The organism is Vibrio thalassae (assembly GCF_900089835.1).
In the GTDB taxonomy this organism is placed as follows: Bacteria; Pseudomonadota; Gammaproteobacteria; order Enterobacterales; family Vibrionaceae; genus Vibrio; species Vibrio thalassae.
The window spans coordinates 1-115,343 of the sequence record NZ_OANU01000004.1; the positions used below are offsets into that span (position 1 = coordinate 1).

106 protein-coding genes and 3 pseudogenes (1 of these 109 running past the window's edge) are annotated in these 115,343 nt (G+C 44.7%); 75 read left to right on the plus strand and 34 right to left on the minus strand.

Features of this window, described 5'->3' with window-relative positions:
• Positions 1-192: transposase (locus VTH8203_RS03025; protein ID WP_279627160.1), on the plus strand; the 192-nt coding region annotated here is incomplete at its 5' end.
• A 26-nt stretch (positions 193-218) separates the two neighbouring features.
• Here the strand turns inward: VTH8203_RS03025 and VTH8203_RS03030 are convergent.
• From VTH8203_RS03030 to mnmC, 5 genes are all read right to left on the minus strand, one after another.
• Positions 219-596 carry a diacylglycerol kinase gene (locus VTH8203_RS03030; protein WP_096992322.1) on the minus strand — a complete coding sequence of 126 codons (378 nt, stop codon included), beginning with the start codon at positions 594-596 and terminating at the stop codon, positions 219-221.
• A 4-nt stretch (positions 597-600) separates the two neighbouring features.
• Positions 601-1,674: a DUF4056 domain-containing protein gene (locus tag VTH8203_RS03035; protein ID WP_096992464.1), complete on the minus strand. Its 1,074-nt coding sequence runs from the start codon at positions 1,672-1,674 to the stop codon at positions 601-603.
• 122 nt (positions 1,675-1,796) lie between these two features.
• Positions 1,797-3,623 carry a GGDEF domain-containing protein gene (locus tag VTH8203_RS03040; protein ID WP_096992323.1) on the minus strand — a complete coding sequence of 609 codons (1,827 nt, stop codon included), beginning with the start codon at positions 3,621-3,623 and terminating at the stop codon, positions 1,797-1,799.
• A gap of 79 nt (positions 3,624-3,702) precedes the next feature.
• Complete coding sequence (locus tag VTH8203_RS03045) at positions 3,703-4,719, minus strand: ABC transporter substrate-binding protein (protein ID WP_096992324.1); 1,017 nt, start codon at positions 4,717-4,719, stop codon at positions 3,703-3,705.
• Between the two features lie 177 nt (positions 4,720-4,896).
• Entirely contained in the window at positions 4,897-6,906 is a 2,010-nt protein-coding gene (gene mnmC, locus VTH8203_RS03050) for a bifunctional tRNA (5-methylaminomethyl-2-thiouridine)(34)-methyltransferase MnmC2/FAD-dependent 5-carboxymethylaminomethyl-2-thiouridine(34) oxidoreductase MnmC1 (RefSeq protein WP_096992325.1), read from the minus strand.
• 175 nt (positions 6,907-7,081) lie between these two features.
• Between mnmC and fabB the strand changes: the two genes are divergently transcribed.
• From fabB to purF, 11 genes and pseudogenes are all read left to right on the plus strand, one after another.
• The gene (fabB, locus tag VTH8203_RS03055) at positions 7,082-8,293 is read left to right on the plus strand and encodes a beta-ketoacyl-ACP synthase I (RefSeq protein WP_096992326.1); all 1,212 of its coding nucleotides are present in this window, start codon (positions 7,082-7,084) and stop codon (positions 8,291-8,293) included.
• A gap of 232 nt (positions 8,294-8,525) precedes the next feature.
• Positions 8,526-9,671: a 4-phosphoerythronate dehydrogenase gene (locus VTH8203_RS03060; RefSeq protein WP_096992327.1), complete on the plus strand. Its 1,146-nt coding sequence runs from the start codon at positions 8,526-8,528 to the stop codon at positions 9,669-9,671.
• The gene (locus VTH8203_RS03065) at positions 9,655-10,668 is read left to right on the plus strand and encodes an aspartate-semialdehyde dehydrogenase (protein WP_096992328.1); all 1,014 of its coding nucleotides are present in this window, start codon (positions 9,655-9,657) and stop codon (positions 10,666-10,668) included. Before VTH8203_RS03060 ends, VTH8203_RS03065 begins: the two co-directional genes overlap by 17 nt.
• Before the next feature lie 195 nt (positions 10,669-10,863).
• A complete protein-coding gene (locus VTH8203_RS03070) occupies positions 10,864-14,862 on the plus strand; it encodes a FimV/HubP family polar landmark protein (protein WP_096992329.1) in 3,999 nt (1,332 codons plus the stop codon).
• Between the two features lie 149 nt (positions 14,863-15,011).
• Complete coding sequence (gene truA / locus VTH8203_RS03075; RefSeq protein WP_096992330.1) at positions 15,012-15,815, plus strand: tRNA pseudouridine(38-40) synthase TruA; 804 nt, start codon at positions 15,012-15,014, stop codon at positions 15,813-15,815.
• A gap of 178 nt (positions 15,816-15,993) precedes the next feature.
• Positions 15,994-16,920 carry an acetyl-CoA carboxylase, carboxyltransferase subunit beta gene (gene accD / locus VTH8203_RS03080; RefSeq protein WP_096992331.1) on the plus strand — a complete coding sequence of 309 codons (927 nt, stop codon included), beginning with the start codon at positions 15,994-15,996 and terminating at the stop codon, positions 16,918-16,920.
• 41 nt (positions 16,921-16,961) lie between these two features.
• Positions 16,962-18,242: a bifunctional tetrahydrofolate synthase/dihydrofolate synthase gene (gene folC / locus VTH8203_RS03085; RefSeq protein WP_096992332.1), complete on the plus strand. Its 1,281-nt coding sequence runs from the start codon at positions 16,962-16,964 to the stop codon at positions 18,240-18,242.
• Between the two features lie 18 nt (positions 18,243-18,260).
• Positions 18,261-18,480: pseudogene (locus tag VTH8203_RS25445) on the plus strand (cell division protein DedD); the annotation flags it as partial.
• A gap of 77 nt (positions 18,481-18,557) precedes the next feature.
• Positions 18,558-18,824 (plus strand): annotated as a pseudogene (locus VTH8203_RS25450) (SPOR domain-containing protein); the annotation flags it as partial.
• Between the two features lie 61 nt (positions 18,825-18,885).
• Positions 18,886-19,374 carry a CvpA family protein gene (locus VTH8203_RS03095; RefSeq protein WP_096992334.1) on the plus strand — a complete coding sequence of 163 codons (489 nt, stop codon included), beginning with the start codon at positions 18,886-18,888 and terminating at the stop codon, positions 19,372-19,374.
• Positions 19,375-19,410: 36 nt separating this feature from the next.
• On the plus strand, positions 19,411-20,919 hold the full coding sequence (gene purF, locus VTH8203_RS03100; protein ID WP_096992335.1) for an amidophosphoribosyltransferase: 1,509 nt from the start codon (positions 19,411-19,413) through the stop codon (positions 20,917-20,919).
• Positions 20,920-21,022: 103 nt separating this feature from the next.
• Here the strand turns inward: purF and VTH8203_RS03105 are convergent, their stop codons facing one another.
• Positions 21,023-21,898, minus strand: a complete 876-nt coding sequence (locus tag VTH8203_RS03105) for a LysR family transcriptional regulator (protein WP_096992336.1) — start codon at positions 21,896-21,898, stop codon at positions 21,023-21,025.
• 362 nt (positions 21,899-22,260) lie between these two features.
• Here VTH8203_RS03105 and VTH8203_RS03110 point away from each other — a divergent pair, with 362 nt between their 5' ends.
• The 6 genes from VTH8203_RS03110 to recR all read left to right on the plus strand — a co-directional run bounded on the left by VTH8203_RS03110 (position 22,261) and on the right by recR (position 27,957).
• Positions 22,261-23,358, plus strand: a complete 1,098-nt coding sequence (locus tag VTH8203_RS03110) for a response regulator (RefSeq protein WP_096992337.1) — start codon at positions 22,261-22,263, stop codon at positions 23,356-23,358.
• 285 nt (positions 23,359-23,643) lie between these two features.
• Entirely contained in the window at positions 23,644-24,051 is a 408-nt protein-coding gene (locus tag VTH8203_RS03120; protein WP_096992339.1) for a YbaN family protein, read from the plus strand.
• 133 nt (positions 24,052-24,184) lie between these two features.
• Positions 24,185-24,730, plus strand: coding sequence for an adenine phosphoribosyltransferase (gene apt, locus VTH8203_RS03125; protein WP_096992340.1), 546 nt, complete (start codon positions 24,185-24,187; stop codon positions 24,728-24,730).
• A 13-nt stretch (positions 24,731-24,743) separates the two neighbouring features.
• Complete coding sequence (gene dnaX, locus VTH8203_RS03130; RefSeq protein WP_096992341.1) at positions 24,744-26,894, plus strand: DNA polymerase III subunit gamma/tau; 2,151 nt, start codon at positions 24,744-24,746, stop codon at positions 26,892-26,894.
• 111 nt (positions 26,895-27,005) lie between these two features.
• Positions 27,006-27,335 carry a YbaB/EbfC family nucleoid-associated protein gene (locus VTH8203_RS03135; RefSeq protein WP_006071316.1) on the plus strand — a complete coding sequence of 110 codons (330 nt, stop codon included), beginning with the start codon at positions 27,006-27,008 and terminating at the stop codon, positions 27,333-27,335.
• A 22-nt stretch (positions 27,336-27,357) separates the two neighbouring features.
• The gene (gene recR, locus VTH8203_RS03140; RefSeq protein ID WP_096992342.1) at positions 27,358-27,957 is read left to right on the plus strand and encodes a recombination mediator RecR; all 600 of its coding nucleotides are present in this window, start codon (positions 27,358-27,360) and stop codon (positions 27,955-27,957) included.
• A 104-nt stretch (positions 27,958-28,061) separates the two neighbouring features.
• Here the strand turns inward: recR and VTH8203_RS03145 are convergent, their stop codons facing one another.
• Complete coding sequence (locus VTH8203_RS03145; RefSeq protein WP_096992343.1) at positions 28,062-28,310, minus strand: YkgJ family cysteine cluster protein; 249 nt, start codon at positions 28,308-28,310, stop codon at positions 28,062-28,064.
• Between the two features lie 159 nt (positions 28,311-28,469).
• Between VTH8203_RS03145 and VTH8203_RS03150 the strand changes: the two genes are divergently transcribed.
• Complete coding sequence (locus VTH8203_RS03150) at positions 28,470-28,907, plus strand: YcgN family cysteine cluster protein (protein WP_096992344.1); 438 nt, start codon at positions 28,470-28,472, stop codon at positions 28,905-28,907.
• A gap of 149 nt (positions 28,908-29,056) precedes the next feature.
• Here the strand turns inward: VTH8203_RS03150 and VTH8203_RS03155 are convergent, their stop codons facing one another.
• Positions 29,057-30,277 (minus strand): M20 family metallo-hydrolase, encoded by a 1,221-nt coding sequence (locus tag VTH8203_RS03155; RefSeq protein WP_096992345.1) that lies wholly within the window; start codon positions 30,275-30,277, stop codon positions 29,057-29,059.
• On the minus strand, positions 30,277-30,933 hold the full coding sequence (locus VTH8203_RS03160) for a DUF1028 domain-containing protein (protein WP_096992346.1): 657 nt from the start codon (positions 30,931-30,933) through the stop codon (positions 30,277-30,279). Before VTH8203_RS03160 ends, VTH8203_RS03155 begins: the two co-directional genes overlap by 1 nt.
• Positions 30,934-31,509: 576 nt before the next feature.
• On the opposite strand from VTH8203_RS03160, the gene VTH8203_RS03165 reads away from it, so the two are divergent.
• From VTH8203_RS03165 to VTH8203_RS03185, 5 genes are all read left to right on the plus strand, one after another.
• Complete coding sequence (locus VTH8203_RS03165; protein ID WP_244181137.1) at positions 31,510-32,901, plus strand: ABC transporter substrate-binding protein; 1,392 nt, start codon at positions 31,510-31,512, stop codon at positions 32,899-32,901.
• Between the two features lie 69 nt (positions 32,902-32,970).
• The gene (locus tag VTH8203_RS03170; protein ID WP_096992348.1) at positions 32,971-33,918 is read left to right on the plus strand and encodes an ABC transporter permease; all 948 of its coding nucleotides are present in this window, start codon (positions 32,971-32,973) and stop codon (positions 33,916-33,918) included.
• Positions 33,915-35,792 carry a dipeptide/oligopeptide/nickel ABC transporter permease/ATP-binding protein gene (locus tag VTH8203_RS03175; RefSeq protein WP_096992349.1) on the plus strand — a complete coding sequence of 626 codons (1,878 nt, stop codon included), beginning with the start codon at positions 33,915-33,917 and terminating at the stop codon, positions 35,790-35,792. Before VTH8203_RS03170 ends, VTH8203_RS03175 begins: the two co-directional genes overlap by 4 nt.
• Complete coding sequence (locus VTH8203_RS03180; protein ID WP_096992350.1) at positions 35,792-36,736, plus strand: oligopeptide/dipeptide ABC transporter ATP-binding protein; 945 nt, start codon at positions 35,792-35,794, stop codon at positions 36,734-36,736. Before VTH8203_RS03175 ends, VTH8203_RS03180 begins: the two co-directional genes overlap by 1 nt.
• Positions 36,657-37,505, plus strand: a complete 849-nt coding sequence (locus VTH8203_RS03185; RefSeq protein WP_370739193.1) for a FadR/GntR family transcriptional regulator — start codon at positions 36,657-36,659, stop codon at positions 37,503-37,505. The genes VTH8203_RS03180 and VTH8203_RS03185 overlap by 80 nt, the downstream gene beginning before the upstream one ends.
• Positions 37,506-37,584: 79 nt before the next feature.
• On the opposite strand, the gene VTH8203_RS03190 is transcribed toward VTH8203_RS03185, so the two are convergent.
• The 6 genes from VTH8203_RS03190 to gap all read right to left on the minus strand — a co-directional run bounded on the left by VTH8203_RS03190 (position 37,585) and on the right by gap (position 44,019).
• On the minus strand, positions 37,585-39,459 hold the full coding sequence (locus VTH8203_RS03190; RefSeq protein WP_096992352.1) for a BCCT family transporter: 1,875 nt from the start codon (positions 39,457-39,459) through the stop codon (positions 37,585-37,587).
• A gap of 91 nt (positions 39,460-39,550) precedes the next feature.
• Positions 39,551-39,916 carry a hypothetical protein gene (locus VTH8203_RS03195; protein ID WP_096992353.1) on the minus strand — a complete coding sequence of 122 codons (366 nt, stop codon included), beginning with the start codon at positions 39,914-39,916 and terminating at the stop codon, positions 39,551-39,553.
• A gap of 142 nt (positions 39,917-40,058) precedes the next feature.
• Positions 40,059-41,009, minus strand: a complete 951-nt coding sequence (locus VTH8203_RS03200) for a ChaN family lipoprotein (RefSeq protein WP_096992354.1) — start codon at positions 41,007-41,009, stop codon at positions 40,059-40,061.
• Between the two features lie 103 nt (positions 41,010-41,112).
• Positions 41,113-41,925, minus strand: a complete 813-nt coding sequence (gene rlmA / locus VTH8203_RS03205) for a 23S rRNA (guanine(745)-N(1))-methyltransferase (RefSeq protein ID WP_096992355.1) — start codon at positions 41,923-41,925, stop codon at positions 41,113-41,115.
• 70 nt (positions 41,926-41,995) lie between these two features.
• Positions 41,996-42,880 carry a D-hexose-6-phosphate mutarotase gene (locus tag VTH8203_RS03210; RefSeq protein ID WP_096992356.1) on the minus strand — a complete coding sequence of 295 codons (885 nt, stop codon included), beginning with the start codon at positions 42,878-42,880 and terminating at the stop codon, positions 41,996-41,998.
• A gap of 143 nt (positions 42,881-43,023) precedes the next feature.
• The gene (gap, locus tag VTH8203_RS03215) at positions 43,024-44,019 is read right to left on the minus strand and encodes a type I glyceraldehyde-3-phosphate dehydrogenase (protein WP_096992357.1); all 996 of its coding nucleotides are present in this window, start codon (positions 44,017-44,019) and stop codon (positions 43,024-43,026) included.
• 362 nt (positions 44,020-44,381) lie between these two features.
• On the opposite strand from gap, the gene msrB reads away from it, so the two are divergent.
• Positions 44,382-44,783, plus strand: coding sequence for a peptide-methionine (R)-S-oxide reductase MsrB (gene msrB, locus VTH8203_RS03220; RefSeq protein ID WP_370739196.1), 402 nt, complete (start codon positions 44,382-44,384; stop codon positions 44,781-44,783).
• 79 nt (positions 44,784-44,862) lie between these two features.
• On the opposite strand, the gene VTH8203_RS03225 is transcribed toward msrB, so the two are convergent.
• A complete protein-coding gene (locus VTH8203_RS03225) occupies positions 44,863-45,681 on the minus strand; it encodes a DUF2989 domain-containing protein (RefSeq protein ID WP_096992359.1) in 819 nt (272 codons plus the stop codon).
• Positions 45,682-45,822: 141 nt separating this feature from the next.
• Between VTH8203_RS03225 and VTH8203_RS03230 the strand changes: the two genes are divergently transcribed.
• Positions 45,823-46,107, plus strand: coding sequence for a YeaC family protein (locus tag VTH8203_RS03230; RefSeq protein WP_096992360.1), 285 nt, complete (start codon positions 45,823-45,825; stop codon positions 46,105-46,107).
• Between the two features lie 35 nt (positions 46,108-46,142).
• Here the strand turns inward: VTH8203_RS03230 and VTH8203_RS03235 are convergent, their stop codons facing one another.
• Both VTH8203_RS03235 and rne read right to left on the minus strand, forming a co-directional pair.
• Positions 46,143-47,702: a SulP family inorganic anion transporter gene (locus tag VTH8203_RS03235; RefSeq protein WP_096992361.1), complete on the minus strand. Its 1,560-nt coding sequence runs from the start codon at positions 47,700-47,702 to the stop codon at positions 46,143-46,145.
• Positions 47,703-48,026: 324 nt separating this feature from the next.
• Complete coding sequence (rne, locus tag VTH8203_RS03240) at positions 48,027-50,990, minus strand: ribonuclease E (protein WP_096992465.1); 2,964 nt, start codon at positions 50,988-50,990, stop codon at positions 48,027-48,029.
• Between the two features lie 618 nt (positions 50,991-51,608).
• Here rne and rluC point away from each other — a divergent pair.
• Positions 51,609-52,556 carry a 23S rRNA pseudouridine(955/2504/2580) synthase RluC gene (gene rluC, locus VTH8203_RS03245; protein ID WP_096992362.1) on the plus strand — a complete coding sequence of 316 codons (948 nt, stop codon included), beginning with the start codon at positions 51,609-51,611 and terminating at the stop codon, positions 52,554-52,556.
• Positions 52,557-52,628: 72 nt separating this feature from the next.
• Here rluC and VTH8203_RS03250 read toward each other — a convergent pair whose 3' ends face one another.
• Complete coding sequence (locus tag VTH8203_RS03250; protein WP_096992363.1) at positions 52,629-53,213, minus strand: Maf family protein; 585 nt, start codon at positions 53,211-53,213, stop codon at positions 52,629-52,631.
• Positions 53,214-53,348: 135 nt separating this feature from the next.
• On the opposite strand from VTH8203_RS03250, the gene yceD reads away from it, so the two are divergent.
• The 15 genes from yceD to VTH8203_RS03325 all read left to right on the plus strand — a co-directional run bounded on the left by yceD (position 53,349) and on the right by VTH8203_RS03325 (position 66,530).
• Positions 53,349-53,876 (plus strand): 23S rRNA accumulation protein YceD, encoded by a 528-nt coding sequence (gene yceD / locus VTH8203_RS03255; protein ID WP_096992364.1) that lies wholly within the window; start codon positions 53,349-53,351, stop codon positions 53,874-53,876.
• A 43-nt stretch (positions 53,877-53,919) separates the two neighbouring features.
• Positions 53,920-54,090 carry a 50S ribosomal protein L32 gene (gene rpmF / locus VTH8203_RS03260; RefSeq protein WP_031493499.1) on the plus strand — a complete coding sequence of 57 codons (171 nt, stop codon included), beginning with the start codon at positions 53,920-53,922 and terminating at the stop codon, positions 54,088-54,090.
• A 9-nt stretch (positions 54,091-54,099) separates the two neighbouring features.
• Entirely contained in the window at positions 54,100-55,125 is a 1,026-nt protein-coding gene (gene plsX / locus VTH8203_RS03265) for a phosphate acyltransferase PlsX (RefSeq protein WP_096992365.1), read from the plus strand.
• Between the two features lie 5 nt (positions 55,126-55,130).
• Complete coding sequence (locus VTH8203_RS03270) at positions 55,131-56,081, plus strand: beta-ketoacyl-ACP synthase III (protein ID WP_096992366.1); 951 nt, start codon at positions 55,131-55,133, stop codon at positions 56,079-56,081.
• Positions 56,082-56,137: 56 nt separating this feature from the next.
• The gene (fabD, locus tag VTH8203_RS03275) at positions 56,138-57,061 is read left to right on the plus strand and encodes an ACP S-malonyltransferase (protein ID WP_096992367.1); all 924 of its coding nucleotides are present in this window, start codon (positions 56,138-56,140) and stop codon (positions 57,059-57,061) included.
• Between the two features lie 16 nt (positions 57,062-57,077).
• Complete coding sequence (gene fabG, locus VTH8203_RS03280; RefSeq protein ID WP_158296042.1) at positions 57,078-57,812, plus strand: 3-oxoacyl-ACP reductase FabG; 735 nt, start codon at positions 57,078-57,080, stop codon at positions 57,810-57,812.
• Positions 57,813-57,974: 162 nt separating this feature from the next.
• Entirely contained in the window at positions 57,975-58,208 is a 234-nt protein-coding gene (acpP, locus tag VTH8203_RS03285; RefSeq protein ID WP_004406112.1) for an acyl carrier protein, read from the plus strand.
• Between the two features lie 94 nt (positions 58,209-58,302).
• Positions 58,303-59,544, plus strand: a complete 1,242-nt coding sequence (fabF, locus tag VTH8203_RS03290; RefSeq protein ID WP_096992369.1) for a beta-ketoacyl-ACP synthase II — start codon at positions 58,303-58,305, stop codon at positions 59,542-59,544.
• 81 nt (positions 59,545-59,625) lie between these two features.
• A complete protein-coding gene (pabC, locus tag VTH8203_RS03295) occupies positions 59,626-60,429 on the plus strand; it encodes an aminodeoxychorismate lyase (RefSeq protein WP_096992370.1) in 804 nt (267 codons plus the stop codon).
• Entirely contained in the window at positions 60,426-61,442 is a 1,017-nt protein-coding gene (mltG, locus tag VTH8203_RS03300) for an endolytic transglycosylase MltG (protein ID WP_096992371.1), read from the plus strand. Before pabC ends, mltG begins: the two co-directional genes overlap by 4 nt.
• Positions 61,439-62,077, plus strand: a complete 639-nt coding sequence (gene tmk, locus VTH8203_RS03305) for a dTMP kinase (protein ID WP_096992372.1) — start codon at positions 61,439-61,441, stop codon at positions 62,075-62,077. The genes mltG and tmk overlap by 4 nt, the downstream gene beginning before the upstream one ends.
• 3 nt (positions 62,078-62,080) lie before the next feature.
• Positions 62,081-63,037 (plus strand): DNA polymerase III subunit delta', encoded by a 957-nt coding sequence (gene holB, locus VTH8203_RS03310; protein ID WP_096992373.1) that lies wholly within the window; start codon positions 62,081-62,083, stop codon positions 63,035-63,037.
• Positions 63,038-63,127: 90 nt separating this feature from the next.
• Positions 63,128-63,895 (plus strand): TatD family hydrolase, encoded by a 768-nt coding sequence (locus tag VTH8203_RS03315; RefSeq protein WP_096992374.1) that lies wholly within the window; start codon positions 63,128-63,130, stop codon positions 63,893-63,895.
• 454 nt (positions 63,896-64,349) lie between these two features.
• Positions 64,350-65,783, plus strand: coding sequence for a PTS glucose transporter subunit IIBC (gene ptsG, locus VTH8203_RS03320; protein WP_096992375.1), 1,434 nt, complete (start codon positions 64,350-64,352; stop codon positions 65,781-65,783).
• Between the two features lie 207 nt (positions 65,784-65,990).
• Positions 65,991-66,530 (plus strand): hypothetical protein, encoded by a 540-nt coding sequence (locus VTH8203_RS03325; RefSeq protein WP_096992376.1) that lies wholly within the window; start codon positions 65,991-65,993, stop codon positions 66,528-66,530.
• A 65-nt stretch (positions 66,531-66,595) separates the two neighbouring features.
• Here VTH8203_RS03325 and VTH8203_RS24410 read toward each other — a convergent pair whose 3' ends face one another.
• From VTH8203_RS24410 to VTH8203_RS03340, 3 genes and pseudogenes are all read right to left on the minus strand, one after another.
• Complete coding sequence (locus VTH8203_RS24410) at positions 66,596-66,688, minus strand: MetS family NSS transporter small subunit (RefSeq protein WP_096992377.1); 93 nt, start codon at positions 66,686-66,688, stop codon at positions 66,596-66,598.
• A gap of 1 nt (position 66,689) precedes the next feature.
• Positions 66,690-67,934, minus strand: a pseudogene (locus tag VTH8203_RS03335) (sodium-dependent transporter); the annotation flags it as partial.
• Positions 67,859-68,323, minus strand: coding sequence for a hypothetical protein (locus tag VTH8203_RS03340; protein WP_208617713.1), 465 nt, complete (start codon positions 68,321-68,323; stop codon positions 67,859-67,861). The gene VTH8203_RS03340 and the pseudogene VTH8203_RS03335, both read right to left, overlap by 76 nt.
• A 159-nt stretch (positions 68,324-68,482) precedes the next feature.
• Between VTH8203_RS03340 and cydH the strand changes: the two genes are divergently transcribed.
• The 4 genes from cydH (at position 68,483) to VTH8203_RS03360 (ending at position 72,280) form a co-directional block, all read left to right on the plus strand.
• A complete protein-coding gene (gene cydH / locus VTH8203_RS03345; protein WP_096441502.1) occupies positions 68,483-68,575 on the plus strand; it encodes a cytochrome bd-I oxidase subunit CydH in 93 nt (30 codons plus the stop codon).
• Positions 68,576-68,582: 7 nt separating this feature from the next.
• On the plus strand, positions 68,583-69,770 hold the full coding sequence (locus VTH8203_RS03350; RefSeq protein WP_096992378.1) for a patatin-like phospholipase family protein: 1,188 nt from the start codon (positions 68,583-68,585) through the stop codon (positions 69,768-69,770).
• A gap of 234 nt (positions 69,771-70,004) precedes the next feature.
• Positions 70,005-71,222 carry a sugar metabolism global transcriptional regulator Mlc gene (gene mlc / locus VTH8203_RS03355; RefSeq protein WP_096992379.1) on the plus strand — a complete coding sequence of 406 codons (1,218 nt, stop codon included), beginning with the start codon at positions 70,005-70,007 and terminating at the stop codon, positions 71,220-71,222.
• Between the two features lie 119 nt (positions 71,223-71,341).
• The gene (locus tag VTH8203_RS03360; RefSeq protein ID WP_096992380.1) at positions 71,342-72,280 is read left to right on the plus strand and encodes a chemotaxis protein CheV; all 939 of its coding nucleotides are present in this window, start codon (positions 71,342-71,344) and stop codon (positions 72,278-72,280) included.
• A gap of 288 nt (positions 72,281-72,568) precedes the next feature.
• Here the strand turns inward: VTH8203_RS03360 and VTH8203_RS03365 are convergent, their stop codons facing one another.
• Genes VTH8203_RS03365 through imuA form a run of 3 tightly spaced genes read right to left on the minus strand, consistent with a single transcriptional unit; the run spans position 72,569 to position 77,792 of the window.
• Complete coding sequence (locus tag VTH8203_RS03365; protein ID WP_096992381.1) at positions 72,569-75,640, minus strand: error-prone DNA polymerase; 3,072 nt, start codon at positions 75,638-75,640, stop codon at positions 72,569-72,571.
• Positions 75,641-75,660: 20 nt separating this feature from the next.
• Positions 75,661-77,085: a Y-family DNA polymerase gene (locus VTH8203_RS03370; RefSeq protein WP_096992382.1), complete on the minus strand. Its 1,425-nt coding sequence runs from the start codon at positions 77,083-77,085 to the stop codon at positions 75,661-75,663.
• Between the two features lie 11 nt (positions 77,086-77,096).
• On the minus strand, positions 77,097-77,792 hold the full coding sequence (gene imuA / locus VTH8203_RS03375) for a translesion DNA synthesis-associated protein ImuA (protein WP_096992383.1): 696 nt from the start codon (positions 77,790-77,792) through the stop codon (positions 77,097-77,099).
• Between the two features lie 217 nt (positions 77,793-78,009).
• Between imuA and VTH8203_RS03380 the strand changes: the two genes are divergently transcribed.
• Positions 78,010-79,161 carry a patatin-like phospholipase family protein gene (locus tag VTH8203_RS03380; RefSeq protein ID WP_096992384.1) on the plus strand — a complete coding sequence of 384 codons (1,152 nt, stop codon included), beginning with the start codon at positions 78,010-78,012 and terminating at the stop codon, positions 79,159-79,161.
• A 59-nt stretch (positions 79,162-79,220) separates the two neighbouring features.
• Here the strand turns inward: VTH8203_RS03380 and VTH8203_RS03385 are convergent, their stop codons facing one another.
• Positions 79,221-79,973 carry a YciK family oxidoreductase gene (locus tag VTH8203_RS03385; protein ID WP_096992385.1) on the minus strand — a complete coding sequence of 251 codons (753 nt, stop codon included), beginning with the start codon at positions 79,971-79,973 and terminating at the stop codon, positions 79,221-79,223.
• An 87-nt stretch (positions 79,974-80,060) separates the two neighbouring features.
• On the opposite strand from VTH8203_RS03385, the gene sohB reads away from it, so the two are divergent.
• From sohB to pyrF, 7 genes are all read left to right on the plus strand, one after another.
• Positions 80,061-81,122: a protease SohB gene (sohB, locus tag VTH8203_RS03390; RefSeq protein ID WP_096992386.1), complete on the plus strand. Its 1,062-nt coding sequence runs from the start codon at positions 80,061-80,063 to the stop codon at positions 81,120-81,122.
• 177 nt (positions 81,123-81,299) lie between these two features.
• Positions 81,300-81,980 (plus strand): (d)CMP kinase, encoded by a 681-nt coding sequence (cmk, locus tag VTH8203_RS03395; RefSeq protein WP_096992387.1) that lies wholly within the window; start codon positions 81,300-81,302, stop codon positions 81,978-81,980.
• A 135-nt stretch (positions 81,981-82,115) separates the two neighbouring features.
• Positions 82,116-83,786 (plus strand): 30S ribosomal protein S1, encoded by a 1,671-nt coding sequence (gene rpsA / locus VTH8203_RS03400; RefSeq protein ID WP_096992388.1) that lies wholly within the window; start codon positions 82,116-82,118, stop codon positions 83,784-83,786.
• A gap of 181 nt (positions 83,787-83,967) precedes the next feature.
• Positions 83,968-84,252, plus strand: coding sequence for an integration host factor subunit beta (gene ihfB / locus VTH8203_RS03405; protein WP_096992389.1), 285 nt, complete (start codon positions 83,968-83,970; stop codon positions 84,250-84,252).
• A 214-nt stretch (positions 84,253-84,466) separates the two neighbouring features.
• A complete protein-coding gene (locus tag VTH8203_RS03410) occupies positions 84,467-84,748 on the plus strand; it encodes a LapA family protein (protein WP_096992390.1) in 282 nt (93 codons plus the stop codon).
• 31 nt (positions 84,749-84,779) lie between these two features.
• Complete coding sequence (gene lapB, locus VTH8203_RS03415; protein ID WP_096992391.1) at positions 84,780-85,949, plus strand: lipopolysaccharide assembly protein LapB; 1,170 nt, start codon at positions 84,780-84,782, stop codon at positions 85,947-85,949.
• Between the two features lie 79 nt (positions 85,950-86,028).
• Positions 86,029-86,724: an orotidine-5'-phosphate decarboxylase gene (gene pyrF / locus VTH8203_RS03420; protein WP_096992392.1), complete on the plus strand. Its 696-nt coding sequence runs from the start codon at positions 86,029-86,031 to the stop codon at positions 86,722-86,724.
• A gap of 80 nt (positions 86,725-86,804) precedes the next feature.
• Here pyrF and miaE read toward each other — a convergent pair whose 3' ends face one another.
• Positions 86,805-87,575, minus strand: coding sequence for a tRNA isopentenyl-2-thiomethyl-A-37 hydroxylase MiaE (miaE, locus tag VTH8203_RS03425; protein ID WP_096992393.1), 771 nt, complete (start codon positions 87,573-87,575; stop codon positions 86,805-86,807).
• A gap of 63 nt (positions 87,576-87,638) precedes the next feature.
• On the minus strand, positions 87,639-88,397 hold the full coding sequence (locus VTH8203_RS03430) for a DNA repair protein (protein ID WP_096992394.1): 759 nt from the start codon (positions 88,395-88,397) through the stop codon (positions 87,639-87,641).
• Between the two features lie 262 nt (positions 88,398-88,659).
• On the opposite strand from VTH8203_RS03430, the gene cysB reads away from it, so the two are divergent.
• Positions 88,660-89,634 carry an HTH-type transcriptional regulator CysB gene (cysB, locus tag VTH8203_RS03435; RefSeq protein WP_096992395.1) on the plus strand — a complete coding sequence of 325 codons (975 nt, stop codon included), beginning with the start codon at positions 88,660-88,662 and terminating at the stop codon, positions 89,632-89,634.
• A gap of 80 nt (positions 89,635-89,714) precedes the next feature.
• The gene (locus VTH8203_RS03440) at positions 89,715-90,914 is read left to right on the plus strand and encodes a methyltransferase (RefSeq protein WP_096992396.1); all 1,200 of its coding nucleotides are present in this window, start codon (positions 89,715-89,717) and stop codon (positions 90,912-90,914) included.
• A gap of 50 nt (positions 90,915-90,964) precedes the next feature.
• Here the strand turns inward: VTH8203_RS03440 and ald are convergent, their stop codons facing one another.
• Positions 90,965-92,089 carry an alanine dehydrogenase gene (gene ald, locus VTH8203_RS03445; protein WP_096992397.1) on the minus strand — a complete coding sequence of 375 codons (1,125 nt, stop codon included), beginning with the start codon at positions 92,087-92,089 and terminating at the stop codon, positions 90,965-90,967.
• A gap of 156 nt (positions 92,090-92,245) precedes the next feature.
• On the opposite strand from ald, the gene lrp reads away from it, so the two are divergent.
• The 6 genes from lrp (at position 92,246) to VTH8203_RS03475 (ending at position 99,910) form a co-directional block, all read left to right on the plus strand.
• Positions 92,246-92,740 carry a leucine-responsive transcriptional regulator Lrp gene (gene lrp / locus VTH8203_RS03450; protein WP_004734558.1) on the plus strand — a complete coding sequence of 165 codons (495 nt, stop codon included), beginning with the start codon at positions 92,246-92,248 and terminating at the stop codon, positions 92,738-92,740.
• A 161-nt stretch (positions 92,741-92,901) separates the two neighbouring features.
• Complete coding sequence (locus VTH8203_RS03455; RefSeq protein WP_096992398.1) at positions 92,902-96,012, plus strand: DNA translocase FtsK 4TM domain-containing protein; 3,111 nt, start codon at positions 92,902-92,904, stop codon at positions 96,010-96,012.
• Positions 96,013-96,041: 29 nt separating this feature from the next.
• Positions 96,042-96,659, plus strand: coding sequence for an outer membrane lipoprotein periplasmic chaperone LolA (gene lolA, locus VTH8203_RS03460; RefSeq protein ID WP_096992399.1), 618 nt, complete (start codon positions 96,042-96,044; stop codon positions 96,657-96,659).
• 8 nt (positions 96,660-96,667) lie between these two features.
• Positions 96,668-98,017, plus strand: a complete 1,350-nt coding sequence (locus tag VTH8203_RS03465) for a replication-associated recombination protein A (RefSeq protein WP_096992400.1) — start codon at positions 96,668-96,670, stop codon at positions 98,015-98,017.
• Between the two features lie 103 nt (positions 98,018-98,120).
• On the plus strand, positions 98,121-99,428 hold the full coding sequence (serS, locus tag VTH8203_RS03470; RefSeq protein ID WP_096992401.1) for a serine--tRNA ligase: 1,308 nt from the start codon (positions 98,121-98,123) through the stop codon (positions 99,426-99,428).
• Between the two features lie 215 nt (positions 99,429-99,643).
• Positions 99,644-99,910 (plus strand): DksA/TraR family C4-type zinc finger protein, encoded by a 267-nt coding sequence (locus VTH8203_RS03475; RefSeq protein ID WP_096992402.1) that lies wholly within the window; start codon positions 99,644-99,646, stop codon positions 99,908-99,910.
• A gap of 63 nt (positions 99,911-99,973) precedes the next feature.
• Here VTH8203_RS03475 and bioA read toward each other — a convergent pair whose 3' ends face one another.
• Positions 99,974-101,257 carry an adenosylmethionine--8-amino-7-oxononanoate transaminase gene (bioA, locus tag VTH8203_RS03480; RefSeq protein WP_096992403.1) on the minus strand — a complete coding sequence of 428 codons (1,284 nt, stop codon included), beginning with the start codon at positions 101,255-101,257 and terminating at the stop codon, positions 99,974-99,976.
• A gap of 119 nt (positions 101,258-101,376) precedes the next feature.
• Between bioA and bioB the strand changes: the two genes are divergently transcribed.
• Genes bioB through bioD form a run of 4 tightly spaced genes read left to right on the plus strand, consistent with a single transcriptional unit; the run spans position 101,377 to position 105,051 of the window.
• Positions 101,377-102,429, plus strand: a complete 1,053-nt coding sequence (bioB, locus tag VTH8203_RS03485; RefSeq protein ID WP_096992404.1) for a biotin synthase BioB — start codon at positions 101,377-101,379, stop codon at positions 102,427-102,429.
• Positions 102,413-103,567: an 8-amino-7-oxononanoate synthase gene (locus tag VTH8203_RS03490; RefSeq protein WP_096992405.1), complete on the plus strand. Its 1,155-nt coding sequence runs from the start codon at positions 102,413-102,415 to the stop codon at positions 103,565-103,567. The genes bioB and VTH8203_RS03490 overlap by 17 nt, the downstream gene beginning before the upstream one ends.
• Complete coding sequence (bioC, locus tag VTH8203_RS03495; RefSeq protein WP_096992406.1) at positions 103,568-104,371, plus strand: malonyl-ACP O-methyltransferase BioC; 804 nt, start codon at positions 103,568-103,570, stop codon at positions 104,369-104,371.
• Positions 104,368-105,051, plus strand: a complete 684-nt coding sequence (bioD, locus tag VTH8203_RS03500) for a dethiobiotin synthase (RefSeq protein WP_096992407.1) — start codon at positions 104,368-104,370, stop codon at positions 105,049-105,051. Before bioC ends, bioD begins: the two co-directional genes overlap by 4 nt.
• A 52-nt stretch (positions 105,052-105,103) precedes the next feature.
• On the opposite strand, the gene VTH8203_RS24715 is transcribed toward bioD, so the two are convergent.
• Positions 105,104-105,271, minus strand: coding sequence for a hypothetical protein (locus VTH8203_RS24715; RefSeq protein ID WP_006074074.1), 168 nt, complete (start codon positions 105,269-105,271; stop codon positions 105,104-105,106).
• A gap of 388 nt (positions 105,272-105,659) precedes the next feature.
• Here VTH8203_RS24715 and htpX point away from each other — a divergent pair, with 388 nt between their 5' ends.
• From htpX to VTH8203_RS03550, 9 genes are all read left to right on the plus strand, one after another.
• Entirely contained in the window at positions 105,660-106,535 is an 876-nt protein-coding gene (gene htpX, locus VTH8203_RS03510) for a protease HtpX (protein ID WP_096992408.1), read from the plus strand.
• 173 nt (positions 106,536-106,708) lie between these two features.
• On the plus strand, positions 106,709-107,128 hold the full coding sequence (locus VTH8203_RS03515) for a nuclear transport factor 2 family protein (protein ID WP_096992409.1): 420 nt from the start codon (positions 106,709-106,711) through the stop codon (positions 107,126-107,128).
• Positions 107,128-107,868, plus strand: coding sequence for an SDR family NAD(P)-dependent oxidoreductase (locus tag VTH8203_RS03520; RefSeq protein ID WP_096992410.1), 741 nt, complete (start codon positions 107,128-107,130; stop codon positions 107,866-107,868). The genes VTH8203_RS03515 and VTH8203_RS03520 overlap by 1 nt, the downstream gene beginning before the upstream one ends.
• Positions 107,869-107,888: 20 nt before the next feature.
• Entirely contained in the window at positions 107,889-109,178 is a 1,290-nt protein-coding gene (locus VTH8203_RS03525) for an NAD(P)/FAD-dependent oxidoreductase (protein WP_096992411.1), read from the plus strand.
• Complete coding sequence (locus tag VTH8203_RS03530; protein ID WP_096992412.1) at positions 109,178-109,975, plus strand: DUF1365 domain-containing protein; 798 nt, start codon at positions 109,178-109,180, stop codon at positions 109,973-109,975. Before VTH8203_RS03525 ends, VTH8203_RS03530 begins: the two co-directional genes overlap by 1 nt.
• Before the next feature lie 12 nt (positions 109,976-109,987).
• Positions 109,988-111,244 carry an SAM-dependent methyltransferase gene (locus VTH8203_RS03535; RefSeq protein ID WP_096992413.1) on the plus strand — a complete coding sequence of 419 codons (1,257 nt, stop codon included), beginning with the start codon at positions 109,988-109,990 and terminating at the stop codon, positions 111,242-111,244.
• Between the two features lie 35 nt (positions 111,245-111,279).
• A complete protein-coding gene (locus VTH8203_RS03540; protein ID WP_096992414.1) occupies positions 111,280-111,795 on the plus strand; it encodes a DUF2878 domain-containing protein in 516 nt (171 codons plus the stop codon).
• Positions 111,785-112,342, plus strand: a complete 558-nt coding sequence (locus tag VTH8203_RS03545; protein WP_096992415.1) for a chalcone isomerase family protein — start codon at positions 111,785-111,787, stop codon at positions 112,340-112,342. The genes VTH8203_RS03540 and VTH8203_RS03545 overlap by 11 nt, the downstream gene beginning before the upstream one ends.
• Entirely contained in the window at positions 112,339-112,863 is a 525-nt protein-coding gene (locus VTH8203_RS03550) for a DUF3833 domain-containing protein (RefSeq protein ID WP_096992416.1), read from the plus strand. The genes VTH8203_RS03545 and VTH8203_RS03550 overlap by 4 nt, the downstream gene beginning before the upstream one ends.
• Before the next feature lie 96 nt (positions 112,864-112,959).
• Here VTH8203_RS03550 and purB read toward each other — a convergent pair whose 3' ends face one another.
• The 3 genes from purB to mnmA all read right to left on the minus strand — a co-directional run.
• Positions 112,960-114,330, minus strand: a complete 1,371-nt coding sequence (gene purB / locus VTH8203_RS03555) for an adenylosuccinate lyase (protein WP_096992417.1) — start codon at positions 114,328-114,330, stop codon at positions 112,960-112,962.
• A gap of 142 nt (positions 114,331-114,472) precedes the next feature.
• Positions 114,473-115,090: a high frequency lysogenization protein HflD gene (gene hflD, locus VTH8203_RS03560; RefSeq protein WP_096992418.1), complete on the minus strand. Its 618-nt coding sequence runs from the start codon at positions 115,088-115,090 to the stop codon at positions 114,473-114,475.
• A gap of 30 nt (positions 115,091-115,120) precedes the next feature.
• A protein-coding gene (gene mnmA / locus VTH8203_RS03565) for a tRNA 2-thiouridine(34) synthase MnmA (protein WP_096992419.1) crosses the window boundary here: on the minus strand, positions 115,121-115,343 show its end. It continues 887 nt past the right edge of the window; the window shows 223 of its 1,110 coding nt (coding positions 888-1,110); its start codon lies off the right edge, out of view; the stop codon is at positions 115,121-115,123.

Below are 115,343 nucleotides of genomic sequence, written 5' to 3' on the forward strand. Positions count from 1 at the left end.
AAAAGGTTCATTATTGAAACGATTAATGACCAATTAAAGAATATATCTCAAATAGAGCACTCAAGGCATCGCAGCTTACATGGTTTTATGTTGAATTTACTTGGCGGACTAATCGCTTACTGTCTGAAACCAGAAAAGCCATCACTCAACATCACAAACACTGAAAAGACAGGATTGATGGCGATGGCTTAAACCGATCTCAGGTTATTTAAAGTGGATTAACCTATGAAATGTGACCAGAAAATTGCTGCCCAGATCATTGAGGCTAGGCCAATCGCCAGCAGTACTGCAGCAGAGCCTAAATCTTTTGCACGACCTGACAGTTCATGGCGCTCTAACCCGATGCGATCAACAACCGCCTCGACAGCAGAGTTCATCAGTTCGACAATCATTACAAACAGCACACTGCCGACTAAGGCCACTTTTTGGAACAGCGTTACATCGACAGCGATAGCGATGATAATAGATGCAATAAGCGCAACCAGTTCTTGGCGAAATGCAGCTTCGTTTTTCCACGCGGCTATTAATCCGAGCCAAGAATATCGTGTAGCAAGGATGATTCGTTTTATACCGGTGTTTTTTTGTATTTCACTCATAGTGTTAGTTCAGCTTCATAGTTAAGGCATCGTTGCGGTTATTCGCATTTTTGTCGTCTACTGATTTTGAAATATTAGCGATCATTTGAAAATCTTGGTGAGTCCAAATCTCTTTCTCTTTCAGTGCGGCGGGCAGTATATCAAACGAATCGATCTTGTCAGCAGCAACAAGCTGCAATTGGCCGTACTGTTCGAGGTCGCTCAAGGCTTGCAGTGAAAGAGGGGTACCTTTTGTGACACCATTTGGGATTAAATCTAAGCTGTAATGGTAATCACGAGTTTTAACCACCCATTTTTCCGGTAAACGCTTGTTGCTATCCCACCAAATGCCATCGAGTTTCTTAAGCTGTTCTATTGTGGTGTCTTCATCTTGTGCATCCAACATCTTTAGGTACTTCCTAAAGTACTGCGGAAACAGTACAACAAAGGCATCTTGACTAATATCAGGATTGATCTTGATTATTTCCATCGCAATTAATGCACCAAGCATGTTTGAATACAGGTCTTCAGGTGAGAATGCGGATGGGTATTCTTTAAACCCACCGACTGACACTAATCCGTACCATTGGCCAATTTCATGCCATTGGGCAAGGCGGAAGGCAAGCAGTCCTGCGAGTTTGGCTTCTTCGTTATTGGCTGAGTCAAGCTTGTCTAAGTTATTGAATACAATTCGGCGCGTGCGAAGTTCAGGCGTCAGCGCCAATTCCAATGCGTCGCTGTCACGATTTTTGATGCTATGGTAAAGATAGAGAGTGAAATCTGCGGTGTCTCTCACGTGAGCGGTATCGATAAAGCCACCCTTATTAGTGAATATTAACCCGTTTACTTCGTCAGATGTGCCAATAAGACTGCCTATCACACTGGAAGACCCATCATTAAATACATGCGCATCAACGTCTTCGGTATTCAGAACGTTCTTAATGGAGTAGAAAGGAACAGGAACACTTCCTAGCTCAGCTTTCAAGCCTGTTCCGAAGGCGCAACATGGTCTTATCCCTACTGGTACCGTATTTACGTCGGCAACGCTGGGCTGAATGGACGCAAAAGCCAGACTAAGTAGTAATAATATTCTTTTCATAATCATCCAGAAATCAGTATGTGGAACGAAAAAACGGCAAAGTGTGCAGTTTACACAGCCTTGCGTTGTCAAAAAAATGCAAGAATTTATGGTGACGATAATAAATCAATAACTTAAAAAAATTACCATTTTGTGCCATTCGCCATTTCAACGTGGTTTCGTCCTCGTTTTTTCGCCGCATAAAGTGCTTCGTCAGTCTGTTCGAGTAGATGTTGTGGAGCGTTTGGCTGCTCATCGAGACGCTGAAACGCGACGCCTATTGAAACGGTTAAAATGCGATAAGGGTCGTTGCCTGAATGAGTAATATTGAGTTTTTCGACTTCTTGTCGCATTTTTTGCGCCAAAACCATACTTTCTTGTGGTGATGTGTTGAGGAGAAGCGCACAAAATTCTTCGCCGCCTATTCTTGCTACCAAGTGCCCACAAGGAGACAGCACTTGTTTCAATGCTTGTGCCACGTAACGCAGCGCAAAGTCACCCTGAACATGTTCATAGGTATCGTTGTATTGTTTAAAATGGTCGACGTCTATCATCATAATGGTAATGCTAGTAACAAAAAGACGTTCTGTACTGTGTGCAAGTTCGGACATAAACGGGCGACGGTTAGGAAATCCCGTCAGCTCATCGGTCTCTGCCGCAATATGCAATCTGCGATTAGTTTCTATCAGCTCAGCTTGTAAGGCTGTCATTTCGTTTTGGTTTTTCAAACGGATATGGGGCTCGCTTACGGTGGTGGATAACCGACTCAAGATGGTGGTTTGAGTTTGGCTCCACGGCTTTGGGTGATGCAGAATCGAAGCCGTGAGAATACCAAACACCGATTGGCCATCAATCAGAGGAAACAGAACAATAGAAGCGACGTGATGAGTTTTGAGTAACGCATATTCGGCGGTAGCGCTTTCTCTTACCGACTCAATATCGTCGAAGATGATCGGTTCTAGCGACCATAGTCGTCGTTGCAATAAGGTCATCGCATCAATGTTAAATTTGTCCTCTAACGAGCTTTTGGAGCCGTCGGCACGCCACGAATAACGAACTAATGTTGAGTTGTTTTGTATCGAGACGATGCTGATACGGTCGATTTCCAGCACTCGACCAATTGGCTCAAACGCACCGTACATCACATCGGTCACATTCTCTTCATTACAGGTTAGAATGTTCAGGGACATATCTGCCAAAATACGGTGCAGTTTACTCTGTATTTTGTACGCCTGGGTTTGCTTTTCTACACAATGCCTAAGTTGATTTTGATGCTGTAGTAGTTGACGTTCGGTCCTTTTCTGCGCTGCGATAGCATTTCGAGATGAGTTGTTCAGATTTTGCAGTGCTTGAGCGACAAAAGCCAGTTCATCGTTACGGTCGGTAAAGCCTTGTGGTAACGTGATTTTCCGTGACGTTCTCGGGTTGATACTTTTAGACACATTACACAGGTCTAATAGCGGAGTCGTAATAAGCTTGCCAATAACAACCACGACCACAATTAAGATGATGCCCGCTTCAATCACGTTGACGAACAACCCCAAAGCGAGTTTAGAGAGCACCTCTTGTTGAATGATTTGCTCGTCCACCATATATGAGATATTTCCAAGGTAACGACCGTTGTACTTTATATCTAATATGTAGGGAGGTGAGTTGAGTTTGGGGGACAGGTTGGCGTCTAAATAGGTACCGTTGACGCCAGTAAGACGAATGTTACGAATATAATCATCCTCACCAAGACTTAACATGAGTTGATTCAGTTGAGAGAGGTCAAGGTCCCATAACGACTCGGCGATAGGATGGGTGAGAGAGTGCACATGAACACGTGCACGTTTGTTGATGTCTTGCATCTCTTGTTGATAGTCGACGAAGGCTTGTACACCAACATTGAGAATGGTTAACGCTCCCGTGACGATGATCAAAATAGTAGTGACTTTTTTTCGGATGGACATCGCATTAAAGTGCTGCATGAGCAATTTACTCGCGCTTAACAACAAAGGGGTTAATCGGATTAGCAAAAATATCGATATTTTTGAAATCTATGCTGCTTCAGGCACGTTCTTCGAGTATGGTGAAAAGCGCTGATGGGTAGCCAATAACTTGAAATAAATTGAATTTTGTCCGTTGCGGCCAGCGATGTTCCTGTTTGTGATGGTATATTTTTACCAGTTGTAGACCGACGGCAGTAAAGTGTCCCCCTCCCAATGAGGTTATTTGTCCCGATTTCAGTTCCGACAACACTCGCGGTGAAGTGTTGATGGTGCTAATAAAGACATCCTTTCCTACAGTCAGCCCTGCTTCTTTAACCGCTCTTTGTGCGCCAAAAGCCATATGATCATTGGCTGTCCAAATATAGTGAGCCTGAGGGTGGCGTTTGAGGAGTATCTTGGTTTGATCATAAGCGAGGTCTTCTCTCCAATCGCCGTATACTCGTTGGGCTACCATCGTATCTTCATGTTGTATTACAAACGCCATCGCTCCAGCTTCACGATGGTGAGAGGCCGGGGTGTTTTTGTCACCAGAAATAATAACAAAGGCACCTTGTTGGTCTTGTCCTTTCTGATATAAATCTTTTGCGGTGAGGTAACCAATATTAAAGTTATTGGGGATCAGCCCAGGTAGCAGCCGTGAGCTCCAAATAGGGTCTGTTCGCAGTCTTTGCTTTTGTGATGATTCAAGGTCGTTGAGCACGAAGGTGACGAAGCAATCAGACTCCGACAAGCTATCAAGTAGCGCGAGTCCACGGTATTTTTGATTCACTAAAATGACGTAATCTGGCTTAGGCGAGGTTTGCACTCGCGCGGCAAGCAGTTGCTGAGTCAAAATAGGGTCACGATTGCCGTGAATGATTTCTAACGTAATTTCGAGCGATTGTGCTGCGGCCACTGCATACCCATCAACATCCCCATCAACATCCCCCCAAAAACTTTCATCCGCAAAGCCGGGGTTGACGAACAGAACCCGAGCTGTGGTGCTTTCGTTTGTTGGGCTTTGGTTCGCATTCGCCAGAATGGGGCTGAAAGCGATCAATAAGCTTAATAACGACCGAATGGGTATCCAAACCATAATAACACTCCCTGTGTTAGAGAAATTATGGGAGTTAGATCACGTTAAGTCGAATTACTTAGCGCAAATTTATTCAGGATTGATCGCGTTTTTTTATTTCTTAAACGTTTTTGTAGTTTTGAAAATGAGGGAAGAAAACGCATCAGCCGCTAGGCAGCGCGACTGATGCTGGTGTACTTAAAGGCTGAGAGATTTGGCTTTTAAAATTCGTTTTGCCCATGTCCTTGCGGGATGCAAATCGGATAATACATCAACAGGTAGGGGGAGAGGGTCTCCGCAAATTTCAGAGATCAAAAGCTCGGCGAGAAGTGGCGCAGAACTGAGCCCTCGAGATCCTAAACCCAGCATGCAATAGAGGCCGCTATAATTGGGAAGCTGATTTAACGCTTTCTCTTCCTCACAGTAGCTGGCATTCAATGCGTCAAAATCACACAATTGACCCACAAAAGGTAAATGGTCACGACTCACTGTGCGAATGCCTTGTCTCGACTGATTATCAGAAGTATCGACATCATTAACCCATCCAACATTTTGGACACAGTGATACAGTTTCTCTGCGTTTTCCATTTGTGCTTGTGGGTCAAACTCGCAGTCGATATGTTGCCTATCATAGCTCGCGCCGATGCAGTGTGAGTGGGTCTTTGGGTTATGAGGTGTCATATAGCCGTCATAGCACAAGACGGACTTTAGCGACTTAAGCTTTTCTGTTGTCTGAATATGACTAACTTGCCCTTTTACTGCTGTAAGATGAAGCTTCTCTGTTTGTTTGATAGTGTTAAATTTATGGCCGTTAGCGATGATAACGGTGTCAAATAGAGACTGATGCACGCTTCCGTCTACCAAGATGACCTGCCATTTGTCGTCTTGAGTTTGTTTTAGCTCAGCCACTTGCGAATTAAAGTGAACGCGACTTTGTCCATTATTCACAGCACTTTGGATAAGGCCTTGAGTAAGCTCCGCTGGGGATAGCCAACCACCAAGAGGGTAGTGAATACTCGCATGAGGTGAAGGTAAACCTATGGTCTCTGAGGTTTGCTCCTGATCCAACTTATGGATAAGTGATGCCGGAAAGCCTCCTGACAGCATACGTTCAAGTTTAGCCGTGGATTTCTCGTCCCACATCAGTTGTGTCACACCACACCAGTCGTGATCATAAGGGATGGTGTCAGCGGCTTGCTGTGCAAACTGGCGAGCATATATGAACGCTGGGGCAAACACTCTCGATACCCCTTTGTGTTCACCATTAAGCAGTGGATAGACTGCGCCTTGCTTGTTTCCAGACGCCCCTTGAGCGGGTTCGCTGTCTTTACAAAACAGTTGGCTGTCAATGCCTCGGTTTGCTAATGCTTTTGTTAGGCAAGCACTGGCAATACCGCCTCCAATAATCGCAACGTGCTTAGGCACATTTTTATTCGAGCGATAGTAGAGAGAATGATAGTTGGTGAATGGTGCTTTTTGTGCGATTTGGCCGACAATCATGTCACGTTTAGTACCAAAACCTTTGGCTTTTCGCATATCAAAACCGGCTTCGATTAGACCTCGGCGGACAAATCCAGCAGCCGTGAACGTCGCACAAGTGCACTCTTGTTTACCAAGCTTAACCATGCCGTTGAACAACTCTTGATTCCACATCTCTGGATTCTTACTTGGCGCAAAGCCATCTAAGAACCAACAATCCACGACACCTTCTTTAGGCGTTGGCACCAGTGGCATGCAGTCTTTGATATCGCCAAACCAAAGATCCAGCGTGATCGCGCCATCCGCTAGGACAATACGATGACACTCAGGGACCGCCATAGGGTAATGTGCTTGCAACTGCTCGGCATACGGTGCGAGCTCTGGCCAAGCTTTATGGGCTTTTTCGAGGTCGGTTTTCGATAGAGGGTATTTCTCAAAGCTAATAAAATGCAGTTCTTGAAGTGTCGCCTCTGGATGACTCATTCGGAATTGTTCAAACCATTGCCACACGGCCAGGAAGTTGAGGCCGGTTCCAAACCCGGTTTCCGCAATGACAAAACGTCGCTGGTCGAAATCCTGCCAACGCTCTGGAAGGCGATTTTGTTTCAAAAAAACATAACGTGTTTCTTCTAACCCATTGACATTAGAGAAGTAAACGTCGTCAAATTGGTCCGAAACTGGGGTTCCCGACTCATTCCAGTCGAGTTGAGCGTGAGTGATGGAAGTCATAATATTGACACTTAACTTGTGTTATACCCGTTACTAGAAAGTTATCACAACTACAGTTATTAGGGCATCAGTAACATTTATTGATGCGGATTGTACGAATTTATAGGAAAGCTGACCACTTATATCCTGTATCTTCGTTATCATTTGGCAGTATTTGAATTTATAGGAAAGTCACATGAAACGAGTCGTAATTACCGGTATGGGTATTGTTTCGAGCATCGGTAACAACGTAGAAGAAGTTTTAGCGTCTCTAAAAGCAGGCCGTTCTGGTATTAACGCCTCTGAGCAGTTCAAAGAGATGGGCCTTCGTTCTCAAGTGTGGGGTGACCTGAAAATCAACCCAGCTGAGCACATCGACCGTAAGAAAATGCGCTTTATGGGTGATGCTGCGGCGTACGCTTATCTGTCTATGGAACAGGCAATTGCTGATTCTGGCTTAACAGAAGATCAAGTATCAAATGACCGTACCGGTATTGTTGCTGGTTCTGGTGGTGCTTCAGCACTAAACCAAACACTCGCGGTAGACACTATTCGCGAGAAAGGTGTGAAGCGTGTAGGTCCTTACATGGTACCTCGTACCATGTCTTCGACTGTTTCTGCATGTTTGGCGACTCCATTTAAAATCCGTGGTGTGAACTACACGATGAGCTCTGCATGCGCAACGTCAGCGCACTGTATTGGCCACGCGATGGAACTGATTCAACTTGGCAAACAAGACATCGTATTTGCTGGTGGTGGTGAAGAGCTTGATTGGACGCAAACGATGATGTTTGACGCAATGGGCGCACTATCAACGAAATACAATGACACGCCAGAAAAAGCTTCACGTACTTACGATGCAAACCGTGACGGTTTTGTTATCTCTGGTGGCGGCGGCATGGTAGTTGTCGAGGAACTTGAGCACGCTCTAGCTCGTGGCGCGAAGATCTACGGTGAGATTGTAGGTTACGGTGCAACGTCTGATGGCTACGACATGGTGGCGCCATCTGGCGAAGGTGCAGTACGTTGTATGAAGATGGCAATGCAAGATGTGGACGTGATTGATTATGTCAACACTCACGGTACATCGACACCAGTGGGTGATGTTAAAGAGCTTGGCGCAATTCAAGAAGTGTTCGGTGGCAATAGCCCAGCCATTTCTGCGACCAAAGCGATGACAGGTCATGCACTGGGCGCGGCGGGTGTTCATGAAGCAATCTACTCAGCGCTAATGCTACACCACGGCTTTATTGCACCAAGCATTAACGTTGAAGAACTGGACGAAGCGGCTCACGGTCTAGACATTGTAACGGAAACTCGCGAACAAGAACTGAACACCGTAATGTCAAACAGCTTTGGTTTTGGTGGTACGAACGCAACGTTGGTCTTAAAAAAGTACCAAGGCTAAGACTAGATAATTCGTTATTTTGATTTCCAGAGCTGATCAGTGAATACTGATCGCAGACGCAATTTTTAGCCCCTGGAGAGCGGGCTAGAATCCTTTTGTTCTGGATATTGCCCAGCCACTATTGGCTGGGCATTTTTCTATCTACGGGATTTGAAAAGAGTTCACTCGACACTGTAGTGAAGATCTTGCACAATTCACCGCTAGGTAAGGACAACACCCTTTGGACAAAACAATGAAGATTATTGTTGATGAAGCAATGCCTTATGCTGTCGAACTGTTCGAGCAGCTAGGTGAAGTGATAGCAAAACCAGGACGTGAGCTCACGGCTGACGACCTGATTGACGTTGATGCGTTGATGATTCGTTCGATTACAAAAGTAAATGAATCATTGTTAGAAAAAGCGAGCAAATTGAAATTTGTCGGTACAGCGACAGCAGGCATGGATCATGTTGATCAAGCATTGTTGCAACAGCGTGGTATCTTTTTCACTGCAGCACCAGGTTGTAATAAGGTTGGTGTTGCGGAATACGTGATCAGTAGTTTGATGGTAATTGCTCAGCAACAAGGCTTTTCTGTTTTTGATAAAACCGTTGGTATCGTTGGCTGTGGTCAAGTAGGAAGCTACCTTCAAAAATGTTTACAAGGCATTGGTATTAAGGTTCTGCTTAACGACCCTCTTAAGCAGCAACAAGGCGATAGCCGTGAATTTACCGATCTAGATGTACTTTTGGAGCAATCTGATGTCGTAACGATGCACACGCCAATCACACGAGATGGTGAATTTCCGACTCATCACTTAATCGATGAAGCGCGTTTAAACAATTTTAGATCTGACCAAATCTTAATAAATGCAGCACGAGGCCCTGTGGTGGATAATGCTGCTCTAAAGCAACGATTGCTGAAGAAAGATGGCTTTACTGCCGTTCTTGACGTGTTTGAGTTTGAACCAGTAGTTGATTTCGACCTGCTTCCTCTGTTAACGTTCGCGACCCCTCATATCGCAGGCTATGGTTTAGAGGGTAAAGCTCGTGGGACTACGATGATCTTCAATAGCTATTGCGAGTTTTTGCAGCTATCTGAACGCGCGAATCCAGATGCTTCATTGCCTATTGCCCCTATTCCACAAATTACATTAGATAGAGAGTGGGACGAGGCGACGCTGCATAGTATGACTCAGATCATCTATGATGTACGCAAAGATGACGCGATTTTCCGCCGTGAAATTCACAACGAAAATGGCTTTGATAAAATGCGCAAAAATTATTGGGATAGGCGTGAATATGGCGCCATCCTTGTTAAGGGTAGCGACGCATGTAACTTAGCGCCTTTAGCAGAACTAGGATTTCAAATCGAGGTAACCAATGAGCCAACAATTTAATATCGCTGTATTTGGAGCGACCGGTGCTGTAGGTGAAACTATGGTGGAAGTGCTTCAAGAACGTGAATTTCCAATGGGTAACATTTACTTGCTGGCCAGTGAGCGTAGCGAAGGTAAAACCTATCGCATCAATGGTAAAACCGTACGCGTAGAAAATGTTGAAGAGTTTGATTGGTCTCAGGTTCACATCGCTCTGTTTTCTGCTGGTGGTGAGCAATCCGCAAAATGGGCACCGATCGCGGCAGATGAAGGTGTCGTGGTTATCGATAACTCTTCACATTTCCGTTACGACTATGATGTACCCTTGGTTGTGCCTGAAGTGAACCCAGAAGCGATTGCAGAGTTTCGTAATCGTAACATTATTGCTAACCCAAACTGTTCAACCATTCAAATGTTGGTGGCGTTGAAGCCTATTCACGACGCTGTTGGTATTGATCGCATTAATGTCACGACGTATCAATCGGTATCTGGTGCAGGTAAAGCGGGTATTGATGAACTTGCGGGCCAGACCGCGATGCTACTTAACGGTAGACCTGCTGAAAACAAAGCATTTAGTCAGCAAATTGCCTTTAACTGTATTCCACAAATTGACCAGTTTATGGACAATGGTTACACCAAAGAAGAAATGAAGATGGTGTGGGAAACCCAAAAAATCTTCAATGATTCGAGCATTATGGTTAACCCAACGTGTGTTCGTGTGCCAGTATTCTACGGTCATGCAGAAGCGGTACACCTTGAAACACGTGCCCCAATCTCTGCGGAAGAAGTGACGCAACTGTTAGAGCAAACGGACGGTATTGAGGTATTCCATGGCGAAGATATGCCAACTCAAGTTCGTGATGCCGGCGGTAAAGATCACGTTATGGTGGGTCGTATTCGTAACGACATTAGTCACCACAGTGGTGTCAACCTTTGGGTGGTTGCCGACAACGTACGCAAAGGTGCAGCGACCAACGCAGTACAAATTGCAGAAGTGTTAGTTCGTGACTACTTCTAACCACTTAATGTGTGTTTTAATCTGATAATCAAAGGCCTCTTGTTAGAGGCCTTTGTTCTGTATAGTGTGACAAAATTGGTACGAATATCATGCTTGAATCATGTTTTTTCAAGGCTGAGCTATAGTTTTGCGGTGATTATCCGATATAGTACCAAGATTAGATTTGTATTTTTTACGCAGACAGCTGAGCCTTCCATGCATCATTTTTTAAAGCCTTTGCTGGTGACACTTGCACTAGCAGGAGCGACGACTTCTTTCTCTATCAGCGCTGATACTATTCGATTAACTGGTCCTAATGGTGAGGCATTGGCTGCACCACAGTTTTCACAGCCCATTCGCAATCAAGCCATTGCCGATTCGGACGCACCTGCGCGTTATTACGGCCCAACTAAAGTTAATGAAACGCTCTGGTCTATTGCGAGTCGATTTAAACCAGTAGACGCCACGATTCAGCAGACAATCTATGCGTTCTACCAACTTAACCCCGCGGTATTTGAACGAAATAATATTCACAAGTTAGTGCCTAACAGCGAGCTTCGTATTCCATCGAGGACGCAGATTAATCGTGTCGATTTACAAGAAGCCTTAGCGGTCCTTGCTGCGCATAAGAACAAGCTGAATGCGCCAGTCTCGCCTGTGATCGACCAAACAAAAAAGAGTGTTTCTCCACAACCAACAGCGATAAAACCGGTTGAGAATGAAGCGGCCAAGGTGACGCCCGCTGCGTCACAATCCACGAGTGAACCAGTATCACCCGCTCAAACTAAGCCGACTTTAGAGCAAGTTAATACTGCGGATACAAAGACGATTGACGCTGAACCCTCGGTAACATCGACACAGGATTTGACGCAAAAACTTCAACAAGAATTGACTCGCTCTGAGAGTGAACTGCTGTCATTAGAAGAGCGCAATCATCAACTGAGATTGATGCTGTCTGAGGTTCAAAATGAAGTGGAAGTACTTAAATCGGAAGTGAGCAATGAAGAGCGCATCCGCACTGAAGTGGAACGACAACTTAGCGAAGAGAAACGCAAGCAGGCAGAGATGGCAAGACTGGCGCCAAGCAAGCTCGATACTTGGTTAGCGAAGCCATGGTTTGTCGCTTTGCTTGCGGTAGTCCCAGCTTTGTTTGTCGGTTTACTTGCGATGATGGTATTGCGATCTCGTAAGCAAAAAGCAGAGTTAGCCAACGCTCAAGAAACGAATAATACCAATTCCGTAACGGATGTTGCGGCAGCAACCGCTAGCGGAGCAGCGGCGGCTGTCGCGGCTGATGTGTTAGAGGATGATAATCCATTCTCAGATGACCTTCTTGCAGGTATCGAAGAAGACAGTGACAAGCGTGAGGAAGACCAGCAACTTGAAGATGACATCTTTGCCGACCTCGATGAAAGCGATCTAGATTTCAATTTAGACGACGATGATGATCCATTTGCCAGCATCGATGATGACGGTGACCTAGATATAGGTTTTGTGGATCTCGATGCCAGCAATAATGGTATTAGTGTTAAAGATGGTGAAAAGGCATTAGGTCTGGAAGAGATGGAGCGCGCGCTGAACGACGTTGCTGTTCCGGATAGCGATGATGATCTTGATCTGAATCTATCTGATACCGATTCTGAACACGTGTCTCAGCAAGAGTTAGACGATTTATTTGCTGAATTCAAAGGGATGTCTGCGACAAAAACAAATGACTCTGATTGGGATGAGTCTGAAAGCACGCTTGATCAAGAGGACATGGACGAGTTGCTGGCAGGTGATAGCTTTGACCTAGAAAGTGATGATGATTTTAATCTCGATGATTTAGATATCGAAGCAGACCAAGGCGAGACGACAACATCGACTTCAAAACGAACCAACGAGACGGTTGATAATTCTGATATTGATGACCTTTTTGCTCAGTTCTCTCAAATAGAAACATCCCCAGTAGCACCTCAGAATACAGTACCGGAGCTGACGCAAGATGACGAAGTGGCGCTTCTTGATGAGATGTTGGATGACGACTTCGAACTGTCAGGATTAGATGACTCAGATCTGATGCTTGATGAAATTGTCGATGCCGATGACAGTGAGGCGACGGGTGATGAATTCACGCCTCTACGTGATTTAGACATGGATGACGTTGCTCTGTTGGCCGATGACGATGTCACTCTGGATGAAAATAATACTGACCTGTTAGATGAACTTCTGTTTGAAAGCGCATTAGACGATTCGACCTCAGAAAGTAAGCATAATGTGGATCTCGAACCGTTTGGCTCTGACGAGCTTATCGGCTCAGATATTGATTTAGAGAGTGAGCTAAAAGACGGAGAATCTGATGTAGCAACGTCTGAACCTGCAACGGCCTCGTTACATTCTCCGGAGCCTCAGCAGTCAACGCTTCAACACGAGGAAAGTGATCAGGCTGGCGATAGGGCAGAGAGTCAGGATTCGCCCCAAAAATCGAGCATGCAAGAGGAGTCAGAACACGACCTCGATTCGGTTTTAGACGATGAGTTGAACCTATCGGAGCCAGAGTCCGAAACCGCGACAGCCAACGATATTGAATCGGTAGAGCCAACGTCGAACGCCTCTATTACAGGTGAACCTGACTTCCATGGAGCTAAAGAAGAGTCAACCACACCAGAGAGTCTTGATGATGCCTCTCTAATGGCTGCTGAATCAACCAATCAAGCATCGCTCAAGGCGTCAGTGGCGAACACCACGACATTCGATGTTGATGAATTTGACTTTTCGCCAGAAATAGAAGGTCTAGCCGAGACTGAGCTTGAGCCAAAGGATAATGTTCAAGAAGAGAAAGAACTCGCAGCTCTAGTCGCAAACGAGTTTGGTACCCCTCACGATGACGATTGGCTGGGTGAGGACGAGAGCGCTTCGCCGCAAACAAAGCCAGAGACTAGCCAACTATCTCAGAGTGAAGAGTCGGATGATGACTTTGTTGCCAATGCGCTGCAAAGTGAATACAACGAAGACAATGCATTCGCCGATGCGGAAGGTGACGCAGAGGACATGTTGCCTCCAGCTGATTCAGAGTCAGCGGCCGATTATGCGATGACCGACGACGAGCTGCCTGAATACAGTGAAGCAGACGCCCTCGCAGACGCAATAAGTGGTCAGTTGCCAGAGTCACAGGATTCTAGGTTTGTCGATACTGATAAACAAGATATTGATGCTGTAGTCGATGATATTGAACTGCCAACTGAACAGACGCCTCAAGCTCAAAGTAGTGATGCTGAACGTCAACCTGACCGTGCTGTTACGCAATCAGAACGCGAGCCGATAGAAGAGTTTGAATTTCCGGATTACACCGAAGAGGACGCGCTTGCCGATAGCGAACAAGGCGAGCTTGAGCCTGTCTCAGATACTTCATTTGAAGATGAACTTGATGAGGCCATTTCATTAGAGGACTTGCCGGAATACGATGAGTCGCAAGCGGCTGCAGATATGGAAGCCTCGACCTCAGATACAAAGCCAAGCTTTGCTACTGAAAAAGAAATGGTTGGAGAGACACTAGATCATTCTGAAATTGATGCGTTAGCGAATGCGTTTTCAATGGTTGATATGTCTGCGATTGAACAAGAAGGGCAGCTCGGTGAGTTGCTTCAAGAAGGTGAGCAGGCGTTCTCTAACATTAGTCCGGTTGATCAAACCACCGCTGACAGTGCAGGTATGGATTTGGACATGATGCTTCAAGACTCACCAAATCAAGATGGTGGTGAGGATTGGAATGGCTTCTCGTTAACAGAGGAACAGCGAGCGTCGATTGATCATCAGATTCCTGACGATGAGCAGGAGATTTGGAACCACAGTCAAGTCGGCTCTCTGGCCGATGCAAATGAAGAGGATTGGTCGTCTCAAGATCCCGTTGCTGACTTTGAAGACAGTGGCGATAAATTTATGACGATTGATGAATTGATGGCTCAGGTTGAAGGGAGTTCGGCATCGGATGAGGAAGAGGAACTAAAACTGGATGTTGGCTTGGATGAGTTCCCAGATGTGATAGGTTCGATTACTGATGTTGACGTTGATTCAGATTCGGAAGCGGCTGGTAATCTAGACCTTGCAAAGATATACATTGAAATGAATGACTTTGAAGGGGCAGTGAAGTTACTTGAAAAAGCACTATTGGACGGTAGTGGTACTATCCAATCAGAAGCGAAAGCCTTGCTCTCAAAACTTTCGGAATACCAGTAAATAAGTGATATTAAGCGGCGGTCAATGAACCGCCGCTTTTGCCTTTTACGTTTTGATGACAAAGGATTCATCGTCAGTGGGTTTATACCTGTAGACGTTGGGTATATACTTTGCCCCCTTTGAAAAATGACAGATAGACAGAGATAACGATGAAAGTTGCATTAGGTATCGAATATAACGGTGCAAACTACTATGGTTGGCAAAGGCAAAGAGACGTATCCAGCGTACAAGAAGAGTTGGAAAAAGCGTTATCGATCGTTGCAAATCAACCGATAGAGGTTCAGTGTGCTGGTAGAACAGATGCTGGTGTGCATGGCACTGGACAAGTGGTGCATTTCGAGTCTTCTGTTATCCGTAAGCCAGCAGCGTGGACTATGGGGGTTAACGCCAATCTCCCTAAAGATATTGCTGTCCGTTGGGCAAAAGAAGTACCGGAAGAATTTCATGCTAGATTCTCTGCGACAGCGAGACGCTATCGTTATGTGATCTTTAATCACGCATTGCGACCAGGTATTTTGTCTTCAGGTATTAGTCATTATCATGGTGAACTCGATGCCGAAAAAATGCATCAAGCTGGACAATACCTGTTAGGTGAAAATGATTTTACCTCATTCAGAGCAGTACATTGCCAATCTCGTAGTCCGTGGCGCAATATCATGCATCTTAACGTGTCTCGTCATGGTCCTTATGTCGTTATCGATATTAAAGCGAATGCGTTTGTCCACCACATGGTGCGGAATATCACTGGTAGCTTAATCTCAGTGGGTAAAGGCGAGCAACCACCAGAGTGGATTGAATGGCTTTTACACCAGAAGGATCGCAAGCTAGCTGGGGCTACCGCAAAAGCAGAAGGCCTCTATTTGGTGGATGTGGATTACCCAAATGAGTACCAGCTCCCAGAAGCGCCAATTGGTCCGTTATTTTTACCAAATGATTTGAACTCTGGTTGGTAATTGTACTCGAAAATCAGTAGAGACTTTCGGCGTTACAAATAGTTATGGCAATGTCACAAGGATAGGTACAACCAGTTTTTTATCTACAGTGAGCCTGTAATATGGTTTAATCCAACGGCATTAATTAGAATTTCAATCTCTCGCCATTAGGCGGGGGTCACAAGAGAAAAGGTCTTCCATGAGTTGGCTTGAAAAAATTTTAGAAAAAAGCAACATCGTTAGCTCACGCAAAGCGTCTATCCCAGAAGGTATCTGGACTAAATGTACTTCCTGTGAGCAAGTACTTTATCATGCTGAATTAGAGCGTAATCTAGAGGTGTGTCCTAAGTGTGACCACCATATGCGCATGAAAGCGCGTCGTCGTTTAGAAACATTCCTAGATGAAGGCAATCGTGTTGAACTTGGTACAGAGCTTGAACCACAAGATAAGCTGAAGTTTAAAGACTCAAAACGCTATAAAGAGCGTATCTCTGCAGCACAAAAGAACAGTGGCGAGAAAGACGCACTGGTTGTAATGCAAGGTGAATTGCTAGGTAACCCCGTGGTTGCGTGTGCTTTTGAATTCTCCTTTATGGGCGGTTCTATGGGCTCAGTGGTTGGTGCTCGTTTTGTACGTGCAGTAGAGGCAGCTATCGAAAACAACTGTGGCCTAGTGTGCTTCTCTGCCAGTGGTGGTGCGCGTATGCAAGAAGCGTTAATGTCGCTAATGCAAATGGCGAAAACCAGCGCAGCACTTGAGCGTCTCTCTCAAAAAGGCTTACCGTTTATTTCTGTGATGACGGATCCAACGATGGGTGGGGTGTCTGCAAGTTTAGCGATGTTGGGTGATATCAATATCGGTGAACCAAAAGCGTTGATTGGTTTTGCTGGTCGCCGCGTTATTGAACAAACGGTTCGTGAAGACCTGCCAGAAGGCTTCCAACGTAGTGAGTTCTTACTTGAGCATGGTGCGATTGATATGATCGTAGACCGCCGTGAAATGCGTCAACGTGTAGGTAGCTTACTGGCTAAAATGACAAACAAGGCGTCGCCTTTAGTGGTCTCTGTTGAAGATTCTCCAGAAGAAGCAACATATGATGTACCAGAAGCGGACGAAAAAGGGTAAAGTACTCACCAAGTTTTCAACGTTAAGATATTGACGGCTAAATGAGTTTACAATCCGTTCCACAAGCCACATCTCCATTGCAGGTGTGGCTTGATTACTTAAACAGTATCCATACTAGTGCTATCGACCTAGGATTAGACCGAGTCTCGATAGTGGCCCAAAAAGGTCAGTTGACCAAACCTGCTCCCACTGTGATTACCGTCGCTGGCACCAATGGCAAGGGTTCAACCTGCGCTATGATGGAAGCGATTCTGCTAGATGCTGGCTACTCCGTTGGCGTATACAGCTCCCCACATCTAATTCGCTACAATGAACGAGTCCGTGTCAATGGCAGTGAACTTCCGGATGAATCCCATACCCAAGCATTTGATTATATAGAAACGTTACGCGGCGATGTTAGCCTCAGCTTTTTTGAATATGCGACGCTGGCAGCATTAAAGCAGTTTCAAGAAAACAAGGTGGACGTGGTGCTACTTGAAGTGGGCTTGGGCGGGCGCTTAGATGCAACGAATGTGGTTGATCATGACGTCTCTGTAATTACTAGTCTTGCTGTTGACCATGTTGATTGGTTGGGTGATGACATTAATGTCATTGGCTATGAAAAAGCAGGGATCTTCAGAGCAGGTAGACCAGCTATTTGCGGTCAACCAAAGCCACCAGCAACAGTTCCAGCCCATGCGGATGACATTCATGCCGAATTCTATCAAACCGGAATTCAATTTGACTATCACTTGACGTCAGAACACACATGGACATGGCAACATGGCTCATTCACGCTGGAAAACTTGCCAGTACCCGTATTGCCCTTGATGAATGCCAATACGGCATTAATGGCTCTAGGGGCGGCAGAGTTAGACCTTACAGACGTCAATATTGTCAATGGACTGAAACAATCCCGTCTACCTGGTCGTATGCAGATGCTGACAGGTACACCTGTGACTATTCTTGATGTGGCTCATAACCCGCATTCAGCAAAATATTTGGTGGCACAGCTTTCTAAGCATTACCCAAATCGTCGATTCAAAGTCGTCATTGGCATGCTGCATGACAAGGATATTGAAGAGACCATCCGAGTGTTAAATCCTTTGACAGAAGACTGGTATCCAACATCGCTATCCGGGGCGCGAGCTGCGAGTGCGGATGAATTATGCCAATACTTAACCTCTGAGCATGATCCAAAGCGATATGCTAACCCTGTAAGTGCGTATCAAGCGGCAATAAATGAAGCGAAACCAGACGACATGATTTTGGTGGTGGGTTCCTTCCATACCGTTGGCGAGGTTCTTGAGTACTGTGAGACGTTAGACACTCAAGATCATTAAAGTAATTAAGGAGTATCAATGGCGAGTAAATTTCAAAGCCGTTTGGTGGGCACCATAGTATTAGTTGCCGTTGGTGTCATTATCTTGCCTGACCTACTTGATGGCAAAAAACTTCACTACAAAGAAGAGTTTGCCAGTATTCCACTTAAGCCTGAAATCAGCGCTCAAGTAGAAAGCTTTGAGGTGCTAGAGCCAGAGGAAGACACATCTGTGTTACCTGACTCTCCTGTTCAGGCTACCGTAGGGGAAGAAGTGGACACAGTGTCAGGGCAGCAGGCTCAAGAAGATAAACGCGATATTGTTGATATTGCTATCAAACAAGTGCCTGAACGCAATGACTACGCAGATAGCGCATGGATCATTCAACTAATGGCACTGAAGAATGCAGATAATGCGCGTGGGCTTGTTGCTGATCTTCAGAAACGTGGCTATCAAGCGCATGTCAAACAGGAAGCTACCTTTACTCGCGTTATCATCGGTCCAGATGTTTCAAAAAGTAAACTAGAGAAGCAATTGTTAGAATTGGAGAAAATTACCGGTTCAAAAGGTCAATTGCTTAAATTTAAACCACTAAGTCCATAAGAAAACGTTTGCGTCGCGGATTTTTCTGTTAAAATGCGCGCCAACTTGAGATGAAGAATTCATGAATTGGTTAGATTTTGTCATTTTGGGTGTGATTGGGCTTTCAGCTTTAATCAGTTTAGTTCGCGGCTTTGCCAAAGAAGCAATGTCACTAGTGATATGGTTCGGCGCATTTTTTATTGCTAGCCAGTACTACGCAAAACTTGCAGTGTACTTTACCAATATCGAAGATGACATGTTTAGAAATGGCGCCGCAATTGCTGCCCTATTTGTTGCCACACTGATTGTTGGGGCATTAATTAATTATGTTTTAGGGCAGTTAGTGCAAAAAACGGGTCTATCGGGTACTGACAGAGTATTAGGTATCGTATTTGGCGCGCTAAGAGGTGTGCTAATTGTTTCTGCGGTACTGTTCTTTGTTGATACCTTCACAACGTTGAATCGCAGTGAGTGGTGGGAATCTTCCGAGCTTGTTCCGCAATTCGAGCTAGTGATACAACCGTTTTTTGAACACATCGAAGCAACTTCTAGTTTCTTGTCTGGCGCCTAGTGGCGCCAGCTAATGTCGCAAATCGAGGGTTAGGACATGTGTGGTATTGTTGGAATCGTTGGCTCAACGCCTGTGAATCAGTCTATCTATGACGCTTTGACCGTTTTACAGCACCGTGGCCAAGATGCCGCTGGTATTGTTACCATAGAAAGCAATCGTTTTCGTCTGCGTAAGGCGAATGGTCTAGTAAAAGACGTATTTGAAGCGAAGCATATGCAACGCCTCCAAGGTTGTGTTGGTATCGGTCATGTTCGCTACCCTACAGCCGGTAGCTCGAGTGCGTCAGAAGCTCAACCTTTCTACGTAAACTCACCGTTTGGAATCACACTCGCTCACAATGGTAACTTGACCAACGCTCATGAAGTTCGTGAGAAGTTGTTCGAAAAAGATCGTCGTCATGTCAACACCACCTCTGACTCGGAAGTGTTGTTAAACGTCTTAGCTCATGAGATTGATACCGTAAAAGGCAATGTGACCTCTGACGATGTATTCAGAGCCGTAACAAACGTCCATCGAACCATCAAAGGTGCGTACGCTGTAGCAGCAATGATCATTGGGCACGGTATGGTGGCATTCCGTGATCCTAATGGCATTCGCCCGCTTTGCTTAGGCAAGCGTGAAATTGAAGGTCAAACGGAGTACATGGTGGCGTCTGAGTCGGTCGCTCTTGATGCAGTTGGTTTTGACTTTGTCCGTGATGTGGCTCCAGGTGAAGCGATTTATGTGACGTTCGACGGTGAGTTATTTACTCGCCAATGCGCAGATAACCCAAGTCTAAATCCATGTATTTTCGAGTTTGTTTATTTCGCACGTCCTGATTCATTTATCGACAAAATCTCGGTCTACAGTGCCCGTGTTGAAATGGGTAAAAAGCTTGGTGAACGTATTCAACAAGAATATGCGGACTTGGACATTGACGTCGTTATTCCTATTCCAGAAACGTCATGTGACATTGCTCTTCAGATTGCACAAGCTATCGACAAACCTTATCGCCAAGGATTTGTGAAGAACCGCTATGTCGGTCGTACCTTTATTATGCCAGGCCAGCAGCAGCGTAAGAAGTCAGTGCGCCGCAAGCTCAATGCGATTCGTTCAGAATTTAAAGGCAAAAACGTTCTGTTGGTGGATGATTCGATTGTCCGTGGAACAACGTCTGAACAAATCATTGAGATGGCACGTGATTCTGGTGCAAACAAAGTCTTTATGGTGTCAGCCGCTCCAGAAGTTCGTTTCCCTAATGTTTATGGCATCGATATGCCAAGCGCGAATGAGCTTATTGCTCACGGTCGTGATAATGAAGCCATTTGTAAGCAAATTGGCGCAGATGCTCTTATTTATCAAACGATTCCAGATCTTATCGAAGCGGTCGGTCTGGGCAATCCAGATGTGAAGTTGTTTGAAGCGTCGGTGTTTAATGGTGAGTATGTAACTGGTGATATCGACCAAGTCTATCTCGATTTCCTTGACTCACTACGCAGTGATGATGCGAAAACACAGCGAGAGATTCAAGCAGATTTAGCAAACCTAGAGCTTCATAACGAATAACTAACAGCGAAAAAGACCCCCAATAATTGGTGTCCAATTATTGGGGGCAGTTCAATGCTTTGGTCTTTTTCGTCTGATTGTGAAAAGCAAGATGTTTAAGCAATTAATGAAGTGAGTAATCGATGACGAAATCGATAAATAGGCGCACTTTTTCTGGCAAATGGTCTTTGTGGTTATACAGCATGTAAATATCGCGAGGGTTAGCGCTCCACTCGGGAAGGATTCGTATTAACTCACCAGTATCGATGTACTCTTTAATCATCACATCGGGCATTAAGGTGATGCCTAAGCCCGCGGAACAGGCGCGTCGAACCACATTTAAGCTATTTGCTTCAAAGCGCCCTTTGGTGTTGTTTATTATTGATTCACCACTGGTATTTTTAAGTTGCCATTTAAGTAATGGTGCGCCTTTCAACAGCCGGTGAGAAGATAGCTCTTCAGCATGTTTAGGTTCACCATTTAACGAAAGGTAGTCAGGGTGCGCGACAAGAATATCTTTAACAGTACTGATTTTTCGAGCAATTAAGCTTGAATCGCGCTGAGGACCAACACGGAAAATCACGTCCCACTCGGTAGGATCCAGTTGATCGGCGTGATTGCTCATAGTGAGTTCTAAACTAATGTCTGGATATTTGGACATAAAGTCATTGAACATTGGCATCATCATGCGCTTAGTCAAATTAGAAGGCGACGATATCTTTAATTTTCCCGATGCACCTTTACATTCATCGGCAATATCTTCGGTAGTGCTGGTAAGGCGCTGAAGAAGGGGAGAGCACTCGTTATAGAAGCGTTCACCCGCCTCAGTTAAAGACAATTTTCGTGCGTGACGATTCAGTAAACGAAGATTCAAAGAATCCTCTAGAGCCTGTATACGTCGAGTAATTGTTGCAACAGGAATCATTGTTTTACGAGAAGTTGCTGTATAACTCCCATTTTCCACAACAAGTCGGAACAGATTTAAATCGTCTAGTTTCATATATTCAACTGTTTGTATTAATTGGCTTTTAATATAGCTTACACCTTGTCAAGCTGGCGTGGTTAATTTCAAACGTTTTCCCTAAACATGGTAAGTGCAATGGAGCAAACTAATTTGATATCAAAGGGTTGTTTGATTTTTTTACCTTTGAGTATTGTATTAAAAAAATTCCCTTAAGGGTACATTTGTATAAAAACGAATTCGTGCCTACAGTTAAAAGACCTAGGGGTACTTTACTCTGCAACCTGCAGATACAAAAAAAGCATTATTATAACGTGTCCTACGTTACGTAGTTTAATGTAAACCAAAAAATAATAACAATAAGCTCAATAAGCTCAATAAGTTTTGTGAGGCGTAATTTTATGTCTAATACCGACAGTCAGGCTGCTGTGGCTATACCTAATCAGCAACATAGTACAAAAATTATGGTCGTCGATGATGACCCTGTATTTAGAACCGTGACCCGGAGTTTTCTTGAAGCAATCGGTCATCAAGTAACAGAAGCGGGTGATGGGCTAGAGGCTTTAAAACTACTCAGCATTTCTCAACCAGATTTAGTGCTGTGCGACCTTGCTATGCCATTACTTACGGGCATGGAGTTTACCGAAGAAGTGCGAGTTGAATATCCGTCACTGCCCGTTATTGTGATATCGGCAACGGGGGATATGGGCGATGTAGCAAAAGCGCTAAGAATGGGGGTAAAGGATTTTCTAACCAAACCGATTAGTGACTACAAACATCTGAGCGAATCAATCGATGTTGTTTTAGAAGAAAGTACGCATAGTTGTGAACAATCGGACTTTGTCCGCCGTTGGTTTCGTACCGACGACTCTGAAGAGGAAGGTTCACTAGAAGAGAAAGAGCTGCATTGGCATCTGCAGTATTTACAACAAAACCCTAATGCAGCTAGAGAACTGCTAACAGCATTGCTTCCCGAAAAAGATTCAGCGTTAGGAGCCTGGAGGAGCAGTTATAGGGTGCTGCAATCTGCTAATACGTTACCACTAGTGTTCGACTACACTTGGCTGATGAGTGGCCAAATTGCGTTTTATGTGGTGGATGCGTCGTCGAGCGAGAATGGCGGTCTAGCGAGCACTTTGTTAGTACGCACTCTTTTTGATGACTACGTGAGACGGTTGCATCATAACAGCGTGGATCTTAAAGATTTGGCTAGGAATATCGAAAAAGGCATGCACTGCTCTGGCGCTGCCAATCCGGTAGAATCTGTATTTGGTGTAATAGACCTCACGGAAGGCAATATTTCGATCCTTCCTGCGGGATTGGCTTGTCGGTGGGAAAATTCACAAGCTCATTACAATATATCTGGCTCAAATCGTCTAGGAGAGAATTGTTTGAGTAATTTCATGACAAAAGATCTTCCTGTATTCGAGGGGGGGAAGCTGTCTTTAAGCCGTGTTGGCTCCAGTAGTTTCAGCTGGGAAGTGAAGTTAGCGATTTAGCCTGAGGCTGGTGGCTGTTTTAACATCGGTCTAATAACCACACAAAGCGTCTGTTTTTGCTTTAATGTAATTGATATATAGTCAAAGTGTTAAATTGGATGGGAGGCAAAGGCTTCCCATTTTCATATCCACAACAACGATAGTTAAGAGCGAAGTCATGTCAGATACAGAATTCAAAGAACCATACAACATTTTTTACTTTTTAGGCTTTATTGTAGCATTGCTAATTCCGACGCTTCCCGCTACTCTGACTTGGATTAGAGTTATGAACGGATATGCGGGTTTTTGACCAATACAATAAGTCCAGTTAAACGTTTCTTTTGGAATGCGTTAGGTGTTGTCTCAGTCATTTTGGGTGTGGTGGGCATCGTGCTCCCACTTTTGCCCACGACACCTTTTCTGTTGCTTGCTAGTGCAAGCTTTTATCGTGGTAGTCCCCAGTTCCATGATTGGTTACTCTCTCACCGTAAGCTCGGCCCCATAATCTCAGATTGGGAGCACGAGCGTTGCATTAAACGCTCGGTACGAATTAACGGCGCAATTTTCATAGCATTGAGTTTCACGTTGTCCATTATCTTCGTGAATCCTGCATGGCTAAAAATTGCCCTGTTCATTCTATTTATCGGTGTTTTTACCTTCTTTTTGCGAATTCCTGTGAAACAGCCCGTTGCCGACAACGACGAAAATCACTAACATGTGAAGGTTGTGTGCCCACGCTTACTGTGGGCGTTTTAATTTATACCTACAGAATGAACGTGCTCGTGATTATTCGCGACAACGTACTCTGATCGTCAGGCATATAAAGACCTTTCCAGAGACCACTACTATGACAATCGACAAAATCTCCCAGATTAAAGCAAGCATTAAAAGCATTCCTGATTACCCAAAACCAGGCATTTTATTTCGTGATGTAACGAGTCTTATGGAAGACGCGGCAGCTTACAAAGCAACGATTGAAATGCTTGTGGACAAATACAAAGATCAAGGCTTCACTAAAATAGTGGGCACTGAAGCTCGTGGCTTTTTGTTTGGTGCGCCGCTAGCACTAGAACTAGGTCTGGGATTTGTTCCGGTTCGTAAACCAGGTAAGCTACCACGCGAAACGGTTGCACAATCATATGAACTTGAATATGGCATAGATACTCTGGAAATCCACACGGATGCCATTGTGGAAGGTGATAAAGTATTGATGGTTGATGACCTGCTTGCAACTGGCGGAACGATTGAAGCAACAACAAAGCTCATTCGCCAACTTGGCGGTGAAGTGTCTCACGCGGCGTTTGTTATTAATCTGCCAGAAATTGGTGGAGACAAGCGCTTAGAAGCACTAGGTATCGAAGTATATAGCTTGTGTGAATTTGAAGGTCACTAATTAGGACACCTTAATGAGTTATCTCGCGTTAGCTAGGAAATGGCGACCAAGAAAATTTTCAGAAGTAGTGGGGCAAACTCATGTCCTCACTGCACTAGAGAATGCACTAGACCAGAACAGATTGCATCACGCTTATTTGTTCAGCGGCACTCGTGGTGTAGGTAAGACGTCCATAGGTCGTTTGTTCGCAAAAGGGTTAAATTGTGAAACAGGCATTACCTCGACACCTTGTGGAACGTGTTCGACTTGTATTGAGATTGATGAAGGTCGAAGTGTTGATTTGCTCGAAATCGACGCCGCATCTCGTACCAAGGTTGAAGATACTCGTGAGCTTCTAGATAACGTTCAATATAAACCAGCGAGAAACCGCTTTAAAGTTTACCTGATCGATGAAGTTCATATGCTTTCGCGCCATAGCTTCAATGCGTTACTAAAAACGCTTGAAGAGCCTCCCGAGTATGTGAAGTTCTTACTGGCGACGACGGATCCGCAAAAGCTACCGATGACCATTTTGTCTCGATGCTTACAGTTCCACCTTAAGCCGATTACGATTGAAAATATCCAGCAACAGCTAGAACATATTCTTGAGAAAGAACACGTTCAATCTGAACATCGAGCGCTTGGTTTGCTTGCTCATGCTGCTGACGGCAGTATGCGTGATGCATTGAGCTTGACCGATCAAGCTATTGCGTTGGGAAATGGCCACGTATCGACGCCAGTAGTCAGCCAGATGCTGGGGACATTAGATACCGCTCAAGCGATTCAAATATTGGAATCATTGACGACTGGTGATGCTCCTCAGGTGATGACTAAGCTAGAACAGTTGGCAGAAAATGGCGTAGATTGGGATACTTTGCTCTCTGAGCTTGCTTCTCAGTTACATAAAATAGCGATGGCACAGGCGTTACCTAGCAGCATTGATGCAGCAAGTGCTGATAGCGAAAAAATCCACCACCTCGCTCGTACACTGCAAGCGACGGATGTACAGCTTTACTATCAAATTGCTCTTAAAGGCCGACAAGACTTGCCGTTTTCGCCATCTCAGCGTATCGCCGTTGAAATGACGTTGTTGCGCATGTTGGCGTTTAGACCTAGTACACAACTCAGCGCTAACGATATTACCTTAGCCAATCAATCGGCTGTGGTAAAACCTGCGCTTTCGTCTTCGCACAGTATGGCGACGCAGCAAGTTACGCACGGTACGAACACTCAAACGTATGCCGCGCCCGCGCCGCAGTTTGATAATACGCGAGAGCCGTATATTGACACGTCCGCTGTACCGATGGCGACTCAGGGAACACACTCTGAGCAGAGTCCGAGTGCACAAAGTGAATGGCAAGCTACTCCTTCGCAACACCAACCTCCTCATAGCAGTGGCGCAAATAGCGCTATGCAAGGTGAGTCGCGACACGAGTTACCAGCGAATGAGCCTGCAAGGCCAGCGGGTGGACTACGTCATCAATTACGCTCAAAAAGACAATCGGCTTCCCAAGGACAAGCTAATTCGGGGTCAACTCCCGGAAAAAAGCCTAAAGCGTCATCTGAACCCGCCTCTGTAATGGAACGAGTTGCTCAGAGAACCCAAGGAGGCACTGCACGTACCTCAAATGGTTTAGGTGCCGCTAAAGCAGATACCGAGCAAGTTAAAAAGAATGAACCTTATCAATGGCGACCTTCAGGTAATGCTGTGGTTAAGGAAACGGCACCAGTCGTAAAACCATCGATGCTTAAAAAGGCGCTTGAGCACGTCAAAACACCGGAAATGGCGCTGCGATTAACGCAGGAAGCCGCTCAGCAAGATACTTGGGCAGAGCTGATTGAACGTCTAGAGATTGGTAAACTAGTGCAGCAGTTGGCACTCAATTCAGTCTTCAAAAAAGATGGTTCCTCTATTCAATTGGGACTGCGAGCGACTCATGCGCATTTAAACTCAGATAAGAATCAGTCAGAACTACTTGCAGGGCTTAATGCCTTATTGGGAGAGGAGTGTCATTTGTCGGTTGAACTCACTGAAGAGGGTACAACACCGCTTGAACTGCGAGAGCGGTTATATCAAGGCAAGCTTTCGGAGGCAGCGAAGAGCTTGCAAGCAGACCCTAACATACAGTTTATTGTTACAAGGTTTGCCGCAGAGCTAGACGAAGAGAGCATTCGACCTTTATAAAGTTACTTTCTCGGCTGTTTGCCATAGCGTAAACCGCCGAGTGACGGGGTTGCAATCTATGAATGCGTCCCCATGTTATTAGTTGAAACATGAATAAACCGAGAGAACCCTATGTTTGGTAAAGGTGGTATGGGCAACCTGATGAAGCAAGCCCAGCAAATGCAAGAGCAAATGCAAAAGCTTCAAGAAGAAATCGCTAACATGGAAGTAACAGGTGAGTCTGGAGCTGGCCTTGTTAAAGTCACCATTACAGGTAGTCACAGCACTCGTCGTGTTGAAATCGATGAAAGCCTAATGGAAGATGACAAAGAGATGCTAGAGGACTTGATCGCGGCAGCGTTCAATGATGCGGCGCGTCGTGTCGAAGAAACTCAAAAAGAGAAAATGGCGTCAGTAACTGGTGGAATGCAATTGCCACCAGGCATGAAAATGCCTTTCTAATTGAAGGATTAGAGAACAATTAATGCGTACTAGCCATATGCTGGAGCATTTGATGGAGGCCTTGCGATGCTTGCCAGGGGTTGGTCCTAAGTCAGCACAACGCATGGCCTTTCATTTGTTACAGCGCGACCGAAAAGGCGGTCTACAACTTGCGGACTCGCTCTCAAGCGCGATGACAGAAATCGGTCACTGCCAAGAATGTCGAACGTTTACTGAAGAAGAAGTTTGTCATATTTGTAGCAATCCGAAGCGCAAAGAGAACGGTCAACTTTGTGTGGTAGAGAGCCCAGCGGATATTGCCGCGGTCGAAGCCACAGGACAATTTTCAGGTCGATACTTTGTTCTAATGGGGCATTTATCGCCTTTGGATGGTATCGGACCAAGTGATATTGGTTTGGACGTTCTCGATTATCGACTACGCCAAGGTGATATTAGTGAAGTCATATTAGCGACCAACCCAACAGTGGAAGGTGAAGCAACCGCTCACTATATTGCTGAATTGTGTCACGAACACAAGGTATCAGCGAGTCGTATTGCTCACGGCGTGCCGGTAGGTGGAGAGCTAGAACTTGTCGATGGAACGACGTTATCTCACTCTCTGTTAGGTAGGCAAAAGATCTAGTCTGTTATCGTAGAAAGGCGCGTTTAGCGCCTTTTTTTGCATCTTAAATAGGCAATCAAACGAAGACGGTCTGCGTTGGAGTGGCTAATTTAGCGTGGGCGTTATTAGGTAATTCGCTCGAGTTCAAGAATATTGGCGATTGCTTTAGCATTTGTGTCACCGCACACATCCGGGCATGCTTTAAAATCATGGCATACTTTCGGTCGTTCAGGTTTGCCAAATAGTTTACATAGATTATTTTCATCAAGTTGCACACAGCGAACACCGCTGGGTTTGCCTTTGGGCATTCGAGGAATGGGAGAAGAAATACTGGGAGCGATACAGCACGCGCCACAACCTAGTCGACAATCCATCTTTTGTAGCCTTTAAATTGAAGGGCTCTGAGTGTAACAAAATTAGTGAGCTTGTACATAATTGAATCGTACCGATGCTGTTGGCAAAAAATAGAATACTTGCAGTTTATAGCGACTAGCGGTATAAAACGGCTCCACAGATTCAGAAGGTAACGCAACATGACCAGTCCATTTTGGGAAACAACACCATTAGAGCAAATGAGTGAACAACAGTGGGAATCATTGTGCGATGGTTGTGGTAAGTGCTGTTTACATAAACTGATGGATGAAGACACTGATGAGGTTTACTACACCAATGTTGCGTGTAGCTGGCTTAATAGCAAAACGTGTTCATGCAAGGATTACCCGAATCGTTTTCAATCTGGAGAAGAGTGTCTAAAACTGACTCGTGACAAGATTCATGAGTTTAACTGGCTTCCAGAAACCTGTTCTTACCGAGTGTTATCCGAAGGGCAAACATTGCCAGAGTGGCACCCGTTGATCACTGGTTCTAAGTCCGCGATGCACGCAGCAGATGAGAGTGTTCGTAATAAAGTGGTGTACGAAATTGATGTCTTGGATTGGGAAGACCATATACAAAACTTGCCTAATCGATAAGACCGATACGAGCCCAATTCATTGTTTTTTGTGCAGCTTAAAAGCCAAATTGGTCGCTGCAGCGTGAGGAAATTTTGCTAGCTACGACCTGATATAAGGATTATATGAGAATTCTTATATCAGGTGATTAAATGAATACTCAGTGTAGGCTAATCGGCCCACTGGGTCAGCAATATTTTAATTGCTTCAATTGCCAAACCCATATCTTCACTTAGAGTGTATTCTGCAGGGTTGTGGCTAAGCCCTTGCTGACTGCGAACAAAAAGCATACCTATTGATGTCAAATCTGCCATCGCTGAGGCGTCGTGAGTTGCACCAGAGGGTAAGGTGAACTCAGGTAGACCCAACGCTCTGATTGCCGATTGCCATTTTAACTGAAAATCGTCATTACACGGTTGAGCGACTTGCTCATAAGTCTTTGCCGTACTGACCTCTAAATTGCGTTTAGACGCGATAGTTTTGCATAGTTTGTGCAAATACTCGCCACTCTCGCAACGCAATGAGTCTTCGGGCGAGCGTATCTCTATACTAAATGATGCATGGCTTGGTATCGCATTCACCACATTTGGCTCAACATTGACGCGACCAACAGTGATTTTGAGGTCCTGTCTCTCTTTGGCATATCTTTCGGCCTCACAAATTACTTGAGCCGCCGCTGCTAAGGCATCCTTACGAAGATCCATTGGACAGGTTCCCGCATGAGCCGATTCACCTACGAATTGAACTTCATGGCGTTCGATACCGCAAATGGCAGAAACTACGCCCAACGCTAAATTTCTTGACTCTAGTACTGGACCTTGCTCAATATGTACCTCTAAGAAGCCCAAGATGTCGTCGGCTGACCGTTTTAGTGCCGAGAGATTATCTGGATTCAAGCCAAAATTCTGCATCGCATCTTTCAAGCTGATACCGTCAGCGTCTGTGAGCGCAAGGTTCTCGACATCGAAGGTGCCAGCTAATACCCGAGGACCCATTAGTGCAGTGGGAAATCTCACACCCTCTTCGTCGGCAAAAGCCATTACTTCGACAGAAAAAGGCAAATCAACCTCTTCTTGAGCCAATGCCTCTAAGGCTAAGATAGGTAGTACGACACCCATGATACCGTCATAGCGACCACCTTTTCTTATCGAGTCCTGATGCGACCCAAACACGAGTGTTTTACTTGACTGTCGGCTTTGGTAACGACCAATCAGTGTTCCTGCATCGTCACAGCGTACCTGTAAACCAGCATTTTGCATCATGGTCGTTAGGTAGTTGTTTGTTGACCTGTGTTCAGGGGTGAATGGTCTTCTAGTGACGCCTTCTTTGCTCTCAGAGAGCATGGATAGCTCTGATAAACAGTTTTGTGCTTGTTGTCCGAGATTTTTCATTAATACCTATCCATTTTATTTAATGTTGGGACAGAGTTTAAAAACTCCTGATATTCTTGTGTAGTAACGCGAGAATATAGTGCCATCAGCGCTTTTATTGGCCTTTCGGAGTAGTCAATGCGCAGAGAAAGCGGAGGGGCATCAGGCTTCACTACAAGCAATGCCGCTGATTGTAGACCTCGGATATCTCCGCCCTGATTTTCACCGATTTCTAACGAGGTTATGAGCTTAGGGATGAGCGGCAATGAAGAAGTGTTAACGAAGTCTACTATGTCCGTTAATACAGCCTTTCCCGCCAGCAAGTTCCCGCAGGCGACACCGTTATCAAATTGAATGCTTCCATGGTAGTCTCCGTTTTTACGTCCGGTGAATACACTTGTTACACCCGCGCTATTTACAACAGATAGTTGCCGGTATTCTCTGCCAGCGTCAGGCCCGACAAGACCATGCACAACTTCATGGGGTCCTTGCCCCTTGTTCATGAGTGCAAGAGCCTCTTCCCCCCAAAAAGTGCTAGGAGAGTGGCCCTGTGAGGCGCTGATACCAATTCCTGCTTGTGCTCTTAGCACCCAGCCGCCCACACATAGGTTTCCCGTGGCGGCCACGCCACAGATCGCGTTACTTTCTTCATCTTTTAACAGTAAAGAGTAGGTCATGTTTCGCCTCTGTGCTCTTGTGGTGTTAGTAGTGACTAAGGTTCAACTAGATAGCGTAGTTACTATATAGTTTACAAAAAAATAAATATCTCACATCCTATTTGTTATAATAAATTGTTATAAGCAAATACAGACTTTCCTTGTTCTTGAGAGTTTTTATTTGTATTTATTATAATGTATATTTTTTGAGCTGCTATAGTATATATGTAAGCTTGAGTCTGATGTGCTGTTCTTATATGACACGTGGTGCAGACAAGAGTAAGGTTTCTATTATTTTTAATGTCTGGAATTCAATGTCAGCAAAAAGAGAATTATTTTTAGATGGGAATTAATGTAATCAGATATTATTTGCAATAGGGGCTGGTACTTAAATTATTAACCTAAGCTGCGAAGGAGAACATGATGAGGAATATCATCCAGCGTATACTTTTGATATCCAGCCTACTTGGATTATTTACTATATTTTCGAGTGCATATGCACAAACACCACCGAATGTACTTGTGGTTGGACAAATTGCGGAACCAAAAAGCTTAGATCCTCAAGCTGTCACTGCTATCAATGATTTCAGAATTTTAATGAATGTTTATGAGGGTTTAGTACGTTACAAAAACGGTAGCCTTGAGGTCGAACCCGCACTAGCTGAGAGTTGGACAATCAGCGAAGACGGAAAAAAATACACGTTTAAGTTAAGGGAAGGGGTCAAGTTTCATGATGGTTCGCCGTTAAACGCCGATGCTGTTGTCTTTAACTTCGAGCGAATGCTGGATGAAGATCATCCATTTCACAATACAGGGCCTTTCCCACTTTCCTTCTTCTTCTCTGCTGTAGAAGACGTAAAAGCAGTAGACGCAAAAACGGTTGAATTCACTCTCAATGCTCCTTTCGCTCCGTTTTTGTCAAATCTTGCCTATCCGACAGGGCTTATAGTATCACCAGAAGCGGTTAAAAAATACAAAACCGAGTTTGGAAGAAACCCATCGGGCACTGGTCCTTTTAAGTTCGCTGAATGGGAAGCTAACAACAAAGTGGTGGTTGTAAATAACGAAAATTATTGGGGTGATAAAGCCAAAGTTGAAGCCGTCGTATTTAGGCCAATAACCGACGCAAACACGCGCGTCGCTGAAATGTTATCAGGAAACTTAGATATTATGGTGGAAGTCCCACCCGTATCCCTGGACAAATTCAGTTCAGACAGTTTTGAGCTTAAAGAGCAAGCTGGTCCTCACGTTTGGTTCCTGATTCTGAACGCTAAAGAGGGTCCATTTGCAGACAAACGTGTTCGTCAGGCTGCCAACTACGCTATCAACAAACAAGCTATTGTTGAAGACGTGTTAGAAGGTACTGCTCAAGTTGCCGCAGGGCCTACGCCTCCCGCTTTTGCGTGGGCATATAACGAAGATTTAGAACCTTATCCATACAATCCTGAAAAAGCGAAAGCGCTGTTGAAAGAAGCTGGTATCAAAGATGCAACGCTGACGTTTTACGTGACAGAAGGGGGGTCGGGTATGCTCGATCCTATTCCAATGGCAACGGCTATTCAGGCTGACCTAAAAGCAGTTGGCATTGATGTCAATATCGAAACTTATGAGTGGAACACATTCCTAGGTAAGGTCAACCCAGGCTTGGAAGGAAAAGCAGATATGGCTGAGATGGCGTGGATGACCAATGATCCTGACACCCTACCATTTTTGGCTCTACGCACCGAAGCATGGCCTGAAAAAGGCGGCTTCAACTCGGGTTACTACTCAAATCCAAAAGTTGACGCATTGCTGAATGCCGCTCGTGAGTCTACTGATCAGGCGGAGCGCGCGAAACTGTACAAACAAATGCAAGAGATTGTTCAAGAAGATGCGCCTTGGGTGTTTGTGGCAAACTGGAAACAAAATGCCGTTGTTAACTCTGATGTCCAGAATTTCGAATTGGAACCCTCATTTTTCCTACTACTAGACGATGTAAGTAAACAGTAAATCAGAACGATAGAAAATGGGGTCATATTGCAGTTGGCCCCATGGATTCGTTAACTATGAGGTGGTCATATGAGTAGCTATCTACTTCATCGAATATTGACAGCAATACCAGTTTTATTTGGGATAACATTGATAGTCTTTATCATTATGTCCCTGATCCCCGGTGATCCTGCGACTGCTATTTTGGGCTCTTACGCAACACCAGAAAATGTACAAAAGCTCAACAGAGAACTCGGTTTAGACAAAAGTTTAGTCGAGCAATATATCATATGGATATCAAATCTAATGCAAGGCGACCTAGGTCGCTCATACTCATTGAACAGGCCAGTAATTGACGAAGTATTGGAGCGATTTAGTGCTACTTTGATCCTCGCGGGTACAAGCTTTGTGCTTTGTTCCGTCATAGGAGTTATTGTTGGTGTTATCAGCGCTATTTTTCAATTTTCTCTCGTAGACAGATTAACCACGTTTGTAGTGCTACTTGGTATTTCCATCCCTTCCTTTTTTCTCGGGATGATGATGATTTTGTTGTTTTCAATACAACTTAGGTGGTTCCCGGTATCAGGGATGTACAGCATTTATGGTGGTGGTGATATCGCTGATCTATTGTCTCATCTTGTCATGCCCTCATTGGCACTTGCTTCTGTCGCAACAGGTGTTATTGCAAGGCTAGTAAGATCTTCGGTATTAGAGGTTTTGCGCCTTGATTTTGTCCGAACAGCCAGAGCCAAAGGTGTAAAGGAACGGACGGTAATCATGAAACATGTATTGAAAAGTGCAATGGTAACCATCGTTCCAGTACTTGGAATACAAGCCGGCTTTGTTATATCCGGAGCCGTTTATATCGAAATGATTTTCCAGTGGCCTGGCATTGGTAGAATGTTAGTAAACGGCATTCTTCAGCGCGATATATTACTCGTCCAAGGTGGCGTTATATTCGTTGCTGCATGTTACGTAGTATTCAATATAATTGTCGACGTTTTTCAAAGTATTTTAGATCCGAGGATCCGCTCATGAGACAATTTTTCTCAATGTTGTTCAAAAATCCTTTGACTACTTTCGCCTTCTTCACGCTCATAACGTTGATTTTTCTGGTAATGATAACGCCTTGGCTTGGGTTAGAAGATCCCAACGTTATCAATACAGGCAATAAATATTTACCAGCCTTTTCAGACAATCATATTCTAGGAACCGACCACTTGGGACGAGATTTATTTTCTCGGCTGATGTGGGGAACTCAGTTAAGTCTTGCCGTTGGTGTATCAGCATCACTCTTTGCTGCATTTTTTGGTTCGCTTATAGGAATTTTGTCGGGCTATTTTGGCAGACGTGTTGATAATATCTTGATGAGAGGGATCGATATGCTGATGGCATTTCCCTATATATTGCTGGCTCTTGCAATTGTTGCGGTCCTTGGCCCAGGACTGATTAATGCACTCGTTGCGGTTGTTGTGGTCAATGTCCCGTTTTTCGCTAGAAATATTCGTGGTGTGACTGTGGGCATAGCGCACAAAGAGTTTGTTGACGCAGCTCGATTAGCTGGAATGTCCCACTTTAAAATCATTGTTTTCGAGATCCTTCCCAACGTGCTTCCAATTATCATTGTTGCAATGTCAACTACGGTAGGATGGATGATTCTTGAAACAGCTGGGTTGTCGTTTCTAGGACTCGGCTCTCAGCCTCCACAAGCTGACCTTGGCTCTATGCTTGGTCAAGCTCGTAATTCGCTCATTTCTCATCCTCATGTCAGTGTCATTCCGGGATTAATGATTTTTCTGATCGTGATTTGCGTGAATCTACTAGGGGATGGCCTCAGGGATGCGCTCGATCCAAGACTAAAATCAGGCGCGTTGTCGCGTCCAGCAGCAGCAACAAAAGTCCAAGTTGATGAGAACGAAAAGAAATCTTATCAGCATAACCAAGACGCGCTGCTATCGATTGTAGGACTTCAGACCCGTTTCAATATCAGTCATCGGACTTATAAAGCGAGTAACGATGTTAGCTTTCACATTAAACCAGGGGAGTGTCTGGGGTTAGTAGGTGAGAGTGGTTCAGGAAAATCGGTAACGGCACTATCTATCATGGGGCTTATCCCCTCACCGCCAGGCGTTATCACTGGTGGTTCTATTCAACTCGATGGGGAAGAATTAATTGGTATGCCCTACGAAAGACTGAGGGAGCTTCGAGGTGATAAAGTAGCTTATATCTTCCAAGATCCCTTATCTACGTTACATCCTTTATTCAAAGTGGGTGACCAACTGATAGAGGCTGTTCAAGTCCATCATCCTATATCGAGAGCTGAAGCTAGAGCCAAAGCTATAGAATTAATGGAAGAGGTGCATATACCAAATCCTGTAGATAGATTAGATTCCTTTCCACATGAATTTTCGGGGGGTATGAGACAGCGTATTGCCATAGCAATGGCTCTTATTAATAACCCAAGTCTCATTATTGCCGATGAACCAACAACAGCGCTCGACGTTACTGTTCAAGGCCAAGTTCTATCAATACTTGACCAACTTAGGCGTGAAAGGGGTGTTTCAATTTTATTTATCACTCACGACTTTGGTGTCGTGTCCCAACTTTGCGACCGAGTCATTGTGATGTACGCCGGCAAAATTGTGGAAGAAGGTGCTACCAATGATGTACTTGAGTCGCCTTTACACCCCTATACCAAGCGTTTGATTCAATGCGTGCCAAAATTGGGACGTGGTAAAACGGCGCTGCATGCGATTGATGGACTTCCCCCTTTAACCTGTGATCTTCCTCCGGGTTGTAGTTTTGCTCCTCGATGTCACAAAGCCTCGGAAAACTGTACTAGAGTCGAGCCTACAAATCAGATTGTTGTCGACAGATTGGTCAAGTGTCATGAACCAGAGGGTGTTGAATAATGGGAATCATATTAAGTCTTAAGAATGTCAGTAAGACATATGAGTTAGCTGACGGTAACTGGTTTAAGAAAAAGCGAACAGTCAAAGCATTGAATAACATCTCGTTGAATGTCTTTGAACATGAGACATTAGGGATTGTCGGTGAGTCAGGTTGTGGCAAGTCAACCTTTGCAAAGATCTTAGTTGGACTACTAGAGCCAACTTCTGGTTCAGTGACTTTTTCTGGCAATGGTGTCGATGAAGACAAAACACTTGGTCAAGGCATACAGTACGTATTTCAAGATCCAATAAGCTCACTAAATCCCAGACGAACGATTAAAGCGTCCGTAGAAGCGCCACTAAAAGCGTTGCATAACTTGAATGAGCAGGAAAGGGGAAACCGTATTAGGCAAGCCTTTGAGGATGTAAGCCTTAGAGAAGAGTTCTTGGAGCGATATCCACATGAATTCTCAGGTGGACAAGCGCAGAGGATTGGGCTTGCAAGATCGTTAGTGGCAAAACCAAAAATATTGATTTTGGATGAGCCAGTGTCAGCATTAGACGTATCTGTGCAAGCACAGGTTCTAAATTTACTGTCTGATATAAAAGAAAAAAATGGCCTCACATATCTCTTTATCAGTCACGATCTTGCTGTTGTTGAGGCTGTGAGTGATAGGGTTGCAGTGTTTTACTTTGGCGCTCTTGTCGAAGTAGGACCTGCAAAGGACATCTTTATGAGTCCTAAGCACCCTTATACTAAGTTGTTGGCTGACAGTGCCCCAATTGTTGGGAAGCCGCTTTATCAATCCGATAGGGACCAAGAGCTGCCAGATCCACTTAATCCACCTTCTGGTTGTGCTTTTGCTTCTCGTTGTTCTCGCGCAAGTGTACAATGCCATAAATCAACCCCAGCTTTATCACAACAAGGAGAAGCGCATTTTGCCGCGTGTTACTTCCCCCTTTAGTCAGCCATTGAACAAGCTTAGCGAAGGTACACAACTGCGAAGGCCTTTGTTGGCGATGGAGTCCTTGAAACAGTTTATTATGGACCAGGAGCTGAGTGCTGGCGATGCGTTGCCGCAAGAGCAAGAGCTCATGGCTATGTTCAAGATGTCAAAATGGACCATCAGAGAAGCATTGAGGATGCTTGAGGGACAAGGCCTAATTACTACTCGAACTGGCCCAAAGGGGGGCACGTTTGTAAGAGAGGTTCCTGATTCCTTGGCGGTCAACTTACTCAATAACTACTTTTACTTTCAGGATGTATCCATTTCCAATCTTTATCAACTGAGAAAAGTTATAGAGCCAGAGTTGGCCTATACTCTGGCTGGAATTTTGTCCACATCGGATTTAGAGCAGCTTACTAGTATCATCGATAATTACGCTGAGCCTGCTACGACACTGACGGAGGAGCGCGATCATCATATTGAATCTCTGAAATTTCATATTGTCTTAGCCAACTTCACGGACAATAAACTCCTAAAGTTTGTCATCCATTTTATCTGTCAAACTTTGTCAGAGATGACCGTGACACAAGAGCTTTATAACCCACCAAACGCTGAGCTTTGGCAAAAAGGAATTAGTTATCAACAGTCACTTGTAGAAGCGTTGAAACGTGGTGATAAAGATAGGGCGCGCACGATAATGTCTGAGCATATGGATATGGCTCATGAACATATGAAGCAGCAAGAAGCACGTTTGAATATGCGTCTATTACCGTCTTCTAATAGTTGAAGCGGGAATTACTCGTTATCGTAATCCGCCCCAGGGGCTGGGGCGGTGGGTATTGCAACTTAAAATGTACGATTGGCTATCAATTTGCTGAGCATACCTCTGTAAACCTCATCCTTGCTTCTTGTGCCGCCCGGGAAGATTGTTCTTTTGCGTCTTGAGCATGTGCGAGCAGTTTGAGCTTTTCTTCTAAATCATCCAACAAGTCTTGTGGAATTGCTTTATTCGCGTCATCCGCATGTTCCAACGCATAAGCGCGAATTTTCTTCTTTACTTTAAATAATGCTTGCAACGCAGTACGCTCTTCGTCAGCGGCAACTTGCGCGGCATCACGGCATTTTTCAAAGTTAGCGAGAGCCACACCTTCGTTTGACCAAGGATCAAACTCTGGCAGTTCTTCGATATTAATGGTTGGCTCTACATAATCTTCTTGGTGACGAATATCCAAAGTAGTAGCTTTGACCGCTGAAATCATCAGCATAACAGCGATACCAAGCAGTGGAAGTCCGCCCACAATGGCCGCCGTTTGAAGGGTACTCAAGCCACCTAGGAACATTAATACCGCTGGCATGAAGCTTAGGGTAAATGCCCAGAACAGACGGTTCCAACGCATTGGCTCTTGAGTAACGTCTTTTTGAACCACTGATGCCAAGATGTATGAGATAGAGTCAAATGTAGTCGCTGTGAAGATGATACATAACAAGGTAAACAATAAGATGATAAACCAAGCGAAAGGAAGCTCAGAAAGCATCGAGAAAATCGCTTTGGTTGCGCCATATTCATTTAGGATTGCGACGATATCAAGCTGACCTGATAGCTGTAATGACAGACCATAGTTTCCTAAGATAATGAAAAATAGGAAACAGCCACATGAACCAAAGAATAGTGAACCTGCAACCATCTGTTTGATGGTGCGGCCGCGCGAGATACGAGCGACGAACAAACCCATGCTTGGTGCAAATACTAACCACCATGCCCAGTAGAAAATGGTCCAATCTTGTGGGAAATGAGTATTGTCAAACGTGCCATAGCCACCAAATGGTTCCGCCCAAGTTGCCATCACAAAGAAGTTTGACATCATTCGACCGATAGAGTCTAAACCGGTTTCCAAAATGAAGATGGTAGGCCCCAATACCAAAACTAGGGCTAGTAGCAACATCGCACCCCAGAAGTTGATATTACTAAGTATCTTGATGCCTTTTTCCATACCCGCAAACGAAGAGTAAGCAAAAATCGCAGTACATATCGCTAGTACACCAATTTGGGAATAAGTATTTTGTGGTAGTCCAAACAAGACACTTAGACCTTCGCTAATCAGTGGTGCGGCAAGACCAAGAGTTGTCGCTGCGCCACCAAGAAGACCAAAGATAAACAGTACGTCGATAAGCTTACCAAGCCCACCATTGGTATGTTTTTCACCAATCACAGGAATGAGTGCGCTTGAAACTTTCAGTGCTGGCTGTTTACGAACATAGAAGAAGTAAGCGATAGGCAGTGCTGGGATAAGGTAGATAGCCCATGCAATAGGTCCCCAGTGGAAGATACCGTAGGTCGCTGCCCAGCGCACGGCTTCTTCACTTCCTGGTTCCAATTGGAAAGGAGGCGCTTGATAATAGTAGGCCCACTCAATACAGCCCCAGTAAAGGATACTTGCCCCGATTCCTCCGCAGAACAGCATCGCTGCCCAAGAAGACGTAGCAAATTCTGGTGCTTCGTCAGGATCTCCAAGTTTAATTTGGCCAATATCGCTAAAAATGATGAATATCATGAAAAAGAGAGCAGCGAGGCCAAGAGCGAGGTACAGGAAGCCAAACTTGTCGGTCATAATGAGCTTGGCTTGCCCGATGATTTTTGCACCTTGTTCAGGGAACATTATCAAGGGAATGATAACGCTCAGGAGCAATGTGATTGCGCCAAAGAAAGTTGGCTTATCAATCAGCTTAAAGTGTCGGTTCATAAATTGTGATCATGCAGTTAAAGATGATCGATTATCAAGTAAATGCGGTTTCCAACTCAAACAGGATTATTTGTCGTTAGGATAAATACCGTTATGCCAAGGCTAATATCAAAGCACCAATGGTCACCGCTGCGGAGACATACTGACCGGCAGAGTAAGAACTATCTTCTTGTTTCTCTATGTCATCTGGATGGTCCATACCTAATGCGCCATGCGCAAAGGAGGTGACAGATTTACCCAATCTATCGTCATCGTCTTTTGAGATATTCTCTTTATTGGCGTCTTTGCTCACTTCCTTTTCTAGCATTGCTTTCGCTTGAGGTGAGATGGATACACTATCTCCATTGCCTGTAGGCAAAGTATTGCCGTTAGCAGTGGCACCTTCTGCGACTGTCTTAGTGGCCGTCGCAACAGGTGCGTTTGTATGGCTCATTAGGTTTGAATTGACGCTTTGCATAACTATCTCCATTAGCGCTATCAATCAATACATCGTCAAATGTCGCAAAAACTTTATAAAAGCTTCTGTAAATGAGAGATTGATCGATATTGTGAACAATGATAAGGCAAATTACGCGCCAATCATAACCTATGGTGATGAATTATTTGCAGACCAACGAGTCGTTGCGCGTTTTAAGGGCTTTGTAGGCGTTCATTCGATTTTCACGTTGTACGTATCGCGCCGGAGGCGGTAATACTTTCAGTTGAAAGTCTACATTTGAATCAGAAATATCACTAACGGGTGTAATTACGACTACGTTTAGAGCAGGGTTGAGCTGTTTTATTTGCGCCGCAGTCCCCAGAGCCTGTTCGGTATGAAACTTACCCGCTATATGCATAACTTGAGAGTTTGGGTGCTGGGCAATGTAATCGACGATGCTTTCTGCCATTGTTGCATCCCATGCCAACTGAGCAGCATACTGTTTCTTAGTTTGTTCGGCGTCACCATGATGCATTGAGGCCATAAATTTATCTTTGTAAGGTGAACTGGATGTATCGATGTTTTTAGCGATAAATGAGCGCTCTTTACTATCTAATTTATCCAGATAGCTAAGTCCTTGGCGACCGATACATCGAACAATACTCTTCGGAGCGTTACTGGCGATGACATCAATCTGAGAGGCTTTAGCAAGTTCAACTAGAGGGCGATAATCACTTTCATAATTAGGCCAAGCGTTACCCTGTTTGATCAGTACCTGCTCACCAATCTCCGATGCTAGATAATCGTCAACAACAGGCTGTTTGTCACGGGTGAATTGCTCCATAGACAGAGCGACATTGGCATCGTTGTTAATAAGAGCTTTCAGTAAGTCGGTTTGGAATCGATGGATTCCTGGATGTGTATGCCATTCTCCCACTAAAATGACTTCAGCATCTAGAATAGCAGTCGGTAACGCATTTAAGCTGATAGCAGCGCCTTCAGGGCTATTGAACTGGTAGTCGTAGAAAGACAACACGTGGTTAGATTCTGATGTGTTTTTGTCTGCAGAAGATGTGTTCGCGGCGCACCCAGACAAAAGCGCGAATGAGATAAGAATGGGTAATGCTTTCATAGTTTGATCTCTCTATAAAAATAGCCTTCTTAGAAGGCTATCTTGGAACCATAATGGTAATAGAGATTCATGCTAGACTCAATCTAATTGAAAATAAATCTCATTACATTTTTCGGTATGCGCGAATCATAAAGTCGGCTCGGCAATGGAACAACGTTTGTGCTTTCAGGCTCGATCTGATGTCATCTGTCGCTTTCCAAGCGAAAGGGGTCATCTGCAATAAATCGACGGCTTGCTGACCTGTCAGGCTCATTTCATAGTCTAGTTTAGATTCGGATAACAACTCGAAACCTTCTATCTGCTCAGCGGTTTCATCATGGAGACGTACATCTTGATAGATAAGCTCTCTTAGTTCATATAAATGGTGGCTGCCCGGCGTGACCGTGAGCATGATACCCCGCTCGTTGATACAGCGAACTAACTCATCGTGCTTACACGGTGCATAAATACGAATGATTGCGGCTAAGTTACTGTCGGAAAAAGGCAGCTTATGGCTAGAGGCAACACAAAAATTGACGTTCGGGTAGCGTTTTGCTCCGTAACGAATCGCTACTTTAGAAATGTCGAGCCCATAAAAATCTAATGGCTTGTCATGTTCAGCAAGGTAGCGTTGGAAAAAACTGGTGTAATAGCCTTCACCGCAGCCTATGTCGAGAACGGAACCTTGTTGAACTAGTTCTGCTAGGGTCTCGGCGACTTGCTGGCGCATAGGGGCATACAAGCCGTGCTCAAGGAAAGTGCGTCGAGCCTGCATCATTTCTTTGTTGTCGCCTGGATCTTTTGAGCGTTTGTGTTGCACGGGCATTAGGTTGACATAACCTTCTTTTGCCAAGTCGAACTGATGGTTATTCTCGCAGCGAAAACTACGTTCATTTAGAGACAAAGATTGCTGACAGAGAGGGCATTGATAGGACATAGGTTAGACTCGACGAAAATTTTCGTAAGTCTAACCATATCATTGGTTGGAAGCAATTAGCTCAGTGGAATTACTTCACAGAAAGAGTGGTGCTAAGTTGGTAGGTGTCGCCTGGGTTGACTTCTTGCCCAGACTCAAGGGTTTTAGCATGCAATGTGGACTCAATACAGAACATAGTTAAGTATCCATCATCGTTCATGTCACCCATAGATTTTGCGCCGGCTTCCCAAGGGGTCCATAAGACCGCAGAGTTGTCCCCCTCGTTGACGACAGACAGTCGTCGATTAAAGGCATTATCGTGAAGCACAATTTCTTTACTCGGCTCAGTATAAACGCGATCGATGGTGTCAGTGAGAGCGAGCGTGTCGCCGCCTTGGCACACTTTACCGTCTTGTAAACCATCAATATAAGTTGGTCCCATGCCGGTAACTTCCATGTTATTAATGTCGCCGATATTTAGGTAGGTATGCAATGCACCAGAGAATTTCCATGGCGCAGAGTCAGTGTTAGTAACATTAAGGGTGGCGGTTAATGTGTCCGATATTTCTACGTTTAACACTAATTGGAAACGGTGCGGCCAAACTTCACGTGTTTGCTCATCATCAGTCAAGCCTAAGCTAATGATCACACCTGCTTCGCTCTCACGATGTTCTACTAGAGTCCAAGCCATATTACGAGCAAAGCCGTGTGAAGGCGCTGCTACGCGACCAAACCAAGGCCAACAGATTGGAATGCCGCCTCTTAGCGGAGTTTTATTGTCATACACGGCATCTTTACTCATCCAAATCAGATCTTCTTGATTCACTGGTTTGAATGAAATGATGTGTCCACCATGGAGAGAAATTGCTGCGGTGGCTTTTGGGTGATTGATGCGAATGATCGTATTGTCGTCAAGCTTAGCTGTTGTTACATAATCAGAAAGCACAGTTAAGGCAGGTAACGTAGACAAATCCATAGATTGAAACTCCTAGGTGAGCGTTTCTGGTTCCTAGGGGAGGGCAATGTTTAACATTCCCAGGTGATATTGAACCCAGAAACAGATACAAAAAAGGCGACCCAATGAGTCGCCTTAATACAATATTCAGCTAATAGCTTACATTACTTAGAGATGTGAGCGATTAGGTCTAGAACTTTGTTTGAGTAACCGATTTCGTTGTCGTACCAAGATACAACTTTAACGAAGTTGTCAGTTAGAGCGATACCAGCTTTAGCATCGAATACTGAAGTTTGAACTTCGCCAATGAAGTCTTGAGAAACAACTTGGTCTTCAGTGTAACCTAGAACGCCTTTTAGTTCGCCTTCAGAAGCTTCTTTCATTGCTGTACAGATAGCTTCGTAAGATGCACCGTTCTTAAGGTTAACAGTTAGGTCAACTACAGAAACGTTAGCAGTTGGTACGCGGAAAGCCATACCAGTTAGTTTGCCGTTTAGTTCTGGAAGAACAACGCCTACTGCTTTAGCAGCGCCAGTTGAAGATGGGATGATGTTTTGAGAAGCACCACGACCACCGCGCCAGTCTTTAGCAGAAGGACCATCTACAGTTTTTTGAGTAGCTGTAGTAGCGTGAACTGTAGTCATAAGACCAGATTCGATACCGAACTTGTCGTTAAGAACTTTAGCGATAGGCGCTAGACAGTTAGTGGTACAAGAAGCGTTAGAAACGATGTCTTGACCAGCGTAAGTGTCTTGGTTAACGCCCATTACGAACATTGGAGTAGCGTCTTTAGAAGGACCAGTTAGAACAACTTTCTTCGCGCCAGCAGTGATGTGCTTACGTGCAGTCTCGTCAGTTAGGAAAAGACCAGTTGCTTCTGCTACTACGTCAACATCGATAGCATCCCATTTTAGGTCTTCTGGGTTGCGCTCTGCAGTTACACGTACAGTTTTACCGTTAACGATTAGGTTACCGCCTTCAACTTCAACAGTACCGTTGAAACGGCCGTGAGTTGAGTCGTATTTAAGCATGTATGCCATGTACTCAACGTCGATTAGATCGTTAATACCTACTACTTCGATGTCGTTGCGCTCTTGCGCTGCACGAAATACGAAACGACCGATACGGCCAAAACCGTTAATACCTACTTTGATAGTCATTATAGTTGCTCCACAACTTAATTTCTGTTTAAAGATAACTGGTAGTAAAATTACAGAATCCAGTCACTAACTTCAATAGATAATCGGAATTAATTTGTTTAAAGTCAAAAAAAAGTGTCGCTTTTCTTAACATTCGGTATTAAATGACGTTTTTTTGAACTTTGATACAGACTCTGTAATAGTTTTAGTTATGTATTTAACCTTGTAAGCAAGGTAAGTTAACATAACTGATACAGCTTGGTTGGAAATTGGCAACAATGTGCTACAACCAAGTTTGCTATACGTATGATAGATAGCGTGTATAAAATGTAGACAATAAAAAAGGGAGTGTAAAGGTCGTGAGTGGTGAAAATAAAAACGCGATGAAGCCCGATGATTACTGGCGTCAGACCCTAAATGAAGAGCAGTACCGAGTCTGTCGACTACAGGGTACTGAGGCGCCTTTTAGTGGCACCCTACTGCACAACCGTGATACTGGCTTATACCACTGTACTTGTTGTGAGACACCGCTTTTTGATTCCGAAAGTAAATACGATTCTGGCTGTGGTTGGCCGAGTTTTGATGCGCCAATTGATAGCAATGTTATCCGATTTTTGGAAGATTTTAGCCACGGGATGCAGCGAATAGAGATCAGATGTAAGGCGTGTGACAGTCATTTAGGTCACGTTTTTGAGGACGGGCCAAAAACAACGGGACAAAGATACTGCGTCAATTCAGTGTCGTTAATTTTCAACAAAAGTAACGACAGTAACGTATCTGACTGATTTTATGTTCCATTCTTTCAATTTGTTGAAAGAAAATCGGGCTCCTGTGTGAGCCCGAATTGCTTGTCAGTAGAGGCATTTATCGCTCAAGAATGGAATCGCTTGTATAGCTACCATTGTCAATCAATTTGGCGACCCTTTCTGCCTGATCATTTAATAGTTGATAGTCCTCTTCGGTTAGACCAAACAGCAATCTGAGCTCACTATCTGATGCAATCGGAACCTCAAATTCCTTACCGACCATGGCCCAAAGGTAGGATTCTCTCGGTCGATCAAGGCTTTGAGTGACACTAGCTAAAGACTTTATGACCTCTTTGTTGACCTCTTTCCCTCCCTTTGAAAGCTCAAGAGAACGGTTAAGCAACCGATAGGTTTTCAGTTTGTCGCGAGAAATATAGTGGGTAGCCAGAGCATATTGCATGGAACCCGTATCGAGTGCCCCGGTGTTTTCCATGGCTAAAAAGCGGCGTTTAGCGGCGTGACTACCTGTTTCGCTCCAAAGGAAATAGAGGGTTTCTGGTGAAGTGGAATTGGCCAGTTCACGAGTGATACGATCTTGCTCTTCTATTGAATACATAAGAGCGTTAAACCTTTTAGATTTAAGGTCAGCTTGCTCGATAGGCTGGATCTGTGAGGCTAACTCTAGACATTTTCGATACTCTTTTAGTAGATGATAATCTTTCACCTGGTTGGCTTCACTAGGATCGTTAAGCATTTCGTTGCGATGCCAAATCAGGTCTGTTCTGGCAACTCGACACTGGCCATCGTTAATATTTAACGAAGAACAATTCAGCTTTGGTTCATTTTCACAAAGTTGATCGGTGTTTTTACGGGTTTCGAAACATCCGGATAATAGTGAAGTGGCTGCTAAGATGGTTAGGAGATAAGGTAATTTCATTCTACTACTTGTGATCAATTACACTGATTTGTCGTACTCAACTTGACTCAGTGTATCATCACGTTATCGTTCGAGTAACGAATTAACCTCTCAGAACCGAAATTTAAAGGGCTGAGAGTTCAAGTAAAAAGAAGGTTCAGTATGGACGTAGAACAACTCTTAGAAGCCATGACTCCTGATGTTTATGAGAGACTTCTGTATGCCACTGAAACTGGTCGTTGGCCAGAAGGTAGTAGGTTATCTCAGGATCAAAGAGATTCTTGTATGCAAGCGGTTATGCTTTATCAGTCGAAGCACAATGTCGATCCGCAGCATATGTCGGTTGCAGCAGGGGGCGAAATTAGCTTTAAAAGCAAAGCGGAACTCAAAAAGCAGTTCAGCACTGAGCAGCAAGATATTATGCGAGTCAAAGTGAGTAACGAATAGAAAAAGGGGCGATTAGCCCCTTTTTTGTTTTGTCATTAGCCTGCGAGCACGTCTGTGGCAACTTTGTAGCTAGGATCTTCTTTCACATTGATTTCTACGAGACTGCCTGCTTTTTGCAAAAGCGCACGACAATCAGGGCTCAAGTGCCTTAAGTGCAGTATTTTTCCGACAGCGGCATAACGTTCAGCTAAGGTTTCAATAGCTTCAATTGCCGAGTGGTCTGCGACGCGAGAATTAGCAAAATCGACGATGACATCTTCTGGATCGTTCTTAGCGTCAAATAACTCCAAAAAGTTTGCCGCAGACCCAAAGAAAATTGGTCCGTTGACATGATACTCTTTTGACCCTTCTGCGTTGATATTGCTGCTCGCGTAAATATGTTTGGCGTGTTCCCAAGCAAACATAAGTGCTGATACGATTACGCCCACCGCTACCGCGACGGCTAGGTCTGTAAGAACGGTAACCACAGTCACTAGGACAATAACGAAGAAATCTTGTTTAGGTACGCGACGAGCGAGTTTGAAGGTAGCCCACTCGAATGTACCTATGACAACCATAAACATAACCCCTACCAGCGCTGCTAATGGAATCATTTCGATAAGTGCTGCTGCAAACAAGATAAACATCAACAACGCCACTGCGGCAACAATTCCTGACAATCGACCACGACCACCAGAGTTCACGTTAATCATCGACTGGCCGATCATAGCACAACCACCCATTGCTCCGAATACAGAGCAGGTTACGTTCGCTAGGCCTTGGCCGACGCATTCACGGTTGGATTGACCGCGAGTGTTGGTCATTTCGTCAAGGACTGTTAGGGTCAATAGTGACTCGATCAAACCGATGGCTGCGAGAATAATGGCATACGGCAGAATGATTTGGAGAGTTTCAAAGGTCAATGGAACGGCCGGGATAGAGAACTCTGGCAGTGAACCTGCTAGTGTCGCGTTCATATCACCCGACATAGAACGGAGGAAGTCGACAACCGTGCGTGTGTCCAAACCAAGCCCCTGAACTAACAGAGTAACAGTAACGATAGCGACTAACGACGATGGCACTGCTGTGGTTAACTTAGGCAAGAAGTGAATAATACCCATGGTTAAAGCAACTAAGCCAAGCATCAGTACCATTTGATCTTGTGGAAGCCAAGTAAGGGCACCTGAAATATCTGGGGCTTTGAACTGTCCCAGTTGCGCTAGGAAGATAACAATAGCTAAACCGTTAACAAAACCTATCATAACCGGATGAGGGACCATGCGAATAAACTTACCCAATTTAAACAATCCCGCGCTAATCTGCAGCAAACCGGCTAGCATGATAGCAGCAAAAAGGTACTGTACACCGTGAGTTGCAACGAGGCTGACCATAACGACTGCCATGGCGCCAGTAGCGCCAGAGATCATACCTGGGCGACCACCAAAGATAGATGTGATTAAACCGACGATAAAGGCAGCGTATAAGCCGACCATTGGATCAACACCGGCAACGAAAGCGAAAGCGACGGCTTCTGGAACCAAAGCTAATGCGACGGTAAGACCCGATAGGACATCGTTTTTTACCGAATGCTTTGAAAACTGTGGAAATTCAAACATGTAATTGTGCTTACTTATGTTGTTGGATTCATATGGATTTCATCCGACGCGCATTTAGACGTTCAAAGTGTAGAATCGCTATAGCAATAGCGTAAGTGAAAATGATTCGTCGTCGTTATCCAATCTGAGAGTGACATAGATTGGGTGCATTGTTGATGAAATAATCAAAGCTCGGAATGCTACCGAAATGTGAACAAAACTTCAATATTGAAAGAAAGTGTTTCTACGTTAGTTGACCCTAACGGTTGTCATTTCGGGTGATAGTCCATGACCTGTAAAAAAGGCTGCGATATCGCAGCCTTTTCGAATCATCCAATGGATGTATTAGTAGTTAGGTTTGGTCATTCCAGCTGATGCCGAGTTGGTAGCAACTTGACTGCCCGCACCTTTCTGTTGATAGCACTCTGTTTTAGCAGGAGCCGCATTGATGATGATTTCACCTAGCTCTTGCTTGCCTTCCGCTTTAGCCATTGGAGCACTCGCATGTCCTTTAAAGCGAACCACGGTTTTCTCTACAGTCGAACGTTCTGTCGTCACCGCTGGCTCTACAACCGTTGTATGTGTGGTTGCTGAAGCCTCAACTTCGACTTTTGGCTCTGATTCAACTGCGACTTCTACAACAGGCGCGATAGCTGCTGGCGTCGTTTCTACCAATGGCTCGGTGACAACTTCTTCTGGCTCTACCACGGGTGCTGCCGTTGCTAGTTCGACCGTTGGCTCTACCGCGATAGGAGCTTCAATAGCTTCAGGTGCAGGTTTACGCATTACGATAACCTTACCCATTGCCATTTCAGGCATAGCAACACCTGTGATGGCTACTGACTCTTGAACTTCTGCTTCAGGCTTCGCTTTCGACTTTGGCTCCACAATGCCATAGCTCGGCATTACTTTACCCATCGCCATTTCAGGAGAAGCTACACCGCCTCTGCGCAAGCGGAATGGGTTAGGGCGACGATCGCGACCGCGACGACGACGTTGACCACTTGCTCGCAGATGACGAGGTGAACGACGGTTTCGACGTTGTTTACCTTCCTCTTTCGCAGGTGCTTCTGTTGCCGCTTCAGGTGCTTGAGGCTTTTCTACCGCAGTTTGAGCTGTCTCAACAGACACAACCTGAGTCGCTTGCTCTTCTTGTTGTGCTTTTTGATCTTTTACGCGCACTTGCTTAGAAAGCTTACGACGCTGACGGCGCTCTTTAACTTTCGCCGCTTTTTCTTCAGAACGAGGTGCTTTTTTCTCAGCTTGAACATCAGCTGCGATTTGCTGACCTTGCTCTTCTACTTTTGATTTGCCGGCTGCTTCATCGCGCTTTTTATTACGACGATCTTGCTGCTTACCGCGACGATTTTGCTGTTTGCGTGACTCTTGAGCATTGTCGTTAGACTCTTTCTCTTCTTCTCGAGCCGGTTTGTTACGGCGATTCTTGTTACGATCATTATCGCGAGAATCTTTATTGTTGCGACGACGTTGGTCGTTGTTTCTATTGCGACGTTGTCTACCGTTGCGATTCTTAGGCGCTTCGTCCTTCGTTTCCGCTTCTTTCTCAGGCTCTTCGTTAGAAGAGAAGAATGATCCGATTGCAGATAGAATACGAGAAATCAGACCAGGCTGCTTCTCTTCTTCTTTGGCTTTTTCCTTCGCTGGCTTACTCGGTTTAGGCGCTGGCGTTGGTGCATTTTGAGAAGGCGTTGCAAAGCCTTGTAATGCAGGCTGCTCAATCTTACGCGGTTTAGCATCAACTTCAGCTTCTTTCGCTTCAGCTTCTTTGAGTGCTTCTAGCTTCTTAGGTAGCAAGTATGACAACAGTTCTTGCTCTTCACCTTCACGAACACGGATTACTTCAAAGTGAGGCGTTTCCATGTCTGAATCAGGAACGATAGTGATCTTCACTTCTTGCACGCGCTCAATATGGTTAATAGAGCGACGTTTTTCGTTCAGTAGATAAGAAGCAATTGGCACAGGTACAATAGCAAGTGCTTGAGACGTGTTGTCTTTTAGTGCTTCTTCTTCAATAAGACGAAGTACCGAAAGCGCAAGTGACTCATTGTCACGTACCACACCCGTACCAGTACAACGTGGACAAATGTGATGACTTGCTTCAGCCAAAGATGGGCTCAAGCGTTGACGAGACATTTCCAATAGGCCAAAACGAGAAATTCGACCGATTTGAACACGGGCGCGGTCAATTCGGACAGCTTCACGCAAGCGATTTTCTACTTCGCGTTGGTGACGTACTGGGGTCATATCGATAAAGTCGATAACAACTAAGCCGCCTAGGTCGCGAAGACGTAGCTGACGAGCAATTTCATCTGCTGCTTCAAGGTTAGTATTCAGTGCAGTTTCTTCGATATCGCTGCCTTTGGTAGCGCGGGCAGAGTTGATATCGATAGACGTAAGTGCCTCAGTTGGGTCAATAACAATAGAACCACCAGATGGAAGCCTCACTTCACGCTGGAACGCTGACTCGATCTGGCTTTCAATCTGATAGTGACTAAATAGCGGTACTTCACCTTCGTATTTCTTCACTCGGTTAACAAAGTCTGGGCGAACCAATTGAATGTGCTGGCGAGCACGCTCGTAGATGGTGTTGCTATCAATCAAGATCTCGCCGATATCGCGACGTAGGTAGTCACGAAGTGCACGAACGATAACGTTACTTTCTTGATGGATTAAGAAAGGAGCAGGGTTTTGGTCTGCTGCACCCTTAATGTTTTCCCAGTTGTTTAGGAGGAAACGCAAATCCCACTCAAGCTCTTCGGCACTTTTGCCTACGCCCGCGGTACGAACTATTAGGCCCATACCTTGTGGTAGTTCTAGAGTGCTCAGAGCGGCTTTTAGTTCTGTACGCTCTTCACCTTCAATGCGACGAGAAATACCGCCAGCGCGAGGGTTGTTAGGCATTAGTACTAAGTAGCTACCTGCTAGAGAGATGAAGGTTGTTAATGCAGCACCTTTGCTACCACGTTCTTCTTTCTCAACTTGCACGATCACTTCTTGGCCTTCGCTCAAGACATCTTTGATGCTTGGGCGACCTTGGTAGGTGTAGCCTTCAGGGAAGTATTCGCGTGCAATTTCTTTAAGAGGGAGGAAACCGTGGCGCTCGGCACCGTAGTCAACAAAAGCAGCCTCTAGGCTAGGCTCAACTCGAGTGATACGTCCTTTGTAGATGTTCGCTTTTTTAGATTCGTGACCTGGACTTTCGATATCAAGATCGAATAGTCGCTGGCCATCGACCAAAGCGACACGCAACTCTTCTTTTTGAGTTGCGTTAATTAACATTCTTTTCATTGCAGAAATTCTCGTTGTATTTTCTTTGTTTTCATCATTGCTCTTGTCACAGTTTTCGTAATTCGCGGTGCCGGATCCCATGGCTTTGTTAAATGCAGCCTCCCGGCTGGAAGGGATGCTCTTGGGCACTACAGTCTTCACACAGAACTTTGGCTGTGTGCTCCGCGTATGTGGCGGTAATACTCAACACGATTACGTGAGTAGGTGACAAGGAAGTCTTAGCTATCAACGTCTTATGCCAGTTGCTGCGTCTCAATACTAAGCGTTCTACTCATAGTTAAAATTGCTCAAAGATAATATCGACATATGATAAATCGATTTTAATTATCCATTGCAGCTGTGAACTATAGCAGCGCAGCGAAATATCAGCAATCAGCTTTAGTATAAACCACAGAAAAAATTCTGATTCAGCCTAATCAATGTACGTTTAATATGCTGATTTTAAGCGATAATATCTGGACCAAGGCAAAAGCCAACTCAAACTGGTTGATTTCTATCCACAGCTTGTCCAGACAATCAATAAGCCAATCGTTATAGACGATTTATCCGGCACGTCATCGACAAAAATACCAATAGAAAGCGTTATTTTCTTGTCGCTTTGAATGTTATAATAACGAAATGAGTGAAATTAGAACTAAAGTCCAATTTGTCGATATCGACGACGATATGGCTGGTCAGCGCATTGATAACTTTTTGCGCAACCAATTAAAAAACATCCCCAAGAGTGTTGTGTACCGAATTGTGCGCAAGGGTGAAGTTCGCGTAAATAAAAAACGTGTAAAGGCAGAGTATAAGCTTCAAGCCGGTGATAGTGTGCGTATTCCTCCTGTTACCCTAGAAGAGAAGCAAGAAGACACGCCAATCAGTACAAAATTGAATCAGGTAGCGGAGCTAGAGTCACAAATTATCTATGAAGACGACCATCTGCTGATCTTAAACAAGCCGTCAGGTATCGCGGTTCATGGTGGCAGTGGTCTTAAGTTTGGGGCGATCGAGGCATTAAGAGCGCTGCGCCCGCAAGCTCGGTTCTTAGAGTTAGTGCACCGGATAGATCGTGATACCTCTGGTATTCTTTTAGTCGCGAAGAAGCGCTCGGCGTTACGTCACTTGCAAGCTCAATTTCGCGAGAAGACGGTACAGAAGTATTACTATGCTCTGGTCATGGGCAAATGGAAACCTAGCTGTCGCGTGGTGAAAGCGCCGTTGTTAAAAAATGAAGTGAACAGTATCGTTAGAGTCAATCCTAATGGAAAACCTTCAGAGACACGCTTTAAGGTAATCGAGTCGTTCGAACAAGCTACGCTGCTTCAAGCAAGTCCTATTACCGGACGCACGCACCAAATTCGCGTTCATACACAGTACACGGGTCACCCAATTGCCTGGGATGACCGTTATGGCGATCGTCGATTTGATGCGTACACGGCCAAAGTTGGTCTTGATCGTTTGTTCCTGCATGCTGCAAACATTATTTTCACGCACCCAGCAAGCGATGAGAAAATGGAAATCCACGCACAGATGGAGCCAAAATTGCAGCAGGTACTTAAGAAGCTTATAGCGGCAGTTTAATAACCGACGTTTAACAGAGCGGAGTGTATCGACCAAGATACATTCCGCTTTGTTGTTTATGGCCTTTGATTCTTAAGCAAGTGGCGAGACGCCCTGTTTCTGAAGTAGTGTGACTAAATCAATGAGCGGAAGGCCGACTAGGGTATTCGGATCTTTGCCATCAAGTTGGCTAAACAGTGTGATGCCGAGGCCTTCACTCTTAAAGCTTCCAGCGCAGTAAAATGGTTCTTCCATATCAACGTAACGCTCAATTTGGGCAGTTGTAAGCTCACGGAAAGTGACGTCAAAGGTATCGACAATGGTTTCCGATTGTTGAGTTGTGGTGTTGTAAAGGGCAAGGCCAGTATAGAAACGAATCGTTTTGCCGCTCTGTTGCTGAAGTTGGTGTATGGCATTGTTGCGATTCAATGGTTTGCCGATGATCGTATCGTCAATGACACAAACCTGATCGCTGCCAATAATGATGGCATCTTTCTCCTGTTGTAACGCAGTTGCTTTTTCTAACGCTAAGCGCTGGACGAGCTGTGTTGCTGTTTCGTGCGCTTGTGCTGTTTCTTCAACGTTTGGTGCGATAGCTTCAAACTCCAGACCTAATTTGGATAAAAGCTCCGCACGGTACGGAGACGTTGAAGCTAAAATAAGTCGAATTGTTTTCATTTTGGGACAGTTTTTCTTATCATAATTGCAGATTCTAGACATAATGTTAGATTCTTAATCTGTAGGCAAAAAAAGTACAACTTTTTAGCCTTTTTCTTTGACTAAATCCGTTTTGGAAGATAATATTCGCGCCCTATGCAAAAGGTAAAAATACCGCGAACTGTTGACCCGGGTAAGACAGCACAGAAAAGATTGGACTTTGATGGCATCATCCAAGTGAGTCTTTTTAAGCGTCTGAGCGAGTCAGTTAGTAGCGTAAAACGCGATGCTGAAGTGACATTGTCCTTTGGGCATGATGAACAGCGACTCGTTGTTATCTCTGGTAAAGCTAACATCGAAGTTGATTTGGAATGTCAGCGTTGTAATGAGATTTTCACACATTTGTGCGAAGTTCAATTCACTTATACTCCTTACTATAGTGAGAAAAGTGAAGAGGATGCACCGGAAGATTACGATTTGGTAGATCTTAATGAGTACGGTGAGGTCGATCTCATACAACTAGTTGAAGACGAGTTCATCTTAAACCTGCCTCAAGTCGCAATGCACGATATAGCAGATTGTAGCGTTGACTCAAACAACATGGTTTTTGGAGATATTCCGGATGAAGTTCCAGAAGATAAGCCAAATCCATTTGATGTTTTAAAGAGCTTAAAGCGTGAGTAACACAGTTACTGACGTTTAAATTACTAACATAGGAGTAGGGTCCATGGCCGTACAAAAAAGCAAGAAGTCACGTTCTATGCGTGGCATGCGTCGTTCACATGATGCGCTAACTTCAGCTGCACTATCTGTAGACGCAACTTCAGGTGAAACTCACCTACGTCACAATGTGACTGCTGACGGTTACTACCGTGGCAAAAAGGTTATCAACAAGTAAGGTTGACCTTTGCATAATATAACCGTTGCACTTGATGCAATGGGCGGGGATTTCGGTCCTTCCGTAACAGTGCCTGCCGCCGTGCAGGCACTGTCGCTTTTCCCAGAGCTAAAAGTGGTTCTTGTCGGCGACGAACCGTCGATAAATACACAACTCAATCAACTAGGTTACCAACGCAGTGCCCGTTTAGAGGTAAGGCATAGTGACCGAGTCATCTCGAATTCAGAAAAGCCTTCCTTTGCGCTGAGAAACAGTCACGATACTTCAATGCGTATCGCGATTGATCTCGTTGAGTCAGAAAACGCTGACGCTTGTGTAAGTAGTGGCAATACCGGCGCTTTAATGGCGTTATCTCGCTTCCGGCTAAAACTACTACCAGGTATTGATAGACCAGCTCTAGTGACCGCATTGCCGACAGTATCCGGTAACAAGACTTGGATGCTTGATTTAGGGGCGAATGCGTCTGTTGATGCCGATTCCCTTTTTCAGTTTGCCGTGATGGGCAGCGCACTCGCAGAGCAACATTTAGGTAGAAAACCAAAAGTTGCCATTCTAAATATTGGTGCTGAAGAAATAAAAGGCAACGACCTGGTGAAGCGTTGCGCCGAAATGCTTACCCAAACGCGATCTATCAACTATATTGGATTCGTCGAAGGCAATGAGTTGCTACACGACGCTGCTGATGTAGTTGTATGCGACGGGTTTGTTGGAAACACAGCGTTAAAAGCGTGCGAAGGAACCGCTCAACTTATTCTAGATAAATTAAAAGCGAAACTGACCGCCTCCACATGGAAAGGATGGATAGCAAGAATATTGTTTTCCGATCTCATAACAGAGGTGAAATCACTGAACCCCGACCAGTATAACGGGGCAAGTTTGTTAGGATTGCGCGGCATTGTCATAAAAAGCCACGGAAGTGCTGATATTTCAGCACTTGTTCATGCAATAGGCGAAGCGGTTCACGAGGTTAAACGCCAAGTTCCGAACCATATTAGCGATCGTCTAGAAGCGGTGTTACTCGAGAGGCAGTATTAGTCTTCATGTATAGCAAAATTTTAGGTACAGGCAGCTACCTGCCATCTCAGGTTCGTACTAACGCGGATCTAGAGAAAATGGTAGATACCACAGATGAATGGATCGTAACTCGCACAGGTATCAAAGAGCGACGAATTGCCGCTGAAGACGAAACGGTTGCAGATATGGGCTACGAAGCATCAGTGAAAGCTATAGAAATGGCAGGTATCGATAAGAACGATATTGATCTGATTATTGTAGCCACAACCAGTAGCAGCCATGCTTTCCCATCGTCCGCATGTCAGGTTCAAGCAAAACTTGGTATTAAAGGTTGTCCTGCATTTGATATGGCGGCAGCATGTACTGGTTTTGTTTATGCATTATCAGTTGCTGACCAGCATATTCGTTCTGGAATGGCCAAAAACGTTTTGGTTATTGGCTCTGATTGCTTATCTAAAACGGTTGAAGATATTGACCGCTCCACCATTATATTGTTCGGTGATGCTGCCGGAGCCGTTGTGCTTGGGGCCAGCGAGGAACCGGGCATCATTTCTACCCACCTGTACGCGGATGGTCGATTTGGCGATTTGTTAAGTCTTGAAATGCCAGTGCGTGGTGGTGAACTAGATAAATGGCTGAACATGTCAGGTAATGAAGTCTTTAAAGTTGCAGTGACACAATTGTCTAACTTGGTTAAAGATACACTTGCTGCAAACGATATGGATAAGTCAGAACTTGACTGGTTAGTTCCGCATCAAGCGAATTATCGAATTATTTCAGCAACAGCGAAAAAGCTGGGTATGTCAATGGACCAGGTGGTGGTTACCCTTGATCGTCACGGAAATACTTCAGCAGCGACGGTACCTACTGCATTAGATGAAGCAGTACGAGACGGCCGTATTAAACGTGGACAAAACCTGTTGTTAGAAGCTTTTGGTGGTGGATTTACATGGGGTTCAGTGTTAGTTCGCTTATAGTCCCGACACGATTCACACCAATTCAAATCTAGATTGCGTTGTTTAAGGAAATAACGATGAGTAATTTTGCAATCGTGTTCCCAGGTCAGGGATCACAAACTGTTGGAATGCTGGCAGAGCTAGGCGAGCAACATGATGTAGTCAAGGCAACATTTGCCGAGGCATCTGAAGTATTGGGCTATGATCTTTGGGCATTAGTTCAAAATGGCCCAGCAGAGGATTTAAGCCAGACTCACCGCACTCAGCCAGCTTTGTTGGCCTCTTCAGTGGCTATCTGGCGCGTATGGCAAGAGCAAGGACTAGAGCAACCAGCGCTTTTGGCTGGTCATAGCCTTGGTGAATATTCTGCGTTAGTTTGTGCTGGTGTTATCGATTTTAAAGAAGCGATTAAACTGGTTGAGCTTCGTGGTCAATTAATGCAAGAAGCAGTACCAGCAGGCGTAGGCGCAATGTACGCCATTATCGGTCTAGATGATGACGCAATTGCAAAAGCTTGTGAAGAAGCAGCACAAGACGAAGTGGTTTCTCCAGTTAACTTCAACTCACCGGGCCAAGTAGTGATTGCCGGTAACAAAGCGGCGGTAGAACGTGCTGGTGCACTTTGTAAAGAAGCAGGCGCAAAACGTGCTCTGCCTTTACCTGTGTCAGTACCATCGCATTGTGCACTGATGAAACCGGCTGCTGACAAATTGGCTGTTGCGCTAGAAGCACTTGAATTCAACACTCCTACAATCCCAGTGATCAACAATGTTGACGTTGCGGCGGAAACCGATCCCGCGAAAATCAAAGACGCACTTGTTCGCCAACTTTATAGCCCAGTTCGATGGACTGAAGGTGTTGAGAAAATGAGTGAGCAAGGCGTTGAGAAATTACTGGAACTTGGTCCTGGAAAAGTACTAACAGGTCTAACGAAGCGAATCGTTAAGACGTTAAGCGCTGCAGCAGTAAACGACGCTGCATCACTTGAAGCGGTAAAATAAAAGGAACGCGATAATGATGAACCTTGAAGGCAAAATTGCCTTAGTAACAGGTGCTAGCCGTGGTATCGGTCGCTCAATTGCTGAGTTATTGGTAGAACGCGGTGCAACAGTAATCGGTACAGCAACATCTGAAAATGGTGCTGCGGCGATCAGCGAGTATTTAGGTGAGAATGGTAAAGGTTTGGCACTAAACGTGACAGATACCGACTCAATCGAAGCAGTACTGAAGCAGATCAACGCTGATTTTGGTGCAATCGACATTCTTATAAATAACGCTGGTATCACTCGTGACAACCTGCTGATGCGTATGAAGGACGATGAGTGGACAGATATTATGGACACCAACCTAACGTCTATCTTCCGTTTATCTAAAGCAGTGCTTCGCGGAATGATGAAAAAGCGTCAAGGACGCATCATCAATGTCGGTTCTGTTGTCGGTACTATGGGTAACGCTGGTCAAACCAACTACGCTGCAGCAAAAGCGGGTGTTATTGGTTTTACTAAGTCAATGGCACGTGAAGTCGCTTCTCGCGGTGTGACCGTGAACACAGTTGCACCAGGTTTTATCGAAACTGATATGACAAAAGCACTGAATGATGAGCAACGAGCTGCTACACTAGCCAACGTACCTGCTGGTCGTTTAGGTGACCCTCGTGAGATCGCATCTGCTGTTGCATTCCTTGCATCGCCAGAAGCGGCATACATCACAGGTGAAACCCTTCATGTAAATGGTGGCATGTACATGGTTTGATCTGTGCAACATTTGTGCATGATTTAATTCAAAAATGTGCTGAATTTCGGTTAAATTCGCTAAAATTGTGGTTTGACCAGCAAGGACCCCCTTGCAACTTTCAATAGTTCGAATAAACTACGGAAACATCGCATAAAGCGAAATCTGTAAAGGAAAAGAAAAATGAGCAACATCGAAGAACGCGTAAAGAAAATCATTGTTGAACAGCTAGGTGTAGACGAAGCAGAAGTTAAGAACGAAGCTTCTTTTGTTGACGATCTAGGTGCAGATTCTCTAGATACAGTTGAGCTAGTAATGGCTCTAGAAGAGGAATTCGACACTGAGATTCCTGACGAAGAAGCTGAGAAGATCACTACTGTTCAAGCTGCTATCGACTACGTAAACAGCGCTCAGTAATATCTCTTTCCAGGCGGCCTTCTGGCCGCCTGTATTTTTTTAAACGTCTTCTATCCTTTCACATAGAATCACAAATATCCCGGAGAATAAAATCGTGTCCAAGCGTCGTGTTGTTGTCACTGGCATGGGTATGTTGTCACCGGTAGGCAACACCGTAGAATCTTCATGGAAAGCCCTTTTAGAGGGTAAGAGTGGTATCGTAAATATTGAACATTTCGATACAACCGATTTTTCAACTCGTTTCGCTGGCTTAGTAAAAGACTTTGATGGTAGTGAATACGTGTCTAAAAAAGATGCTAAGAAAATGGATTTGTTTATCCAATATGGCATCGTAGCAGGTATGCACGCTCTCAAAGACTCTGGTCTAGAAGTCACTCCAGAAAACCAACACCGAATCGGTGTCGCTATAGGTTCTGGTATTGGCGGTCTTGATCTCATTGAAGCGGGACATCAAGCGTTGGTAACGAAAGGCCCTCGTCGCGTAAGTCCTTTCTTTGTACCGTCGACTATCGTAAACATGGTTGCTGGCCAACTTTCTATTCTTGCTGGGCTTCGTGGTCCTAACATTGCGATCTCAACCGCATGTACGACCGGTCTTCACAATATTGGTCATGCAGCACGTATGATTGCGTATGGTGACGCAGAAGCAATGGTAGCGGGCGGCTCAGAAAAAGCGTCTACACCACTTGGTATGGCGGGTTTTGGTGCGGCTAAAGCGCTATCTACTCGTAACGATGAACCACAAAAAGCGTCACGCCCTTGGGACGTTGAGCGCGACGGTTTCGTACTAGGTGACGGCGCTGGTATGATCGTGCTTGAAGAGTATGAGCATGCCAAAGCACGTGGTGCAAAAATTTATGCCGAGCTTGTTGGCTTTGGCATGAGTGGTGACGCTTACCACATGACCTCACCGAGTGAAGATGGCTCTGGTGGCGCTCTAGCAATGGAAGCGGCACTTCATGATGCAGGCATTACTGGCGAACAAATCGGTTATGTCAACGCTCATGGTACGTCAACACCTGCTGGTGACGTTGCAGAGATCAAAGGCATTAAACGTGCTCTTGGTGAAGAAGGCGCGAAGAAAGTGTTGGTATCGTCGACAAAATCGATGACTGGCCACCTTTTAGGTGCGGCAGGTTCTGCAGAAGCGATCATCACTATTATGTCTTTGGTTGATCAAATTGTTCCACCAACGATTAACTTAGACAATCCAGATCCAGAGTGTGATGTAGACTTAGTACCACATACTGCACGCAAAGTTGACATGGAATATGCACTTTGTAACTCATTTGGATTTGGCGGCACTAACGGTTCATTGATTTTCAAAAAGATGTAACCCGCGCTAATCTTACAAGACACTTGTATTCAAACGGCTTGATGCTTAGCATTAAGCCGTTTTGTTTTTAAAGGAAGTACTATGTTTTGGCGAGATGGAAGCCAAGTTGACCATGTTTCAGTCACAGACAGAAGTTTTCAATATGGTGACGGTTGCTTTACAACAATTCTAACCAAGTCAGGCAAAATGCAGTTGTGGGATCAGCACGTTAAGCGAATGGAACGGGCGCTGTCTCAACTCAAGATTTCGCCCGTTGATTGGCACAAGTTAAAGAGCGATATTGATAAGCTTGCATCACCTAAAGTACTCGCTGGCATCAAAATCCATGTTAGCCGAGGCGAGGGAGGACGAGGTTATAGTCCCAATGTCAATCGAGGTCCTCTGATTACTCTCAGCCAGTTCGAGTTTCCTGCGAGCTACATTGAACTTCGTCGTTCTGGTCTTGAAATGACGCTTTGTGATATCAGTTTGGGATTAAATCCGCTACTGGCTGGGTTAAAACACAACAACCGTTTAGAACAAATCCTCGCCAAAGAACACGTTGAGCGTAGTGGACATATCGATGGGATCGTGTTGGATATTGAAGGTAACGTTATCGAAACCACGATGGCGAACATCTTTTGGTTTAAAGATGGTGTGCTTCATACTCCAAGTCTCAAAATGGCAGGAGTCGAAGGCGTGATGCGAGGTGAGGTATTGCGAATAGTGGCTCAAGATGAGTGTCCCATAGTTATTGATTCCTTCAAGCTCAGCACATTGAAGGCTGCTGATGAGATATTCGTTAGCAATTGTATTTTAGGGGTTGCACCGGTCACCAAAATTCAGGATGCTCAATTCCCTATTGGAAACATGACACGACGTATTCAGGAGAAGTTAGGTCAGTGATAAAGAAGTTTTTGTTGACGATGTGCCTTTTAGCGGCACTCGCGGTGGGTGGGTTTTTATATGTTAAACAGAGCGTAACTGACTTCATTGCTCAGCCTTTAAAGATCGAACAGCCGCACCTTGTCACAGTCGAACGCGGCAACAATCTTAATACCATTATTTCAAAATTCGTAGATGATCAATGGATTAACCCTACCCAGTTTTCGACATTGGTTCGTCGTTTTCATCCTAATTTGACTCAAATTAAAGTAGGCACTTTCGAAGTGCTACCCGGAATGACGTTTGAGCAAGCCCTGAACACGATCATCAATGGCAAAGAGTATCAACTCGCTATCACCTTCATTGAAGGATCTACCTTTAAAGAGTGGCGTGAGCAGTTCAAACAGGCAGAATACCTGGAACATGAAACTGACGGGTTAACAGAAGCTGAGATAGCACGTCAACTAGGTATTGAACATGATAAACTTGAAGGGTTGTTTCTTGCGGAAACATACCACTATTCTGTTGGCGATAGCGATTTAGATATTCTAAAGCGCGCGCATCGAAAGCTTGATGTTATTCTTGAGCAGAGTTGGGCCTCCAGACAAGATAAATTGCCGCTAAAAAATAGCTATGAAGCGCTTATACTTGCCTCAATTATTGAAAAAGAAACATCAGTTCCATCAGAACGCGAGCGTGTAGCGGCGGTTTTTGTTAATCGACTGAATAAACGTATGCGATTGCAAACCGATCCGACCGTCATTTATGGTATGGGTGACCGCTATGATGGCAATATCAGAAAGAAAGACTTAAGAGAGGCAACGCCTTACAACACTTACGTCATTGATGGTTTACCCCCAACGCCTATTGCTATGCCGGGTAAGGCCTCTATTCTTGCCGCAATGAACCCAGAAAACAGTAACTACCTGTACTTTGTAGCTAGTGGTACTGGCGGCCATGTGTTTTCAAAAAATCTACGAGACCACAACAGAGCGGTCCAACAATACTTAAGACAATTAAGAAGTAAAAAATGAGCCAAGCTAAATTTATCGTCATTGAAGGACTAGAAGGCGCAGGTAAAAGCACTGCGATCAGTACACTGCGAGCTGAGTTGGATGCAGCAGGCATTCAGGATATCGTCAATACTCGCGAGCCTGGAGGGACAGTTCTTGCGGAAAAAATGCGAGCTTTGGTGAAAGAGGAGCACGAAGGTGAACCGCTACAAGATCGTGCTGAGTTGTTGCTAATGTATGCATCACGTATCCAGTTGGTTGAAACTGTGATAAAGCCAGCGCTGGCAAAAGGCGCTTGGGTTATTGGAGACAGGCATGATATGTCTTCGCAAGCTTATCAAGGGGGAGGCCGTGAAATCGACCAAACTGTGATGTCGTCGTTAAAACGCATTGCTATTGGCGATTTTAAACCAGACTTCACCTTGTATCTGGATATTGACCCACGGTTAGGTCTTGAGCGCGCGCGTGGACGTGGCGAACTTGATCGGATCGAGAAAATGGATATCAGTTTCTTTGAACGCACCCGCGAACGCTATCTTGAGATGGCGAACAGTGATGAATCCGTTGTAATTATCGATGCAAGCCAGAAGATTGAGGACGTACAGAGTTCTATTCAACAAGCTGTGCGTACTTGGTTAGCAGAGCAAAAAGGGTAGGTTATGCCAGTCTATCCGTGGTTAGTTCCTATTTGGTCGAAGCTCAAGGATAATCTCGAACGTCAGCATATTCCCGGTGCGATGTTGATTCAAGCTAAGTACGGCCTAGCTCCAAAATCCCTAGTAGAACGATACGTTGCGGGATTGATGTGCCAAAACGATCGATCCGAGCCGTGTGGTTTTTGTCACTGTTGTGATTTACTTAAGGCAAGTGCACATCCTGACGTGCATTATGTGCTGCCTGAAAAGGACAAAAAATCCCTATCGGTGGAACAAATACGACAAGCCAACAAGTGGGCGATCGAGTCTTCTCAGTTCGGTCACTATCGAGTTATTGTGATTCCGCAAGCGGACAGAATGAACCCTTCTGCTGCTAATGCGTTACTAAAAACACTTGAAGAGCCTCCTGCTCAATGCGTGTTTATCTTGTCGACTGAGAATACCAAGTTGCTATTGCCGACGATTAGAAGTCGATGCGAAGTGTGGCATGTCGCTACGCCTTCAGAACAGATGTGTATCGATTGGGTCAGTAGCGAGCTTGGACAGGCGGTTCCGTATCACTCAGCACTGCTTTGTCATTTTGAGCCAATCTCCACGCTGCGCTTTGTTGAATCGGGGCAAGGTAAGCAGTATCAGGCGCTGATTGCAGCATTTGTCGCTTTCATTCGTAGCGATGGTTTGGATACGAATGAATTTATCACTACATTGTTGAAAAATGATAGTGAAGTGTCGATTCAACTCAATTGGTTGTGGTTACTGCTTAATGGTGCGCAAAAAGCATCCTTAGGGATTGATATTCGCGTTTCTCTGCCAGAAGCCAGTCAAATTGCCGACGTTTATGGTTATGAAAGTCTTTATACACATACCCAGTCGTTGCAAGCACTCACAGAACAATTGCGCTCTTTCCCCGGCCTTAACACGGAATTACTCGTGTCTAATTGGCTTTATGGATTGAATTAAGTCTAGAATTAGCCATTGCTGTCTATTTTTTTGCAGCGAGGTTGGTTTGCCAATCATCGTTGATGATAATCAAATTTAAGTTAGAAAATTATGTTTGTAGATTCTCACTGTCATTTGGATAAACTTGACTACCAAGATGTCCATACCGGCATCCAGGACGTTATCCAAAAGGCCAAAGCGGCTCATGTAGAGAAGCTGTTATCCGTCGGTGTTACGTTAGGCTCGTTTCCTAAAATGTTAGAGTTAATTGAGCCTTACTCTGAGGTTATGGCCTCCTGTGGCGTACACCCTCTCGATGTTGAAAGCGAGTTTTCCCTAAAGCAATTTAAACACTATGCCACGCATGAGCGAGTAGTCGCCATTGGTGAAACCGGACTGGACTACCACTATCAACCTGATACCGCCCAATTACAGAAAATTCGCTTTGAACAACAAGTGGACGTGGCAGTAGAACTGAATAAGCCTCTCATTATCCATACAAGAAACGCGCGCAAAGACACATTAGCGATACTTAAAAATGGCTCAGCAGAACAGTGTGGTGGTGTCATACATTGTTTTACCGAGGATCTACCCTTTGCACAGGCGGCAATGGAGCTTGGTTTTTATATCTCCATCTCCGGGATTGTGACATTTAGACAGGCGAAAGAGTTGAAAGAGGTTGTCAAACAATTGCCTTTAGAACGTCTGCTTATTGAAACAGATTCCCCTTATCTTGCGCCTGTTCCTCATCGTGGCAAAGAAAATCAGCCTGCCTATGTGGTCGAAGTAGCGGCATATATTGCTCAGCTTAAAGGGGTTTCATTGAAAGAGGTTGCCGAAAAAACAACCCAAAACTACCATGATCTATTTTTGCGATAAAAAATAAGTTACTCGTGGAAGTTGACTAAAAAAGGCGCATATTGCGTATTTTTTGTTTCGTGACTTTGAAAATGTCAAAAAAAGTCAATGTTTACCAAATGTGTTGAGAAAAAAGTCGTGTTTCAGCACAAACTGTAATTATGTTACGTAAAATAACTTAAGAGCGTATTTTATTCATTGCCTAAAATTAATTGAGATTAAAGTTATTATTATTTAAAACAATAGCTTATAAAAAATGCAAACCATTGCATTCTGGCGATTTCACTGTGATCTAAACGTAATTTTGAAACTAAATTTCGTAAGTATGTAGAAACCATGAGGAGCATCAATATATATTTAGAAGCGGAAAATATAATTCAATTCGTGGTTACATTTTCTATGGGTGCTAACATTCAAGGCTACGGGGGTGTGCCGTTAGAACCCATAAACTAATAATCTTATCAGGAGCATAAACATGTTTAAGAACCTTTTTGCTAACCTGCAAAAAGTTGGTAAGTCTCTGATGCTACCAGTATCAGTACTACCAGTTGCGGGTATTCTACTTGGTGTAGGTGCTGCCAACCTAAGCTTTATTCCAGATGTTGTTTCTAACCTAATGGAACAAGCTGGTGGCTCAGTATTTGGCCAAATGGCTCTCCTATTCGCTGTAGGTGTTGCACTAGGCTTCACTAACAATGACGGTGTTGCAGGTCTTGCAGCGATCGTCGGTTACGGCATCATGACTGCTACGTTAAGCGTTATGGCTGACGTAATGGGCGTTGATAAAATCGACACAGGTGTACTAGGTGGTATCCTTGTCGGTAGTGTCGCAGCATGGGCATTCAACCGTTTCTTCAAAATTCAGCTTCCAGAATACTTAGGTTTCTTTGCTGGTAAGCGTGCTGTGCCAATTATTACTGGCTTTACAGCTATCGCTTTGGGTATTGTACTATCGATTATATGGCCTCCAATTGGCTCTGCTATCGGCGCATTCTCTCACTGGGCGGCTGAGCAAAACCCTGAATTAGCATTCGGTATTTACGGTGTTATCGAGCGTACTCTTATCCCATTCGGTCTTCACCACGTTTGGAACGTACCATTCTTCTTCGAAGCAGGTACTTGTGTAAACGCAGCTGGCGAAACTCAAAACGGCGTACTAACTTGTTACCTAGTTGCTGACGACGTATCTCGTGCTGCTGGTAATGGCTTCGGTCAGCTAGCGGGTGGTTACATGTTTAAGATGTTCGGTCTACCAGCTGCTGCAATCGCTATTGCACACTGTGCTAAACCAGAGAACCGCGCGAAAGTTATGGGTATCATGGCTTCTGCAGCACTAACATCGTTCCTAACAGGTATTACTGAGCCAATCGAATTCTCATTCCTATTCGTTGCTCCAGTACTATATGCAATCCACGCTCTACTAGCTGGCTCTGCATACGTTGTTGCTAACACTCTAGGCTTTGTACACGGTACTTCATTCTCACACGGTCTAATCGACTTCCTAGTACTTTCTGGCCACGCTCAGAAGATGGGTCTGATGATTGGTGTTGGTCTAGTATACGCGGCAATCTACTACATCGTATTCCGCACAGTAATTACTGCAATGGATCTTAAGACTCCAGGTCGTGAAGACGAGTCAGAAGATGCAAGCGCTGCTGTAACTGGTAACGAAATGGCAGGTGAACTTGTTGCGGCATTCGGCGGCAAAGCTAACATCACAGGTCTAGATGCATGTATTACACGCCTACGTGTTGCAGTAGCAGACACTGAACTTGTTGACCAAGATAAGCTTAAGCAACTTGGTGCTGCAGGTGTAGTGGTAGTATCTGGTGGCGTTCAAGCTATCTTCGGTACTAAATCTGACAACCTAAAAACTGACATGGACGAGTGGATTCGTAACCACAGTTAATCAATTTGTTCATGAATATTTTAAAAGGGAAGCATTTGCTTCCCTTTTTTTGATCTGGTGAGGTCGAAACTCTTGCCCTGTACTTGCCTTTTCATGACATTTTGACACACCGTCTCTCTAGAATACCGTTATTCCAATTTACATGTCGGACGAATAAAAGCTCTCAATGGAACAGAAGAGCAGGCATGAACAATCAGAGAGCAAACTATGAATATTAAATTTCCTGTGGTAGTGGCGTTAACGATAACGGCAATTTCATCATTTTCCGTCTTAGCCAATAATGCTAGTGGCGAAGAACAATGGCAAGTTGTAGAAGAAGGTCAAGCAACCTCGTCGTCGGCAAGTAAGCCGACAAGTCAGCAAAACTCAAGCCAATCTAGTCGCTCCTCTGGCAGTCGTTCGAGTAATTCAGGGTTTAAAGTCGGAATGGGATTAGACCAAGGCCTAAGCATCGTTGGTCAAATTAATAACAGGATCAATTTTGCTGTAGGGAATGATGGTGTGGCTGCTGACTACATTTTCAGTCGTGGGCAGTTTGGTGGAGATGTGCCATTCAGTTGGTTTGCTGGTGTAGGCGGTCAAATTCAACGCTCAGACAAATTTGGTCCTCGTGTTGCCCTAGGGGTTGAGTTGCCATTTGCGCGCAGCTGGGATGCCTATGCTCAACTTACACCGAATCTGATGTTTAATAATAGTGATTTAAAGCTAGGCATTGGTGCTGGTATTGGTGTCAGATATAGCTTCTAAGTAGACATGAAAAAAACGCAAGCATATGTCGGCTTGCGTTTTCTAGTAAAGACTCGTGCCTAGATTTATTTATCCATCGCTTTTTTGATACAGTAGGAGGCTCCTCCCCAAGTAATGCCAATTCCTATTGCCATCATAATAAGTGCTCCGATAGTCATATTACGCCTCCTTTTTACTGGTAAGGTTGAGAACAATTCCGATCACGACGAGTAGACCCATCAATCCCCAACCTAAAATCATGATGTCTGAATGGGCGTAACCACCATAGCCCTCTGTTAAGAGTGCTTTAAATTTTGTTGCGACAATGACGATCAATATAAGTGGAGTAATAAATCGCAAGCAAACGTCAAACCAAGTACCGATAGTAAAATCGGAGATTTGGTTCACATACTCACGTACATCGGCAATTTTAAGCAACCATGCCATCAAGATGATCTCTACGAGACAACCGACAATGATCCCTACGTTATTCGCGAAGTGATCGACAAGATCCAGCAACAGTAAGCCGCCGTTAGTTGCAAAGGCCATTGAGATGATGAAACCTGTGCCACAGATAATGGTAGCGGCTTTGTTTCTACGCCATTTGAGCTTATCGATCACAGCAGAAGTTACGGCTTCCATAATAGAGATATGTGAGCTTAGACCTGCAATCACCAATGCGAAGAAGAAAAGGGGCCCTAAAATATATGGGGCGGGTAGCAAGTTTATCGCGGCAGGCAATGTTACAAAAGCCAATCCAACACCGGCACTCACAACCTCAGTTAACGGTTTACCTTGTTCTTGGGCCATGTAGCCTAGAACAGAGAAAATCATAATACCGGCTAAAATTGAAAAGCCAAAGTTAATGAGCACCGTCATGAAAGCATTATTGGTGATATCAGATTTTTCTGGTAGATAGATGGAGTAGACTAACATGATGGCAAAGCCGATACTCAAGGTGAAGAAAATCTGGCCGTATGCGGCAGCCCATACTTTAACATCCCATATTTTGCTAAAATCTGGTTCGAACATGTAGTTAACGCCGTCAAGCGCACCAGGTAGGAAAATCGTGCGACCAATTAAAAGTAGCACCATGATAAAGAGAATCGGCATCATAATTTTTGCCGCGCGCTCGATACCCGATTTTACCCCACCAGCAATGGCTGCGTAGGTCATCGCCCAGCCAATAACAGCGACATAATACACGGCAATCGTTGCGGCTACGCCCACTTGAAACCATCCTAACCATTCAAATTTCGGATTGATCCTAGCTAACGTTACTGGCGCAGACCCTCGATACTTCTGACCCATACTGAACTCTAAGATCATGAAAGGGATACCAGCGGTTATCATGGCAAACAGATAAGGAATAAAGAAAGCTCCTCCGCCATTTTCATAAGCCATGTAAGGGAAACGCCAAATATGCTTGCTGCAAAACCCAGATGTGAAGTTGCCCATTCTCCAGAAGTATATGAGGCCCCCAAACCCGCACCGATATAGGCGTAGCTAGTATTATTGAGTTGATATTCAGCACTACTTTGAAATTGTAAGTACTGAATTCGTGTATCCAGTTCGAGAACATCGAGTGACGAGTCCTGTTGCGAATAAAACATACCCATTCGCCCATTTTGAAAAGGGAATTCTATCGCCAACGCAAGGTTGGCCGATGGGGAGATGTCATAATCTTCGCCAGTCCCGTCTTTTACGACGCCTCCCATCGTGTAACCAAGGAAGGGTGTGACGATGACTGTAGCTTTAACGGCGAAACTAACCAGCATTGCAGCTAATGGGAGCAATACTAACGTCTTGGTCATGCTGAATTTCCTCGGAGTAAGAGCTATTGGCTACACTTTGGTCTTGAATGTACTAGTTTTACTTATAGTGTGACATTAACTCCATAAATTTGAAGTGGTTATCTGTATATTGTAATTATATGTCACAATAGTAATTGAAATGTTACAAATGGAGGTGTTATGGAATACGATCTAAAATTGGCGCTGACGATCACAACAGTTGCATTCAGCACAATTGTTGCGTTTGGACTGATCGCCATCTTGACTGCGTAAACTGTCTATGACGAACCTTGGGTTAATCACCAATACCCGAACCGTCTTAGATGAAGCTCAGTTACATAAATATATTGGCGGGAAAACGGCGTTAGTCGCACAAGGTGGAGGCCAGCGTGGTATCTTCACTTCTGGAGTGCTAGACGCCTTTCTATTGTCAAACTTTGATCCCTTTGATGAATTTTATGGCACCTCTGCTGGTGCTTTGAACATATGTGCCTACCTGTCTCGACAAGCCGGTCTCGGTAAGTCGTTTATCCTAGATCTCACAACAGCTCCTCAGTTTTTTAACCTGTTCAGTTTTATCCGTCGTAAGCAGTACCTTAATTTAGAGTGGGCGCTCGATAGAATCTGTGATTACCCTTATAAACTTGATATCGATATGGGCCGAAGAATGATTGGTCAACGTCGTGCGTATGCTGCAACAACGAATGTGACGACCTTGAAAGACCACTATTTCCCAATGTTGCAGGAAGATTGGTATCAAGTCTTGCTCGCAACGAGCGCGATACCAAATCTGTTTGAGGGGTCAGTGTGTCTGAATGAGACTAGTTTTATTGATGGAGGGGTATCAGCCTCAATACCTGTCCAAGAGGCTTGGCGACAGGAAAACCGAACCATTATTGTTATTCGTACAGAGGAATGTAGCAGTGAAGACCTTTCGGTATTAGAAGATCAACCTATTGTTTCTGAGCCTCCGACATGGTTTAGGGAATCGCTCAATGGTTTACAAATGCAATGGCAAGAGAAAATACTAAATTGGTCAAAAGACTGGACAGGTTTCTTCGATAAACAAATCGTTAAGGCACAAGAGAGTAAGCATGCTCAGCATCTTAATCTCATGAATGGTGGTCGATGGTTGTTTGGTGCGCCGGATATCTATCGTCTCAGCCACTTATTTGGAGAGAAGTTTGACTCTGGGTGGGCCGACATGTTGATGGTCCATTATCAAACTTATGCCTTAACGCAGGAGTTTCTAAAGAAACCACCTGATGATTGCTTCGTGTTGCAAATTGCACCAGAAATCGCCTTGAAAACCTCTTCTTTAATGAGTGAGCCTGATGATATTTTGCATGACTATCAATTGGGTCTCGATGCTGGGTTTCGTTTTGTTGAGCGTTATAACTTAGTCAATCGTACTCAAGTTAATGCTGTAAAAGCGCCTAAGTTATGGCAGCCCTCCCAAACAGGTTAGTTATTGTGCGTCGTGAAATAACCAGGGATATTTTTAACACTCCTGTAATCATGCGTCGGCTGTTTTTTGTACGTTAAATCTTATTGATGCCTTTGCCAACCATTGTCGGATGGTGATTTGAGCCCCAAAGATTCATCTATATGCGTGATATTTGTCACGGCAATCCATTAAACTGCTTCACAATTACTTCGCAAAGTAAAAAAATTAATAGGTTGTTGTTTTTTGGAGTGCAAAATGTACATGGCTCAACCCGGGCATATTGATCACATCAAGCAGATCAATGCTGGTCGTGTGTATAAACTGATAGACCAATTTGGGCCTATTTCGCGAATCGATTTATCGAAATTAAGTAATTTGGCTCCGGCCAGTATTACTAAAATCACTCGCGAACTCATCGATGCACACCTAATACACGAAACCATTGTCCAAGAGGCGATAAGTCGAGGTCGCCCTGCTGTTGGCCTGCAAACCAATAATCAGGGCTGGCAGTTCCTTTCTATGCGTCTGGGGCGAGGTTACCTGTCCATTGCGTTACACGAGTTGGGCGGTGATGTTCTTATTGATAGCAAAATCGAAATTCATGAAATCGATCAAGACGATGTGTTGGCGCGGCTTCTTTATGAAATTGATGACTTTTTTGAAAGCTATAATGAGCAACTAGACCGTGTGACAAGTATTGCGCTCACATTACCGGGTTTGGTGAATTCCGATCAGGGTATTGTTCTACAAATGCCTCATTACAATGTCAAAAACTTGAACATTGGAGAAGAGATTTTCAAAGCCACTGGTTTACCGGTATTCGTTGCCAACGATACTCGTGCATGGGCACTGGCTGAGAACCTATTCGGTCATTCTCAAGACTGCGATAACTCTGTGCTGATTTCCATTCACCACGGGTTAGGTGCTGGTATTATCTTAGACGGTCGCGTGCTGCAAGGTCGCCACGGTAACATCGGCGAACTTGGCCATATTCAGATTGATCGTAATGGCGTTGCTTGCCATTGTGGTAATCGAGGTTGCCTTGAGACGGTAGCTAGCTCTCAGGCGATAAGAGACGAAGTCACTAACAGATTAGCCAGAGGCGAAGTTTCATCCCTGTCTGAATGCGAAGATATTACCGTCGAAGCGATTTGTGAAGCAGCGGCGAATGGCGATGCGCTAGCGATTGCTGTGATTGAAAAGTTGGGTGAACATTTGGGGTCGGCAATTGCTATTGTAATTAACTTGTTTAACCCAGAGAAAGTGCTGATTGGTGGCGTTATCAACCAAGCAAAGTCGATTTTGTATCCAGCAATAGAACGCTGTATCAGTGAACAAAGTCTCCCTGTTTACACGCAAGATCTTCAGCTCGTCGAATCTCGTTTTTATAAACAAGCGACGATGCCAGGTGCTGCTTTGGTCAAACAAGCGCTTTATGACGGCTTACTCTTAATGAAAGTGATTGAAGGATAAGGCTTTTCACCATTTTTGTTGATGATCATATTTTTCTTAACAAAGTCGGTAAACTTCTTGTGCTTCCTGCCGATTACATGAGATAAGAGTTTTAGTTCGTGTTTTACCAAGGAAGCCTCATGTCGAGCGTTTTAAGTTCAGTAGATCAGCGTACCCAGTTAGTGGGAGAAAACAGATTAGAGCTGTTAATGTTTACTCTTAACAGTCGTCAAACTTTCGCTATCAATGTCTTCAAAGTAAAAGAAGTCCTAAAACTTCCCGCGTTGACTCAGCTTCCTGGTTCCCATTCTAGTATCCGCGGTGTCGCGTCGTTACGTGGCGAATCTGTTCCCGTTATTGATTTACGTCGTGCGATTGGCTTTCCGCCAGCGACAGATACTGGCGACCAAAACCTGATTATTACTGAATACAATCGTTCTGTTCAGGGTTTTTTGGTCGGTGAAGTGAAGAATATCGTGAACACCGCCTGGACCGAGATCCAACCGCCACCTCGCACTGTAGGTCGCGCGAATTATCTAACCGCGATCACTAAGGTTGAGGAGAATCAGCAAGTCAATTTGGTTGAGATTATTGACGTTGAAAAGGTATTAGCAGAGATCATCGACTATGATGTGTCTATTTCTGAACATACTCTTGATCGCAGCCTATTGCCTCATCTCGCGGGCAAAAAAATCCTTATCGTCGATGACTCTTCAACGGCTCGTAATCAAGTGAAAGGAACATTAGATCAGCTTGGTGTTGAGATCATTGAATGTTTCGATGGTGCGATGGCATTTAACTTACTCAAACAATGGTGTGATGAAGGTGTCGACGTTGGTAATGAACTGTTGATGATGATTACTGATGCGGAGATGCCTGAAATGGATGGTTATAAGCTGACGCATGAAGTGCGCAGCGATCCAAGGATGCGTAGTCTGTTCGTTACTTTAAATACGTCGCTCAGTGGTAGCTTTAATGAAGCAATGGTAGAGAAAGTCGGTTGTGATCGTTTTATCTCTAAGTTTCAGCCTGATTTATTGGTGGAAGTGGTACAAGACCGCATGCGAGAAGTATTGTGATTATTTTTTAATGCGAAATAAACTACGCTGTACGTTAAAAATAGGATATAATTTATGAACCTTATGGTTAAAAACCATAAGGTTCATAAATAAATTTTAACTACCAGCTAAAGGTTGTTCCATCAGAATGATTTGGTTAACTTCTAAAGTCTTGATGACGTTAAGTTTACTCATTTTCAGGGAATGGAAAAAAAGACGTACGGAAGCGGCAGTCGAAGCGGATCTATGATTCAATACGATTTAAAACGGGATCGATATCGCTCCCGTTTTTTCGTTTTGGGATTGTCATCAGTGGAACTCTCTTGACTGTATTTTAAGATCAGAAAGTTGATCCGTCATATCAATTAAACGTCCTGCTATCACGTGGGTGACTTGTCCTTCACGTTCTAAAATACCTTTCACCTTGAGAACTTTGGCAGTGAGATACTGTTTTTTTTGTGCTCTAGCAGTTGCTTGCCAAACGACAACGTTGATATTGCCGGTATCGTCTTCGAGAGTAAAGAAGGTCACACCTGCTGCCGTACCCGGGGACTGTTTCCCTGTTACTGTACCCACCACGGTGACCAATGACTTGTGCGCTTTCAGCGCAAGATCGCGCATCCGAGTAAAACGCCCTAACTTACCCGCTTGATCCAAAAGAGTAATCGGGTGTTGTTCGAGAGACACGTTCATTGAAGAAAAGTCTTCTAACATATCTTCGATTGGTGAAGGCTGGTGGGGGAGTGACGAGTCATCGCTCTTCTCCGATTGAAACAAGGGTAAATCTTGCAATCTATCCATCATCGCCCATCGTGTGGCATAACGATGCCCTGATATGGCTTTTAGTGCATTGGCTGAAGCGAGTATTTCCAACTCACGACGATTCAGGCCAAGCTGTTTAATTTGCGTAGCGGTCGTAAAACCTTCATGAGGTCTATGCTGTAGCAGACGCTGCATACTCGATTCACTGAGCCCATTCACTTGTCTAAAACCCAGTTGCAGTACTAAGCCTTGTGGTGTGCGTCTCAAATAGTGGTGGTACTGCGAATAATTGACGCACACCGGGGCAATCGAAATACGATGTCGTTTTGCGTCTTGGATCAGTTGTGATGAACTGTAAAAGCCCATAGGTAGACTATTAAGTAACGCGGTATAAAAAACCTCAGGGTAATAGTATTTAAGCCAAGCGCTACAATAAGCAAGCACAGCAAAAGAGGCCGAGTGACTTTCAGGAAAGCCATAGTCCCCAAATCCACATATTTGCTCAAACAGTCGCTCGGCAAATTCGGTCTCATAGCCTTTGGCCTGCATACCTTGAATTAATTTAGAGCGAAACTTAAATAAATCGCCATTTTTCTTCCAAGCTGCCATAGCTCTGCGCAGTTGATCCGCTTCACCGCCCGTGAATCCTGCGGCAACCATCGCAAGCTTGATGACCTGTTCTTGAAAAATAGGCACCCCTAGAGTGCGAGATAAGACAGATTCAACTTCTTTAGAAGGGTAGCAAATGGCTTCTTCTCTGTTTCTACGTTTCAAAAACGGATGAACCATATCGCCTTGTATCGGGCCGGGTCTGACAATGGCTATTTGAATCACCAAGTCGTAATACGTCGCTGGTTTTAAACGTGGCAACATACTCATTTGCGCTCGTGATTCGATTTGGAAGACGCCAATAGTGTCGGCGCGTTGAATCATGGCATACACATTAGGGTCATCTTGTCGGCGAGTGATGTCGGCAATGGTTAATGTTTGTCCGTAGTGCTTACTGATCAGTTGAAAACATTTACGGATAGCCGTTAGCATCCCCAAGGCAAGTACATCGACTTTGAGTAAGCCAAGACTTTCAAGATCATCTTTATCCCATTGAATCACAGTTCGCTCGGTCATGGCGGCATTTTCCACTGGAACCAACTCATAAAGTGGTCCGGATGAGATGACAAACCCACCCACATGTTGCGATAGATGGCGTGGGAACCCTGTAATTTCATTGACAAGTTCAATAAACTGCTGGCCTTTTAGGGAGTCAGGTTTTAGTCCTAGCTCAACGAGCTGCGCTTGCCAACCTTGTGAGCGATCACGGCGATTGATGTTCTTGATGAAATAATCGAGTTGAGTCTCGCTGATCCCTAAAGCTTTACCTACATCGCGCACAGCACTTTTAAAACGATAAGAAATCACCGTTGCCGCAAGGGCTGCACGTTCCCGACCATACTTTTGATAGATGTATTGTATGACCTCTTCACGGCGTTCATGCTCAAAGTCAACGTCGATATCAGGTGGCTCATTGCGTTCTTTACTAATGAAACGTTCAAACAACACTGAAATTTGTCTTGGGTCAACGGCAGTGATTTCTAAGCAGTAACAGACAATAGAATTCGCCGCTGAGCCTCGCCCTTGATAAAGAATACCTTGTTGTTTGGCGAACATGACGATGTCATGAATAGTGAGAAAGAAAAACGGATAATCGAGCTCCTCAATCAAAGCTAGCTCTTTATTAATGGTTTGCTCCACGTGTGAAGGTAGCCCTTCAGGAAATCGTAGAGTTTTGCCGCGCTCGACTAACTCTCTGAGATACCCCATCGGTGTTTTTCCGTTAGGGATAAGCTCACTAGGATATTCGTAACGAAGTTTGCTGAGCTTAAACTCACACAAGCTGGCAATATATATACTCTCGTTTAACCACTCAGAACGATACAGTTTCTCCAGTTTAGTTTTGGGTCTTAAGCTGCGCTCGGTATTAACCAGTAAGTGGCCGCATACTTGTTCGATAGAGGTATTGAGTTTTATCGCGGTTAACGTGTGTTGTAGCGGAAGCCGAGTTGCAGTGTGCATCAGAACGCCACCACAAGCGGTAATGGGGAGCTGAAAATCAACAGACAGTGCCTCGCAGTGTTGGATATAACGATGTTCATTGGCGGTTAGGTGGCGTTGCAAGCCGATCCAAAGACGCTGGTGGTGATACTGTACCAACCAGCGTCCCCATTTCACGTCATGCTCCTCGCCAGTCGGTAGCCATAAAATGAAACAGTGGCGTAATGACATGATGTCCCATTCTGATAGTTGGTAATTCCCTTTCTCACAACGTCGTCTCGCATTCGTGATAACGCGACAAAGCTCGGCGTAGGCTTCTCGTGTGGGGCTAAGTAAAATGAACTGACACTCATCATTGAGCCAAAACATGCTACCAACAATTTGTTTTAGCGATAAGCCATGTTGTTTAATGGCGGCATGAGCACGCACTACACCTGCGACAGAACATTCATCCGTAATAGCAATAGCAGAATACTGTAAGAACTCTGCTTGCAATACTATCTCTTCGGCATGAGAAGCTCCGGTTAAAAACGAAAAGTTGCTCTGGCAAAATAATTCGGCGTATTTCATATCTGTTTTACTTGTCCGGACTAACTAAATAACCCATGAATAAACCACTGTTTATCTTCGGTACGAAACAACCAAAGCCATTGTCCTTGTTCGTTACGAGCAACGTAGTAATCACGCTTAATGTCATGACCGTCCCACCAACCGCTGATGATTCTTTCTGGCCCCAAAATGACAGAGACACGTTGCTCTAATAAAACTGGGTTAGGGTAGAGTAAACTAGGGCGGAGCTTTTTGAGTAAGTGGGCATTTACCTCAGTTTTATCATTGGCGGTTGGCATCATAGGTTGAGTGGCAAATTCGGGTCTTGGGTCATCGGTGAGTTTGAGTGACGTAACGGCTTGTAAGCCTAGCTTAGCTTGCAAAGTGGATATGAGTTCAAGACTGGTTTGATTTCCTTTTACACCATCAAAGAGATCGTGTTCATTCACCTGAGTTTCTTCAGCCCGAACGATAGAAAGCGTTAAACCACTGACTGCGCCATCAAGTTGAACATTCTCTAAAGTAAGCTTGGAAAGCGCTTGCCACTTTGTGGCAAGATAATCGCCTTGAGCGGAATGAAAATTCACCGCTCTATCGCCATAATCTCGTTGATGTAACGTCAGTTGTAATTCAAACGCAACCTTGTCACGCAGCTTCAAAAATACCTCTAGTTGTTTGAATAAGCGGGTCAACGGTTTTTGCAGCCAGTCGATATTTTCAATATCAAACAGCAACTCAAGATATTGGCTAAAGTGTTCAGCGGGGTGATAAAACTCAACAGGATGCTTGAATTGGCCTGTTAATCTTCCTACATAGTTGACGAGGTCAATATCAAAACGTTTTGCGACTTCAGGTAAAGGCAGTACCAGTAAGTCGTCGATGGTTTGAATACCGACTCGCTGTAATTTTTCCACTTGTTTATGCGGTAACTCGGTACATGTTAAGGAGTAACCCAAGATGGCATGTTTCAGACGGGGAAGCTGTGGCTCAATCCAGTTTTTACCTTGTTTCGCCATTAGCATCGCACTGTAAGGTGATTGACCGGTAGAGTAATAGGTTTCTACTTCAAGATGGTTAAGGTGTGCGTATAGGGTTGACCAATAATTATCGATGCCGTCGTATAGTGAGAGCATATTGGTCACTTTGATGAGTAAGCCGTTGGGTGGAAATAGGCAGATATCTGACGTGATCATATACAACCACTGAGCGATATCACTTAGCCGGTTGGTTTCCATTTCAGGATCGTATGGATGCACTTGAAGATCTTGGCAAAGCGCGGCTGCGCTGCCAAGTCCCATCCCTAATTTAACGCCTTGTTCAAGGGCATATTGGTTGGCTTGAACAACCTCATGGCGACGACCATCGACGATAGTCACGGCGACTTCGGTAGCATGGTCATTGTCTTGACTATGAAAAAGAGTATCGAGTTGCAAGGTCGGGAAATGTAAATATAGCCACAGTAACATTGTTGCCCCATTTATCCTTGTTGCTGCATTGGAAAAGGAACCACGGTAGAAGTGCGAGGTTTCACAGAAAGCGTTAGCTCTGGCCAATACGTGCTCATATCAATAACAAAACTATCGCGAACAAAGCCGCCTTTACGCTTGGTGATAGAAACAGAAAGCCCTGATTCATGAGGGCTTAAATTCAAACTTAAGGAGACGGGTAGTGAGAAAACTTGTGATGTCGTACCGGACAAAGCAGGCTTAAATAAGAACTGTAAACAGTGTCCCACTTCACTGGCGACCTGTAAGCGCTTGGCTTGATGGATTTCAAGTCCTTCTTGCCATAAACAGACACCACAACATGCACCACTTTTTAAACACTGCTCGGCTGCCCAGAGTGCGTGCTTCCCAGATTCAGGATAAATCAGCAAGATCTTTGAAGGATCAATGCCTTGAGCGTATAGGTACTCTGCACACAGATAACCCGGTGGATTGATGAAAACGAAAAGTCGCTCGGTTACTTGTGTTTGAACATAGGGCATTAGCAGCCTAAGTTCGCCAATACCAATCGGTGATTGAATGTCAATCACCCCTGAGGTTGGAAAACCACCACCTAAACGGTGATCTAATTCGGTAAACCCTGTTAAATGGTACTCACTGAAAGATTCGGTTTTTGCACCTTTCCAAATCAAGTGTTTACTTTGTAATTCGCTAATCAATTCATTCATAATAAATACCTGTATATAAATACAGTATATAATAATTATTAATGGCTGCAAGCTCTGTATTATCGGGAGGTGTGCGAGTATTAGGAGACCGTGAAGATAAACAGAGTGTTAGTCGAATTTAGCGGTAACAAAAAACCCAAAAAAAGCAGTGTTCAGAGTACAACAAATATTTTAATCTCAAAGGAAGATAGCACCATCGTCGGTTTGGATAGGAGAAATGGGTGTGTTTAAACAAAACGAAAAATACTCGCTGATAGTACAAGGAGGCGGACAAAAAGGAGCATTTGCTGCAGGCGTTCTTGATAGATTTATCGATGTAAATTTTGACCCATTCTCACTCTATATTGGGACATCAGCAGGGGCATTAAATGTCTCTTCTTTTGTGACCAAGCAACGTGGGTTAGGTCTTGATTTTATTATGAACTACACCACGAGAGACCGATTCTTTGACTTCAATAAATTCCTCCAAAAACAGCAACCAATGGACTTGGATTGGGCGTTTGAGTTTGTAAACAGTGGCGAGTTTCCTTTAGATCTTGCCAAGGGAGAGCAATATCTTGGTGAAGATCGGGTGGCACTGGCTTGTATTACTGATGTCGAGGAATTAAAGGACTATTATTACCCTATTTTTTCAGAGAATTGGTTTGATGTACTAAGAGCCACTTGCGCGATTCCAATGCTCTATTACCATGACATCGAATTTGATGGTAAGAAGTGGGTAGATGGCGGGGTTTCTGCCACGATTCCGGTCGAAGAGTCGTATCGTCGTGGTGTCAACAACATGGTTGTGATCAGCACGATTCCACAACCGACGGAGCAGCGTGCAGTGACTGCCTCAGTAAAAGACTCGCTAGACAAATGGAAGAAAGAGCTAGAAGCAGGATTGGAGACCCATATTAGTCACTTAAAGATATCAGGGACGAAAGAAAAGCTGTCAGAGTTTCAAAAACATTTTTCTGAGAAGCTAGAGGACATTAAAGCAGACTACCAGCGTTTGACAGGCCCACGCTTGGAAGCGTATCGAGAGCAATACCGACTAAAAGCGGGTGATAAACTTAAGCTCTCTCATTGGATTCAAGATAAGGAAAAATTAAGCCGGCTGATTGATATTCAATACAAACGTGTGCCTTTTAGTCGTAGTGGTACCAGCCATTTGGATATGTTGGTGTCTCATTATGCAAATCATGCTGAAGTGGAGCAGTTTCTGCTATCACCACCTGAAGATGTGAACCTGTGGCATATTCAACCGAAACATGAATTGTCGTCAAAAGGGTTACTGAGCCAAAAAGATCAAATCATGGAAGATTATGAGCACGGCTTTGCAATGGCGGGCGAGTTTTTAGCTGAGCATCACAACATCCATCGCTAATGTCGATAAAGACCCGTCATTCTTAGGCACGCTAAGAATGACGGTATCACTGAAAAGGATCAGCTCACGCTGCGTTTAGGCTGAGCATCAATGCACTGACCGTTCACGTCAGTGACACTAGGGTCCATCAGGTGTAAATACAAAGGCATAATATCCTTTGGTGTTTTTAGTGTATTGGCATCTTCACCCGGATAGGCTTTTTCACGCATACGTGTCCGTGTTGCACCAGGGTTGATGGCGTTGACTCGGATCTCGGTATCACTAAGCTCATCGGCCAAAATTTGCATCATGCCCTCAGTTGCAAACTTAGAAATCGCGTAAGTGCCCCAGAAAGCACGGCCTGTATGACCCACTGAAGAAGACGTAAAGATTATTCGTCCTGCCTCGGATTTTTTCACTACAGGTAGGAGGGCTTGCGTCATCAGAAACTCAGACTTAACGTTAATTTTCATTACGTCATCGAAAGTCTCTTCATCAATCTGATCGAATGGACTTAATGTACCTAATACGCTGGCGTTATGAAGAATGCCATCAAGTTTTCCAAACTGTCCTTCAATTGTTTCTGCCATGTCGACGTAATTTTGCTTAGTCGCACCTTTAAGATCCAGCGGTATGATTGCGGGTTGTGGGTAACCTGCTTTCTCGATTTCGTCGTAAAGGAACTCCAAATTTTTAACATTACGACCCAATAAGATGACCGTTGCACCATGTTCGGCATAACTCAAAGCAGCTTGGCGACCAATGCCGGCACCAGCGCCTGTGACTAGAATGACTTTACCTTTTAGCGCCTCAGGAGCGGTTGAATATTCCACTGAACACTTCCTTAGTTTTGAATAATTCTTGGTAATCGTGACAAGATGGTTACAATACACTAATTCGTCGTACAGGGGATTAAGACATTGGAATTTTTATTAGACTACGGATTATTTTTAGCCAAGATCGTGACAGTTGTCGTGGCGATAGTTGCGTTGTTGGTTATTGTTAAGTCAGTTGGTGGACGCTCTGGCGGAGCAAAAGGCGAACTCGAAATCACTAACCTGACTGAGCAACGTAAGCAAATGGTTGCGCAATTAGAGCACCACTTACACGATGAAGCCTTCATCAAAGCTCGCGATAAAGCAGAAAAGAAAGCGGAAAAAGAAAAAACTAAACTGTGTGAGAAAGCGATAAAAAAAGCATCAAAAGATGGCGAGCTCGATAGTAAACGCGAACCGCATCTATTTGTTCTCGACTTCAATGGCAGCATTGATGCAAAAGAAGTGGCATCGCTACGTGAAGAAGTTAGCGCGATTTTAGCTGTGGCGCGTGAAGGTGATGAAGTATTGGTGCGTTTGGAGTCTGGTGGAGGCATGGTTCATGCCTATGGCTTGGCGTCTTCGCAACTTGACCGTATTAAAGCGGCTAAACTGCCACTGACTATTGCTGTCGATAAAGTGGCCGCAAGTGGCGGCTATATGATGGCGTGTATTGCCGATAAGATTGTCTCGGCTCCATTTGCTATTGTTGGCTCTATTGGCGTGATTGCTCAATTGCCAAATTTCCACAAGCTATTGAAGAAAAACGATATCGAATTTGAACAGCTGACTGCGGGCGAATATAAGCGTACCTTGACAATGTTTGGTGAAAACACGGACAAAGCACGTGATAAGTTCAAACAAGAGCTGGAAGAAACTCATGGCCTATTTAAAGACTTTATTCGTGAGCATCGTCCTGACCTCGATTTAGACAAAGTGGCGACGGGTGAACATTGGTTTGGCACTCAAGCGAAAGAGCTAGGGCTGGTGGATGAAATTAAAGCATCGGATGATATTGTTATTGAAGCGTGCAAGGATAAAACCGTACTCGCTATCCACTATGTTCAAAAGAAAAAGATCACCGATAAGCTTGCGGGCGTTGCTGGTGAAGCTGCCGATAGCGTATTACTAAAGCTGATTAGCCGTGGTCAAAAACCCATTGTATAAACACATACTATGAAGACGGCGCCAACAAGTGTATTTGTTGGCGATTTTTTGTGTTTGAGGGGAAAGAAAATGGCATCTTGAGGCTATTGGGTATATAATTCTGCGCCGTAAAATTAAGAACAAAAATAAGTTGGACCTTCAAAGTCGAGCTTATGAAAAGACAACGTGGAGTAAAACATGTCCTCAAATACACCAGTTATTACTGTGGATGGACCAAGTGGTGCTGGCAAAGGCACACTGTGTATGTTGCTAGCTGAAAAATTAGGCTATCACTTACTGGATTCTGGGGCGATTTACCGCGTTTTAGCGTTAGCTGCAATTCACCACGGCGTCGATCTTGAGTCTGAAGATGCGCTAGTCCCATTAGCGATGCATCTAGACGTGCAATTTATCGCAGAAGGGGATCTGGTAAAAGTCATCCTTGAAGGTGAAGATGTATCCGGTGAACTTCGTAAAGAAGAAACAGGTAATGCAGCATCAAAAATTGCAGCTCTACCTCGCGTAAGAGAGGCATTACTGCGTCGTCAAAGAGCATTTAATGTTGAACCAGGCTTGGTGGCGGATGGCCGTGATATGGGAACGGTCGTTTTCACAGAAGCACCTGTAAAAATCTTTCTAGACGCCAGTGCAGAAGAAAGAGCGCAAAGGCGTTTTAAGCAGTTGCAACTAAAGGGTTTAAATGTTAGATTTGACGACCTTTTGAGCGAGATCGAAGAACGAGACTACCGAGATCGTAACCGAGCGGTTGCGCCTCTTCGTCCTGCTGATGACGCTCTAGTGTTAGATTCAACCTCGCTAAACATCGAGCAAGTGTTGGAAAAAGCGCTACAATATATCGAATCTAAACTCACTAAGTAGCCTACAATAGGCACCGCTTTTAGTAGAAATAGCTTGGTGGGCTTTGAACCGTTGGTCGCAAGGACGATGACCGACGAAATTATCAACCCCATGCGGTAGGATGCCCATGGACGTTTACTTATTGAAGATTAAATAATGACTGAATCTTTTGCTCAACTCTTTGAAGAGTTTCTAAACGAAACAGAATTCCAACAAGGCAGCATCGTTAAAGGTACTGTAGTAGCTATCGAGAACGGTTTCGTTCTTGTTGACGCTGGTCTTAAGTCTGAGTCTGCTATCCCTGCTGAACAGTTCAAGAACGCTGTTGGCGAACTTGAAGTTGAAGTTGGTGCTGAAGTAGACGTAGCTCTAGACGCTGTTGAAGACGGTTTCGGTGAAACTCAACTTTCTCGTGAGAAAGCGAAGCGTCACGAAGCTTGGATCGTTCTTGAGAAAGCTTACGAAGAAGCTGAAACTGTTGTTGGTATCATCAACGGTAAAGTTAAAGGCGGTTTCACTGTTGAACTAAACGGTATCCGTGCTTTCCTTCCTGGTTCTCTTGTTGACGTACGTCCAATCCGTGACACTGCTCACCTAGAAAACAAAGAGCTAGAGTTCAAAGTTATCAAGCTAGACCAGAAGCGTAACAACGTTGTTGTTTCTCGTCGTGCTGTTATCGAATCTGAAAACAGCGTTGAGCGTGACGAACTTCTTGAGACTCTACAAGAAGGCACTGAAGTTAAAGGTATCGTTAAGAACCTTACTGACTACGGTGCATTCGTTGACCTTGGCGGTGTTGACGGTCTTCTACACATCACTGATATGGCGTGGAAGCGTGTTAAGCACCCATCTGAGATCGTTAACGTTGGTGACGAGATCCTAGTTAAAGTTCTTAAGTTCGACCGTGAGCGTACTCGCGTATCACTAGGTCTTAAGCAACTAGGCGAAGATCCATGGGTAGCAATCGCTAAGCGTTACCCAGAAGGTCACAAGCTAACTGGTCGTGTTACTAACCTAACTGACTACGGCTGCTTCGTTGAAATCGAGGAAGGCGTTGAAGGTCTAGTACACGTTTCAGAAATGGATTGGACTAACAAGAACATCCACCCATCTAAAGTTGTTAATGTTGGCGACGAAGTTGAGGTTATGGTTCTTGATATCGACGAAGAACGTCGTCGTATCTCTCTAGGTCTGAAACAGTGTAAAGCTAACCCGTGGCAGTCATTCGCTGAAATGCAAGCTAAGGGCGACAAAGTTACTGGTAAGATCAAGTCTATCACTGACTTTGGTATCTTCATCGGTCTAGAAGGCGGCATCGACGGTCTAGTTCACCTATCTGACATTTCTTGGAATGTTGCTGGTGAAGAAGCAGTTCGTGAGTACAAGAAAGGTGACGAGATCTCTGCAGTAGTTCTAGCAGTAGACGCTGAGCGTGAGCGTATCTCTCTAGGCGTTAAGCAAATGGAAAATGACCCATTCAATGCTTACGTTGCAGACACTAAGAAAGGTACTCTAGTAAACGGTACTGTTACTGCAGTTGACGCTAAAGGTGCTACTATCGAACTAGAAGAAGGTGTAGAAGGCTACATCCGTGCTTCTGAAGTATCACGTGACCGCGTTGAAGATGCGTCTCTAATCCTAAGCGTTGGCGACAGCGTTGAAGCGAAGTTCACAGGTGTTGACCGTAAGAACCGCGTAATCAACCTATCTGTTAAAGCTAAAGATGAAGCTGAAGAGCAAGAAGCAATGGCTTCACTGAACAAGCAAGAAGAAGGCGCGTTCGGTAATGCTATGGCTGATGCATTCAAAGCTGCTAAAGGCGAATAATTTACGCCATTAGTGAAAAAGGAGCCGTAAGGCTCCTTTTTTTTGTTTTTATCTTTTCAAAATATAGACTATTATCAATTTATACAGGCAGTTAGTGCACTGTTGTTGTAAAATGACAAATAGACCATTATTCACTAAATATAAAGATACTAAAGATAAAGAGTAACGAGGGTACCTACCTATGACTAAGTCTGAACTGATAGAAAGACTCTGCGCGGAGCAAACGCATTTGTCCGCAAAGGAAATTGAAGATGCGGTAAAAGATATTTTAGAGCATATGGCGAATAAGCTAGAAAGCGGTGACCGTATCGAAATTCGCGGTTTTGGTAGCTTCTCCCTTCACTACCGCGAACCTCGTGTAGGTCGTAACCCTAAAACTGGTGATAAAGTGGAACTAGAAGGCAAATACGTGCCACACTTTAAGCCAGGTAAAGAGTTGCGCGAACGCGTGAACGACAGTCTATAAATACTCGTTAATCGATAAAACGGCATGCTTGTTTAGTGTGCCGTTTTGTTTTGTGTTGGAGTGAATGATGAGCTCAATCGTATGAGGGCTGTTCACAGAATAGGCTAGATGCTCTAATTTGGAGATTGAATAACAAGATTCTTGTTAGAGGGCATGGTGTGTGAATACAATTTCCTGCATAATCATAGCTATCCAATAACTGTGGTAAAAACGCATGAAGATTATAAAAATAGTTTTACTGATAGCGCTTTTTTTAGCGACCTTGGCGCTTGGTTCGCAAAACCAAGCTGTGGTGACATTTAATTATCTGTTGGCCCAAGGTGATTTTCATCTTTCAACCTTATTGGGTAGTGTGTTTGTCGTCGGTTTTGTTATCTCGTGGATCATTTTTGGCACACTGCACCTTAAGTCTCAGTTGACGGTGCGTAAGCTAAAAAAACAGTTAGCGAAACAAAACCCGTCTGAATCTAAAGAAGTGGTTAGCACTAAGAGCTGATCAAATGAGAAGGTTAGGGTCGATTTACTAAATGCTTGAGCTATTATTCCTGCTTCTTCCAATAGCAGCGGCCTATGGTTGGTACATGGGGCAACGCAGTGTGAAGCATGATCGACAAGAGCAATCGCATCAGATATCTCGTCAGTATATGACGGGCCTTAACCTATTGCTTTCCGATCAATCGGATAAAGCGGTTGATCACTTTATCGAGCTGCTACAAGTCGACAATGAAACGATAGATACCCACCTTGCTCTGGGTAACCTATTTCGTTCTCGCGGTGAAGTAGACCGCGCCATCCGAATTCACCAAAATCTTATCTCCCGTTCTGGTTTGACTATCGATCAGAAAAATCTTGCACTACAACAGCTTGCCAAAGACTATATGGTGTCTGGCTTTTTAGACCGTGCAGAAAAAATCTTCGTTCAATTGGTTGATGAGCCTGAGCATCGTGAAGCCGCTTTAACGCAACTATTGGCCATTTATCAGCAAACCAGTGAATGGCATAAAGCCATTGAGTACGCCACGGCCTTACAAAAAATGGGTAAGAAGCGAGTAAAGAACAGTATCGCTCATTTTTGGTGTGAGCTGGCAATGATAGAAAAAGCGGATGATAACACCAACAAAGCAGTGCAAAACTTTAAAAAGGCTCTTGCGGTCGACCCACGATGCGCTCGCGCTAGCATTTCTTTAGGTAAGCTTTATTTAGAAGATGCAGATTACGCTAAAACTGTGTCGTATTTGGAATCGGTATTAGAACAAGACAAAGACTTTATTAGTGAAGTGCTGCCAACTCTGGCGGAGTGCTATCACCATTTGGGACAAGAGCAAGGGTTGGTTGAGTTTTTAAGAGCCAGCATCGAAAAAGGTGCCGGTGTTTCCGCTGAACTTATGTTAGCGCAACTTGTTGCTAACCATGAGGGAACAGAAGCAGCGCAAGCCCTGCTTACTCGTCAGCTTGTTCGCAGTCCAACCATGAAAGGCTTCTATCGCCTAATGGACTACCATCTGGCAAATGCCGAAGAGGGCCGAGCTAAAGAGAGTTTAACGACTTTACAATCACTAGTGGGTGAGCAGCTAAAAACGAAACCGCACTATCGATGCCGCAAATGTGGCTTTTCAACACATTCGTTATATTGGCATTGTCCTTCATGTAAAGGATGGGGTACGATCAAGCCGATACGAGGACTGGATGGCGAGTAGCCTCCAACACAGAATTTTTAATGCAGCACTTATGTGCTGCTTTTTTTGAGTAAAACTCAACTTTCAATTAGGAGCGAAAATGATTGACCAAAAAGTGATTGTTGCACTGGACTATGATAACCGAGCCGATGCATTAGCTTTTGTCGATAGAATTGACCCAAGCTCTTGCCGACTAAAAGTGGGCAAAGAGATGTTCACACTATTTGGTCCTGAGTTCGTTCGAGAACTTCATAAACGAGGCTTCTCTGTATTTCTAGATCTTAAGTTTCATGACATCCCTAACACCTGTTCAAAGGCGGTACGTGCGGCCGCAGAAATGGGGGTGTGGATGGTGAACGTTCATGCAGGCGGTGGTGAGCGTATGATGGCAGCATCACGCGAGATTTTAGAACCGTATGGCAAAGAGCGACCACTTCTTATTGGCGTAACGGTTCTAACGAGTATGGAACAGTCAGATTTAGCAGGAATTGGTATTAATGTTGAGCCTCAAGAGCATGTTCTTCGCTTGGCTAACTTAACTAAGAACGCGGGCTTGGATGGTGTGGTTTGCTCTGCTCAAGAATCCAGTATGTTAAAAGCGGAACTTGGCCAACAATTTAAACTTGTGACTCCTGGTATTCGTCCTGCTGGCGCAGCGGTTGGTGACCAAAAACGTATTATGACACCAGAGATGGCAATTCATGCGGGTTCTGATTATCTTGTGATTGGTCGTCCAATTACACAGGCAGAAAATCCAGCGCAGGTTCTCGCTGACATCAATGCATCTCTGCGTTAAACCGAATCGCTAAGGTATTAAAAAAGAGCCACTATCTTTCTAAGATGTTGGCTCTTTTTTATGATTTTTACTCAAGAGATTTAAGCAGGAATGCCACTATGGAATTTAAAATCATTATCTGGAGATGAAATCAGCTCCGCTTCGATTTTTCCAAAGTAAGCGACTCGTTCACTGATGTCAGCCCCCGCAACCTGCTCAGCCAAGGTCAAGTAGTCTTGATAGTGACGTGCTTCTGAACGCAGCAAGGATACGTAGAATTTTGCAATGTCATCATCCATGTGGGGGGCCAACTTAGCGAAGCGTTCGCAAGAGCGTGCCTCAATATAGGCTCCAATGATAAGTTTATCGACTAAGGTATTTGGCTCATACGTCGCCATCTTTGATAATAGCCCTTTTGCATATCGGCTTGCCGGTATCGGCTCGTAGTTGATACCACGCTGTTCCATAATCTCTAACACCTGATAGAAATGATGTAACTCTTCTTTAATCAAGAGCACCATTTTATCAATTAAATCTTGGCTATAAGGGGAGTCAGATTTGGCGATAATGGACTTAGAAATATTACTCTTGCCACGCAGTGTTTCCATGTTACCTATACGGCGATAAGCAAATTCTTCATACGGTTTAAACCAATCGAACAACACCGCGGCGCTATGTTGGTCTACGGCATATTTGCGAATGAGGAACATGGCCGATTGACCCGCTTTTAGCTCACACAGTAAGTGGTCAATAAGAATCGTAGGAAGGTTGTCAGGCTTTTTAGCTTCTTCAACCCATTCGTTAGGCGTTGCACACTGTAAAAATTGATTAATTGGAGTAAGAATTGCGTCTATTTGAGATGGAGTAATCATAATATTTTTCGTTGAGCTAATTGAAAAAGGCCGCCAAAGCGACCTTTTTTGAACCAGTAAAGACTACCATTTTTTCTTTTCACCAAACAGCGCATTGATGTCATCGTCGCGCTCTCTATTGGTTTGTTGTTTCTCCTCGGCTTTTGCCAGTCGAGTATTTTGAAGTTGCTCTAGTATCTCAGAGAGTTTTTCTTTGGCTTGCATCGAGTAGTTATCATTCTTTGTGCTCAGCGCATCGATGCCTTTCTTAAGAAGTTGAGCGGCAGTTCCAGGTTGACCTTTCGTCATAGATTCGTGTGCGCGTTTAACCACATTCTCGATATTGATTCGAATCTGAATGGTTTCTAGTCGACCATTTTCAACCATATAAGACTGTGTATCGATGCGGCCCTTATTATGTTCGGTACGGATAGTATCTCTCAATCGTTTAACCAGTTTAAGCATAATGATTGCTTGTTTGTCGCTGGTTGGTACTTTGAACGAGGTCGCATCATTACCTTCATAATTGTCTTGAATTTGTTGAACTTGGTTCTTGGCGGATTCTACTCTTTGTGCGAGGTGCTTGTTTTTGGGGTCGAGGTCAAACATGTTGATAAGCGCATCGAGGATTCGATTGTGCAAACACAACATCAGTTCTTTGCTATATGGAAGATAACTCGCACCATTAATCAACTCTTCGGTCGCGTCAATTAAGGCTACGTAGCGAGCAGATTCTTGACGTCGTGTCGCTTCCGCTTTCAATTTGTATTGCAACATAATGTTGTATCCAAGGATAAGGACGAGCAACAGTGCAACCAGTGCGATGATTAAACCAATATTCATAACGTTTTTTATCTACGCTGAGTTTCCCTACAATTCGATAAATAGGATACACCAAAGACAAGTGCATCAACACAGATAAGTTGTCGATTCGGTCATAAAGCAAGGAATTCGATAGCGTTTCCGCCAGCAAAAAAAGCGAATGAGCAATTTGTAGTCAAAAAAACTGTTAATCTTTCTAGGAATTCGTTATAACTAATAATTATATGCTTGCTTTGAGTTGTGATGGGCTCAAGGCAATATCAACAGGGATGATGAGAAACCGATGAAGTTACAGCAGTTAAAATACATTGTCGAAGTAGTAAACCATAACTTGAATGTGTCTGCCACGGCAGAGAGCCTTTACACCTCTCAGCCTGGTATTAGTAAGCAGGTCCGCTTGCTGGAAGACGAGTTAGGTATTCAGATTTTTGAACGCAGCGGCAAACATCTAACGCAAGTGACCACGGCAGGTAAAGACATCATTCGTATCTCTCAAGAAATTCTTTCTCGAGTTGAGAGTATTAAAGCAGTTGCAGGTGAACATACTCACCCTGAAATGGGAACCTTGAATATTTCGACAACCCACACGCAGGCGCGTTATGCGCTTCCTGAAGTCATTAAGGGGTTTACCGCTCGTTATCCTAAAGTGTCTCTGCACATGCACCAAGGTACACCATCACAAATGTCAGAGGCCATCGCTAAAGGGACGGCTAACTTTGCCATCGCGACAGAAGCCCTACATCTTTATCAAGACGCTATCATGCTACCTTGTTATCACTGGAATCGCTCTATCGTCGTGCCCAAAGACCATCCTTTGGCATTGAAACAACAGATCACCATCGAAGATTTAGCGGCGTACTCGTTAGTCACGTATGTATTTGGTTTTACGGGACGCTCTGAGCTTGATACGGCCTTTAGCAAGGTTGGTTTGACGCCGAAAGTGGTCTTTACTGCGACAGATGCTGATGTCATTAAAACGTATGTAAGAATGGGGATTGGTGTGGGTGTCATTGCTAGCATGGCGATGGATGAATCCCAAGACACCGACCTTGTCGCCATTGACGCAAGCCACATATTTGGAGCGAGTACCACCAGCATTGGTTTTAGAAAAGGTACGTTCCTGCGCTCGTACATGTATGATTTCATGGAGCGCTTTGCGCCGCATTTGACTCGCCCAGTTGTCGAACAAGCTATCTCTCTTAAGTCTAACGTTGAGATTGAAGAGATGTTTAAAGATATCGACTTACCCGTTAGGTAGCATAAACTCCTTTCGTTGTTGAACACTTCCTCCTACAATCGGTGCGATTAACGTATTGCACCGAGAATAGGAGGGCGCAAATGCATCAGTCGTTTGCAGACATCACGTCATTTCTTATCCGTCATCAGAGTTATTGGCGTCATGATCCTTTTCATCAAGTGATCTCTGGACAAGTGGTATGGCAGCCATCAGCGCCTCGACTATTTGAGTGGCTGCAAACCTTGTCTTCGCAACAGATTCATCAACTCAAATCATCAACGCAATGCACAATTGAAGCTCTAGAGCCTTATATTTCTGATATTCGAGCGATTCACACGGCCACTGAGCTTAGCTCGATATGTGCAGCAGATGAGCTTACCCTACCAAGAGGGCTCGATGCGGGTATTCCTGGCAGAAAGCTTGAGCAAATAAAGCAGATGACAACAGCGTGCTTAAATGACCACGCTGGTACAGAATGGTTAGAGTGGTGTTCCGGTAAAGGATTTCTAGGGCGGTTATTGGCCTCAGAATCAAAACAAACCGTCACGAGCTTTGAGTTTCAAGGCGCGCTTTGTAGAGCAGGGCAACAAGAAGCGGATAAGCGCGCGCTCCCGATGCGGTTTGTTCAAGGTGATGCTTTTTCTCCCCAAGCGAAATGGGTCTTTAAGTCCACGCAGCATGCGGTTGCGCTTCATGCATGTGGTGACTTACACGTCACTCTTATTAAATACGCTGTAGAGCAGAGTTTGTCTGCGCTGACGATATCACCGTGTTGTTATCACCTTATCCAAGGAGACAGTTATTCGCCTTTATCCCAAGAAGGTAAGGCGGCGAACCTGTCTCTTACTAAACAGGAATTGCGCATCCCGCTTCAAGAAACGGTGACCGGAGGGGAGCGTGTGCGCCGACATCGAGAAAAAGAGATGGTCTTTCGTTTAGGTTTTGATGCCTTGTGCCAACATCATCAGCTTAGCCAAGGTTATTTACCTGTACCGAGTTTACAAAAATCGCAATTATCGCAAGGCTTTCAAGCGTTGTGTGAGTGGGCAGCTGGTAAGAAGCAGCTCGACTTACCAATGGTTGATTTTGACTATTTTGAAAAAATAGGTCAGCAACGTTATTGGCAAATGGAAGCACTAAGTTTGGTACAAGGCGTTTTTAGGCGACCGTTGGAAGTGTGGTTGGCTTTGGACAAGGCATTGTATCTACAACAGCAAGGTTTCAGTGTGGCACTCAGAACATTCTGTGAACCTAGCGTAACACCAAGAAATATTCTGATTCATGCGATGAGACAGCAATAAAAAAACGGGCACGAGGCCCGTTTTCACTTTTTGAAGTCTAGAACACGCGATTAGTTAAACATAGCAATCGCTGTTGCTGGCTCCACGTATTCTAGGTCGAAGCTTTCCGCTACTTCTTTGCAAGTCACTTTGCCGTGAATAACGTTTAGACCATCGAGGAAGCCTTTGTCTTCAGTCAGTGCTTGTTGATAACCTTTGTTCGCAAGCTTGATGATATAAGGCAAAGTGGCGTTGTTCAGCGCGAAAGTAGAAGTACGAGCAACCGCGCCAGGCATATTGGCAACGCAATAGTGAACGACATCATCAACAATATACGTCGGATCCGCGTGAGTGGTTGCATGGGATGTTTCGAAACAGCCACCCTGGTCGATGGCTACGTCAACGATGGCTGCGCCTGGTTTCATTTTAGCAATGTGTTCTTTGGTGACCAGTTTAGGTGCCGCAGCACCAGGTACTAAAACAGCACCAATAACGAGATCTGCTTCTAGAACATGCTTCTCTAGAGCATCTTCAGTAGAATAAACGACTTTTGCGCGACCCTGGAATTCTTCATCCAAAACGCGTAATGTATCAATATTGCGGTCGAGGATTGTGACGTCTGCACGCATACCTACAGCCATGCGAGCAGCGTTAGAACCCACTACGCCACCACCAACGACAACGACCTTAGCTGGTTCTACCCCAGGTACGCCACCTAGTAGTAGACCTCGTCCACCATTGGACTTTTCGAGTGTTTGTGCGCCAGCCTGTATAGACATTCGCCCAGCGACTTCAGACATTGGTGCTAATAGTGGTAAGCGACCCATATTATCTGTTACAGTCTCATAAGCAATGCAGACAGCTTTGCTCTTGATTAGCTCTTCAGTTTGTGGAAAATCTGGTGCTAGGTGAAGATAAGTGAATAAAATTTGTCCTTCGCGTAACATAGCACGCTCGACAGCTTGAGGTTCTTTTACCTTAACAATCATCTCTGCTTTCGCAAAAATGTCAGCAGCGGTAGGAAGAATGGATGCGCCTACAGCGATGTAATCATCGTCTGAAAAACCGATACCAACGCCAGCGTTAGTTTCAATGTAAACGTCGTGGCCGTTTGAGATTAGCTCTCGAACGCTTGCTGGAACCATACCAACGCGGTATTCGTGGTTTTTAATTTCTTTAGGTACGCCAATTATCATCCTGACTCCTCTATATATTGTGGTTGTATTAACTGTGTGTAGGGTGTTATTGTCGAATTAAGTACTAGTATATAAGCTAATAAACAAAATTTGATACTGAATATTACAGAGTTGTAGTATATTTTTTTGCAAGGAAGTAACAAGGTGGAATAAAAAATGGCAGACAACTATAAGAAACCGTCCAAGGAACTAGACCGAATTGACCGCAACATTCTAAATGAGTTGCAAAAAGATGGTCGAATCTCAAACGTTGAACTCTCCAAACGAGTGGGTCTTTCTCCTACTCCATGTTTAGAGCGTGTGCGTCGACTTGAGAGACAGGGATATATTACGGGTTACACTGCTCTTCTTAACCCTCAATATTTAGACGCGTCACTACTTGTTTTCGTAGAAATTACGCTAAACCGTGGTGCGCCGGATGTGTTCGAGCAGTTTAATACTGCGGTACAAAAGCTGGATGATATTCAAGAGTGTCATCTAGTTTCTGGTGATTTCGACTATCTTTTGAAAACAAGGGTGTCGGATATGGGTGCTTATCGTAAACTTCTTGGGGATACTTTACTCCGTCTACCGGGTGTAAATGACACACGTACGTACGTTGTAATGGAAGAAGTGAAGCAAACCAACCAGCTAGTGATCAAAACCCGCTAAACTGTAATGACAGTAAGTCTTACAGGAAGTTGACTAAAGTAATGAAAATCCATGCTTTATTCACTCCCTAGATTGGGTTTTAATCCTTGATGTGGTTAAATCAACGAATACACCGAGCGGCTTTTGCCGCTCGGGCTGTTTTCAATAATTAGATGTTGGTTATGTTCAAACAGGACAAAAAAAGAGTCGAAACGATTATCAAGACTAGCGAAGAGCAAGAAGCGCTTCGCCTTAACGGATTTCAACGGCTGAGGGAATGCTGCTTTATCTTAGCTGTGCTTACGTCCATTCTGCTCGCTGTAGCATTATTTACCTTTAATCCTGCCGATCCTTCTTGGTCACAGACTTCTTGGGGAGGAGAGATTCAAAACTCAGGCGGTATTGTCGGCGCATGGTTTGCGGACACCTTATTTTTTGTCTTTGGTTCTTTGGCATACCCAATACCATTTATTGTGGCATTCAGTGCTTGGGTCTTTTTCCGTAATCGTGATGAAGACGATGAGATCGATCTAATGATCTGGGGAACGCGTATCCTTGGGTTGGTTATCCTTATCTTAACCAGTTGTGGTCTCGCTGATATCAACTTCGATGATATTTGGTACTTTTCATCCGGTGGTGTGATTGGTGATGTGCTAACCAGTCTTGCTTTACCTACGCTTAATGTTCTAGGAACGACCATAGTCTTGCTATTTCTTTGGGGTGCCGGCTTTACGCTATTAACTGGTGTTTCATGGTTGAGTATTGTTGAATGGATTGGCGACTCTGTATTGTCGATGTCCTCCAGTGTTGTCAATAAAGCCCGTGGCACCAAAGAAGAAGTGTACGAGCCAGTTTTATCTCAACCTGAACGAGCAGAGTTGGCTGACGATCTGCCGCACTTCTCAGCAAAAGCGAATGAGTCTGAAACGGACGCTGCAGAGACTGCTCCGGCTACGAAAAAGCGGTACAACATTCATGTACCAGAACCAGTGACTACCGTCGCAGCTCAGGCTACTTCGAATAAAGAAGAAGAGTTCGATACGCTGTTTTCTAAAGACTGGCAACAGCCAGAGACGGACACGCAGCGTATCGAACCGACGATGACTATGCCTGAGCCGGATGTTGAACCAGAACCGGAATATCATCACGTAGCTGCGACTATTGAACCTGTTGCTCCTATCTATGAAGCGAAAGAACAACAGCCATCAGAGCATTTTGAGTCTGATGAGCAACCGCAAGTAGAACGGACTCTTCAGCTGGGCGCAACTATCGAAGAGCTTGAAATGGCTGCGCGCTCCAGTGATGATTTCGCAGCGCAAGACAATGACGCACGTGAAATGGACGCTTCTATACCGGCGTCAACGTCTGCGGTGATTGGCGTGGCGACATTAGCGTCTGCAACCCAAGCGGAAACGTTGGCAGAAACTGTCAACGTCGACAATATGCCGTGTGAGACGAATGAGTCGGTAACTGAAACGCCATCGGTTGATAATCCACGTTTTGACGCTGCGAGCATCGATTCACCATCCGAGCCAACGTCTCAAGCTAATAATGAGTTAGGGGACTTTGAAGCACTTGATGTTGAGCCTTCTCGTACCCATATTGAACCGAGATTTGATATCGATGAATTTGAGCAAGAAGAGACACTGCACGCATCAGCACATCAACAAAGTCCTGAAAATCAGGATGTTGATCCAGACTCTGCTGCGTTCCAAAATCTAGTTGCGGATGCCCAGAAAGCGCAGATGGCGAAAATGAACCCGTTCTTAGTGCAGCAAGAGCAGAATCTTCCTAAGCCTGCAGAGCCACTTCCTACACTAGAACTGCTTTATCATCCAGAGAAGCGTGAGAACTTTATCGACCGAGAAGCACTAGAAAACATTGCTCGTTTGGTTGAATCTAAATTAGCAGACTACAAGATAAAAGCCGAGGTGGTGGATATCTTCCCTGGCCCTGTGATCACTCGTTTTGAGCTAGACCTTGCTCCGGGTGTTAAAGTGAGTCGTATTTCAGGTTTATCGATGGACTTAGCCCGTTCACTGTCAGCAATGGCCGTTCGTGTGGTTGAAGTGATTCCTGGTAAACCTTACGTTGGACTTGAACTGCCGAACATGTCTCGTCAAACGGTATTCTTCTCTGATGTTGTTGGCAGTCAGGCATTTATTGAAGCGAAATCTCCGACAACGGTCGTACTTGGTCAAGATATCGCCGGTGATGCCGTCGTCGCTGATCTATCGAAGATGCCTCACGTGTTGGTGGCAGGTACAACCGGTTCAGGTAAATCGGTCGGTGTGAACGTAATGATTCTGAGTATGCTTTATAAAGCGACGCCAGAAGATGTTCGCTTTATTATGATCGACCCGAAAATGTTGGAGCTCTCGGTTTATGAGGGCATTCCTCATCTGTTATCCGAAGTCGTAACAGATATGAAAGACGCGTCTAATGCCCTGCGTTGGTGTGTGGGAGAAATGGAACGTCGTTACAAACTGATGTCAGCGTTAGGCGTTCGTAATATTAAAGGCTTTAACGACAAACTTAAGATGGCTGCTGAAGCTGGGCATCCAATTCACGATCCATTATGGCAAGCTGGAGACAGCATGGATCCTGAGCCGCCTTTACTTGAAAAACTACCATATATCGTTGTTGTCGTTGATGAATTTGCCGACTTGATGATGGTGGTCGGTAAGAAGGTGGAAGAATTGATTGCTCGGTTGGCACAAAAAGCACGTGCGGCGGGTGTACACCTTATTCTTGCCACTCAGCGACCTTCAGTGGATGTTATTACCGGTCTTATCAAGGCTAACATTCCAACTCGTGTGGCCTTTACCGTTTCGACTAAGACCGATTCTCGTACCATTCTCGATCAAGGTGGTGCGGAGTCTCTGCTAGGTATGGGTGACATGTTGTATTTGCCACCTGGCTCAAGTCATACCACGCGCGTTCACGGTGCTTTTGCATCGGACGATGATGTTCATGCGGTGGTAAATAACTGGAAAGCCCGCGGCAAACCGAATTACATTGAAGAGATTACCAGCGGTGAGCAATCGCCAGAAACCTTACTCCCAGGTGAGAAAATGGAAGGTGATGAAGAGATGGATCCGCTGTTCGACCAAGTTGTTGAGCACGTTGTTCAGTCTCGCCGTGGTTCGGTGTCTGGGGTACAAAGACGATTTAAGATTGGCTACAACCGCGCTGCTCGTATTGTCGAGCAACTAGAGGCGCAAGGCATTGTTAGTGCACCAGGTCATAATGGTAACCGTGAGGTGCTAGCACCGCCGCCACCGAAAGATTAATAACGATTGATAAGCTCTGAGGAGACTACATGAAGAAATGGTTAACGCTCGCAATTTTGAGCTTTTCCACACTAGGCTTTTCTGCTCTAGCAACAGCGACGCCTCAACAGGAGCTAAGCGACAGACTACAACTGAACGATGGCTTCAGTGCCACGTTCACTCAAAAAGTCACTAGCCCTGACGGTGAGGTGGTGATGGAAGGAAAGGGAAACGTTGAGATTTCACGCCCGAGTATGTTCCGCTGGGTAACGACGATGCCAGATGAAAATGTCTTGGTCTCAGATGGTCGCAACCTGTGGTACTACAGCCCATTTATCGAACAAGTTAGTATTTATAATCAGGAACAAGCCACGGAACAAACGCCGTTTGTATTATTAACTCGTAATCGTGCCAGCGATTGGGATAACTACAGCGTCAACCAAAAAGGGGACGTCTTTACTCTTATCCCAACAGCTGTTGATTCAACGCAGGGGCAGTTCCAGATCAATATCGACAGCAAAGGGATTGTGCATGGCTTTAATGTTATTGAACAGGATGGCCAGAAAGGCACCTTTGTGTTTAACCATATTAAGGTAGGTAAACCTTCAGCTGATCGATTTACCTTTGTTATTCCTAATGGCGTCGAAGTGGACGACCAAAGGAACTAGGAGATTGCGTGAGTAATTTCAGTTTTGACTTTTCAGGGGACGAAGATTTTCGTCCCCTTGCTGCTAGAATGCGCCCAGAAAATGTTGAGCAATATATTGGTCAACAGCATATTCTTGGTGTGGGGAAACCGCTTCGACGTGCGCTTGAAGCGGGTCAATTACACTCTATGATCCTCTGGGGGCCGCCAGGTACAGGGAAAACAACACTTGCTGAAGTCGCGGCAAATTACGCTGATGCAGAAGTGGAGCGAGTCTCAGCGGTGACTTCAGGGGTCAAAGACATTCGCGCCGCTATCGAGCGAGCTCGTGAGAATAAACTAGCCGGTAAACGAACGATCCTGTTTGTGGACGAGGTTCATCGTTTCAACAAAAGCCAACAAGATGCATTTTTACCGCATATTGAAGATGGCACAGTAACCTTTATTGGGGCGACGACCGAAAACCCGTCATTTGAACTGAATAATGCATTGCTGTCTCGAGCAAGAGTGTACAAACTGACCTCTTTGGATAAAGCCGACATTTTATCGGTTTTGGAGCAGGCCAGAGACGACGAAAAACGAGGCTTAGGCAGTATTGCGGCGACATTCCATGACAATGTGCTAGAGCGATTAGCTGAGCTAGTGAATGGTGATGCTCGTATGTCGCTAAACTACCTAGAGCTTCTTTACGATATGGCTGAAGATAATGCTCAGGGTGAGAAAGATATTACTCTCGCACTATTGGCGGAAGTTGCAGGTGAGAAAGTCAATCGCTTCGATAATAAGGGCGATATTTGGTATGACCTGATCTCCGCTGTGCACAAATCGATTCGTGGCTCAAATCCAGATGCTGCGCTCTATTGGTCGGCTCGGATGATAGCGGCAGGTTGCGATCCTTTATATATTGCACGTCGATTACTAGCGATTGCGTCAGAGGATGTAGGTAATGCTGATCCTAGAGCGATGCAAGTTGCGTTGTCCGCGTGGGACTGTTTTACGCGTGTTGGGCCAGCTGAGGGCGAGAGAGCTATTGCTCAAGCCATTGTGTATTTGGCATGCGCACCAAAAAGTAACGCGGTGTATACCGCCTGGAAGCAGGCACTCACTGACGCCCATAATCTACCAGAGTATGAAGTGCCGCATCACCTTAGAAATGCGCCAACTTCACTAATGAAAGATATGGGATACGGTGCAGGGTATCGTTACGCTCATGACGAGCCGGGCGCTTATGCTGCTGGTGAGCGCTATTTGCCGCCGGAAATGGAAGGAACGCGCTATTATCAGCCCACAAATCGTGGTCTCGAAACCAAAATTGGCGAAAAGTTAGATTATCTGGCGGATTTAGACGCAAAAAGCCCACAAAAGCGCTATGAAAAGTAGTGGCTTTTAGTTATCTTTATCCGGTTAACAAATTAATATCTACAACTGGTTGTAAAGTAATCAGTTGTAGAGGTATTCACAACTAAAAAGCATAGGATTGGCAATGCTGGATTCTAAATTACTTCGTACAGAGCTGGATGAAACAGCTGAAAAATTAGCGCGTCGTGGCTTCAAACTAGACGTAGAGACTATCCGTAAACTTGAAGAACAACGTAAGTCCATTCAAGTAGAAGTTGAGAATTTACAATCCACGCGTAACTCCATTTCTAAGCAGATCGGCCAAAAGATGGCAGCAGGCGACAAAGAAGGCGCTGAAGAGATTAAAAAGCAGATCGGTACACTAGGTAGCGATCTTGAAGCAAAGAAAGAAGAGCTTACAGCAGTGATGGCTCAACTTGATGACATCACACTGTCTGTTCCTAACGTACCAGCGGATGATGTTCCTCACGGTAAAGATGAGAATGACAACGTAGAAATTTCTCGTTGGGGTGAGCCTAAATCTTATGACTTTGAAGTTAAAGATCACGTAGACCTTGGTGAAATGGGTGATGGTCTAGACTTCGCGAGCGCGACTAAGATCACGGGTGCACGTTTTATCGTAATGAAAGGTCAGTTTGCTCGCCTGCACCGTGCTATCGCTCAATTTATGCTCGACCTTCACACTGAAGAGCACGGTTATACAGAAATGTACGTGCCTTATCTAGTGAACGCAGACAGCCTATTTGGTACAGGTCAGCTGCCTAAGTTTGGTAAAGACCTTTTCCACACTGAACCACTGACTGAAAAAGCGAGCGATGAAGAGCCACGTAAACTGTCTCTTATCCCGACCGCAGAAGTGCCAGTAACGAACCTAGTTCGTGACACTATCTCTGAAGAGGCGGACTTGCCACTTAAGATGACGGCGCACACACCGTGCTTCCGTTCTGAAGCAGGCTCTTATGGTCGTGACACTCGTGGTCTGATTCGTATGCACCAGTTTGATAAAGTCGAATTGGTACAAATCACCAAACCAGAAGACTCAATGAACGCGCTTGAAGAGCTGACAGGTCATGCTGAAAAAGTACTTCAATTGCTTGAACTTCCATACCGTAAAGTGGTTCTTTGTACGGGTGATATGGGCTTCGGTGCTCGTAAAACTTACGACCTTGAAGTTTGGGTTCCTGCGCAAGAGACATACCGTGAGATCTCTTCTTGTTCAAACATGTGGGACTTCCAGGCTCGTCGTATGCAAGCTCGCTTCCGTCGTAAAGGTGAGAAAAAGCCTGAGCTTGTACACACGCTGAATGGCTCAGGCCTAGCGGTTGGTCGTACTATGGTTGCTATCCTAGAAAACAACCAAGAAGCAGATGGTCGTATCGCTATCCCAACCGTGCTGCAAAAGTACATGGGCGGCGCAACCCACATCGGTTAATTGATAGCCTATTCATTATTAAGCCCAGCAATTCTGGGCTTTTTTGTGCCCATAAGCTGCTCTGTTCTTTTCTGAGTGATCGATGTGAGTAATAACTATTACATCAAAGTAATAGTCTTTCGTTTTTTAGATGGATTATTAATCTATTCACAATGGTTATAATGTCCACCTTACCACGGTAAGTATTCATTTCTCGACCTAACTGAGGAGGGCATATGGCCGTAGGGTGGGCGAATGACGATAGTGTCAGCCAACAAATTCAAAATACCATTGACGATGAGATTTCGCGCGTAAGAAGCGCAACAAGTTGTGGCGAAAGTGCACTTTACTGTGACGAGTGTGGAGAGCCAATTCCCGAAGCGAGACGCAGAGCAATAAAGGGTGTGAGATTTTGTATTCAATGTCAGCAGTCTTTAGAGCAACTGACTCAACGTCAGGCACTGTTTAATCGCAGGGCAAGTAAAGATAGTCAACTACGTTAATTGTCATCGTTTCACAAAGCGGTTTGAAGTCAAACGTCAAACCGCTTTTTCGTATCGGTTAGTCTAGTCCTGAATGAAGCAAGCTTCGCTTTCTAACGCTAATTCAATGGCCTTAACTAAGGCTTCAATATGTTCCGGCTGGCTAATGTAAGGTGGCATCATATAGATAAGCTTGCCAAAAGGTCGGATCCAAACTCCTTGCTCGACAAAGTGCTGCTGAATCACTTCCACATTGACGGGGTTGTTGGTTTCGACCACGCCAATCGCGCCAAGCCAACGAACGTCTTTCACTTGCTGGTGGCGAGTTAAAGCCGGGAGCAGCTTGGCAAAGAGTGACTCGATACTGCGAACTTGTTGCTGCCAATGATTCTCCGCAATCAGATCCAGACTGGCTGAGGCGACAGCGCAGGCTAACGGGTTACCCATAAAAGTAGGTCCATGCATAAAACAGCCTGCTTCTCCACCACATACGGTGTCGGCTACATGCTTCGATGTTAGCGTGGCAGACAATGTCATATAACCGCCAGTCAATGCCTTGCCAACACACATAATGTCGGGCTGAATGTCTGCATGTTCACAAGCAAACCGTTTTCCTGTTCTTCCAAATCCCGTGGCGATTTCATCCAAAATAAGCAAAATACCGTACTGGTCACAGAGCTCGCGCACTCGTGAAAGAAACATGGGGTGATAAATTCGCATCCCACCAGCACCTTGAACGATCGGTTCAAGGATCACGGCGGCGATCTTTCGATGATGTAAGTCCATCTTGGCTTTAAAGTCGGCAATATCGGCGTCATCCCACTGCTCTCCAAAACCTAATGTTGGCGATTTTGCAAAAATATGCTCGGGAAGAAAGCCTTTGTACAAACTGTGCATTGAGTTGTTGGGGTCGGTCACCGACATAGCCGCAAAGGTATCCCCATGATAGCCGTGACTTAATGTTAAGAATTTAGGACGGCTTTCTCCTTTTGCATGCCAATATTGCAGCGCCATCTTTAAGCTTACCTCAACGGCGACCGAACCAGAATCAGCTAAGAAAATGTGCTGAAGATTATCAGGCGCTAATGCGAGCAGTCGTTTACTAACATCGATGGCTGGTTGATGCGTAATACCACCAAACATTACGTGAGCCATCTTTTCGCTTTGCTCAGTTAAAGCTTGGTTAAGCTTTGGATGATTATAGCCATGTATCGCCGACCACCAAGATGACATGCCATCTATGAGTTCTCGGCCATCTTCTAAGTGAAGAGTTACGTCATGGGCAGAGACGACGGGATAGCAAGTTAAAGGGTTGAGGGTCGAGGTGTAAGGGTGCCAGATATGCTGTCTATCAAACTCTAAATCCATGAATAATCTCTGATTAAAAATTAACCAAATGTAAACGTTTTGGTGTGGTCGGTGTTGACAGTGTACCGCTTGTCAGTACACTAGCCAAGACTAATTATAAGTGAGCAAAGGATTAACCAGTGGAAGTACGACACGATTGGACCCATGCCGAAGTGCAAGCGTTGATGAATAAACCCTTTATGGATCTACTGTTTGAAGCGCAGTTGGTGCACAGGCAACATCAACAAACAAATCACGTCCAAGTGAGCACTTTACTGTCGATTAAAACCGGAGCATGTCCGGAAGATTGCAAATATTGTCCACAAAGTGCCCGTTACAAAACCGATGTAGAGTCTGAACGTTTGATGGAAGTGGAGCGTGTATTAGACGCTGCCCAGAAAGCGAAAAACGCTGGTTCAACGCGATTCTGTATGGGCGCTGCATGGAAAAACCCAAAAGAGCGCGATATGCCTTTGCTGACCGATATGATTAAGGGCGTCAAAGGGATGGGGCTCGAGACTTGCATGACTCTTGGGATGTTAACGCCAGAACAAGCGACTCACTTAGCAGAGGCTGGACTGGACTACTATAACCACAATCTGGATACCTCTCCTGAGTTCTATGGCAACATCATTACCACAAGGACTTATCAAGATCGCTTAGACACACTGAGCCATGTTCGTGACGCCGGAATGAAGATTTGTTCAGGCGGTATTATTGGCATGGGTGAGAGTGCTAATGACCGAGCGGGTCTGCTGATGGAGCTAGCCAACTTACCAGTGCAGCCAGAAAGTGTACCCATCAACATGTTGGTAAAAGTAAAAGGCACACCGCTAGAAGAAGTCGATGATGTTGAGCCTTTTGATTTCATCCGTCTTATCGCTATTGCTCGAATTATGATGCCTAAGTCTGCGGTGCGCTTGTCTGCTGGAAGAGAAAACATGAACGATCAAATGCAAGCGCTGTGCTTTATGGCAGGGGCGAATTCCATCTTTTATGGTTGTAAGCTCTTAACAACACCGAATCCAGATGAAGATACCGATCTGCAACTGTTTAAAAAATTAGGTATTAACCGCGAAGAGACATCGCAAAAGCCAGATGAAATCCAAGAAAGCGAATTACTAGATAGAGTAGTAGAGCGGGTTGCTGCGCGTCCAACAAAAGATGATTTGTTCTATGACGCGAGCGTTTAACCAGCGAATCTCGGATGCTCTAATGCAAAGGGAGCGGAGTAATTTGCTTCGCTCTGTGCAAATATTGGAGTCAGGAAATCAATCTGTCTTTCATAAAGATGGCCAGTCATTCCTTAACTTTTCTTCCAATGACTATTTAGGTCTAGCATCAAGTTCTGAGCTCAAACACAGCTATCAGCAAGCCATTGCAGAGCTTGGAGTAGGTAGCGGCGCTTCTCCTTTAGTCACAGGCTATTCCGCGCAGCATGAGTCGTTGAAATCTGCGCTGACGGAATGGCTGGGTTTTGATACTGCACTGTTTTTTTCGTCAGGTTATGCTGCCAATCAAGCGCTGCTACTGACGCTATTATCTAAAGGTGATTTGTTACTTCAAGATAGGCTCAATCACGCTTCATTGATGGAAGCGGGTGCGCTTTGTGGCGCAGACATGAAGCGTTTTCGTCATAACGATCTTGCCCATCTGAAGTCATTGGCTAGAGCTGAGCGTTCAACACTCGCGGTCACCGAGAGTGTGTTTAGTATGGATGGCGATCTATCCGATATCGAAGCGTTTGTTGGAGTTTGCCAGACATACGGTATGTTGTCGATGGTCGACGATGCTCATGGCTTAGGGGTCATTGGCGACAATGGATTGGGAGCCTGTGGGATCAGTGAGCTCAAACCAGACTTATTAGTCGTGACGTTTGGCAAAGCGTTTGGTCTTAATGGTGCGGCAATACTTTGCTCAGAAGAGATGGGCCAATATCTAACCCAATTTGCTCGGCACTATGTTTATTCAACGGCGTTTTCCGCAGCACATGCTTGCGCGTTGTCACACGCACTAACAATGATTCAAACACAGCATTGGCGTAGAGAAAAATTGTTGGAATTGTCTGCCGAATTTGATGAGTCGCTTAGTGGTTGCGCTGAGTATATCTCCACGACTACGCCCATTAAACCGTGGATTATTGGTGACGCCACGCGCACTTTGACGCTCTGTACGTCATTAAGAAAACAAGGGGTGTGGACAACCGCCATTCGTCCTCCGACGGTACCAAAGGAGAGTGCTAGGCTGCGTATTACCCTATCTGCGTCACACCATCATCAAGATGTGCTCATGCTTGCCAACCAATTAAAACGTTTTTCGGAGGAAGGCTAAATGACCGAAGTGTTAGCCCACTTGCCCGTGCCACTGGCAAATAAAGAGGCCATTTCTGCAGCATTTGGACGTGCGGCGCAGCGTTATGATCAGCATGCAGAGCTGCAACGAAAAGTAGCGGACCAATTACTGGATAAATTGCCCAAGAACTTGTCTAAGTGCAAAGTACTCGATCTTGGTTGCGGAACGGGTTACTGCGCTCAGCAACTGCTGCTTAGAGGCGCTGACGTGGTCTGTGTTGACCTTTCTGGCGAGATGTTGGAAATGGCTCAGCGTCGATGTGGCAGTGAAAAAGTAACCTATCAATTGGCAGATGCTGAGCAGCTTCCTTTTACATCGAATGAATTTGACTATGTTGTCTCAAGCTTAGCATTACAGTGGTGTACAGATTTGTCGATACCACTCAGAGAGATGAAGCGTGTGACCAAAGCAGGCGGTACGGTGCTGTTCTCTTCTCTTATTGATGGTTCCCTTAAAGAATTGAAGAGGTCGTGGAGTAAAATTGATGCATATCAACATGTAAACGACTTTACTACGCTGAATCAGGTAAAAATTGCGTTAGCGCAATCTGGATGTCGTAACCATCAACTAGACTTGCCGGAAATGGTTATGTGGTATCGCACCGCACTTGGTTTGATGAAGGACTTGAAAGGCATAGGAGCCAATCACGTAGAAGGTCGCTCTAAAGGCTTTACTGGTAAACAGGCGCTAAGAGCTCTTGAAATGGAATATCAAAAATACGCAAACCAAGATGGGTTGCTACCTGCGAGTTATCAAATTTGTTTGGGGTCAGTTGCATTATGATGAAAGCACTATTTATTGCCGGTACGGATACTGAAGTTGGGAAAACCGTTGTATCAAAAGCGATATTAAGTGCTGTAGGTGCACAAGGAAAATCAACGATAGGGTATAAACCTGTCGCGGCAGGAAGCGAAATAACAGAACACGGTCTGAGAAATTCAGACGCATTATATCTCCAAGCAGCAGCGAATCAAGACGTTGATTATGACTTGGTCAATCCTTACGCGTTGTCATTGCCGGCATCACCGCACATTGCCGCGATAGCTGATAATGAAGTGATTGATTACGACAAACTTTCTGCGACCTTGCAACGACACAAGGAAAATAGCGACTTTGTACTAGTAGAAGGCGCGGGAGGTTGGCGCGTACCCATCTCGAAAGACGATTGTTTATCAACGTGGGTAAAGCAAGAGCGATTACCGGTCGTGTTAGTAGTAGGCATTAAATTAGGCTGTTTAAGTCATGCGATGTTGACTGCGGAAGCGATTGAAGCGGACGGTCTTGAGTTAGTGGGTTGGGTAGCGAACCGGGTTAACCCTGGCGTTGAGCATTATGCGGAAATCATAGAACTGCTTGAAAATAAGATCGACGCTCCTAAATTAGGGGAAGTGCCTTATGTCCCAGGTTGTAAAAAACGTGACCTAGGAAAATACATCAAACTCGATGTATTAGAAAAAGCATAAATGCAAAGGGCTGTCTTAAGACAGCCCTTTTTGATGACTCGATTGTAGGAAATTACTTATCTTCCGACAGACCCATAAGTGCAGACTGAGTTTCCATAAGATGAATATCTAACTCAGTCGTGTCTTGGATACCTAGTTGCTCTCGAGCTTCGTCTTCACTGATCCCTAAGTGGCAGCAAAGTAAATCAATTGCCATCTGAAAGTTGTTGTTCTCGACCATGGTATTTTCCTTCTCGGCATGGGGTATTCAATCTCATTGAACTTTAACTTGCACAACTAGTGCCCACAATACGACCAAAGTCTAACGCTGATTACTATTTCGTAATCAACTCTTTGCTCAAGACTTAGTATGCCAATTGTTGCGTATTTTATCTGGTTGCTGGCTTTTCTGTTATTTCAGGGGGTTATAGTTTATTAAGTAATCAAGATATTAACCGTTTGTTTCAATTTAAAGCTTAACCTTGATTTTTAAATCCTAGACTATATGTATATAGTGAAATCGAAAAATGCCACACGGATCTCAAACTCAGGCCGTGAAACTTTGACTAAAGCAAAGAGCAAAATGGTATTTTCGTGATAATCAAGCTTCTTAATTTGGAGAAATGTGAATGAAGCGCGTGTTACTCTTCCTAGCAACTAACCTTGCTGTGGTTCTGGTGTTAAGTATTGTACTTAACATTGTCTATGCAGTGACTGGTATGCAACCAGGCAGCTTGTCTGGTCTACTCGTCATGGCGGCGGTATTTGGATTTGGCGGATCGTTTATCTCTTTGCTGATATCAAAGAAAATGGCGCTGCGTTCAGTTGGCGGAATGGTGATCGAAAGCCCTCGTAATGAAACAGAGCATTGGTTACTAGAAACTGTCGGACGACAATCGCAACAAGCTGGTATCGGTATGCCAACGGTAGCGATTTACGACTCTCCGGATATTAACGCTTTTGCGACAGGTGCAAAAAGAGATGACTCTCTAGTGGCTGTGTCGACGGGTCTACTGCATAACATGACACGAGATGAAGCAGAAGCGGTACTGGCGCATGAAGTCAGCCACATTGCCAACGGTGATATGGTCACTATGACGCTAATGCAAGGTGTGGTGAACACCTTCGTTATCTTCTTATCTCGTTTCATTGCTAATATTGTTGCTTCGAACGACAATAGCGAAGAAGGTGAAGGCGGCACCAACATGATGGTGTACTTCGGTGTTTCTATGGTACTCGAACTAGTGTTTGGCTTCTTGGCGAGCTTTATTACTATGTGGTACAGCCGTCACCGTGAGTTTTACGCGGACGCAGGTGCAGCAAGTCTTGTTGGTAAACAAAAGATGATTGCAGCCCTAGAAAGATTGAAAATGAGTCAAGAATCGCATTTAGAAGGGTCGATGATGGCATTTGGTATCAATGGTAAGCGTTCAATGACAGAGCTTCTGATGAGTCATCCTCCATTAGAAAAGCGTATTGACGCGTTAAGAAATCAGCAGTACTAATCTCTAGAACTCTTTAAAAAGCTTGGAAAATTTTCCAAGCTTTTTTTTTGATCCTTTCAAACTTGCTCTCCGTAACACTTATACAAAAAGTTGTACTTTCCAAATCTTGTATAACTTTCAAGGTGTACTAGTTTGTACTTTATAGGCTTCTGTATAACGAATTAAGGGTTGTTATGAATATAGAAATGGTTAGCGAGGTGTATCAAAAGCTAAACAAGAGCAACCTGCATCTTCTTGAACAGCTTTATCACAAGGATGTGGTATTTGAGGATTCGGCTCACCGCTTAGAAGGGTGGGATGAGCTGTCAACCTACTTCGATTCTCTTTATACCAACGTCATCAAATGTGATTTTGATATTCGCCATCATCAGCAAGTAGAAGATACGGGTTTTTTGACTTGGACGATGCAACTACAGCACCCAAAATTAAATGGCGGTGAGGCAGTCGAAGTCAATGGCGTGAGTCACATTTGTTTCAGTGGCGATCGGGTCATCTACCACAGAGACTATTTTGATCTTGGAGAGATGCTGTACGAAAACATCCCTCTACTGGGCTTTGTTATCAAGAACATCAAACAGAGGCTGGGGAAGTAATGTCTGATTCACATCGAACAGTACTGATCACAGGTGCGTCATCAGGCATAGGTTGGCAATTGGCACGAGATTATGCCAATCGAGGCTTTGTGGTTTACGCATGTGGGCGTTCTATCGAGAAATTGGAAGCGCTCAAAGCCAGCAGCGAAAATATTATTCCTCTTGCTTTTGACATCACTAACAGAGAGCAGGTCATGATGGCTTTTGCTAACATCGATGTGCTACCAACGTTATGGATACTGAACGCTGGTGATTGTGAGTATATCGATGATGGAGTAATCGATGCTGCACTCATTGAACGTGTTATGGCTGTCAATGTCATGGGAACGGTCAACGTGTTAGAACAGGTTCAAACCAGGCTCAAATCTGGACATCACTTGGTGGTGGTCAGTTCTATAGCGGGGGAACTCGCCTTGCCAAGAGCAGAAGCTTACGGCGCCTCAAAAGCCGCCATTACGTATTTAACTCGAACTCTCAAGGTTGATTGGAAAAACAAGGGTGTGGATATTAGCTGTGTCTTTCCTGGCTTTGTTAAAACTCCCCTTACCGATAAAAACGATTTTGATATGCCGATGATGGTGTCAGTTGAAGAGGCTTCCAACGCAATTCAATCCGGTATTCAGAAACGGTCTGCATACATTTATTTCCCAAAAAGATTCACGTGGGCGCTTCGTTTTATCGGCAGCTTGCCCTATGGCTTACAAACTCGGTTGGTATCACGCTTGATCACTAGAGCGTAATAGGTAAAGGACGAATTTCTATGAAAATAGCGATTATAGGAACAGGAATTTCAGGGCTAACGTGTGGATACTACTTACACAAACATCACGACGTGACCCTATTTGAAGCCAATGGTTATATTGGCGGTCATACCGCTACGGTTGATGTAGAAGTTGACGGGCAGTTGTATGCCATCGATACTGGTTTTATTGTCTACAACGACCGAACCTACCCAAACTTTATTCGTATGATGGATGAAGTTGGCGTGAAAGGTGTTCCAACCCAGATGAGTTTTAGCGTTAAGAATGCTGCCAATGGTCTGGAATACAATGGGCATACCCTATCGACTTTGTTTGCGCAAAAGCGCAACTTGCTTAATCCGACTTTTTATCGATTCATTTTTGAAATTCTACGTTTTAACAAGCTAGCAAAGGTCTCCGCACAGACGGACAAAACGCGTCTAGCCTCGCAAACGCTCGGGGATTTCCTCACAAGCAATGGCTTTTCAGATTATTTTACTCAAAACTACATTCTACCTATGGGGGCCGCTATTTGGTCATCTACTTTAGCGGATATGAGAGCCTTTCCACTTGGTTTTTTCCTACGATTTTTCCTAAATCATGGGCTATTAGATGTCGTCAATAGGCCACAATGGTATGTGATAGAAGGGGGCTCTCGTAGTTATATTTACCCGTTAACGCGAGGCTTTGCAGATAAGATACGGCTTAATTCACCGGTGACCTCCGTCACTCGTGATTCTGTCGGTGTATCAATAATGGTCAATGGTAAAACGGAGCGTTTTGATCAAGTCGTCTTTGCTTGCCACAGTGACCAAGCATTATCAATGTTGTCTAACCCTACGTCATCTGAAGCATCGATTTTGGGCGACATGGAGTATCAATCAAATGAAGTGATACTGCATTGTGATGAAAGCCTTCTTCCTGTGAGAAAATCGGCTTGGGCGTCTTGGAATTATGCATTAGATGGTTCAGAAGACGAGCACCATCGTTTGCCTACGTTAACCTACGATATGAATATTCTGCAGCATATTGAGTCGGAGACTACGTTTTGTGTCTCTCTCAATTCTTCAGACATGATTAATAGTTCGAAAATCCTAAGAAAATTCAACTACAGCCATCCAGTCTTTACGACACAAAGTATTGAAGCGCAACAGCGAAGGGACGAACTGTTAGGAAGCAACAACACTTGGTTTTGCGGTGCTTACTGGTACAACGGGTTTCATGAAGATGGCGTGAAAAGCGCACTAGACGTTGTCGAGGGCATTTTAGCGCGAGCGGGCGTTGACCGCTCAGTGCAAGGAGCGGCCTAATGGTTACCCACAGTCAGCTTATGGTAGGGCATGTAGCGCATCGGCGTTATACGCCAACAACTCATCACTTAAATTACGCTATGTTTATGCCCGCTATTGACTTGGATGAACTTGAGTCTTTGCAGGAGAGAGTGTGGGGATTTGGTGACCGATGGTGGCACTGGGCTCGGTTTCGTCGACAAGACTATTTAGGTGAAGGCAGCTTAAAGCTTGCTGTGCAGAGCAAAGTCCAAGAGCTGACGGGGGAACATCTAACTGGACGAGTCGTTGCCGTTTGTCATTTGCGGTATTTAGGACTTTACTTCAGCCCGGTTAATTTTTACTACCTTTATGATGGTGAAGGGCGTTGGCAATATTTACTGGCGGAAGTTAGCAACACGCCATGGAATGAACGGCACTATTACGCGATTAGGGCTGACCAAGGGGTTAATCATCAGAATTGGTGTCACGACAAAGCCTTTCACGTTTCTCCTTTCAACCCGATTGACCAGCAGTATCATTGGCGTCTTAAACCTCTTGGCAAGCGATTATTTGTCCATCTTGCCTGCCATAAATCGGGCAAGGTGTTTGACGCGACGCTATCTATGAAAGGATGCGCATTCAATTCAGCAAACCTTGTCAAACAACTGATAAAAACCCCGATTATGACGGTGAAAGTCGTGGTAGGCATATATTGGCACGCGCTAAAACTGTTGGTCAAAGGAACGCCTATCTACGACCATTCCCAGCCCGAAAAGGCGCCTGCTAAATCAGCGTCTTGTGACGACTTTTCGCAGCACACGAACTCAAAGAATTAGGGAGAATTCACTATGCTAAATACCACCTCAATAGAGGCACCTAGAGCCCTAACTGGATTACAAAAAACCGCGAAGAGCATCGCCTTCAAATGTTTGTACAAGCTCGAAATAGGGTGTTTGACGATCATCGAGAGCTTTCACCAAGACGGCAGTGTCGGTAAACATGTCGGTGAGCGGTTTGGTAAACCAAAAGATGGCGAACCGAGTGCGATTATTGAAGTGAAACACCCTGAGTTCTATCGCCGCTTGATTCAAGGGGGTAGTATCGCAGCGGGTGAAGCCTATATGGATGACTGGTGGGACAGCCCCGATCTGTCTGCTTTGATGGAGCTAATGGCTTTAAATCTAGCAGCATTAGATTCCATTGAGGGCCGTTCGAGCTTGCTCACTAAGGTGATGTACAAGTTGGGGCACTGGGTCAACCGCAACACTTTAACGCGCTCTAGAGAAAATATTCAGGCCCATTATGACCTGGGTAATAGCCTCTATGAGACATTTCTTGACCAGAATATGCTTTATTCTTCCGGCCTTTATTTACAGCCGACCGACACGTTAGAGCAAGCGCAGATTAATAAGATGGAACGATTGTGCCAGCAGCTTCAACTCACTTCGAATGACCATGTGATGGAAATCGGCACTGGATGGGGCGGCATGGCGATATACATGGCAAAACATTACGGCTGTCATGTCACCACCACGACAATTTCTGATGAGCAGTTCGACTATGCAAAACAGCAAGTAGAAAAAGAAGGTCTATCAGACAAAATTACGTTACTCAAACAAGACTATCGATTGCTTGAAGGCCAGTACGATAAATTGGTGTCGATAGAGATGATAGAGGCCGTTGGCAAGCAGTATTTGGTTTCTTATCTGCAAAAATGCCAGTCTTTGTTGAAACCCAAAGGTTTGATGGCCATACAAGCAATTACCATCGCAGATCAACGCTATGACTACTATGCAGACAATGTAGATTTCATTCAGAAATATATTTTCCCTGGAGGCTTCTTGCCATCGATTACTGCGTTGACGACCAATAGCACTAAGCACACAGACCTCATTGTAAGAAATTTGTTTGATATTGGCGCAGACTACGCGAAGACGTTGGTTGATTGGCGTTTAAGGTTTGAAGCAGCGCTGAAACAAGTCAGAGATTTGGGGTATGACGAGCGTTTTATTCGTATGTGGCGCTACTATTTTTGCTATTGCGAAGGTGGATTTAGAGCAAAAAGTATTAGTACTGTGCACATCACTTTCCAGCGTGGTCGTTAACCAAGACTTTGTCGATAATTAAGGGAGGTTGCAGCATGTCTTCAGGGTGGAAGCTTGTGCTTGTTAGCAGCTGGTTTCAGGTTGTCTGGTTACTGTCAGTCGTGGGACAAACAAGGTTCCAGTGGCTGGCGTTAATACTGAGTATTGTCACTATCTTGGTATCGCATCGAATACTTGGCCTCCGTTTAAAGTCACTGGTTCTACTGGTGATATTAGGAATCGCTATTGATAGTTTGAACACGTTCGCCAACTTGCTGGTGTTCGACACGGATGTTCTGCCTGTGTGGCTTGTGGCGCTTTGGTTAATTTTCTCTTGGTATGCTTTTTACTTGAAAACATTTTTGATTCCTTATCCTATTCTACTCGTATCTGTTGTCGGTGGGCTCGGTGGAGCGATGAGTTATTTGGCGGGATTTAAGCTTGGTGCGGTTAGCACGCAATACCCGATGCTAGTTACTCTCGGAGTCCTTTTTATTGAATGGGTCTTGATCGTCTTTTTGATCGTGCGATACCCAAGACCAAACGAGAGAAGTTGGACTCATGAAACATAAAATGGTGTTGGCGACGTTATTGGGCTTATTACTGCATTCACAGAGCGTCATGGCTTCCAAAGATGCCGCTGACGGGCTGCAAGATTGGGGCCAGTGGCAAGTGGTTGGGGAGGCTCAGCTAAGTTGGCTTTTTTTTGACGTTTATCGCTCACAACTGCTGGCGCCTCAGGGTATTTATCAAGTGTCTGACGATGTGTCTCCTCATCCCATAGCGTTGAGAATTCAGTATCAGAGAGATATTAGTCGACAACAACTTTTGGATGCCACACTCGACCAATGGGAAAAAATGGGTGTTGATAAAAGCACTAGGAATCAGTGGATTGCCAAGTTATACGATATCTTTCCAAGTGTGTCAGACGGACAGCAACTCATTTACGTCAGCGACGGCAAAACCGGAAAATTCTACTACCTCACAGAGCAAAAACCGCTTCAGATGATAGGCACCGTAGACGACAAATCATTGAATGACGGCTTCCTTGGCATTTGGCTATCTCCAAATAGTCAATACCCGAAACTTAGAGCACAACTTATAGGAATGAACAGATGACGTTGCTTCGTTGGTTTTTATTGCCTCTTTTACTTTTACTTACTGCATGTAGTGCAGATTTGTCAGAATATAAAAACAGTGACCCAAAATTTGATTTATTTGGCTACTTTGAAGGAGACATTACAGCTTGGGGGATGGTTCAAGACTACACGAGAAAGCAGAATCGACGTTTCGAGGTCTTTATTGTGGGAACAGTAACAGACAACAAGCTCGTTTTAGTGGAAGATTTTGTGTTTGATGATGGAGAAACCGATCAACGGATTTGGACGATTGAGAAGCTTCAAGACGGTTCATATCGAGGAGTCGCAGATGACATCGTTGGCGCAGCGACCGGCAGAGAAGAGGGTAACGCGCTGCAATGGCAATACGATTTTGAACTCGATGTTGACGGTTCTACTTATACGGTAGCATTTGATGATTGGTTATATCGCCAAGACGATAAACACGTCTTTAATCTCACCAGCATCAGAAAGTTTGGGGTCGAGGTAGGCACTATTACACTGTTTTTTCAAAAACAGTGAAGTTGATGAACGACGTCATTGCCAGTGTGTATAGAGGTTAGCAATGAAAAAGGCTGCAATAATTGCAGCCTTTTTAGTGTTTGAACTGTTTAATGATTACAGCTTATCAGTAAGCTCGATGGCTTGACCGATATAGTTCGCTGGTGTCATTTGCTTCAAACGAGCTTTCTCTTCTTCAGGCAGCTCTAAACCGTCGATGAAACTGCGCATAGCGTCGCCATCGACACGCTTACCACGTGTAAGCTCTTTTAGCTTTTCGTAAGGCTTCTCGATGCCATAACGACGCATAACAGTTTGCACAGGCTCTGCGAGGACTTCCCAGTTTTTGTCTAACTCAGCAAGAAGTGCGTCACGGTTAACTTCAAGCTTGCTAATACCTTTTAGTGTCGACGTATAAGCGATGATGGCATAACCACAGCCAACACCTAGGTTACGAAGTACCGTGGAGTCGGTTAGGTCACGTTGCCAGCGAGAAATTGGCAGTTTTTGTGCCAAGTGAGCGAATACAGCATTAGCAAGACCTAGGTTACCTTCTGAGTTTTCAAAGTCGATTGGGTTAACTTTGTGAGGCATTGTTGAAGAACCGATTTCACCAGCCACCGTTTTTTGTTTGAAGTGGCCAAGAGCAATATAGCCCCAAACGTCACGGTCGAAGTCAATCAGGATAGTATTGAAACGAGCGATAGCGTCGAACAACTCTGCAATGTAGTCGTGTGGTTCAATTTGAGTTGTGTAAGGGTTCCAAGTCACGCCTAGAGATTCAGTAATGAACTCTTCACTAAATTTATGCCAATCCAATTCAGGGTAAGCAGAAAGGTGTGCGTTATAGTTACCTACCGCGCCATTGATTTTACCTAAGATTTCAACGGCTTCGATTTGTTTGTATTGACGCTCCATTCGGTATGCAACGTTAGCCATCTCTTTACCCATAGTAGTAGGAGAAGCAGGTTGGCCGTGCGTACGCGAAAGCAAAGGAATGTCACGGTACTCTTCCGCTAGCTTGCTGATTGCATCGATAATGTTGCGGATCTCAGGAAGAACCACAGTATCACGTGCTTCTTTCAGCATCAGTGCGTGCGACGTGTTGTTGATGTCTTCAGAAGTACATGCAAAGTGAATGAATTCGTTTACTGCATGCAACTCAGGAACGTCAGCAACTTTCTCTTTTAGGAAATACTCAACCGCTTTTACATCGTGGTTGGTGGTGCGCTCGATCTCTTTGATTCGAGCTGCGTCTTCTTCGCTAAAGTTAGCGGCTAGTTCGTCAAGAAACTGGTTAGCTTCAGCACTGAACGCAGGAACTTCTTTGATTGCATCCGTTGCTGCAAGTTTTTGCAACCAACGAATTTCAACGATAGAGCGGTACTTTAGTAGGCCAAACTCACTAAAGATGCTGCGAAGTGCAGTTGTCTTACTACCGTAACGGCCGTCTACTGGTGAAACAGCAGTCAATGCTGACAGTTCCATGATGTTCTCCTGAATTGGGTTTCTAAATTTCGTGAGCTTTATACCAATAACTGCGGCATTTGTCACGAATATTGCGCAAACGTTTGCGCCAAATTTATTTTGATAGAAAAAAACAACTCGCGACAAGGTCGCGAGTCGATGATTACATTCTAGCGAGTAGAATCTGCGCCTGTTCGACCATTTTCTTTCGTCCAAAGACGAGGTGACGTCGTTTACCACCGACTTGTCGCCAAAGCACCGCGCTGCGAATACCTGACAACAGAAGCGCACGAACTTTTTGTTGTGTCGCGGTTTGTTGCAGTACTGCTGGAGTGCCAGTGACTTGGATTCTAGGACCAATCGGACTGATGACATCCAAATAGACGCTAGCAAGATTACTGATCATTTGCTCGTCAAGCAGTTCGTAATGCTCCAGTTGGCGGCTGACCATTTGTAATCGATCACCAAGTTGGGACATAGCATCATTACGTCCATTTAACTTACGCTCTAAAGCCATTAAGCTAATGATGTAGCGAGTAATCTCACTTCCACTCGGTGTGCTATCAATACCTTTAACCAAACACTCGAGTCCCACTTTTAAATCGGACTCAGTACCGAATACGTCCAATGTACTGGACGGATTCATATTGGTGATGGCTTTGATAGAAGTTTCGAACGCGTCTGAATCACAGTAACCGTCTTTAGCAACACGTTGAACAAGGGCAACGGCTTGGCAAATTCCTGCAAATGCTATTGTACGGTCATAAAGTGTATTAGCCACGTAGCTCTCCTAAGATAATAAACGAAAAATTTAAATACGTTCTTCGATGATACCGCCACCTAAGCAAACATTGTCGCTATAGAAGACTGCAGACTGTCCTGGCGTGACAGCGACTTGTGGCTCATCAAAGATAACCTTAATGTTGTCATCGTCAATTGGAATAATCGTACAAAGGATATCCTGTTGACGGTAGCGTGTTTTCACTGTGCATTGCATTGGTTCTCTGATCGCTTCGCGACTTACCCAATGAAGT

Excerpts from the sequence above, each read along its gene's own strand:
- truA (WP_096992330.1), top strand. The coding sequence starts at position 15,012 with ATGAAAGTTGCATTAGGTATCGAATATAACGGTGCAAACTACTATGGT.
- VTH8203_RS03150 (WP_096992344.1), top strand. The coding sequence starts at position 28,470 with ATGACCAGTCCATTTTGGGAAACAACACCATTAGAGCAAATGAGTGAA.
- VTH8203_RS03070 (WP_096992329.1), top strand. The coding sequence starts at position 10,864 with ATGCATCATTTTTTAAAGCCTTTGCTGGTGACACTTGCACTAGCAGGA.
- VTH8203_RS03045 (WP_096992324.1), bottom strand. The coding sequence starts at position 4,719 with ATGGTTTGGATACCCATTCGGTCGTTATTAAGCTTATTGATCGCTTTC.
- VTH8203_RS03545 (WP_096992415.1), top strand. The coding sequence starts at position 111,785 with ATGAAACATAAAATGGTGTTGGCGACGTTATTGGGCTTATTACTGCAT.
- VTH8203_RS03520 (WP_096992410.1), top strand. The coding sequence starts at position 107,128 with ATGTCTGATTCACATCGAACAGTACTGATCACAGGTGCGTCATCAGGC.
- cysB (WP_096992395.1), top strand. The coding sequence starts at position 88,660 with ATGAAGTTACAGCAGTTAAAATACATTGTCGAAGTAGTAAACCATAAC.
- VTH8203_RS24715 (WP_006074074.1), bottom strand. The coding sequence starts at position 105,271 with ATGGTCGAGAACAACAACTTTCAGATGGCAATTGATTTACTTTGCTGC.
- VTH8203_RS03475 (WP_096992402.1), top strand. The coding sequence starts at position 99,644 with ATGGCCGTAGGGTGGGCGAATGACGATAGTGTCAGCCAACAAATTCAA.
- VTH8203_RS03040 (WP_096992323.1), bottom strand. The coding sequence starts at position 3,623 with ATGCAGCACTTTAATGCGATGTCCATCCGAAAAAAAGTCACTACTATT.
- VTH8203_RS03165 (WP_244181137.1), top strand. The coding sequence starts at position 31,510 with ATGAATGTTTATGAGGGTTTAGTACGTTACAAAAACGGTAGCCTTGAG.
- VTH8203_RS03065 (WP_096992328.1), top strand. The coding sequence starts at position 9,655 with ATGAGCCAACAATTTAATATCGCTGTATTTGGAGCGACCGGTGCTGTA.
- pyrF (WP_096992392.1), top strand. The coding sequence starts at position 86,029 with ATGATTGACCAAAAAGTGATTGTTGCACTGGACTATGATAACCGAGCC.
- ihfB (WP_096992389.1), top strand. The coding sequence starts at position 83,968 with ATGACTAAGTCTGAACTGATAGAAAGACTCTGCGCGGAGCAAACGCAT.
- bioD (WP_096992407.1), top strand. The coding sequence starts at position 104,368 with ATGATGAAAGCACTATTTATTGCCGGTACGGATACTGAAGTTGGGAAA.
- ald (WP_096992397.1), bottom strand. The coding sequence starts at position 92,089 with ATGATAATTGGCGTACCTAAAGAAATTAAAAACCACGAATACCGCGTT.
- VTH8203_RS03210 (WP_096992356.1), bottom strand. The coding sequence starts at position 42,880 with ATGGATTTGTCTACGTTACCTGCCTTAACTGTGCTTTCTGATTATGTA.
- VTH8203_RS03365 (WP_096992381.1), bottom strand. The coding sequence starts at position 75,640 with ATGAAATACGCCGAATTATTTTGCCAGAGCAACTTTTCGTTTTTAACC.
- mnmC (WP_096992325.1), bottom strand. The coding sequence starts at position 6,906 with ATGACTTCCATCACTCACGCTCAACTCGACTGGAATGAGTCGGGAACC.
- VTH8203_RS03370 (WP_096992382.1), bottom strand. The coding sequence starts at position 77,085 with ATGTTACTGTGGCTATATTTACATTTCCCGACCTTGCAACTCGATACT.
- VTH8203_RS03350 (WP_096992378.1), top strand. The coding sequence starts at position 68,583 with ATGACGAACCTTGGGTTAATCACCAATACCCGAACCGTCTTAGATGAA.
- bioA (WP_096992403.1), bottom strand. The coding sequence starts at position 101,257 with ATGGATTTAGAGTTTGATAGACAGCATATCTGGCACCCTTACACCTCG.
- VTH8203_RS03030 (WP_096992322.1), bottom strand. The coding sequence starts at position 596 with ATGAGTGAAATACAAAAAAACACCGGTATAAAACGAATCATCCTTGCT.
- VTH8203_RS03490 (WP_096992405.1), top strand. The coding sequence starts at position 102,413 with ATGACGCGAGCGTTTAACCAGCGAATCTCGGATGCTCTAATGCAAAGG.
- mlc (WP_096992379.1), top strand. The coding sequence starts at position 70,005 with ATGTACATGGCTCAACCCGGGCATATTGATCACATCAAGCAGATCAAT.
- VTH8203_RS03315 (WP_096992374.1), top strand. The coding sequence starts at position 63,128 with ATGTTTGTAGATTCTCACTGTCATTTGGATAAACTTGACTACCAAGAT.
- msrB (WP_370739196.1), top strand. The coding sequence starts at position 44,382 with ATGAAGCCCGATGATTACTGGCGTCAGACCCTAAATGAAGAGCAGTAC.
- htpX (WP_096992408.1), top strand. The coding sequence starts at position 105,660 with ATGAAGCGCGTGTTACTCTTCCTAGCAACTAACCTTGCTGTGGTTCTG.
- VTH8203_RS03105 (WP_096992336.1), bottom strand. The coding sequence starts at position 21,898 with ATGAAACTAGACGATTTAAATCTGTTCCGACTTGTTGTGGAAAATGGG.
- VTH8203_RS03430 (WP_096992394.1), bottom strand. The coding sequence starts at position 88,397 with ATGAATATTGGTTTAATCATCGCACTGGTTGCACTGTTGCTCGTCCTT.
- VTH8203_RS03200 (WP_096992354.1), bottom strand. The coding sequence starts at position 41,009 with ATGAAAGCATTACCCATTCTTATCTCATTCGCGCTTTTGTCTGGGTGC.
- lrp (WP_004734558.1), top strand. The coding sequence starts at position 92,246 with ATGGCAGACAACTATAAGAAACCGTCCAAGGAACTAGACCGAATTGAC.
- VTH8203_RS03515 (WP_096992409.1), top strand. The coding sequence starts at position 106,709 with ATGAATATAGAAATGGTTAGCGAGGTGTATCAAAAGCTAAACAAGAGC.
- VTH8203_RS03195 (WP_096992353.1), bottom strand. The coding sequence starts at position 39,916 with ATGCAAAGCGTCAATTCAAACCTAATGAGCCATACAAACGCACCTGTT.
- VTH8203_RS03525 (WP_096992411.1), top strand. The coding sequence starts at position 107,889 with ATGAAAATAGCGATTATAGGAACAGGAATTTCAGGGCTAACGTGTGGA.
- VTH8203_RS03060 (WP_096992327.1), top strand. The coding sequence starts at position 8,526 with ATGAAGATTATTGTTGATGAAGCAATGCCTTATGCTGTCGAACTGTTC.
- VTH8203_RS03250 (WP_096992363.1), bottom strand. The coding sequence starts at position 53,213 with ATGAAAACAATTCGACTTATTTTAGCTTCAACGTCTCCGTACCGTGCG.
- fabB (WP_096992326.1), top strand. The coding sequence starts at position 7,082 with ATGAAACGAGTCGTAATTACCGGTATGGGTATTGTTTCGAGCATCGGT.
- rpsA (WP_096992388.1), top strand. The coding sequence starts at position 82,116 with ATGACTGAATCTTTTGCTCAACTCTTTGAAGAGTTTCTAAACGAAACA.
- purB (WP_096992417.1), bottom strand. The coding sequence starts at position 114,330 with ATGGAACTGTCAGCATTGACTGCTGTTTCACCAGTAGACGGCCGTTAC.
- bioC (WP_096992406.1), top strand. The coding sequence starts at position 103,568 with ATGACCGAAGTGTTAGCCCACTTGCCCGTGCCACTGGCAAATAAAGAG.
- VTH8203_RS03135 (WP_006071316.1), top strand. The coding sequence starts at position 27,006 with ATGTTTGGTAAAGGTGGTATGGGCAACCTGATGAAGCAAGCCCAGCAA.
- VTH8203_RS03145 (WP_096992343.1), bottom strand. The coding sequence starts at position 28,310 with ATGGATTGTCGACTAGGTTGTGGCGCGTGCTGTATCGCTCCCAGTATT.
- pabC (WP_096992370.1), top strand. The coding sequence starts at position 59,626 with ATGTTTTGGCGAGATGGAAGCCAAGTTGACCATGTTTCAGTCACAGAC.
- VTH8203_RS03155 (WP_096992345.1), bottom strand. The coding sequence starts at position 30,277 with ATGAAAAATCTCGGACAACAAGCACAAAACTGTTTATCAGAGCTATCC.
- VTH8203_RS03410 (WP_096992390.1), top strand. The coding sequence starts at position 84,467 with ATGAAGATTATAAAAATAGTTTTACTGATAGCGCTTTTTTTAGCGACC.
- VTH8203_RS03535 (WP_096992413.1), top strand. The coding sequence starts at position 109,988 with ATGCTAAATACCACCTCAATAGAGGCACCTAGAGCCCTAACTGGATTA.
- accD (WP_096992331.1), top strand. The coding sequence starts at position 15,994 with ATGAGTTGGCTTGAAAAAATTTTAGAAAAAAGCAACATCGTTAGCTCA.
- VTH8203_RS03235 (WP_096992361.1), bottom strand. The coding sequence starts at position 47,702 with ATGTTTGAATTTCCACAGTTTTCAAAGCATTCGGTAAAAAACGATGTC.
- VTH8203_RS03540 (WP_096992414.1), top strand. The coding sequence starts at position 111,280 with ATGTCTTCAGGGTGGAAGCTTGTGCTTGTTAGCAGCTGGTTTCAGGTT.
- apt (WP_096992340.1), top strand. The coding sequence starts at position 24,185 with ATGACAATCGACAAAATCTCCCAGATTAAAGCAAGCATTAAAAGCATT.
- VTH8203_RS03440 (WP_096992396.1), top strand. The coding sequence starts at position 89,715 with ATGCATCAGTCGTTTGCAGACATCACGTCATTTCTTATCCGTCATCAG.
- VTH8203_RS03225 (WP_096992359.1), bottom strand. The coding sequence starts at position 45,681 with ATGAAATTACCTTATCTCCTAACCATCTTAGCAGCCACTTCACTATTA.
- rluC (WP_096992362.1), top strand. The coding sequence starts at position 51,609 with ATGAGTGAAATTAGAACTAAAGTCCAATTTGTCGATATCGACGACGAT.
- VTH8203_RS03095 (WP_096992334.1), top strand. The coding sequence starts at position 18,886 with ATGAATTGGTTAGATTTTGTCATTTTGGGTGTGATTGGGCTTTCAGCT.
- lapB (WP_096992391.1), top strand. The coding sequence starts at position 84,780 with ATGCTTGAGCTATTATTCCTGCTTCTTCCAATAGCAGCGGCCTATGGT.
- miaE (WP_096992393.1), bottom strand. The coding sequence starts at position 87,575 with ATGATTACTCCATCTCAAATAGACGCAATTCTTACTCCAATTAATCAA.
- fabG (WP_158296042.1), top strand. The coding sequence starts at position 57,078 with ATGAACCTTGAAGGCAAAATTGCCTTAGTAACAGGTGCTAGCCGTGGT.
- VTH8203_RS03455 (WP_096992398.1), top strand. The coding sequence starts at position 92,902 with ATGTTCAAACAGGACAAAAAAAGAGTCGAAACGATTATCAAGACTAGC.
- VTH8203_RS03160 (WP_096992346.1), bottom strand. The coding sequence starts at position 30,933 with ATGACCTACTCTTTACTGTTAAAAGATGAAGAAAGTAACGCGATCTGT.
- acpP (WP_004406112.1), top strand. The coding sequence starts at position 57,975 with ATGAGCAACATCGAAGAACGCGTAAAGAAAATCATTGTTGAACAGCTA.
- VTH8203_RS03325 (WP_096992376.1), top strand. The coding sequence starts at position 65,991 with ATGAATATTAAATTTCCTGTGGTAGTGGCGTTAACGATAACGGCAATT.
- VTH8203_RS03230 (WP_096992360.1), top strand. The coding sequence starts at position 45,823 with ATGGACGTAGAACAACTCTTAGAAGCCATGACTCCTGATGTTTATGAG.
- VTH8203_RS03175 (WP_096992349.1), top strand. The coding sequence starts at position 33,915 with ATGAGACAATTTTTCTCAATGTTGTTCAAAAATCCTTTGACTACTTTC.
- serS (WP_096992401.1), top strand. The coding sequence starts at position 98,121 with ATGCTGGATTCTAAATTACTTCGTACAGAGCTGGATGAAACAGCTGAA.
- holB (WP_096992373.1), top strand. The coding sequence starts at position 62,081 with ATGCCAGTCTATCCGTGGTTAGTTCCTATTTGGTCGAAGCTCAAGGAT.
- yceD (WP_096992364.1), top strand. The coding sequence starts at position 53,349 with ATGCAAAAGGTAAAAATACCGCGAACTGTTGACCCGGGTAAGACAGCA.
- purF (WP_096992335.1), top strand. The coding sequence starts at position 19,411 with ATGTGTGGTATTGTTGGAATCGTTGGCTCAACGCCTGTGAATCAGTCT.
- fabD (WP_096992367.1), top strand. The coding sequence starts at position 56,138 with ATGAGTAATTTTGCAATCGTGTTCCCAGGTCAGGGATCACAAACTGTT.
- VTH8203_RS03340 (WP_208617713.1), bottom strand. The coding sequence starts at position 68,323 with ATGACCAAGACGTTAGTATTGCTCCCATTAGCTGCAATGCTGGTTAGT.
- lolA (WP_096992399.1), top strand. The coding sequence starts at position 96,042 with ATGAAGAAATGGTTAACGCTCGCAATTTTGAGCTTTTCCACACTAGGC.
- folC (WP_096992332.1), top strand. The coding sequence starts at position 16,962 with ATGAGTTTACAATCCGTTCCACAAGCCACATCTCCATTGCAGGTGTGG.
- VTH8203_RS24410 (WP_096992377.1), bottom strand. The coding sequence starts at position 66,688 with ATGACTATCGGAGCACTTATTATGATGGCAATAGGAATTGGCATTACT.
- tmk (WP_096992372.1), top strand. The coding sequence starts at position 61,439 with ATGAGCCAAGCTAAATTTATCGTCATTGAAGGACTAGAAGGCGCAGGT.
- rpmF (WP_031493499.1), top strand. The coding sequence starts at position 53,920 with ATGGCCGTACAAAAAAGCAAGAAGTCACGTTCTATGCGTGGCATGCGT.
- ptsG (WP_096992375.1), top strand. The coding sequence starts at position 64,350 with ATGTTTAAGAACCTTTTTGCTAACCTGCAAAAAGTTGGTAAGTCTCTG.
- VTH8203_RS03360 (WP_096992380.1), top strand. The coding sequence starts at position 71,342 with ATGTCGAGCGTTTTAAGTTCAGTAGATCAGCGTACCCAGTTAGTGGGA.
- VTH8203_RS03170 (WP_096992348.1), top strand. The coding sequence starts at position 32,971 with ATGAGTAGCTATCTACTTCATCGAATATTGACAGCAATACCAGTTTTA.
- gap (WP_096992357.1), bottom strand. The coding sequence starts at position 44,019 with ATGACTATCAAAGTAGGTATTAACGGTTTTGGCCGTATCGGTCGTTTC.
- VTH8203_RS03530 (WP_096992412.1), top strand. The coding sequence starts at position 109,178 with ATGGTTACCCACAGTCAGCTTATGGTAGGGCATGTAGCGCATCGGCGT.
- VTH8203_RS03190 (WP_096992352.1), bottom strand. The coding sequence starts at position 39,459 with ATGAACCGACACTTTAAGCTGATTGATAAGCCAACTTTCTTTGGCGCA.
- imuA (WP_096992383.1), bottom strand. The coding sequence starts at position 77,792 with ATGAATGAATTGATTAGCGAATTACAAAGTAAACACTTGATTTGGAAA.
- VTH8203_RS03380 (WP_096992384.1), top strand. The coding sequence starts at position 78,010 with ATGGGTGTGTTTAAACAAAACGAAAAATACTCGCTGATAGTACAAGGA.
- VTH8203_RS03180 (WP_096992350.1), top strand. The coding sequence starts at position 35,792 with ATGGGAATCATATTAAGTCTTAAGAATGTCAGTAAGACATATGAGTTA.
- VTH8203_RS03035 (WP_096992464.1), bottom strand. The coding sequence starts at position 1,674 with ATGAAAAGAATATTATTACTACTTAGTCTGGCTTTTGCGTCCATTCAG.
- rlmA (WP_096992355.1), bottom strand. The coding sequence starts at position 41,925 with ATGTCCTATCAATGCCCTCTCTGTCAGCAATCTTTGTCTCTAAATGAA.
- VTH8203_RS03550 (WP_096992416.1), top strand. The coding sequence starts at position 112,339 with ATGACGTTGCTTCGTTGGTTTTTATTGCCTCTTTTACTTTTACTTACT.
- cmk (WP_096992387.1), top strand. The coding sequence starts at position 81,300 with ATGTCCTCAAATACACCAGTTATTACTGTGGATGGACCAAGTGGTGCT.
- recR (WP_096992342.1), top strand. The coding sequence starts at position 27,358 with ATGCGTACTAGCCATATGCTGGAGCATTTGATGGAGGCCTTGCGATGC.
- VTH8203_RS03110 (WP_096992337.1), top strand. The coding sequence starts at position 22,261 with ATGTCTAATACCGACAGTCAGGCTGCTGTGGCTATACCTAATCAGCAA.
- rne (WP_096992465.1), bottom strand. The coding sequence starts at position 50,990 with ATGAAAAGAATGTTAATTAACGCAACTCAAAAAGAAGAGTTGCGTGTC.
- cydH (WP_096441502.1), top strand. The coding sequence starts at position 68,483 with ATGGAATACGATCTAAAATTGGCGCTGACGATCACAACAGTTGCATTC.
- VTH8203_RS03270 (WP_096992366.1), top strand. The coding sequence starts at position 55,131 with ATGTATAGCAAAATTTTAGGTACAGGCAGCTACCTGCCATCTCAGGTT.
- dnaX (WP_096992341.1), top strand. The coding sequence starts at position 24,744 with ATGAGTTATCTCGCGTTAGCTAGGAAATGGCGACCAAGAAAATTTTCA.